This window comes from Pseudomonas khavaziana, assembly GCF_036704165.1.
Taxonomy (GTDB): Bacteria; Pseudomonadota; Gammaproteobacteria; order Pseudomonadales; family Pseudomonadaceae; genus Aquipseudomonas; species Aquipseudomonas khavaziana.
Genome location: NZ_CP129946.1, coordinates 1223583 through 1338630, shown reverse-complemented (window position 1 = coordinate 1338630; position 115048 = coordinate 1223583). Strand labels below are relative to the sequence as shown.

Below are 115048 nucleotides of genomic sequence, written 5' to 3'. Positions count from 1 at the left end.
GAGCGAGTGGCACAAGCTGCGCTTCGCCCAGCGCCACATCAACATGTGCTCCATGGCCCTGTCCAAGCGCGTGCTGACCATGACCGGGCGCATGTCGGTATTCCGTGCCAGCGTGGTCACTGACCCGGGCTTTATCGCCGACGTGGAAAGCGACTCGCTGCAACACTGGCGCCTGGGGCGCTTCAAGTTCCTGACCGGTGATGACAAGTCCAGCTGGTTCAGCCTGATGCGCCTGGGCTACGACACCTTCTACGTGCCGGACGCCGCGATCAACACCGTGGAACACCCGCCGGAAAAGAGCTTTATCAAGGCCAGCCGTAAACTGATGTTCCGCTGGTACGGCAACAACCTGCGCCAGAACTCCCGTGCCCTCGGCCTGGGTGTACGTCGCCTCGGCCTGTTCACCAGCGTAGTGCTGTTCGACCAGCGCGTGTCGATGTGGACGTCGCTGCTCGGCCTGACCGTGGCGATGATCGCCACCTTCAAGTACGGCGGCGCGTTCATCCTGGTCTACCTGCTGTGGATCGGCCTTACCCGCCTGATCCTGACCCTGCTGCTGTCGTGCTCGGGCCACAAGATCGGCCCGGCTTACCCGATGATTCTCTATTACAACCAGATCATGGGCGCGTTGGTGAAGATCTACGTGTTCTTCCGCCTTGATCAACAGTCCTGGACCCGCCAGGACACCAAACTGACCCGCGATTTGGCCAGCTTTCAACGTTGGTTCAACACCTGGTCGTCTCGGACCATGACCTTCTCCGCCGGCAGCATCTTCGTTGCCGTGTTGCTGATGATGGTCTGACCCTGCCAAGCCTGAATTAACTAGGAACTAGAACATTATGAACAGCCAAGTAAACGCCAACGTTGTCCACGAATCCGAAGCCCAGCGCCAGCACGCCCGGGTCAAAATCCCGGCCAAGCTGCGCTTCTTCAACAGCGACCGTACGCCGACCGAAGCGCGGGTCATCGACCTGTCCGCCGGCGGCCTGGCCTTTACCGCAACCCAGCCGCTCACCGTCGGCCAGGTGCACAAGGGTCGCCTGCAATTCGTCATCGATAACCTCGGCCTGGCCATGGATGTGGAGCTGCAGATTCGCTCCTACGACCGCCAGACCGGCCGCACCGGCTGCCAGTTCCAGAACCTCGACGCGCAGGATATTTCCACCCTGCGCCACCTGATCACTTCGCACCTGTCCGGCGACATCGTGACCATGGGCGACGTGCTGGCAACCCTGCAACGCGACAACTTCACCAAGGCACGCAAGGTCAAGGACAGCGGCAGCGGCATGACCGCATTCGGTCGCCTGCGCGCCGTGACGTTCAGCCTGGCGATTTTCCTGGTGGGCCTGGCCGCGTTCGGGTTTGTCTTCAAGTCCCTCTACGGCATGTACTTCGTCAGCCACGCCCAGGCGGGCCTGGTCAGCGTACCGGGGATGAACGTAACCATGCCGCGTGACGGCACCGTGCAGAGCCTGCTCAAAGGTGACTCGGTTGCGGCCAAAGGCGCGCCATTGGCGACTTTCAGCACCAGCATGCTCGACGTCCTCAAGGGCCACCTGGACGAAGACCAACTGCAACCAGCCAAGGTCGAAGAGCTGTTCGGCAAGCAAATGACCGGCACCCTGACCTCGCCGTGCGATTGCGTGGTGGCCCAGCAACTGGTCGCCGACGGCCAGTACGCCAGCAAGGGTGATGTGATCTTCCAACTGGTGCCACGCGGCAGCCAGGCCAATGTGGAAGCACGCTTCACTTACCGCCAGTTCGGTGATGTGCGCCCAGGTACGCCGGTGAGCTTCCAGGTGGCCGACGAAGAACAGGTTCGCACCGGCACCATCGTCAGCAGCACCAGCCTGAACAGCGCCGACTTGTCCTCTGACATCCGCGTGCAGATCAAGCCGGATGCACCATTGGACAGCACCTACGCCGGCCGCCCGGTGGAAGTCACCAGCGACCGTGGCCCGTCCCTGAACTGGCTGATCGATAAAGCCATGGCTCACGGTCTGTAAGCGAGGACATGCCTGTGAACCCTATTTCAAGAACAACACAATCCCTGTGGGAGCGAGCTTGCTGTGGCGAGGGAGCTTGCTCCCGCTCGACAGCGCAGCTGGAGCCGGCTTTTTCGGGAGCGCTACGCACTGGAGCGCCAGCCCGGCCCAGCGGGAGCAAGCTCCCTCGCCACAAAAGCCTATCCCACATGACTTCGGTGGCGTTGCTGGCTGTTGCGGTGAGCCTGGCCGGCTGTGCCGGTTTGCCAGATCAGCGTTTAGCCAACGAAGCCTTGAAACGCGGCGATACTGTCACCGCCCAGCAGAATTACCAGCAACTGGCAGACCTGGGCTACAGCGAGGCTCAGGTAGGACTGGCCGATATCCAGGTAGGCACCCGCGATCCGGCGCAGATCAAACAGGCCGAAGCCACTTACCGTGCGGCGGCGGACACTTCGCCTCGCGCCCAGGCACGCCTCGGCCGCCTGCTGGTGGCCAAGCCCGGCGCCACCGAAGCTGAACACCATGAAGCCGAGAGCCTGCTGAAAAAAGCCTTTGCCAATGGCGAAGGCAACACCCTGATCCCGCTGGCGATGCTGTACCTGCAATATCCCCACAGCTTCCCCAACGTGAATGCCCAGCAGCAGATCAGCAAATGGCAAGCGGCCGGTTACCCGGAAGCCGGCCTGGCCCAGGTGCTGCTGTATCGCACCCAGGACACTTACGACCAGCACCTGGATGATGTAGAGCGCATCTGCAAGGCCGCGTTGAATACCACCGATATCTGCTATGTCGAGTTGGCCACGGTCTACCAGAAAAAAGCCCAGCCGGAACAACAGGCCGAACTGCTCAAGCAAATGGAAGCCGGCTACAGCCGAGGCAGCGTCACCGCCCAGCGCGTCGACAGCGTGGCCCGCGTACTCGGCGATGCCAGCCTCGGCACGCCGGACGAAAAAACCGCCCAGGCTTTGCTGGAAAAAATCGCCCCTGCCTACCCGGCCTCCTGGGTCAGCCTGGCGCAACTGCTCTACGACTTCCCCGAAATGGGCGACGTCGACCAGATGATGAAGTACCTCGACAACGGCCGCGCCGCCGATCAGCCACGCGCCGAATTGCTGCTGGGCAAGCTCTACTACGAAGGCAAGTGGGTGCCGGCCGACGCCAAGGCCGCCGAAGCCCACTTCGAAAAAGCCGTGGGCCGTGAAGTGGCCGCCGATTACTACCTCGGCCAGATCTACCGCCGTGGCTACCTGGGCAAGGTCTACCCGCAAAAAGCCCTGGACCACCTGCTGACCGCTGCGCGCAACGGCCAGAACAGCGCCGACTTTGCCATCGCCCAACTGTTTTCCCAAGGCAAGGGCACCAAGCCCGACCCATTGAACGCCTATGTCTTCAGCCAACTGGCCAAGGCCCAGGACACGCCTGAGGCCAATGACCTGGCCACCCAGCTCGAAGCGCCGCTGACGCCTGAGCAACGCGCCGAAGGCCAACGCCTGGTGCAACAGGAACTGGCCGCCCGCGGCACCCTGGCCCAAAGCACGCTGCAACTGCACGCCCTGCAAGAAGAAGACGGCGAGGAATCCCTATGAAGCTCAACCCATTCGTCAAGGCCGGCATCGGCCTGACCTTCGCCCTGCTGTGGTCGTGCCCGACCCTGGCCGCGCTGACCGAAGCCAAGAACTTCGGCCTGGAGGTCAAAGCCACCGCGCAGTCCGAAGATGACCGCGACCTCGGCACCCAGAAAGGCGGCGACGTCAACGGCATCGGCCTCGACCTGCGCCCCTGGATCTACGGCGAAAGCGGCGCGTGGAGTGCCTACGCCATGGGCCAGGCGGTGGTGTCCAGCGACATCATCGAGACCGACACCCTGCAACAGTCGGCCGATGACACCACCGAACAGTCGAGCAACGACGACCGCAAGGCCAAGAAAAACTACCTGGCCCTGCGCGAGTTCTGGGTCGGCTACAGCGGCTTCACGCCCTACCCCGGAGAGATCCTCAAGTTCGGTCGCCAGCGCCTGCGCAATGACGACGGCCAATGGCGCGACACCAACATCGAAGCGCTGAACTGGACCTTCGACACCACCTTGCTCAAGGCTAATGTCGGCGCCGCCGAACGTTTCAGCGAGTACCGCACCGACCTCAAGGAACTGTCGCCAGTCGACAAGGACCGCCAGCACTTCTACGCCGACGCCGCCTACCAGTGGACGCCGGGGCAGTGGATCGGCCTGCGCGGTCACCATACCCATGACGACGGCAAGCTCGACTACGCCGAACCGGGCGTGGCCACAGACCCGTTGGACAAGCGCGAAAACGGCGACCTGACCTGGCTCGGTATCGAAGCCAACAGCGACGCCTACAACTGGCGCAATACCAACACCGTCAACTACTGGGCCAGCATCACCGGCATGCGCGGCGACCGCGACACGGTCAACGCCTTGAACGCTGACGGCACTCGCCCGACCAATGCCAAGCGCAGCGATAACGTGAGCGGCTGGGCCACCGACCTCGGCGTGCGCCTGCGTCTGGACCCGCAATGGCAAGTGGGCGCGGCCTACTCCCGCGCCAGTGCCGAGTACGAGCAGAACGGCCTGCAAAGCAACCGTTCGAACTGGACCGGCACCCAATCCCGCGTACACCGCTTCGGCGAAGCGTATCGCGGCGAGATGAACAACATGCAGTCCATGAGCCTGTTCGGTTCGTGGCAGTTGCGCGAGGACTACGACGCCAGCCTGGTGTACCACAAGTTCTGGCGCGTGGACGGCAACAAGCCGGTGGGCAGCAACGGTATCGATGCAGTGCAGAACAACACCGATGACGTTACCGGCGCGATCCTCTCCAGCACTTCCCTGCCCCTGGAAGACGGTAAGAAAGACCTCGGCCAGGAGATGGACCTGGTGGTCACCAAGTACTTCAAGAAAGGCTTGTTGCCCGCCGCGCTCAGCCAGTCGATCGACGAGCCGTCGGCCCTGGTGCGCTTGCGTGCCGGTGTGTTCAAGCCAGGCGACGCCTATGGCAGCCAGGTCGACTCCTACATGCACCGCGCGTTTGTCGACGTGGTCTGGAAATTCTGATGGGAGCCTGCGCCATGAATGCTCAAAGCCTACTCGTCGCGGCAATGCTGTTGGCCAGCGCCACAGCGTTCGCCGATACGACGGCCAAGGCGCCGATCATCGCCAAGGAACTGCAACAGGCCAAGACCTACACCATTTCCAGCCCGCCCACCGCGCCGCTGGAAATGGCCAAGCCTGCCCTGCCGGACCTGTCGGGCTACACCGCCGCAGCCATGGAAAAGAAGATCGTCAAGACCAAGCCGGGCAAGATCAGCGTGCGCCGCATGATGCAGGAAGACGCGCTCAAGGACTTTATCGGTGGCGATAACAAGATGGCCGAATGGGTAGTGCGCCAGCACGGCATTCCCCAGGCGATCTTTGTCGACGATGGCTACATGAACCTCAAGGACCTGCTGGGCAAGGTGCCCAAGCAGTACTTCAGCGAAACGTCGCCGGGTGTGTTTTTGGCCAAGCTGCCGATCGTGGTCGGGCGCAAGGGCATCCTCGATATCGACAAAAATACCCAGGAATTGCGCCTGTCCCAGCAAGCCGGCGCGTTTTTGATCAACGACGGCCAGCTGTTTGTGCGCGATACCAAGGTCACCGGCTGGGATGAAAAAGCCAACGGCCCGGCGCTGTTCAAGTCGGCCAAGGAATTCCGCCCGTTCCTGCTGGCGTGGGGTGGCACCGAGACCTATATCTCCAAGACCAAGATGGCCAGCTTCGGCTACGCCAACAGTAAGTCCTACGGGGTGAGTATTTCCCAGTACACGCCGAACATGGCCAAGGTGCTCAAGCGTCCTGAGCCGACCGGCTGGATCATCGACTCCGAGTTCTCGGACATGTGGTACGGCTTCTACTGCTACGAGACCACGGGCTTTGTGATCAAGGGCAATACCTACAAAGACAACATCGTCTACGGCATTGACCCCCATGACCGTTCCCACGGCCTGATCATCGCCGACAACACGGTGTACGGCACCAAGAAGAAGCACGGCATCATCATTTCCCGGGAAGTGAACGACAGCTTCATCTTCAACAACCGCAGCTACGACAACAAGCTCTCGGGCCTGGTGATCGACCGTAACAGCGTGAACAACCTGATCGCCGACAACGAGATCTACCGCAACCACACCGACGGCATCACCCTCTATGAGAGTGGCGACAACCTGTTGTGGGGCAACAAGGTCATCGCCAATCGTCGCCACGGCATTCGTGTGCGTAACAGCGTGAACATCAAGCTCTACGAAAACACCTCGATGGCCAACGGCCTGACGGGGCTCTACGGCCACATCAAGGACTTGACCGACACCGACCGCGACATTGCCCTCGACCCATTCGACGCCAAGGTCTCGCTGATCGTGGTTGGCGGTGAACTGGCGGGCAACGGCAGCGGGCCGCTGTCCATCGATTCGCCGTTGAGTGTCGAGCTGTACCGCGTGTCGATGCTGGCGCCGACCAAATCCAGTGGCATCAGCTTCAACGGCATTCTTGGCGAGCGCCAGGAAGAAATTCTCGACTTGCTGGTGCGCCAGCAGAAAGCCGTGCTGATCGACCCCGTCGAACGCCAGACCGAACTGCAGGACTGAGGATGACCCTTATGCACCCACACATGATCAAACTGCTGAGCCTCTCGGGTCTGACCCTCGGCCTGCTTGCGGCCAGCCAGGGCGTGCGCGCCGACGAAGCCAAGGCGCCGACCTTCACCGCCGAGCCATGCTGCAGCCTGTGCCCGGCCGCCCATGACGCCAAGAACTACACGACGCGCTACCAGCAGAACTTCACCACCCTGGTCCAAGCCCAGGGCGACTGGCTGTTCCGTACCCAGGAAGACCTGCGCACCGAATTCGACACCACACCGGCCGGCTACAAACGCATGCAGCAGTTGCACGATGCGTTCAAGGCCAAGGGCGTGGAGCTGGTGGTGGTCTACCAGCCGACCCGTGGCCTGGTGAACCGCAACAAGCTCAACCCTGAAGAAAAAGCCAAATTCGACTTCGACAAGGCCCTGACCAACTACAAGACCATGCTTGGCCGTTTCGCCAAGATGGGCTACGTGGTACCGGACCTGTCGCCGCTGACCAACGAGCAATTGCCGGACGAATTGCCGGCCCACGATTTCTACTTCCGCGGCGACCAGCACTGGACTCCGTACGGCGCCCAGCGCACGGCGAAAATCGTCGCGGCCAAGGTCAAGCAGATGCCTGAATACGCCGAGATTCCCAAGCGCGAATTCGAGACCAAGCGCTCGGGCCGCATGGGCAAGACCGGCACCCTGCACAACATGGCCGGGCAACTGTGCGGCACCAGCTATGCGATCCAGTACATGGACCAGTTCACCACCGAGCCCAAGGGCGAAGCCGGTGACGGCGACCTGTTCAGCGATTCGGGCAACCCGCAGATTACCCTGGTGGGCACCAGCCACAGCGGCAAGAACTATAACTTCGCCGGCTTCCTCCAGGAGGAAATCGGTGCCGACATCCTCAACGTCGCCTTCCCCGGCGGTGGCCTGGAAGGGTCGATGATCCAGTACCTGGGCAGCGACGAATTCCAGAAGACTCCGCCGAAGATCCTGATCTGGGAATTCTCGCCGCTGTACCGCCTCGACCAGGAAACCATCTATCGCCAGATGATGGCGCTGCTGGACAACGGGTGCGAAGGCAAGACTGCGCAGATGTCCGCCAGCACCACCCTCAAGCCCGGCAAGAACGAGCTGATGGTCAACAGTGCCAACAAAGACCTGCGCAACGCCAACCATCAGGTCGATATCCGCTTCGCCGATCCGTCGGTGAAAACCTTGCAAGCCACCCTCTGGTACATGAACGGTCGCCACGAGGACATCAAGATCGAGAAACCCGAGACATCCGATACAGACGGGCGTTTCGCCTTTGAACTGCGCACCGATGAAGACTGGGCCTCGCAGAACTTGCTGGCCGTGGAAGTGCAGGGCCCGGAACAGGGTGCTGCCGCGCAGAAGGTCGAAGCGAAAATTTGCACACGCAACGTATTCCCAAGCGGTGGTCAACAGACCGCTCAGCTCGGGAAGTGAGGTTACTTATGCAAAAGTTATTGATTCCATCGTTGCTGGGCCTGGCGATCTTCGCCGGGGCCGCCAACGCCGCTGCGCCACTACGTCCGCCCCAGGGCTATTTCGCACCGATCGAAGCGTTCAAGACCGGCGACTTCAAGGAAAACTGCGACACCATGCCGACGCCCTACACCGGGCCGTTGCAGTTTCGCAGTAAGTACGAAGGTTCGGACAAGGCGCGCTCGACCCTGAATGTGCAATCCGAAAAAGCCTTTCGCGACAGCACTGCCGACATCACCAAACTGGAGAAAGACACCAGCAAACGCGTGATGCAGTTCATGCGTGACGGCCGCCCCCAGCAGCTCGAATGCACGCTGAACTGGCTGGTGTCGTGGGCCAAGGCCGACGCGCTGATGTCCAAGGACTTCAACCACACCGGCAAGTCCATGCGCAAATGGGCACTGGGCAGCATGGCTTCGGCCTACGTACGCCTGAAGTTCTCCGAATCGCAACCGCTGGCCAAGCACCCGCAGGAAGCCCAGCAGATCGAAGCCTGGTTCAACAAACTGGCCGACCAGGTGGTGAGCGACTGGGACAACCTGCCGCTGGAAAAAACCAACAACCACTCCTACTGGGCCGCCTGGTCGGTGATGGCAACTTCCATCGCCACCAACCGCCGCGACCTGTTTGATTGGGCGGTGAAGGAATACAAGGTCGGCGTGAACCAGGTCGACGACCAGGGCTTCCTGCCCAACGAATTGAAGCGTCAGCAACGGGCTTTGTCGTATCACAACTACGCCCTGCCACCGCTGTCGATGATCGCCAGCTTTGCCCTGGTCAATGGCGTGGACCTGCGCCAGGAAAACAACAGCGCGCTCAAGCGTCTGGGCGACAAGGTGCTGGCCGGGGTGAAAGACCCGGACATCTTCGAGCAGAAGAACGGCAAGGAGCAGGACATGAAGGACCTCAAGCAAGACATGAAATTTGCCTGGCTTGAGCCCTTCTGCGCGCTCTACACCTGCGCCCCGGATGTGATCAAGCGCAAGCATGAGATGCAGCCGTTCAAGACGTTCCGCCTGGGTGGCGACCTGACCAAGGTCTACGACCCGGCGCATGAAAAAGGCAACAAAGGTTCCTGAGTGAACTCGGTAAAAAATGTGGGAGGGGGCTTGCTCCCGATGGCGGTGTAACAGTCGCCGTCTGTGTTCAATGAAACACCGCTATCGGGAGCAAGCCCCCTCCCACATTTGAAGCCGGTTTCGTCAGTAGAAATGCAATACAACCTCCCCCGAAATCGTGGGGGGGTTTGGGGGGGCTCTGGCCCTTGACTGTTGGTTAACATGGAGAGATCGGGATGGTTTTCTCGTCCAATGTGTTCCTGTTTCTGTTCTTGCCGATCTTTCTCGGCTTGTACTACTTGAGCGGGCAACGCTATCGCAATCTGCTGCTGCTGATTGCCAGCTACGTGTTCTACGCCTGGTGGCGAGTGGACTTCCTGGCGCTGTTCGCCGCCGTCACGCTGTGGAACTACTGGATCGGCCTCAAGGTCGGTGCCGCCGGCGTGCGCGCCAAGCCGGCGCAGCGCTGGCTGCTGCTCGGCGTGGCCGTCGACCTGTGCATCCTGGGCTACTTCAAGTACGCCAACTTCGGCGTCGACAGCATCAATGTGATGATGAAGTCGGCGGGTCTGGAGCCGTTTATCCTTACCCATGTGCTGTTGCCGATCGGGATCTCGTTCTACATCTTCGAGTCCATCAGCTACATCATCGACGTGTACCGTGGCGACACCCCGGCGACCCGCAACCTGATCGACTTCGCGGCGTTCGTGGCGATCTTCCCGCACTTGATTGCCGGCCCGGTGTTGCGTTTCCGTGACCTGGCCGACCAGTTCAACAACCGCACCCACACCCTCGACAAGTTCTCCGAGGGTTGCACGCGGTTCATGCAGGGTTTCATCAAGAAAGTCTTTATTGCCGACACCCTGGCGGTGGTGGCCGACCATTGCTTCGCCCTGCAAAACCCCACCACCGGCGACGCCTGGCTGGGTGCACTGGCCTACACCGCGCAGCTGTACTTCGACTTCTCCGGCTACAGCGACATGGCCATCGGCCTGGGCTTGATGATGGGTTTTCGCTTCATGGAAAACTTCAAGCAGCCGTACATCAGCCAGTCGATCACCGAGTTCTGGCGGCGCTGGCACATCAGCCTCTCTACCTGGCTGCGTGATTACCTGTACATCACCCTGGGCGGCAACCGCAAAGGCACGCTGACCACCTATCGCAACCTGTTCCTGACCATGCTGCTCGGTGGCCTGTGGCACGGTGCCAACATCACCTACATCGTCTGGGGCGCCTGGCACGGCATGTGGCTGGCAATTGAAAAAGCCATCGGCCTGAACACCGCGCCGCGCAGCTTCAATGTGCTGCGCTGGGCCTTCACCTTCCTGCTGGTGGTGATGGGCTGGGTGATCTTCCGCGCTGAAAACCTGCACGTTGCCGGGCGTATGTACGGTGCGATGTTCAGCTTTGGCGAGTGGTCGTTGTCGGAACTCAACCGCGCCAACCTCACCGGCCTGCAAGTGGCGACCCTGGTGGTGGCCTACGCAACCCTGGCGTTCTTCGGCCTGCGCGACTTCTACACCAATCGCCCTGCCGAGAAGACCAAGCCTGCTGACCCGAGCCTGATCAAGGCGGTGCCTGGCGACAACCCTGGCAGCATCCACGAGCCTGGTTTCAGCGTGGGCCGTGACGCTGCCGTGCAACCGGCCTACTGGACCGCTGACTGGCCACGCTACGCCATGCGCGCCGCGGTACTGCTGCTGTTCGTGGCGTCGATCCTGAAACTGTCGGCGCAGAGTTTCTCACCGTTCCTTTACTTCCAATTCTGAGGGAGCCGATCATGACCCGTTCATTACGCGTCCTCTACATCAGCCTGTTCATGGTGCTGTTGCTGGCCCTGGGCGCCTGGTCGCTACGCAGTTTCCTGGGCTTCAGCACCAATGCTGACGCCACCGTGCTTAACGGGCGCTGGACCAAGGCCGTCGAGACCCACTACGACGACGAGTTCCCGATCAAGCGCATCGGCACCAACCTATGGGCAGCGCTGGACTACAAGCTGTTCAATGAAGGTCGCCCTGGCGTGGTGCTGGGTCGCGATCACTGGCTGTACAGCGACGAGGAATTCAACCCCGCCGTCAACGAGGACCAGAACCTGCAAGGCAACTACGCGCTGGTCGAAGGCGTGCGCCAGAAGCTCAAGGCCCAAGGCATTCAACTGGTGATGGCGATCGTGCCGGCCAAGGTGCGCCTGTACCCGGAACATCTGGGTGAAGTGAAACCGGCGAGCATTCACGCCAACCTGTACCAGGACTTCCACGCCCGGGTCGCCGCCGACCAGATCATCGCCCCGGACCTGCTCGGCCCGCTGCAACAGGCCAAGCTGGGCGGTAAGCAGGTGTTCCTGCGCACCGACACCCACTGGACGCCGGATGGCGCGGAAATCGCCGCCAAGCAACTGGCAAAAACCATTGCCGACAAGACCCCGCTGAGCGGCGAGCCGCAACGCTTTGTCACCGAGGCCGAGAAGATCGAGCCACACAAAGGCGACCTGCGTTTGTTCCTGCCCCTGGACCCGCTGTTCGAAAACCTGATGCCGCCTAAAGAGCCGCTGGAAAAACGCGTCACGCACCTGGCCGAAACCCAAGGCGACGACGCGCTGTTCAGCGACAGCGAAACCCCGGTGGCCCTGGTGGGCACCAGCTACAGCGCCAACCCCAACTGGAACTTCGTCGGCGCCCTCAAGCAAGCCCTGGGCAGCGACGTGGTCAGCTACGCCGAAGACGGCCACGGCCCGATCCTACCGATGCTCAGCTATCTGAAGAGCGACGACTTCAAGAACAACCCGCCGCAGGTGCTGATCTGGGAATTCCCCGAACGCTATCTGCCCGTGAATAACGAAATCGGTGATGCCGACCCATCGTGGGTTGCGCAGCTTAAACAAGCCGGTTCGCGCCAACAGAACATGGCAAGCAACACACCTGCTTTTAAAAATCAGAAACCCGAGACGCCCGACCGGGCGCAAAACTGAAAGAGAGGTAACTCACATGACTTTCACTACTACTCCTCGTCGTCTCGCCAAGACCCTGGCTATCGCTGCCGGCCTGAGCTTCGTATCCATGTCCGCCTTCGCCGGTGGTGACGCCGCCCTGTACGGCCCAACCGCGCCAAAGGGCTCGAGCTTCGTGCGCATCTACAACGCCAGCAACCAGGAAGTCAGCGCCACCGTCGGCAGCACCAACCTCAGCGACGTGGCGCCATTGGCCAGCAGCGACTTCAGCTTCATGCCGGGCGGTGACTACAGCGCCAAGGTCGGCAGCCAGACCGTGCCGGTCAAACTCGCTGCCGATCACTACTACACCCTGGTCAACAACAGCAGCGGCCAGCCTCAGCTGATCGAAGAGCCGCCGTTCAAGAACAAGCAGAAATCCCTGGTACGCGTGCAGAACCTCAGCGACAAGGCCCTGAGCCTGAAAACTGCCGACGGCAAGACCGATGTGGTCAAGTCGGTGGCCGCCAAGGGCCGTGGCGAGCGCGAGATCAACCCGGTGAAGGTGAGCCTGGCGCTGTATGACGGCGACAAGAAGGTCGGCGATGTGAAGCCGGTGGCCCTGGAGCGTGGTGAGGCAGCGGTGCTGTACGTCACCGGTTCCGGTTCGAGCCTGTCGCCAGTCTGGGTCAAACGCCCAGTGTCGACCCGCTAACGATTTCCCGGACTGAACGCAACCCACTGTAGGAGCGAGCCTGCTCGCGAAAATCGCCGACGATGACGCGGGCATTCTGGATGACCGCGTTGCCTGGAAGTGCTTCGCGAGCAAGCTCGCTCCTACAGGGGGCAAGGCTGTCAGTTCGGACCGAGACAAAAACAAGAGTGAAACGACAAACCTTCGTAGCTCTGACCCAAACTGATTCAAGGAGAAACACCCATGATCCCAGTAATCCTTTCCGGTGGTAGCGGCTCACGTCTTTGGCCGCTTTCGCGTAAACAGTTCCCCAAGCAATTCCTGGCCCTGACCGGCGAACACACGCTGTTCCAGCAAACCCTGGAGCGCCTGGTGTTCGAAGGTATGGACGCCCCTATCGTGGTCTGCAACAAGGACCACCGCTTCATCGTCAATGAGCAACTGAGCGCACGTAAGCTCGAATGCCAGCGCATCCTGATGGAGCCCTTTGGCCGCAACACCGCACCGGCCGTGGCCCTGACCGCGATGATGCTGGTCAACGAAGGTCGTGACGATCTGATGTTGGTACTGCCCGCCGACCACGTGATCGACGACCAGAAAGCCCTGCAACGTGCCCTGGCCCTGGCCACCGTGGCGGCCGAGCGTGGCGAGATGGTGCTGTTCGGCGTACCGGCGACCCGTCCGGAAACCGGCTACGGCTACATCAAGTCCACCAACGACTCGCTGCTGCCCGAAGGTGTGAGCCGTGTGCAGCAATTCGTGGAAAAACCCGATGAAAAACGTGCCATCGAGTTCGTCAAAAGCGGTGGTTACTTCTGGAACAGCGGCATGTTCCTGTTCCGTGCCAGCCGCTTCCTTGAAGAGCTGAAAAAGCACGATCCGGACATCTATGACACCTGCGTGCTGACCCTGGAGCGCAGCGAGCAGACCCACGACACCGTGACCTTCGACGATGCCACCTTCGCCTGCTGCCCGGACAATTCCATCGACTACGCGGTGATGGAAAAAACCCAGCGCGCCTGCGTGGTGCCATTGAGCGCCGGCTGGAGCGACGTGGGTTGCTGGGCCTCGCTGTGGGCGGTCAATGACAAAGACGCCAACGGCAACGTCAGCAAAGGCGACGTGGTAATCCAGGACAGCCGCAACTGCATGGTGCATGGCAACGGCAAACTGGTGTCGGTGATCGGTCTGGACAACATCGTGGTGGTGGAAACCAAGGACGCGATGATGATTGCCCACAAGGACAAGGTCCAGGGCGTCAAGCAGATGGTCAATACGCTCAACGAGCAAGGCCGCAGCGAAACCCAGAACCACTGCGAGGTCTATCGCCCATGGGGCTCCTACGACTCGGTGGACATGGGCGGACGCTTCCAGGTCAAGCACATCTCGGTCAAGCCGGGCGCCTGCCTGTCGCTGCAGATGCACCACCATCGCGCCGAACACTGGATCGTGGTCAGCGGCACCGCCGAAGTCACCTGTGATGAGAACGTGTTCCTGCTCTGCGAGAACCAGTCCACCTACATCCCGATCGCCTCGGTGCACCGCCTGCGCAATCCGGGCAAGATCCCGTTGGAAATCATCGAAGTTCAATCGGGCAGTTACCTGGGCGAAGACGATATCGAGCGCTTCGAAGATATCTACGGTCGCTCGACACCGGTTGAACGTGGCGTGTCGGTGAAAACTATCGCGCAGTAAAACAGTCGTACAAGAAGCCCTCGCCCAGCCCATTGCGTCCCCTATCCGCAGTGGGTTGGGTGGGGGCTTTTTGTTTGGGATCTGCGCTGGCTGTGAGGGCGCCATCGGGAGCAAGCCCCCTCCCACAGTTTGACCGTATTCCAAGGCTGTAACCGGTCCAAATGTGGGAGGGGGCTTGCTCCCGATGAGGCTCGTGAGAACAATCGCCATCATTGACCCCTGCCCCCATCCTGCCTATCCTCGCGCCTGTCACGACTCATTCGTGATGAGGTTTGACGGCCTCGCTGTTCTCAAGATGCATAGTCCCTTTACTTTGCTCGTGCACTCATGTGCCCGCAGCATAGCACTATGGCGACTGTGCGTGGGGCACCTTCGGGTGCGCCGGGTTCTTGAGACCGGTCCGTCAACCTGCGCACAGTTGCCACCCAATCGTTTGACGGCGATCAGAGGCAGCTTCTTTTTCTCAAGGAGCAAGACAATGTCCAAACAAACCACCCGCCCCACCCCTTTCGGCGTCTGCGACCGGAATGAGGCCCCCCTGTTTTCCGTACAGCCCGGCATCCCCATTGAACATGCGCTGGAACATGCCAGCTGTGTTCTAGGTACTGCGCGCGTGCTCACTCTGGCCGCTCAAGATTTATGCACCGAACACCAGAGCTACCTGAATTGGGCGAGCCTGCAGTTGGCAGAAACTGGCTTGGCTTTAGTGGAGGCTTGCATTGATGGCCTGCAGGCCGATGCTTCTACTCAGTAAGTAAGTCATCGCGGGCAAGTCCACTCTCACAGTTGACCGGGCACATCCCTGGAATACGCTCAACCTGTGGGAGCTGGCTTGCCTGCGATGGCGTCCGTGCGACCAACACAATGCTCAAGGTAACCAATCCCACCTACGCTTAAGTTAGGATGCTCATTCCCTATTCGAGGTGGCCTCCATGTTCTTCGGCGTTCTCCTGATCATCACCTGGCTGGTTCTGCTGCTGCGCTATCCGGCCAAGGCGCTGCCGGTATCGCTGGCCGCTGCCGTCGGCCTGGGTTTCGTCGCCGTCTGGGTCATCTGGCTGGATAACCGCGAGGCCGCGCAATTGGCTCGCCTTGAGCTGCGCATTACTTACGCCCCGCAGGAATGCCCGGCCGACCGTCCTTTAAAACTGACCCTGAACAACGGCAACGACGTCCCACTGACCGAACTGCGCTGGCGCGTCGCGGCTTATGCGCCGGGGGATACCGTCAACCTGGCCGACAACGTCTACGCCGCGCCGCGCTATCGTGGACCCGGCGAATTGCAGGCCGGTGCGACTTGGGACGATTGCCTGCCCACCCCGCCGCTGCGCCCTGGTTATCGCCCACAAACCCTGGAATTTCGCGCCGAGCATCTGCAAGGCAGTTTCTCGGACTGACAAAGGATGGACCCATGCCCAATGTACTGATCACCGGTTGCTCCAGCGGCATTGGCCGCGCCCTCGCCGATGCATTCAAAGCCGCAGGCTTTGAGGTATGGGCCAGCGCTCGCAAACCCGATGACGTCGCCGCGCTTACCGCCGCAGGCTTTAATGCCGTACAACTGGACGTCAACGACAGCGCCGCCCTGCAACGCTTGTCCGAGCAGTGGGGCGAGCTGGATGTGCTGGTCAACAACGCCGGCTACGGCGCCATGGGCCCATTGCTCGACGGCGGCACCGAGGCGATGCAGCGCCAATTCGAAACCAATGTGTTTTCCATCGTCGGCGTGACCCAGGCGCTGTTTCCCGCGTTGCGTCGCAGCAAGGGCCTGGTGGTGAATATCGGCAGCGTTTCCGGCGTCTTGGTGACGCCGTTCGCCGGTGCCTACTGCGCGTCCAAAGCCGCTGTGCATGCGTTGAGCGACGCCCTGCGCATGGAGCTGGCACCGTTTGGTGTGCGAGTGATGGAAGTGCAGCCTGGTGCGATCGATACAAGCTTTGCAAAGAATGCCGGCGCTCAGGCCGAATTGCTGATCCACGAACAGTCGCCATGGTGGCCGTTGCGCGAGGGCATTCGTGCACGCAGCCAGGCGTCCCAGGACAAACCCACTCCAGCCAGTGAGTTTGCCGCAGACGTGCTCAAGGCGGTGCAGCAAGCGCAACCGCCGCGCCTGTTGCGTTCGGGCAACGGCAGCCGCGCGTTGCCGTTGATGGCGGCGCTTTTGCCCAAGGGGCTGTTGGAGAAGGTGCTGAAGAAGCGCTTTGGCTTGGGCGGTAGGCTCTAAGGCTTCATGAAATCAATAAACGCCCGCACCTTCAGCGGTAAATGCCGCGTGTCCGGATACATCGCGTAAACCCCTTGCGGGGCAAAGCGGTGGTCCGCCAATAGGCGCACCAAGCGTCCCGCGTCGACATCCCCCTGCACCAACCATTGCGGCAAAACCGCCACACCGTGGCCCCGCACCGCAAACGCCTGGAGGACCGCCGCGCTGTCGGCCCCCAAGGCTGACGGGCCGGCGCGATAAGGGTGTTGGAGACCTGCCGGATCGGTGACGCTCAGTTCGCTCAAGCGGCCATGGCCCAGCCTGGGCAGTTGCTCCAACTCAGCCAGGGTTTGAACTCCGGCAAACTGCGGCGCCGCGACGGCGAACACCTCGAATGTGGACAACTGCACGGCGCGGTGATTGGAGTCCAGCAAGCGCCCCAGCCGAATCGCCACGTCAAATCGTTCGGAGATCAGATCGGCGTGGGTGGAGGATGTGGATAAGTGGATATTCAGGTCCGGGTGCAGGCGTCGAAAGGCTTCTACCGCCGGAGCAACTACGGCCAGGGCATATTCGACAGTGGTGGTGATGCGCAGGGTGCCTTTGAGCTGGGCGTGTTCGCTGCGGGCTTCTTCTACCGCCAGGCGGGCCTCTTCAAGCATGCGCGTGCAGCGCAGGTAGAAGCGCTCACCCGCGTCGGTCAGTGCCAGTTGGCGGGTGTTGCGGGTCAGCAGGGTGACGCCGAGTTCCGCTTCCAGGCGCTTGAGGTTGAAGCTGACCACGGCGCGGGTCTGGCCGAGTAGATCAGCGGCGGCGGTGAGTGAGCCGGCCTCGACCACGGCCTTGAAGGTGTCGAATCGGTCCAGGCTGACCATGGGCCACGCCCTCCTTTGTCAAAATATTTTTGACAAACTAGCAGGCAAACCGGCGTATCCCAAACCCTGCGTGCGGCCTACCCTGCCGGCTTCATTCGCAGGATCGCGTTCATGACCTACCGCTCGAAAGTCGCCTGGATCTTTTTACTGGGCTTTGCCTTGGACCTGGTGAACATGTTTGTCGCCACCGTCGCCTACCCGGATATCGCCCGCGAATTGCAAGCCTCGGTCACGCAACTGGCGTGGATCAGCAATGCCTACATGCTCGGGTTGACGGTGATTATTCCCTTGAGTGTGTGGCTGGCGGCAATTATGGGCGAGCGCACACTGATCGCCACCAGCCTGCTGCTGTTCGCAGGAGCCTCTGTGATGGTGGGCCAGGCCGGTTCCATCGACGCGTTGATTGGCTGGCGCGCTTTGCAGGGACTCGGTGGCGGCTTGTTGATTCCGGTGGGGCAAGCCATGGCTTACCGGCACTTTCCAGCGGCTGAGCGCAGCCACCTGACAGCGCGGGTAATGTCGGTGGCATTGCTGGTGCCAGCGCTGTCCCCGGCGTTGGGCGGGCTGATTGTCGACAGCCTGTCCTGGCGTTGGATCTTCTACGCCAACGTGCCACTGGCCTTGATCACCCTGTTGCTGACACTCCTGTGGATAAAACCCGATGTGCCCACAAGCGTGCGCCCGCCCCTGGACCTGGGCAGTATTTTCAAACAGGCCGCCAGCCCGATGCTGCGCGTGGCGATGCTGGTCTACCTGTGCATTCCCGGGGTATTTATCGGCACGAGCCTGATCGCCATCCTCTATGTGCGCGGCCTGGGGTATGACGCCACCCAGGCCGGCGCACTCATGTTGCCCTGGGCCCTGGCCTCGGCCATGGCGATCTACCTGAGCAAGCAACTCTTCAATCGTTGTGGCCCGAAACCCTTGTTGGTGGCGGGCATGGCACTGCAATGCGGCGGCATCCTGTTGCTCAACGAGCCGACCTTGATCATTGCGGCTTACGCGTTGATGGGCCTGGGCGGCAGCCTGTGCAGCAGCACCGCGCAGACCCTGGCTTTCCTGGATATCCCCGCCGAGCGCATGGGCCACGCCAGCGCCTTGTGGAATATCAACCGCCAAGTGAGTTTCTGCGTGGGCGCCGCCGTGCTCAGTGCCGTGCTGTCGGCCTTGGATTCCTTCGCCATAACCTTCACGATGGCGGCAGCCTTGACCCTGTTGCCGCTTTTCGCAGTGTTGCGCCTGGATGCATCCAGGGTACGCAGCCTGCTTCACCCTTCCAGCGAGCCCAAGCATGATTGACTACAGCGATTTTTTTGAAGAAGTGATCCAGACCCACGTCGAGATCGAGCAATGGTTTGCCGGCGTTGCGCCTGAGGGCACCCTGCAAAACCTGCTGGCGCGCTTCTCACCCGAGTTCAGCATGATCGCGCCCGCCACCGGTACGCGCGTCAATAGAGCCGGGGTCAATGCGCTGTTCACGCGCCTGGGCGGAATGCGCCCGGGGTTGAAAATCACCTTGAGTGAAATGACCGGCATTGATCGTCATGCGCGGGGGGCTACGGTGACTTACCGTGAGCACCAGGTGGATGACAGTGGCACCCAGACGGATCGCCGCGCCACGGTGGTGTTCGAAAAGCAGGCCAGTGGCGCGCTGCTTTGGCGGCACTTGCATGAAACCTTCATCAAGGCATAACACGGGTCTAAATGTGGGAGGGGGCTTGCTCCCGATAGCAGTGTGTCAGTCGGTACATCTGACACTGACACACCGCTATCGGGAGCAAGCCCCCTCCCACATTTGAATCTCCCACATTTTAGTTTTGTGTTGGGTTGACGATCACCGTGCAGGTGATGCCAGCCGCCAACAACACGCCTTCCGGCACTTCATCGATATGAATCCGCACCGGCACACGCTGCGCCAACCTCACCCAGTTGAACGTCGGGTTCACATCCGCAATCAACTCGCGGCTCTCGGGGTTGTCGCGGTCATAGATGCCACGGGAGATGCTTTCCACATGGCCCTTTAGGGTCTCGCCGCTCATCAGCTGCATGTCGGCTTTGTCACCGACTTTGACGTGGGGCAGCTTGGTCTCCTCGAAAAAGCCATAGACCCAGAACGAATTCATATCCACCACGGCCATCTTCGCCTCGCCAATACGCGCATAGTCGCCGCGATGCACATTGAGGTTGGTGACGTAGCCATCCACCGCCGCCAGCACGCGGGTGCGTTTCAGGTTGAGCTCAGCGGCTTCCAGTTGCGCCAGGGCATGTTGGTAATCGGCCAGGGCCGAGTCGGCGATGTTACTGGCGTCGTCGCGGTTTTCCCTGGAGATCACCAGGGCGTCGAGGTCGGCGCGGCGGTGGGCGTTGAGCTTGCGCATCTCCCAGGTGGCCTTGCGTGACGCCACCAGCGATTGCGCCTGCTTGACCGCGATGCGGTAGTGCTCGGGGTCGATCTGCATCAGCAGGTCACCTTTTTTCACCAACTGGTTATCGCGTACCGGCACCTCCACCACCTCGCCGGTCACGTCCGCCGCGACGTTAATAATGTCGGCACGCACCCGGCCATCGCGGGTCCATGGTGTTTGCATGTAGTGCACCCACAACGTGCGGCCAATCCAGATCGCCAACGCCAGTACCAGCAAGGTTGCGAGCAGGCTGAAAAACTTTTTCATCGGGGCATTCTCAACGGTAGACGCTCAGCGCCAGGGCGCCGAACAGGCAAGCGAACAGGCTCAGGCGCAGCAACGCCGGGTGCCAGAAAAACCGGTACAGGTCGAACCCGGCGAGGAAGCGGTCAACCGCCCAGGCCAGCCCCGCGGCGATCAGGAACATCAGGGTCATGGTCGGCATATAGATGCCGTGGAATGCGATTTCACGGGGCATTCATGGCTCCTTGCGTGGCGCCTTTGAGGGCCGCCAGTGGCGATTGCGGGTCGAGCAGCGAGGTGCGGATAAAGTGCAGGTAGCTCTTCACCCGGCGCAGGGCAGAGGTGTCGAAGTGCGGGGCGAAAGGCTCGTCGGTGGCCTGTACGCGACTGATCGCATGGTCGACGGCGATCAAGCCGCGCTCCAGGTTGCTGGCGCTGGGTTGCAGGAACAAGCGCACCAGCGAACGGCCCATCACACGGATTGCCTGGCGCCACGGCTGGGACTCGGCATACGCCGGGTGCACCGGCAGGATCGCTTGCTCCTTGCGCAACTCGATGATCGCGTGGCCGACTTCCAATACCACGAACATCCAGCGCAGCAGGTCGCGCTGCACCTGCGGCTGGCCGACCGCGAGGCCGTAGGCCTGGTGCAGCAGGTCGCGGGTACGGCTTTCGAAACTCGACGCCAGCCCCTTGAGCTTGCCGCTGATTGCGTACACCACCTGCTCACGCAGGTCCTGTTCCAAGCGACGCCATAGCCAACGGCTGTTGGGCGGCAGGATGATCGCCCCCGCTGCCGCGCACACCAGCATGCCGATGACCATGGCGATGTAGTCATTGATAAAGGTGTAGGGGTTGTAGACCGTGAGGTTGTCCGGCACCGAGCCGGTGCTGAAGAAGATCAACAAGCCCACGCCGACACCCGCGTACCGGGGCCGGGAAGAAAGAAAGGCGCCAAAGATGATCACCGGTGCGAGCATCACGCACAGCAGCGCGAAGCCGTCGATCCTGGGGAACACGAAGAACATTTCGACAAAGCCGACCAAGGCGCCGATCAAGGTGCCGCAGGCCATCTGGAACGCCATGCGCTTGGGGTTGGGCGTGGCGGCGGAGAGGCCCACCGTGGCTGCCGCGATCAAGGTCATGGTCGCGCCACTGGGCCAGGCGGTTGCCACCCAGTAGCTGCCCAGCACGATGAGGATAAACGGGGCCCGCAGTCCGGCGGCAGCACAGGCCAGCCAGTTGGTTTTTGGCGTGTAGGACTCGTGCCAGTCTTCCCGCGCATGGTGGTGGTCGGCCAGGGACGCGTGGGTTTGCGCGTAGTTGTGCAGGTCGTCGACGAAGCGGTACAGCAGCTCGTAGGCAGTATGAAAATCCAGTTGCTCGGCTTCGGTAGGGTTATCGTCCTGGAAACTCGCCCGCAGGCTGCGCACCTTGGCGGGCAGGCCGTCCTTGTAGGTACTCAGTTGGTTGACCAGGCGTGCGGCATCCGGGCTGGTGAGGGCACGGCCGGAGAAGCTGTCGAGCACTTCGGCGAGGTCTTGCAGGCCGGGTTTGATCGCTGCGACCACATGATCGGCCTCATCGGCACGCAAGCGTTCAAGCAACTGGTGCAGGGCGTTGAAGCGCGTGGTGATGCTCATGAATTCGCTGTTGAGGCGACTGAGCCGCCCGTTGCGCCGACGCATGTGTGGGTCTTCAAACACGGTGACGCTGCGCAAGCCTTCCAGGCCTACCGCTTCGGCGATAAAGCGCACGTTGCTGGCCTCGAAATGCTCGCGCTGGCTGCGCCCACGCAGGCCGTCGGTAACGAACAACGCGAACACGCCGAAACGCTGGTACAACGCGTTGCGCATGGCCGCGCTGGAGGTCTGCGGCAGAATCGCCGCGCTGACCAGCGTCGAGCAAAGAATCCCCAGGGAGATTTCCAGCACCCGCCATACGGCCGCCATAAAGGCGCCGTCCGGGTGGGCCAGGGCCGGCAGGCCGACCATCGCCGCGGTGTAGCCGGCGAGCACAAAGCCATAGGCGCGGAAGTTGCGGTTACGTGTGGCGCCAGCGGTACAAATGCCCACCCAGATCGCCAGCGCGCCGAGGAACAGTTCGGTGTTCTGCGCAAACAAGGCGATCAGCAGCACCATCACCGCCGACCCCGCCAAAGTGCCAAGGAAGCGGTAGAAACTCTTGGCGAACACCTGGCCGCTCTGGGGCTGCATTACGATAAATACGGTGATCATCGCCGTGCGCGGTTGCGGCAGTTCCAGGCGCATGGCCAGCCACAGCGTGAGAAACGCAGCGACCAGCACCTTGAAGATATACACCCAGGTCACGCCGTCGCTGCGTGCCCAGTCGAAAAAGCCACGGCGCCACTCAAGGGAATGCAGCCAGCGCAGCGGTGCAGGCAAGGGAGTCATCAAATCCTACTCAGTGATCAAACACGGCAAGCGCCGCCGGAGTCTTGCTCGGAAGGATCCTGGCATCCTGGGGCACATCGTTGCCGGCACCAAGGCCGCCGCCCAGGGCGGTCACCAATTGCGCATGGACACCCAGGCGCGCCGCCTGCACCTGTTGCTCGACCTGTTGCTGACGGAACAGCAGGGTCTGGGCGTTGAGCACATTGAGGTAATCGGTCAGGCCACGTTGGTAGGCGATCATGGCGATGTCGTAGGTTTTCTGCGCCGAGGCCACCGACTGCGCGGCGAAGGCCGACTGCTTGTCCATGGACTCGCGGCGGATCAACTGGTCGCTGACACCCTTAAGCGCGTTGACCAGGGTCTGGTTGTATTGGGCGACGGCAATGTCATAACCGGCACTGGCTTCGCCCAGTTGGGCGCGCAGGCGGCCGCCGTCAAAAACTGGCAAGGTGATCGCCGGGCCGACGTTGTAGTTGAATTTCTTCCCCGCCAGAAATTCCAGCATGCCGCCACCAGTGGCCATGTAGCCGAGGCTGCCGACCAAGTCGACGTTGGGGTAGAAACCGGCGTGGGCCACATCGATGCCACGGGCCTGGGCCGCCACCTGCCAGCGGCTGGCGACCACATCCGGGCGCTGCCCGAGCAACTGCGCCGGCAGGCTTGAGGGCAGTTTCAACGGTGCAGCGAGAGTCAGGCACGGGCGCTGCAACTGCGCGCCCTCGCCTGGGCCTTTGCCCGCCAGCGCTGCCAGTTGGTTACGGCTCAAGGCGATTTCTTCGTCAAGAGCATCCAGTTGGCGATGGGTTTCCGGCAGCGGGCTTTCGGCCTGGCTGACGTCGAAATGCGTGCCGATCCCGGCGTCCAGGCGTTTGTGGGCCAAGTCGAGAATCTGCTGTTGCTGGGCCAGGGTGGCAGCGACGATATCGCGGTTGGCGTAGTGCAACGACAGCTGGATATAGGCGCGCACCACGTTGCTCTGCAGTTCGAGCTGGGCCTGGCGCGCTTCGGCGGCGCTCATATGGGCGAGGTCGACGGCGCGCTCGGTGTTATTGCTTTCCCGGCCCCACAGGTCGAGGGCATAACTCAGGCCCAGGGACGAATTATTGTCCCAGGTGTTGGCGCCGCTCAGTTCGCCGGGGCCGTAGAACTGATCTTTCGGCCAGTTGTGACGCTTGAGGGTGGTGTCGCTGTTGATCTGCAACGACTCGGCCGACTCCGCTATCCCGGCCAGCGCCCGCGCTTGCCGCACCCGTGCAGCGGCCATGGCGAGGCTGGGACTGTTCTGGGTGGCGAGCTCGACCCAGCGGTTGAGCTGCGGATCACCGTAGGCTTGCCACCATTGAATGGTGGGCCAATGGGCGTCCTGGGCGGCGGCTTCAATGGCTTCGTCGGTGGCCAGGGTATTGGCGTTGAGGGCCTGACCCTGGGGGGCGATTCCTCCGGTACCGATGCAACCGCTGATGGCTAACGATAAGGCCCAAACACTGAGAGTCTTCAGCTCTCTGCTGATGTGACGCGGCACGGCAAGCGAATTCCTGAGAGGGTGTTGCGCAAGAGGTGGCGCAATTCTAGGCGGCGCCATGGAGGACGATAAGCTGGCATTCCTGTGAATCTTTGTTACCGTTCAGGCGATAATCCGTTGGTAGGGATCACTGGACGGCGTAACTTTCTGTCACAATTTGCTATCTCCCTTGAGAACACTCCATGGACACTTTGCAAAACATGCGCGCTTTCAGTTGCGTGGCCGAAGCCGGCAGCTTCACTGCTGCCGCCGTGCAACTGGACACCACTACGGCCAATGTCTCGCGCGCGGTCTCCAACCTTGAGGCCCACCTGCAAACCCGCTTGCTCAACCGCACCACCCGGCGTATCGCGCTGACCGAGGCCGGCAAGCGCTATTTGCTGCGCTGCGAGCAGATCCTCGCCTATGTGGAGGAAGCCGAAGCCGAAGCCAGCGACGCCCACGCCCGTCCCGCCGGGCAGCTCAAAGTGCACACCATGACCGGCATCGGCCAGCACTTCGTCATCGACGCGATTGCCCGCTACCGCCGCACCCATCCCGACGTGACCTTCGACCTGACCCTGGCCAACCGCGTGCCGGACCTGCTCGACGAGGGCTATGACGTATCCATCGTGCTGGCCAGCGAACTGCCGGATTCGGGGTTCGTGTCCCAGCGCCTGGGCATCACCTACAGCATCGCCTGCGCCTCACCGGAATACGTCAAGGCCAAGGGCTGCGCACAGCGGCCCCAGGACCTGCTCAACCATGCGTGCCTGCGCCTGGTCAGCCCGGTGATCCAGCTGGACAAATGGACCTTCAACGGCCCCGAAGGCCAAGAAAGCGTGGCGATCAACAGCTCGCCGTTCCTGGTCAACTCGGCCGACGCGATGAAAACCGCAATCACCAGCGGCATGGGCGTCGGCCTGCTGCCGGTATATGCCGCCATCGAAGGGCTGCGCAACGGCACACTGGTGCGGGTGATGCCGACCTACCGCTCCCAGGAATTGAACCTGTACGCCATCTACCCTTCGCGCCAATACCTGGATGCAAAGATCAAGACCTGGGTGGAATACCTGCGCGGTTCGTTGCCGGAGATCCTGGCGGCGCACCAGGCTGAGCTGGTGGCGTACGAGTTGAGTGGTGGTCTGGGTGGCGTGCGGATGGCGACCTGATTTCTGCCTGACAACACAGAACAACTGTGGGAGGGGGCTTGCTCCCGACAGCAGGGTGTCAGTCACTAAATGTTTTGACTGAACCATAGCTATCGGGAGCAAGCCCCCTCCCACATTCAGAGCCTGCCCCCCCTTTTTTAGAGCTACGGCGTCCTGACAATCAACGGTGGGAATGTTAGCGTGCTTGGCATTCTTCCGTAGTCGATGAGCCCGCCTGCAATGAAAAAGACTGTCCTGGCCTTCAGCCGCATCACCGCGCCCATGATCGAACGCCTGCAACAGGATTTCGAGGTGATCGTGCCCAACCCCAAGCAAGGGGATGTCAACGCACAGTTCAACGAAGCCCTGCCCCACGCCCACGGCTTGATCGGTGTGGGCCGCAAGCTCGGCCGCGAGCAACTCGAAGGCGCGAGCAAGCTGGAGGTGGTGTCCAGTGTGTCGGTGGGTTACGACAACTACGACGTGCCGTACTTCAATGAGCGCGGGATCATGCTCACCAACACCCCCGATGTGCTCACCGAAAGCACCGCCGACCTGGCCTTTGCCCTGCTGATGAGCAGCGCACGCCGGGTGGCCGAGCTGGACGCCTGGACCAAGGCCGGCCACTGGAAAGCCAGCGTGGGCGCACCATTGTTTGGCTGCGATGTGCACGGCAAGACCCTGGGCATCGTCGGCATGGGCAATATCGGCGCAGCCGTTGCCCGGCGTGGACGCCTGGGGTTCAACATGCCGATCCTGTACAGCGGCAACAGCCGCAAGACCGCGCTGGAACAAGAGCTCGGCGCGCAGTTCCGGAGCCTGGACCAGTTGCTGGCCGAGGCGGATTTTGTCTGCCTGGTGGTGCCATTGAGCGACAAGACCCGTCACTTGATCAGCACCCGCGAATTGGGCCTGATGAAGTCCAGCGCGATCCTGATCAATATTTCCCGCGGACCTGTGGTGGATGAACCGGCACTGGTCGAAGCCCTGCAAACCCAACGTATTCGCGGGGCCGGGCTGGATGTATATGAGAAGGAACCGCTGGCCGAATCGCCGCTGTTCCAGTTGAGCAATGCCGTGACCTTGCCGCATATCGGCTCGGCCACCGATGAAACCCGCGAAGCCATGGCCAACCGCGCCGTGGCCAACCTGTGCAGCGCCCTGCTGGGCCAGCGTCCGCAGGATCTGGTGAACCCGCAGGCCTGGAAAGGCTGATACATAACCCAATGTGGGAAGGGGCTTGCTCCCGATGGCGGTGGATCAGTTGTACATCTGCTGACTGACACGCCGCTATCGGGAGCAAGCCCTTCCCACATTAGCAGTGCCCGACACAAAATCCGGTTAAAGCCCAGGCCAGCCGAGTCGATAACCTTCCATAGATGATCGTCATCCCTGATCCACAGAAGGTTTTTATGTCCACCACCAAAGCCCGCGCAGACTCACTCTCGCTTCTGCTCTTTACCTTGCGCAGCGGCAAGCTGATGGCTATCAACCTGTTGAAAGTCAGTGAAATCATCCCCTGCCCGCCGTTGACCAAACTGCCGGAGTCGCATCCCCACGTCAAAGGTATCGCCACCTTGCGCGGCGCTTCACTCTCGGTGATCGACTTGAGCCGCGCCCTGGGCGAAATGCCCCTGCAAGACCCGGACGGCGGCTGCCTGATCGTCACTGATGTCAGCCGTTCCAAGCAGGGCCTGCATGTGCAGGCAGTAAGCAAGATCGTGCATTGCCTGACCACTGACATCCGCCCGCCCCCCTACGGTTCTGGCGGCAATCGGGCGTTTATCACCGGGGTGACCCAGGTGGAAGGTGGCCTGGTGCAGGTGCTGGATATCGAGAAAGTCATCCACGGTATCGCCCCGGCACCGATTGAAGCGGCGCCGACCGACCTGACCATGGAAGAAGCCGAAGTACTGGGCAATGCGCGCATCCTGGTGGTAGACGACAGCCAGGTGGCGCTGCAGCAATCGGTACACACCCTGCGCAACCTCGGCCTGACCTGCCACACCGCCCGCAGCGCCAAGGAGGCCATCGACGTATTGCTGGAGCTGCAAGGCACCGGCGAGCAAATCAACGTGGTGGTGTCGGACATCGAAATGTCCGAGATGGACGGCTATGCCTTGACCCGTACCCTGCGCGAAACCCCGGACTTCCAGGACCTCTACGTGCTGTTGCACACTTCCCTGGACAGCGCGATGAACAGCGAAAAAGCCCGCCTGGCCGGCGCCGATGCGGTGCTGACCAAGTTCTCGTCGCCGGAACTGACCAAGTGCCTGGTCGTGGCCGCCAAAGCCGTGGCGCAAAAGGGCCTGTAGGCGTTGGCCGATTATTTCCAGCTACTGCGTCGCGACCTCACAGGCAGCCTGCCCGCCCCGCAGTGGCCAACAGATACGCGGCTGGATCATTACCGGGATGAACTGGCCCCGGCGATCCATGCCGTGCTGCGCATGACCCAGGACCAGGGCGGCGGCCGTGTCGCCAGGCTGGATGAATGGCGCCGGCAATTCGTCATCAATGCCGAGTTCGACCCGGCGCTGTGCCTGGTAGCCAGTAACGCCGACGGCATCCTTGGGGTGGCGCAATGCTGGACCAGCGCCTTTATCAAGAACCTCTGCGTACACCCTTGCGCCCAGGGCCAGGGACTGGGCCGTGCCTTGTTGCTGCAGGCCTTCCAGATGTTCAAGCAGCGCGGCGAACCTTATGTGGACCTTAAGGTGCTGGAGAGCAACCTGCGCGCCCGGCAGCTGTATGAAAGTGCAGGTATGAAATTTGTCCTACGGGACGTATTGCCCAAGGACTGATAACCACTGGCGCATAACTTGCTTCCAGAGAGCCCGAGCGGTGAATAGAGGTAAAAACCCGTCACCCCTCAAGCGTCTCCTCTGAACTTGCCTGGTGACAGATCCGTCATGAACACTCATTTTTCCTGCGTAGGTTGTGGCAAATGCTGCAACGACCATCACGTGCCCCTGACCCTTGAAGAGGCCCGGCAATGGGCGGCGGACGGCGGTAATGTCATCGTTCTGGTCGAAGGCTTCCTGCGTAACGGCCTCGGCTTGCCCCTGCAACAACGCGAGCACGCCGAGCGCCGCTCGGTGGTCGTGCCCAGCGGCAATACCGAGGCGTTCGTGGCAATCACCTTTGCCGCCTACAACGCCGGCCCCTGCCGGAATCTTGACGAAGACAACCGCTGCCGCATCTATGAGCGACGCCCTTTGGTGTGCCGAATCTATCCGATGGAGATCAACCCGCATATCCCGCTGAACCCGGGCGCCAAGGATTGCCCGCCGCAATCCTGGGAACAGGGCCCGGCGCTGATCGTCGGTGGCGAATTGATGGACCTGGAGCTGGCTGAACTGATCAGTCGTTCGCGCCAGGCCGACCGTGATGATGTGCAGGCCAAGGAGGCGGTGTGCGCCATGCTCGGCATTCGGACAACTGCGCTCAAAGGCGATGGCTTTACCGCATACCTGCCAGATATGCAGGCATTCGCCCACGCCATTGAGCAGGCGACTGAGCAGCCAGCCATGGCTACTGAATGGGTATTCCATGTGTCCGGGATGGATATCGCCGAACAACTGCTGGACGCCGGGGCTCAGATTGCCACCGAGGTGCCGGCCAACTATGCGTTTATTTCGCTGCGGGCGGCCTGATCGCTGATGGGAATTTGGCGGGTGCTCCTCATGTCGATGGGGCTTGCCCCCAGCCATCACGGATTGGAGGGCAATACATTGAGCCGATAGGGCTCGACGATGCGCTGGTATTCGCCGTTTTGCATCAGCTGTTCAAGCGCATGGTTGAGTTCATTGCGCAACGAGGTATCGAGCTTGCGCACTGCGATCGCCACGCTGTCGCCCAACAGCTCAGACGAGACAACGGGTCCGAGAAAATCGAAATCCAGGCCCTGGGCCGTGTCCAGCAGGGCCTCGCGTATCTCTACCGCACCTTGCAGGGTCGCATCGATATCGCCTGCGAGGAGGCTGTTGATCAGTTGATCGTTGAGCCAGAAACTCTTGATGATCACGCCTGCCGGCGCCCACTGCGACAGGGCAAAGGCTTCACGATTGCTTCTGACCAAGACCCCGACACGCTTGCCCTTGAGCGACCGCCGATCGGGAGTCAGGCCAGCTGTTTTCCGGGCCACCAAGCGAGTAGTGATGGGGTAGAGCGCATGGGTAAAGCTCACCCGTTGTCGCCGATTCGACGTCGGCGCCATGCCCATGATCGCGTCGAACATTCGGCCTTCAAGGGCCGGGAAGTTTTCCATGACCACCTGGTCGACCCAGGTACAGCGCACGTTGAGTTGCTCGCACAGGGCGTTGCCCAGTTCGATATTCAGCCCCACCAGTTGCCCTTGCGAGTTGCGGTGTTGGAACGGCGGGAAGTGCGCGGCGACGGCGAAACGGATTTCGTGCCGTGGTTGATCGCTGGCGGCAGCAACAGTCGTCGACAGCAAGAGAGCAAACACTGCACAAATGTGTATCAGGGCCACAGGAACGTCCTTTTCCGGGAAAAACTGGCTCACCGCCCCCGATGAGCGTCATTGGGGCGGAGTAAAATGCTGTGCCAGCTTTCAAGAAATGGGCGCGGACCTACAATCAGAAATATCTACATACGCCGTAGGCAAGAGCCGATACAGCGCAACAAACTTTGATCCTAACGTTTACCCATCGAACGACGAGTGCCCGGTGGCGCCATACCCGGCGTCTTGGCATGGCCATTCTTGGCGCCGCCTTTGTACCAGGGCTGGCCGGCATGCTTGGCCCCGGCCAGCTCGCCCGGTTTGAAAGGAAACTTGAACGCCGGGATCTCGGCTTTTTCAACGCCGTCGGCGGTGTCCAGATCGACGAGTTCGGCCGCTTCGACAGGGGGTTGGGTGGGGGAAGACATAAGGGCTCCGCGCAGCTGTAGGCGTAAAAGCGCGAGTATACGGGGCTGGAGCTGCCAGCGGTAAGCTTCAACCGTAAGTCAAAGCCCCCAGCTGTCAACGCTGTCAGTTTGCCGTCACTGTGCTGACCGCATGACAGCGCTATAAAGCACTTATTCAAACTTCAACTTGCAGCTTGCAGCTTGAAACTTGCAACTGCGCCGCTGGCGTCCTTCCATGCACATAAAACGAAACACGGCCCTGATGGTGGGCGTACTCCTGATACTGGCCGTTGCAGCCTGGGCGTTGACCCGCCCGGCCAAGACCCGGCTGGCAGCGCCCAGCGCAGTTCCTGTTCGGGTGGTGAGCGTGGTGCAACAGGATGTTCCGCGGTTCGTCACCGGCATCGGCTCGGTGTTGTCGTTGCACAGTGTGGTGATTCGTCCGCAGATTGACGGCATCCTCACCAAACTGCTGGTCAAGGAAGGCCAACTGGTGAAAGCCGGTGACTTGCTGGCAAGCATCGACGACCGCGCCATCCGGGCGAGCCTCGACCAGGCCAAGGCGCAATTGGGCGAAAGCCAGGCGCAACTGCAAGTGGCACTGGTCAACCTCAAGCGCTATAAGGAGCTGAGCATTGACGACGGCGTGTCAAAGCAGACCTATGATCAGCAACAGGCGCTGGTCAACCAGCTCAAGGCCACGGCCCAGGGCAACCAGGCCGCGATAGATGCGGCTCAGGTACAACTTTCCTACACCCAGATTCGCTCCCCGGTCAGCGGTCGCGTGGGTATTCGCAGCGTGGACGAAGGTAACTTTCTGCGCATGAGCGACACCCAGGGACTGTTTTCAGTCACCCAGATCGACCCGATAGCCGTGACATTCTCCCTGCCCCAGCAAATGCTGCCGACCTTGCAGCGCCTGATTGCCGCGCCGACCCGGGCAAGTGTCGATGCCTACCTGGGCGCCGACACCGACGGCCAGACCGGCGACCTGCTCGGCGAAGGCCACCTGAGCCTGATCGACAACCAGATCAGTTCCACCACCGGCACCCTGCGGGCCAAGGCCGAGTTCAATAACCTCGCGCAAAAGCTGTGGCCTGGGCAACTGGTGACCATCAAGATCCAGACCGCCCTCGACAAGAACGCTCTGGTGGTGCCGCCCACCGTGGTGCAGCGTGGCCTGGACTCGCACTTCGTGTACCGGGTAAGCGATGACACCGTGGAAGTGGTGCCGGTGCACGTCGCCTACCAGGACAGCGAGATCAACATCATCAAGGGCGTGCAGGCCGGGGATGTGCTGGTCAGCGACGGTCAGTCGCGGCTCAAGGCCGGTGCCCGGGTGGAGGTGCTCAAGGAGCCGCCGCAAGTAATCCAGACCGCTGACGCCAAGGTGCAACCATGAACGGCAGCCGTTCGCCCTCGGCCTGGTGTGTCGATCACCCGGTCGCTACCCTGCTGCTGACCTTCGCCTTGGTCTTGTTGGGGATCATTGCCTTCCCGCGCCTGTCCGTCGCGCCACTGCCGGAAGCGGAATTCCCGACGATCCAGGTTACCGCGCAACTGCCCGGCGCCAGCCCGGATACCATGGCCTCATCGGTGGCCACGCCCCTGGAGGTGCAATTCAGTGCCATCCCCGGCATAACCCAGATGACCTCCAGCAGCGCCCTGGGGTCCAGCCAGCTGACCCTGCAATTCACCCTGGAAAAAAGCATCGACACCGCCGCCCAGGAAGTCCAGGCCGCGATCAACACCGCATCGGGCAAGCTGCCCAGCGATATGCCGAGTTTGCCGACCTGGAGAAAGGTCAACCCGGCGGACAGCCCGGTGCTGATCCTCAGCGTCAGCTCAGCCAGCATGCCCAGCACTGAGCTGAGCGACTACGTGGAAACCCTGCTGGCGCGCCAGATCAGCCAGATCGACGGCGTCGGCCAGATCAACATCACCGGCCAGCAGCGTCCGGCGATTCGTGTGCAGGCTTCCCCTGATAAGCTGGCGGCCATCGGCCTGACCCTCGCCGATATCCGCCTGGCCATCCAGCAATCGAGCCTGAACCTGGCCAAGGGCGCGATCTATGGCGAGGACAGCGTGTCGACACTGTCGACCAACGACCAACTGTTTCACCCGGAGGAATACGGTCAGCTGATCGTTTCCTACAAGGACGGCGCGCCGGTGCAACTGCGTGATATCGCCAAAGTCGTCAATGGTTCAGAAAACGCCTACGTGCAAGCCTGGTCCGGCGATACCCCGGGCGTGAACCTGGTGATTTCACGCCAGCCCGGCGCCAACATCGTCGAGACCGTCGACCGCATTCAAGCCGAACTGCCGCGCCTGCAAGGCATGTTGCCGGCCTCGGTGCAGGTGAGTGTATTGACCGACCGCACCAAAACCATCCGCGCCTCATTGCATGAAGTGGAAATGACCCTGCTGATCGCTATCCTGCTGGTGGTGGCGGTCATGGCGCTGTTCCTGCGCCAGCTGTCGGCGACGCTGATTGTGTCGGCTGTGCTTGGCGTATCGCTGGTGGCCAGTTTCGCCCTGATGTACCTGATGGGGTTCAGCCTGAATAACCTGACCTTGGTGGCCATCGTGATTGCCGTGGGCTTTGTGGTCGACGATGCGATTGTGGTGGTGGAGAACATTCACCGGCACCTGGAGGCGGGCCTGGGCAAGCGCGAAGCCGCGATCAAGGGTTCCGGCGAGATTGGCTTTACCGTGGTGTCCATCAGCTTCTCGCTGGTGGCGGCGTTTATTCCGCTGCTCTTCATGGGCGGCGTGGTCGGGCGGCTGTTCAAGGAGTTCGCGCTGACAGCCACCGCGACCATCCTGATTTCGGTGGTGGTTTCGCTGACCCTGGCACCGACATTGGCGGCCCTGTTCATGCGTGCACCCACCCATCACGCCCACGCCAAGCCCACCTTCAGCGAACGCCTGCTGGCCGGCTATGCACGCAACCTGCGCCGTGCGCTGGCCCACCAACGCAGCATGGCCGCGATCTTCGCGGTGACCCTGGCCCTGGCCGTGGTCGGCTACGTGTTTATCCCCAAGGGTTTCTTCCCGGTCCAGGACACCGGTTTTGTGCTCGGCACCAGCGAGGCGGCGGCCGATGTGTCATACCCGGACATGGTCGCCAAGCACAAGGCACTGGCCGAGATCGTCAAGGCCGACCCGGCAGTGCAAGCCTTCTCCCACTCAGTGGGCGTCACCGGCAGCAACCAGACCATCGCCAACGGGCGCTTCTGGATTGCCTTGAAAGACCGCGGTGAGCGTGACGTATCCGCCAGCCAGTTCATCGATCGCCTGCGCCCGCAATTGGCCAAGGTGCCGGGTATCGTGCTGTACCTGCGTGCTGGCCAGGACATCAACCTGAGCTCCGGCCCCAGCCGCGCCCAGTACCAGTATGTGCTCAAGAGCAATGACGGCCCGACGCTGAACACCTGGACCCAACGCCTCACCGAAAAACTGCGCGCCAACCCGGCGTTTCGCGACCTGTCCAATGACCTGCAACTGGGCGGCAGCATCACCCACATCAGTATCGACCGCCAGGCCGCTGCCCGCTTCGGCCTGACCGCCACCGATGTCGACCAGGCGCTGTACGACGCCTTCGGCCAGCGCCAGATCAACGAGTTCCAGACCGAGATCAACCAATACCAAGTGATACTCGAACTGGACAGCCAACAGCGCGGCAAGGCCGAAAGCCTCAATTACTTCTACCTGCGCTCGCCGCTGACCAACGAGATGGTGCCGTTGTCGGCGCTGGCCAAGGTCGACCCTCCGAGCGTGGGGCCGCTATCCATCAGCCATGACGGCATGTTCCCCGCCGCCAACCTGTCGTTCAACCTCGCCCCCGGCGTGGCCCTGGGCGATGCCGTGATCATGCTCGACCAGGCCAAGAACGACATCGGCATGCCGAGTACCCTGATCGGCAACTTCCAGGGCGCGGCCCAGGCGTTCCAGAGTTCGCTGGCCAGCCAGCCGTGGTTGATCCTTGCGGCGCTGGTGGCGGTCTACATTATCCTGGGTGTGTTGTACGAGAGTTTCGTGCACCCGCTGACGATCATCTCCACCCTCCCCTCGGCGGGCCTCGGTGCGCTGGTCATGCTGTGGCTGCTGGGCCAGGATTTTTCAATCATGGCCTTGATCGGCCTGGTATTGCTGATCGGCATTGTGAAGAAGAACGGCATCCTGATGATCGACTTTGCCCTGGAAGCCCAACGCGTACGTGGGTTGCCGCCGCAGGATGCGATTTACGAAGCCTGCGTCACGCGGTTCCGGCCAATCATCATGACCACCCTCGCCGCCTTGCTCGGCGCAGTGCCGTTGATGCTGGGCTCGGGGCCGGGTGCGGAACTGCGCCAGCCGTTGGGCATCGCGGTAGTCGGTGGCTTGCTGGTGAGCCAGGCGCTGACGCTGTTCACTACGCCGGTCATATACTTGTACCTTGAACGGTTTTTCCACAGGCCCAAACCAGCGCTGGCGCTGGCGACCACACACTGAGGCGGTCATGCGCGTCCTGATTATTGAAGATGAAGAGAAAACCGCGGACTACCTGCACCGCGGCCTTACGGAGCAAGGCTACACCGTCGACGTGGCGCGTGACGGCGTCGAGGGTCTGCACCTGGCGCTGGAAAACGATTACGCGGTGATCGTGCTCGATGTGATGCTGCCGGGCCTGGACGGCTTTGGTGTGTTGCGTGCGTTGCGCGCCCGCAAGCAGACGCCGGTGATCATGCTCACCGCCCGCGAGCGCGTGGAAGACCGCATCCGCGGCCTGCGCGAAGGCGCCGACGATTACCTGGGCAAACCGTTTTCGTTTCTGGAACTGGTAGCGCGCCTGCAAGCCCTGACCCGCCGCAGCGGTGGTCACGAACCGGTGCAGGTTACGGTCGCCGACTTATGGATCGACTTGATCAGCCGCAAGGCCAGCCGCAACGGCCAACGCCTGGACCTGACCGCCAAGGAGTTCTCGCTGCTCAGCGTATTGGCGCGGCGCCAGGGTGAAATCCTGTCCAAGACTGCCATTGCCGAGATGGTCTGGGACATCAATTTCGACAGCGACGCCAATGTGGTGGAAGTGGCGATCAAGCGCCTGCGCGCCAAGCTTGACGGGCCGTTCGAACACAAGCTGCTGCATACCATTCGCGGCATGGGTTATGTGCTGGAGAACCGTAGTGTCGGCTAATTCCATTGCCCTGCGCCTGAGCAGCATGTTCACCTTGGTGGCGTTGCTGATCTTCGTGCTGATCGGCGGCGCGCTGTATCAGCAAGTGGATCGCGGCCTGGGCTTGTTGCCCGAGGCCGAGCTGGATGCGCGCTATAGCGTACTGGAATCGTCGATCAATCGCTTCGGCACACCGGAGCATTGGGTCAAGATCAAGGCCAAGCTCAAGTTGCTGGGCGAAGAAGACAAGCGTATACGTTTCTGGGTGGTCAGCAGCGACTCGAACTACGAATACGGCGAGCCGGACGCCCAGATTCGCGCCTTTGCCCAAGGCCCGACCGGCAAGCACGACCTGCGCCTGCCCGGCCACGATTATCCGTTCAAGGTGCTGGTCAGCCAGTTTGCGGCCAAGGAGCAACGTCCGGCGCTGCGCTTCATGATCGCCATCGACACCGAAAACTTCCGCGCCACCCAGCACCACTTGCTGGTGGCGCTGGTCAGCCTGGCGCTGGTCGGTGTGGTGCTGGCGGCGCTGTTGGGGTTCTGGGTCGCGCGTATCGGCCTCAAGCCCCTGGGCAAGCTCTCGGACGAGGCACAGAAACTTGCGCCGCCCAAACTTTCCGGGCGCTTGCATCTGTCACCGCTGCCGCCGGAACTGAGCCAGTTCGTCAATTCGTTCAACGCCACCCTCGACCGCGTCGAACAGGCCTACTCGCGCCTGGAATCCTTCAACGCCGACGTGGCCCACGAACTGCGCTCGCCGCTGACCAACCTGATCGGCCAGACCCAGGTCGCCCTCACCCGTGGTCGTTCAGCAGAGCAATATTTCGAGGTGCTGCAATCAAACCTCGAAGAGCTGGAACGGCTACGCTCGATCATCAACGACATGCTATTCCTCGCCAGCGCCGACCAAGGCAGCAAGGCCACCAAGCTGATCGAAAGCGCCCTGGCCGATGAGGTGGCAACCACCCTCGACTACCTGGATTTCATCCTCGAAGATGCCCAGGTGCAGGTGCGTGTGCACGGCGATGCTCGGGTGCAGATCGAAAAGGCCCACCTGCGCCGGGCACTGATCAACCTGCTGAGTAATGCGGTGCAGCACACCGCGCCGGGGCAGGTGATCGACGTGTGCATTGAAATGCAGACACACCAGGTGACGATTGGCGTGACCAACCCCGGCGAGGCCATTGCCAGCGAACACTTGCCACGCCTGTTCGAACGCTTCTATCGGGTGGATGCCTCGCGCAGCAACAGCGGGGCCAATCACGGGCTGGGGCTGGCGATCGTCAAGGCGATTGCGTTGATGCATGGGGGGGATGTGTTTGTGCGTAGTGAAGGCGGCGGGAATACTTTCGGTATCACCCTCCCGGTATAGCTGCGTTCGCTGAACAGTCGACCTTTGCTATAGCTCGTGCGGGTGCGCAGCACTACGTCGTGCAGTGCGTCGCCCTCGAAGTCGCTGATTACCCGGCCGTTTAGGTTGAGCTGGTGCAGGTGGCCGCTGCCGTAGTACAGGTGGTTGAGCTGGCATTGGTCGGGCAGGGTCAGGGTTTGCGGATTGCCTAGCTCGTCGTAGTCGTACTGCAGAAGGCCGGCGCTGTTGGTCTCGCTGAGCAGTTGGCCGAGAGCATCGTAGGTGTAGTCGAGTTGCTGTCGGTCGCCTTGGTTATCGGTAAAACTGATCACCAGCAGGTTGTCGGCATTGTCATAGGCATAATCGGTGATGCCATCGTCGGTGCGTTTGCGGATCAGACGGCCGAGAGCATCGCGCTCGAAGTGGTGTTGCAACGGGGCAAGTGATTCGGTGGTGTCCTTACCGTCCAGCTCGGGCTCGGCATTCGACGCGGGGATATGGTGGATGCCGGTGACCTCGCCCAGCGGGTCGTACTGGTAGATGCGCCCGCTGCCATCCAGATCCTGCTGGGCCAGCAGGCGGTCCAGCACGTCCCACTCGAAGCGGTAGCGTTCGCGGTTTTCATTGCTCAGGTGCCGCAAGCGGTCATAGGCGTCGTAGCCAAATTCGACGCTGTGGCCGAGGGCGTCAACCCGCTGGATCAGCCGGCCACTACGGTCATAACGCAGGCGGGTGATACGCTGGGCCGGGTCGATGTAGGCGACGAGCTGACCGGCGGCGTCGATGTCGTAGCGATCGATGCGCCCGTCGGGGCGCTGGCTTTCGATCAGGTAGCCGCGGGCGTCATACCGATAGTGGGTATGCTCGCCGCGGGCGTTGATGGTTTCGCTGAGCAGGCCGCGCCGATCATAGCGGTAGTGGGTCTCGTTGTTGGAGCAATCGCGGTAGTTGAGCAATTGCCCGTGGGCGTTCCAGCGCAGGTATTTATGCTTGTCCAACGGGTCGGTGATGCATTGGACCTGACCCTGACTGTCGTACCGATACTGGGTCTTTCGACCGAGAGGATCTTGCTCCCACAGCAGATTACCCTGGCCGTCATAACCGAAGCGTTGGGTGCGCCCGGCGCCATCGGTGATGCTCAGTGGCAAGGCCCAGTGGCGGGTGTAGCGGATCCGTTCGCAGCGGCCCAGCGGGTCGCGGGTCTCGATCAGGCGGCCGAGTTCGTCGTAGCCGTATTGCCATACGCCGCCTTGCGGGTCGATGCTCTTGAGCAGTTGGCCGCTGAGTACGTCTTCCTGCCAACAATGGCCCATGGGGTCGATGTGTTTGTAGATCTCATAGAAGGGCCCCCAGTAGTAATGGTCCTGGCGACCGAGGCTGTCGGTGACGTGGGTTTCGCCTTTTTCCAGGTTGTACTCGAAGCGGTATTCTTCGCCATCGCTGCCCCAATGGCGGATGACGCGCCACTCATGGTCGGGTTGAGGTTCGAGCAGGGGCGGGAATTTGCAGAGGCTCCCGTCTGCGCGCACTGATTGAGGACGTTGTTCGGGAACTTCGAAACGTTGCCATTGATACTGCCGAGTCGCACCGCTGGGTAGGGCGTGGCTATCGAGGCAGCCTTGCGCCGTTTAAGTGAAGCGACGCAGGACCTATCGTAGATATCGAGCACCACATTCAGATCATCCCTGATGATCAGATGTTCCACACTTGCGGCTGAATGCGCGCCAAATGGCCGGGAGATCATCAGGGGATCGGTTTGTTGCAGATCTCTTAGTGCCATCATGGAAGGTTACTGCTTTATATAGAAAGCTCTCGCCAGAACTCACCATTCTCCGCGCGTACCGCAATTTCTACTTCTGACGGATTACCTTGTTTTAGAAATATAGTTCCGACCCCTCTTGCAAACATCGAAAAATTACAAGCGATAGTTTCTAGGTTTGTCATTTTTGATTCGCTGGTGATAGCGGAAATTTTTCCATTTTCTGTGTTTAGCAGTATTGTGTAGGGGTCGGAGGTGGCTATGGCGATGGTATTAGATGGCCTCAAGCTTCCGGTCCACCAGCGACTAAAATCATCATCAGAATTCATTTCTATAAGTTGCTCAATGTAATCGTCGTTTGTGCCGAATGATATTGCTCCTAAAGTAAAATTGTCCATATTGTATTTTTCGATGAAAATCCTAAATTCGCTCGGCAATCTCGTATTGATTGATCTTTCCAGCATATTAATATTTGTAGGAGGTGATGTGCGACGTTTAAGCATAAGATCGCTCATGTCACTTCCGAAAGACATAAACTTTGCTTCAAGCTGAAATTCAATTTGATCTATGGTAAGTAACATTGTATTTCTCACTTTGCGTGCCAAGGGCCGCCGCTGCCCACATGGGTTTTTGATGGTACAGGTATAGCATATTGTCCAAAGTTGACGTGGTGATGGACTAGATTGTCACCTTTGTATTTGGCATGTTCAGGAAATGCCTTTATCCAAGTGTTATCTATTTTAGGGGCTATGCCAAGTTCATTTATTCGGTATTGATTGCTTTTGCTTAGAGAGTTTGGTTGGAGATTTTTCCATTGTTGCCAAAACTCCCTATTATTTCTGATCCCACCATTTGAGGTTTTCGTCCCACTAGTGAATGTTCGTGTGTCTATTGAAAATTTTGGATCTGGTCGCCCGGGTGTCCGAGGGTCAATCCTAGTCTGATATGGATTATCACCTCTAGTTGGTTTTTGGCTTGCTTCGGAGCACGCGCTTAGTCCTAGCGGATCAAGCCATCCAGTAGGGTTGGGCGAATACTGATAGAGGTTCAACCCTCCCGCCAACCCAATCGGATCCGGCTGGGTAAACCGCCCCACATCCGGATCATAAAACCTGAAGGTGTTGTAGTGCAGCCCGGTTTCGCGGTCAAGGTACTGGCCCTGAAAACGTAGGTTCTGCTCACGCCCCGGCTGCTGATCATGCCACTCGTCCCGCGTCCTGCCCCAGGCCAGGTACTCGCTGTGCCACACCGTGTGGCCGTCAGTGTCGGTCAGCTGTTCCGGCAGCCCGGCCAGGTTGGTGTGGAAGTAGAAGATCGCCTCGCTGCCCGGTTTGCCGTCGACCCGTGCCAGCGGTTCATAGCTGTCCGGATCGGCATACACGTACAGGCTGGGCCTGCCGCTCTGCACCTCCTCGAGCAGTCGCAAGCCTTGCCAATGGAACAGGGTGCGGTTGCTCGGCTCGCTGGCGTTGTCGTTGTACACCTGCTTGCTGATGCGCCGGCCCAGCGGGTCGTAGCTGAACACCACCCGTTGGCGCAGGGCGCCGTTCTGTTGATGCACACCGATCAGCCTGTGTTCGGCGTCGTACTCGAAGCGTTGAATGCGGCTGATGCCACTGCGTTTTTCGCTCAGTCGCCCAAAGCAGTCATAGCGATAACGTTTGTCCTGATACACATGCACCCGGTTGTGCTTGATCAGGCCGTTGACCCGGTAGCCATCGAACAGGTTGCCTGCCGGATCGTAGTTGAGGCTCTCGATGTACTGGCCCTGCACCCCAGGGCTGCTGCGGTGCATGCTCTGGATTTGCTCGACGGGGTTGTAGCCGTATTGGGCGCTACCTTGGTAGCTCTTGCCGGTCGATGATTGGTTCTGGAAGCGACCCATCAGGCTGTCGTCATTGGCCGCCGTAGCCGGGCGATTAGCGCCTGGTCGCTGGGTCTGGGTCAGTATCTCTGCCACCAGGTTGTCGCTGGCGTCGTACTGGTAGTCCTTCTGCAACAACGGCAACACTTCGCGGGCGACCTGCTGGTAGTGCAACGCCTTCTGGCTCAGTCGGCCATTGCGGTCGTAGCGCGTGCGGGTCAGCAGACTGCCCTGGGTGCGCAAGACCTCGTCATGCAGTTGGTCGCGTTCGAAGTCGCTGATCACCCGGCCGCCCAGGTTGATTTGATGCAGGTGGCCGCTGCCGTAGTACAGGTGGTTGAGCTGGCGTTGGTCGGGCAGGGTCAGGGTTTGTAGGTTGCCCAGTTCATCGTAGTCATACTGCAGCAGACCGGCGCTGTTGGTCTCGCTGAGTAGTTGGCCGAGAGCATCGTAGGTGTAGTCGAGTTGCTGTCGGTCGCCTTGGTTATCGGTAAAACTGATCACCAGCAGGTTGTCGGCATTGTCATAGGCATAATCGGTGATGCCATCGTCGGTGCGTTTGCGGATCAGACGGCCGAGAGCATCGCGCTCGAAGTGGTGTTGCAACGGGGCAAGTGATTCGGTGGTGTCCTTACCGTCCAGCTCGGGCTCGGCATTCGACGCGGGGATATGGTGGATGCCGGTGACCTCGCCCAGCGGGTCGTACTGGTAAATGCGCCCGCTGCCATCCAGATCCTGCTGGGCCAGCAGGCGGTCCAGCACGTCCCACTCGAAGCGGTAGCGTTCGCGGTTTTCATTGCTCAGGTGCCGCAAGCGGTCATAGGCGTCGTAGCCAAATTCGACGCTGTGGCCGAGGGCGTCAACCCGCTGGATCAGCCGGCCACTACGGTCATAACGCAGGCGGGTGATACGCTGGGCCGGGTCGATGTAGGCGACGAGCTGACCGGCGGCGTCGATGTCGTAGCGATCGATGCGCCCGTCGGGGCGCTGGCTTTCGATCAGGTAGCCGCGGGCGTCATACCGATAGAGGGTGTGCTCGCCGCGGGCGTTGATGGTTTCGCTGAGCAGGCCGCGCCGATCATAGCGGTAGTGGGTCTCGTTGTTGGAGCAGTCGCGGTAGTTGAGCAATTGCCCGTGAGTGTTCCAGCGCAGGTATTTGTGCTTGTCCAACGGGTCGGTGACGCATTGGACTTGGCCTTGGCTGTCGTAACGGTACTGGGTCTTTCGGCCGAGAGGATCTTGTTCCCACAGCAGGTTACCCTGGCCGTCGTAGCCGAAGCGTTGGGTGCGCCCGGCGCCATCGGTGATGCTCAGTGGCAACGCCCAGTGGCGGGTGTAGCGGGTCCGTTCGCAGCGGCCCAGTGGGTCGCGAGTCTCGATCAGGCGGCCGAGTTCGTCGTAGCCGTACTGCCATTCGCCGCCTTGCGGGTCGATGCTCTTGAGCAGTTGGCCGCCCAGCACATCTTCCTGCCAGCAGTGGCCCATAGGGTCGATGTGTTTGTAGATCTCGTAGAAGGGCCCCCAGTAGTAATGGTCCTGGCGACCGAGGCTGTCGGTGACTCGTGTCTCGCCTTTTTCCAGGTCGTACTCGAAGCGGTAGTCTTCGCCATCGCTGCCCCAATGGCGGATGACGCGCCATTCATGGTCAGGCTGAGGTTCGAGCAACGGGGGGAAGTTGCAGGACCTGCCATCTGCGCGCAAGGATTGCGGGCGTTGCAGGGGCGTGTCGAAGCGTTGCCATTGATACTGACGAGTCGCGCCGCTGGGTAGGGTGTGGCTATCAAGGTAGCCTTGCGCCGTATAGGTGAAACTACGCAAGACCTGGCCGGTGGCATCGAGCACTTCCTGCAGCTGACCTCTTTGGGTGTAGCGATAGCTGGCAAGGAGTTCGGTGTGTTCGATCTGCGGGTTATCGCCAAGCTTGATGTAGAGCCGCTCCACTTGGCTGACTCGCTTCGGGTGTTGCGTTTCATAGCTCAACCGAACGGTGGTTCGGCTCGAACCGTCGCACACGTAGTGCAGTCGCCCTGTCTGATCGTAGAGAAGCCCCAGCGTATTCAGGTTGCGATCACCCAGCTTGATCAGGCGTGAACGTTTCGGGTTGTGCGGGTCGGTCTGGAAGACTTGGTAGAGACCGGTGTAGATGTCCTCAACCACGGTCTGTCCATCCTCCAGTTGAAAGAACGCCAACCCGTCGAGCACGCTGACAAAGGCATCACCTGCTTTTAGCCGACCCAGTTCCAGGCGGGTGCCTTCTTCGTCGACATAGATCCACAACTCGCCGCCCTCGGGATGAGGCACGCGCAGGATTTCCACCTCGTAGGGGACACTCCAACCCATTCCGAACAGGCCGTCTCGGCGCAAGTCGTTGCTGTCGTAACCCCTGGCCCATTCGATGGGGAGCAGGCCCGGTAAAGTGAAGTCGTGATCCTCCTGCCCACCCAACACCTTGCTTCCGGCTGAAACAATCACCGGGCTGCCTTTGCACGGACGGATGCGCGGCTGCGGTTTGGGGCTACCCTTCGGTCGCGGCCTGAGCTTGATTTTGCGCGAGATCAACATCCCGGCCACCATGCCGGTGAATTGCGCAATCTTGCTTTTGCCATTGCGGATATCCCGCACGGTCAGTGGCTCGCCACCTATGCGAACGTTGGGAGACACATTGGCATCGCTGTCGATGGTTGCATCGCACGTGGTTTTGTCGCCGGCTCGGGCGGCAGGCTGCCCGTTGATGAACACCTTGCTGGACCCTTGCGCGATGTAGGTATCGGGCATGGGAGGATGACGTTCGCAAGTGACCTTATCCTGGTCTGCTGGCTCCGTTCCCGGGGCTGCTGGTGTCGTGACCGGCGGATTGAAGATGTCGTAGATCGCCATGCCCAGCCCGAGCACAGGCAAGAGCATGGGCGCGGCGGACATCGCCATTGCGCCTACATTGTCCAGAAATGACGGTTCTGACTCCTCTTCGGCAGCATCCGCGCCGCCACCTCCGGAGCTGCGCCCTGCAGCCCGAGCTGCGGGCTTTCCGTTGATGTTGGTATTTTGCGAGCCGCTTTCAATCTTGCCGAATGGCTCTGCCGGGAACACGCTGTTGGCGAGAGAATCACACCCGTCGGTGATGGCTTCACCAATGCTCTTGTCGCCTATGGGAATCATGCTGGCACCGCCTACCAGTGCTCCGGCAATCACAGGGACCAGCACTGCCGCCGCACCGCCCGTGCCCACAACCGCGACAACAGTGCCGGCGATAGCCGCCGCAACAAGAGCGGTAGCTGCGGCGTAGACAACCGCTTCTGCTAATGCGCTCATCAGCTCGGCAGCCAGGGGGGGGTGAAGGATCGCGTCTCCTTCCCTGGCGGCATGGACGTTCTGCGCCATTGGTGTGTGCTCCTTGCTGAACTGGCGTGTATGCAAATGGGGGAGTGAACTGATCAGGTAAAATGCAGGCTGTCTTTGATCGCCCGCCAATGGCTGATATCGGCTTCGGTAAGCGCGCTGTGTTTGCTGTAGTTCAGGACCAGCAGGCGTTGTTGCCCAGGCAGTTGGCAGGCCAACTGAAGCTGGTACATAGGCTGATTTCCGTGAGTGAACTGGAGTGCTGCTTCACGACCTTCGATTTGCTTGTCTTTCCCAATAAAAACGGTCACGGGGTCAGTGCAGGTCAACGCGGTGAGCCGTTTGTGCAGCAAGTCCAGTTGAAACGTGTAGGCCTCATCGAGGCTCTGGTGTTCTGGTAGCGCGCTACGAGCGATGACCAAGGTGGTTTGTCGCTCGCGAAACTGGAGCATGTTCAGTGTTGTGTCTTCGGGCATCTCATCGCCGAGGTCGACGTTGAGATCCTGAGTCAGGTATCTGGGCATTCAGGTGTTCCTTATTTTGGGAAGTACAGGTCAGCCATCAACGGTCTCAGTCGTGCTGAAAATGGCTATTGGCTTCGTCTTGGAGCGCGCTGGCATCTCGCCCACCAGCGGAAACGGCAGCAGTGCCGCCTTCCACGTTGAGATCCAACATGCCGTCGGGGGTGTTGATCTGGCCGGACTGCAAACCGGTGATATTGAAGTTCTCGCAGGTGATGTTCAGCGTGCCGTTGGCATGTAACTCAATCACCGTCTTGCCGCATTTCAGGCGTAAAGCGCTGCCCACTTCGACGGTGTATTCGTCGGCGATTGAGTCACTTTTGCTGCCGCCTACTTTTAGCGTGTCATTAGCCTTAACCACCCGCATGCGGGTGCGGCCGACGGTGATGGTCTCGTCTTGGCCTACTTGGCTGCTCCGGTCAGCGCCAATGGATTGGCTCTGGTTGTTCTTCACCACCGTGTTCTGATCTTTCTGGGCATGGATAAACACCTCCTCCAGGCCCAGCTCATCTTCAAAGCGCAGCTCATTGAAACCTTCGCCCTTATGGGTGCGGCTTTTGATGGTCATCCGCGTCTTGTGTTTGGGCAGCTCGTAGGGCGGCAGGTTGGTCTGCCTGTAGGCGGCCCCCGTGGCGATCGGCTGGTCAGGATCTCCGTCCAGGTGGCTGATCACTAACTCCTGACCCACACGCGGGATGGCTATCGAGCCCCAGGTCGCCCCGGCCCAGCCTTGGGTGACGCGGATCCAGCAGGAGCTGTGGTCGTTGTTTTTATCCGCGCGATCCCACGGAAACTGCACCTTGACCCGGCCCCATTCATCGCAATAAATCTCTTCCCCTGGCGGGCCGACGACGGTGGCGATCTGCGGGCCGTCGATGCAGGGTTTGGCAGGCAACGGCGCTTTCCAATCCGAGGTCCAGCGGATGGCGCTGGCTTTCAACGTATAAGAGGTACCGAGGCCGCTACCAAACGACTCTTCCTGCAAGCTGGTGTGCTGTTTGCCTTCGTGCTTGATGGCGATGGTGCGCCAGCGATCATTGAAGTCCTCACGGGGATGATCGTTGAGGTCGAAGGCCAGCCCCGGTTGCAGACGCTCATCGTCGCCTTCCACATGGGCCAGTTTGGCGTCGTTGCGCAGGGCGGCCAGGCGGGTCTTGGTGAAGGGCTTACCCGCTATATCGCGTTTGTAGCGCCCGGGATAGTCGTAGCGTTCGTAGTCCTTGTGCTGGTTGTTCAGGTCCTGGTCGCCGGTGGCGGTGTGCTGCTGGTTGTAGCGCGGGTGGGTGAAGGTGTAGTCGCGCTGCACCTGGCGTGCGGTGCGCACTTGTTCGGTGTAGTGGAAGCGGGTCAACGCCGGCTCCTTGGAGTCGCCACCACCCATGGGCTGGTAGATCACCGGGCAGTTGGTGTGGGTGCCGATGGTGCCCAGGCCGCCGACGCGGTCGGTGAGGACGAGGGTGTGGCCGTCGGCGCGGTGTTCGAAGGTGTAGAGCAGGCCTTCTTCGGCGGCGAGGCGGGCGATGAAGTCGAGGTCGGTTTCGCCGGCCTGCACGCAGTATTCGCGGGGTTGGTGCTCGAAGCAGATTTCGCTGCGGATGTCGGTCAGTTTCTGCTCGGCCAGCATGCTGGTGATGATGTCGGGCACGGTCTGGGCCTGGAAGATGCGCCAGTTGGAACGTAGGTTGAAACGCGCCAGGGTCGGCTCGACTACGGCGGTGTAGCGGGTGCGGCGAAAGCCGGTGTCGCCTTGTTGGAACAGGCTGACCAACCCGTGGACGTAGCGCACCGGGGTGTCGTCGCGCCAGATGGTGAAGACGGCGGCCAGGTCGAGCATGCGGTAGAAGTCGATGGCCGGGTGGTGACTGACCAGCTCCAGTTCGAGTTTGAACGGCTGGGACAGGCCTTCTTCGAGGGTGAATGAGACCACTTCGAAGGGATCGCCCCGCAGCGGTTGGAAGGTGTAACGAAGGTCGCTTTGACGGGGCATGAGGGCATCCTTGTAATACGCCTGAGACGGACGCAATCCTAGGAAGCTGTGATCTGGCACTTCAATGGTGTGGAGGAAATCGAGAGGCGTCTTACCCATGCAACTACGACGAGCTGTCGGACATTTCTGCACTACTCAAAGAAAGCCGTTCAACTCCAGATAAATCGATCGACAGCTTGAAAAAGCCTGAACGCCCCACGTTCGAGCCTCACTGTTGTAGTTTTGGCAACAGTCATTATCTTGTTACACTCTGTATCGCACCGCTCCCCTGCGTTACTTTGACGCATCGATGAGCGCGACGGCAAAGGCAGCTGACCCGCTTACCCGAATTTCCCTCGACTTTTTTCCAGGGCTCTACACTGGGAATCTGTCTTAAAGCCGCTGACTTCAGCGGCTTTTTTTTGCCGTAAAAAAAGGCCAGGCACACCCCCACGACACTGGCCGTTCTTGATTGACCAAAGGAGCTCCACCGGTGAAGAACTCGCTGACGTTCACCCCGTTATTCCTCGCAATTACAGCAACGATCACTCCCCTCGCCCAGGCGGCAGACACCACCCCCACCGACGGTTTCGTCGAAGGCTCCCACCTCACGATCAATACGCGCAACTACTACATGAACCGCGACCGTCGCGACATTCATACCGATGACAGCAAGGAATGGGGCCAGGGTTTTATCGGCACCTTCGAGTCCGGCTACACCCAAGGTACCGTCGGCTTCGGCCTGGACCTCAATGCGATGCTCGGCCTCAAGCTCGACGGTGGTGGCGGCACCGATGGCTCCAGCATCCTTCCCTACGGCAGTGGCAACGGCAAGGCACCCGGATCGTTCTCTACCGCCGGCGGCACCTTGAAAATGCGTGCCTTCGATACCGAACTGAAAGCCGGCGACCTGTACCTCAACAACCCGGTGATCGCTGGCGGCATGACGCGCATGCTGCCCCAGACCTTCCGTGGTGTGAGCCTGACCAACCACAGCTTCGACGGTTGGATGATCGAGGGCGGCCAGGCCAGCTTCACCAAGCTCTACAACCAGAGCGGCCACCGGCGCATCGGCACCAGTTATGGCGCCTTACCCGCCAACGCCGACAGCCAGCACCTGGACTGGGCCGGCGTATCGTTCAGCGGTATCACCGGACTGACCAGCAACCTGTACGCCTCCGAACTCAAGGACGTATGGCATCAGTACTACTACGACCTGGAATACACCTATGCTCTCAACGACCTGGTCAGCCTGACCCCAGGCCTGCACTACTACCACACCCAGGACACCGGCCAATCGATGCTGGGGGATATCGACAACAACACCTACAGCCTGCATTTCACCGTCGGCGTGGGCAACCACAGCGTCACGGCCACCTACCAGCGGGTCAACGGCAACACGCCGTTCGACTACATCACCCAGGGCGACAGCATTTACCTGGACAACTCCCAGCAGTACTCGGACTTCAACGGCCCCAACGAGCGCTCATGGAAGCTCAAGTATGCCTACGACTTCGCCGGCCTCGGTGTGCCTGGCCTGACGTCCGCTGTGTCCTACATCAGCGGCAAGACCGACCTGACCAAGGTCGACCCCAACAGCCGCGGCTACAGCAGCTGGTACAGCGCCGATGGCAAAGATGCCAAGCACTGGGAACGGGATATCGATTTGAAATATGTAGTGCAAGCCGGCAAGGCCAAGGACCTGTCGGTGCGCCTGCAATGGGCGACCAATCGAGGCAGCAATGGCTATTCGGCAGTGGATCGGGACGTGGATGAGTACCGCGTGATTGTGGACTACCCCATCAACGTCTTCTGACAGCGTTCCTGATGTGGGGGCTTGCTCCCACATTTTGGTTCTGGGACCTATTTCAGAGTTACTACTAAGCTATGGGCATCCCCAAAGCAGAAGTGCGTCCGATGAGCCCAAGCCTTACCCGTCCTGACCGCCGCCCGGAGCGCTTGCTGATCCTGGGCAGTACGCTGACAGTGTTGCTGATCGTGGGGATCGTCACCGCGCTGCTGATTCGGGAACAGGCCAATACCTTGCAGACGGCCAAGCGCACCGCCAACACCATCACTCAATTGATCGATGCCGACGTGCTGCGCAACGTGGAGCTCTACGACATGGCCCTCAAAGGCCTGATTACGGCAGCCGAGCGCACTGACCTGCAAGACGTTTCAGCGAGCATCCGTCATCTGGTGCTGTTCGACCGCTCGGCGGCGGCGCCGTACAAAGGCGATATCCTGCTGCTGGACCCGAACGGCGAGGTGATTGCCGATTCGTCCCTGCTTACACCCAAGCTGGGTAACTTCTCTGATCGGGATTATTTTCAGGTGCACCGCGAGAATCCGGACGCGGGGTTATATATCAGCCGTCCATTCATGGCCCGCTGTGTGTGCGATGACCCATGGCGCATCGCATTCAGCCGTCGTGTTTCGTCACCGGACGGGCGTTTCCTGGGAGTGGCCGCGGCCTCCATGCGCTTGTCGTATTTCCACCAGTTGTTCAGCAGCCTGAATATCGGCCGCAACAGCACCATCAACCTGCTCAACCACCAAGGCATCCTGTTGGCCCAAGAACCTTTGCTGGAAGCAGGGATGATCGACAAGGATCTCAGCCAGCGCCCCAATGTGGCACGCATGCTGCGCGAGCGCGATGGCAGCTTCCAGAGTATCTCCAGTATCGATCACCAGGCGCGGCTCTACAGTTTCTCCAGTGTGGGCAACCTGCCGCTGATTGTCGCGGTGGCCCTGTCCAGCAACGAGATATTTGCGCCATGGCGGCGTGCGGCGTGGCTGGTGAGCATCGCCACAGGCGTGCTGTGCGTAGGCCTGTTGTGGCTGACCTGGGCGCTGTGCATGGAGCTGCGCCGTCGTCATCGCGCTGAACAGGTGCTGTCAGAACTGGCAGCCACCGATGCCCTCACCGGCCTGGCCAACCGTCGCACCCTGGACGAGCGCCTGCGCCTGGAATGGGACCGGGCACAGCGCTCGACCGAGCCCTTGACCATGCTGATGATCGATGTGGACCACTTCAAGGCCTTCAACGACCGCCACGGTCACCAGGGTGGCGATGATGCGTTGCGCGCGGTCGCGCAGGTGATCGACAGCAATATCCGCCGTCCGGCCGACCTGTCAGCACGCTATGGCGGTGAAGAGTTTGCCGTGGTGCTGCCCCATACCGACGCCAAGGGCGCCTGGGTGATCGCCGAGCGCATCCGCATCAGCGTCGAGCGTTTGCCACGGGTGGCTGGGGGTAGACAGCCGGTTACCGTGAGCATCGGCTTGAGTACCTGGCACAAACACAGCCGCAATACCCTTGAGGACTTGCTGCTAAAGGCCGACCAGGCGTTGTATGAGGCAAAGCACAGTGGACGCAATCGGATTGTCGATGCCGCGACCCTGCCCGTGTAGGAGCGAGCTTGCTCGCGAAAAACTCATGGGCACTGCGTTCAATCAGGATGCCCGCGTTACCGTTGACGACCTTCGCGAGCAAGCTTGCTCCTACAGTCAGGCATAAAAAAAGGCCACCCGAAGGCAGCCTTTAAAACTAAAGAAAGAGAGTTGTTACTTACACCGCCGCAACGGGACGCATGTAAGAGATCGGTGCGGTGCTGGCATCTTCGAAGGTCACGACTTCCCAAGCGTCTGTCTGCTCAATCAACTTGCGCAGCAGCTGGTTGTTAAGGGCGTGGCCCGACTTGAAGCCTTTGAACTCGCCTATCAGGCTATTGCCCAGCAGGTAGAGGTCACCGATTGCATCGAGGATCTTGTGCTTCACGAATTCGTCTTCATAGCGAAGGCCGTCTTCGTTCAGTACACCATCCGCGTCGACCACAATGGCGTTTTCAACGCTGCCGCCGAGTGCGAGGTTGTGCTTGCGCAGGTACTCGATGTCACTCATGAAACCGAAGGTACGGGCGCGGCTGACTTCTTTTACGAACGAAGTGCTGGAAAAATCCACGCTTGCACTTTGGGTGCGGTCACGGAATACCGGGTGATCGAAATCGATCTCAAAGCTCACTTTAAAGCCTTCGAACGGGACGAAGGTGGCGCGCTTGTCGCCGTCTTCTACTGTCACTTCCCGCAGAATGCGTATGAACTTCTTGGCTGCGTCCTGTTCTTCCAGGCCGGCAGATTGAATCAGGAATACGAAGGGTCCAGCGCTGCCATCCATGATCGGGACTTCGGACGCGGAGAGCTCGACGTAGGCGTTATCGATGCCCAAACCGGCCATGGCCGAGAGCAAGTGCTCCACCGTGTCCACTTTGACGTCACCGTTGACCAATGTGGTCGACATAGTGGTTTCGCCAACGTTTTCCGCGCGAGCAGGTATCTGCACCACAGGGTCCAGGTCGGCACGCACAAACACGATGCCGGTGTCGACAGGTGCAGGCTTGAGGGTCAGGTAGACCTTTTCCCCGGAGTGCAGACCTACACCTGTGGCACGAATAATATTCTTCAGGGTGCGTTGTTTAATCATGGCTTGGACCGCTTCAGCGCAAATTGCGAACTGGTATCAACAAAGGCTGGCGATAATAGCAGACCAGACCTTTGCTGAACACCAATCACCTTCATAGCCCTGATACATTCCATTAATCGGCCTGACGACGCAAGAATGCCGGGATGTCCAGGTAGTCCAGGTCATCTTGCGGATTCGGGCTACGGGACGCAGCAGCACCGGCCTGGGCCTGGTTGCGCATCACGGTCGGACGGTCCAGGTCACGGTAGTTGACCGACGGCAGTTCCTGGCGAGCAGGGGCTGGAGCGGCAGCTGCCTGGCTGGCTTGGCTGTTATGCAAGGTGTTGTCGATGACCTTCACAGGCTTCTCGATTTTTGCACCCAGGCCGGTGGCAACCACGGTTACGTGCAGCTCATCGCGCATGTCCGGATCGATAACGGTACCGACCTTGACCATGGCGTGCTCGGAAGCAAAGGCTTCGATGATGCTACCCACGTCGGAGTACTCACCCAGGGACAGGTCAGGGCCGGCAGTGATGTTCACCAGGATGCCGCGTGCGCCTTGCAGGTTCACGTCTTCGAGCAACGGGTTGCGAATGGCCGCTTCGGTGGCTTCGCGTGCACGGTTCGGACCGCTGGCGCAGCCAGTGCCCATCATCGCCATACCCATTTCGCTCATCACGGTACGTACGTCGGCAAAGTCGACGTTGATCATGCCCGGGCGCTTGATGATGTCGGAGATACCGCGGACGGCACCGGCCAGTACATCGTCAGCCTTGGCGAACGCGGACAGCAGGCTGGCGTCCTTGCCCAGGATGGTCAGCAGTTTCTCGTTGGGGATGGTGATCAACGAGTCGACGCTTTCAGACAGCAGACGGATACCTTCGTCGGCGATCTGCATGCGCTTGCGGCCTTCGAACGGGAACGGACGGGTCACGACGGCAACCGTCAGGATCCCCATTTCCTTGGCCACTTCGGCAATGATCGGTGCAGCACCGGTACCGGTACCGCCGCCCATGCCGGTAGTGATGAACACCATGTTGGTGCCCTGCAGCACTTCGGCAATACGCTCGCGGTCTTCCAGGGCGGCTTGACGGCCGACTTCCGGATTGGCACCAGCGCCGAGGCCCTTGGTCACGGCTGTGCCCAATTGCAGGATGGTCCGCGCGCCGATGCTTTTCAGCGCCTGGGCATCAGTGTTGGCGCAGATGAATTCAACGCCTTCAATGTTGCTCTTGACCATGTGATTGACAGCGTTGCCGCCGCCACCGCCAACACCGATTACTTTGATAACCGGGCTTGCGGGGATGTTGTCTACGAGTTCGAACATGTTCCCTCTCCTTTCATTTTCTCTAGTTTTTTCGCCTACTGCTTACTACGGGTGCTGCGGTGTCGCGGTAAATCTTTAGAAATTGCCTTTGACCCAAGCCTGCAGCCGCTCGAACAACGGTGCTTTCACTTCGTCGTCGCTGCGGTAGCTGTCGCGGATACTCGGGCCCGACAGGGAAATGCCGTCGGTCTGCTTTTGCAGCCCGTACAACAGCAAGCCCACACCGGTGGAATAAATCGGGTTGCGCACGACGTCGCCCAGGCCTTTCACACCGTGGGGCACGCCCAGGCGGACAGGCATGTGGAAGATTTCCTCGGCCAGTTCGACCGCGCCTTCCATCTTCGAGGTGCCACCGGTCAGCACGATGCCGGCCGGGATCAAATCTTCGTAGCCGCTGCGGCGCAGTTCAGCCTGGATCAGGGTGAACAGCTCGTCGTAGCGTGGCTCGACCACTTCGGCCAGGGCCTGGCGCGACAGCTCACGGGGTGGACGGTCGCCAACACTTGGCACCTTGATGGTCTCGCCGGCGCCGGCCAGCTTGGCCAGGGCGCAGGCGTAGCGGATCTTGATTTCTTCGGCGTACTGGGTCGGTGTGCGCAGCGCCATGGCGATGTCGTTGGTGACCTGGTCGCCGGCAATCGGGATCACGGCGGTGTGACGGATCGCACCCTCGGTGAAGATCGCGATGTCGGTGGTACCGCCGCCGATGTCCACCAGGCACACGCCCAGTTCTTTTTCGTCGTCGGTCAGCACCGAGTACGCCGAAGCCAACTGCTCGAGAATGATGTCGTCGATTTCCAGGCCGCAGCGGCGCACGCATTTTTCAATGTTCTGCGCGGCGTTGACCGCACAGGTCACGACGTGGACCTTGGCTTCCAGACGCACGCCCGACATGCCCAGGGGCTCGCGCACGCCTTCCTGGTTATCGATCACGTAGTCCTGCGGCAGGGTGTGCAGCACGCGCTGGTCAGCCGGGATCGCCACGGCCTGGGCGGCGTCGAGGACGCGCTCAAGGTCGGCCGAGCTGACTTCGCGGTCGCGGATCGCCACGATGCCGTGGGAGTTCAGGCTGCGGATATGGTTGCCCGCCACGCCGACGAACGCCGAGTGGATCCGGCAACCGGCCATCAGCTGCGCTTCTTCGATGGCGCGCTGGATCGATTGCACGGTGGACTCGATGTTCACCACCACGCCCTTCTTCAGGCCCCGGGACGGATGCGTGCCAATACCGACGATTTCGATCGCGCCGTCTTCCCCGACCTCGCCCACCAGCGCCACCACCTTGGAGGTGCCGATATCGAGACCGACGATCATTTTGCCGCTTTGCACGTTTGCCATGGGTCCTGCCTCTTCTTAATTCTTCGCGACAGCGGGTTGTGCTGCCGTGGGCGCAACCGGTGCACGCCAGCCGACGGCCAGGCCGTTGGCGTAACGCAGGTCGACGCTCGCAATGTTCGTAATCTGTTCTTTCAAGGTTTTTTCATAGATGGCAATAAAGCGGCGCATCTTTTCCACCAAGCGGTCGCGTCCCAGCAACAACTCGATGCCCGGGCCGGAACTGCCTGCCCCGGTCGTCAAAAACCAGCTGCCCCGCTCACGCAATTCCAGGCGTGCAATGGAGAAGCCCAGTGGCCGCAGCATCTGGCTCAGGGCCTGGTACTGCTGCATCACTTGCTGCTGCGCCCGCTGCGGTCCGAACAGCTGCGGCAGGTGCTCGTAGTTGGCCAGCTCACGCGGGGTGAACGCCTGGCCCTGGTTGTTCAACAGCGCTTCATCGCCCCAACGGGCCACGGGCAGTTGTTCTTCCAGGCGGATCGTCACCTGGTCCGGCCAGACACGGCGGACTTCGGCGTGGGCGATCCACGGCATCTGTTCCAGCTCCCGGCGCATACCGGCCAGATCGATGGTGAAAAAGCTCGCCGCCAGGTACGGGCCGATGCGCTGCTGTACCGCCTGCTGGCTGATGTAGCTCAAGTCGCCCTGCACGCTGATCTTGGTGATTGGCCGGTCGGCATACGGCAACAGCCGCTGCGCGCCTTCGTAGGTACCAAAGCCCAATACCACCAGCAATACCGGCCAGAACAGCGCCTTGATAAAACCAAAGTTGGCTTTTGGCAGGCGCGCCGACATCGGCTCTTTAGCCACCATTCGGCTGGCGCCCCGCGGCACCGGCTTGCGGCTCGGTGCTTGTGGGGGCTGATGACGAAGCGATGCGCCTTTCATGTGTTCAGCCTCTTGGCTCAATGCTGTCGGCCAGGATCGCCAGCACCAACTGCTGGAAGTCCAGGCCGGCGGCACGGGCTGCCATGGGAACCAGGCTGTGGTCGGTCATGCCCGGTGCAGTGTTGACTTCAAGGAACCAGAAATTCCCCTGGTCATCCTGCATCACGTCTGCCCGCGCCCAACCGGCGATACCCAGCGCCTCACAGGCTTTCGCCGTGAGGTCCATCAATTGCTGTTCCTTGCTTGCATCGAGGCCACACGGGATCCGGTACTGGGTATCGGAAGCCAGGTACTTGGCGTCGTAGTCATAAAAGGTGTGGGGCGTGCCCAATGCGATAGGCGGCAATACCTGGCCACGCAGGGTGGCGATGGTGTACTCGGGACCGGAAATCCACTGTTCCACCAACACTTGCGAATCGTAGGTACTTGCCGCTTTCCATGCGTTGATCAATTCGGCGGCCGAGTTCACTTTAGCCATGCCGATACTGGAGCCTTCATGGGCTGGTTTGACGATCAAAGGCAGGCCCAGTTCCTTGGCCGCAGAAATACAATCGTCTTCGCTGCACAGTACGGCGTGACGTGGCGTCGGAATACCCAGGCTGTGCCACACCTGCTTGGTGCGCAACTTGTCCATGGCCAGAGCCGAAGCCAGGATGCCGCTGCCGGTGTAAGGGATGCCGGCACATTCCAGCAAGCCCTGCATGCTGCCGTCTTCACCACCACGGCCATGAAGAATGATGAAGGCGCGGTCGATTTTTTCGGCCTGCAGGCGGGCGAGGAAGTCATCGCCCACGTCGATACCGAAAGCGTTCACACCCGCACTTTGCAGCGCGTCGAGCACGGCATTGCCGGACTTGAGCGACACTTCGCGCTCAGCGCTCTTGCCGCCGAACAATACCGCCACGCGGCCGAAGTCGGCAGGCGCGATAGTGGAAAACAGGGAGCCGTAGTCAGTGGTCATTTCGACTTCCCCTTTGCCGCGGCAAACAACGGACTCGCCAGCAATTTGGGCGCAAGGCCGCCAATATCGCCGGCACCCTGGCACAGCAGGATGTCGCCGGCACGCAACAGCGGCTTGACGATAGGCGCCAGGTCCACGCCACGCTCGATGTAGATAGGGTCCAACTGGCCACGCTGGCGGATGCTGTTGCACAACTTGCGGCTGTCGGCGCCCGGGATCGGTTCTTCACCGGCCGGGTAGACTTCCATCAACAGCAGCACGTTGGCATCGGCCAGTACATTGACGAAATCGTCGTACAGGTCGCGGGTGCGGCTGTAGCGGTGCGGCTGGTAGACCATCACCAGGCGGCGCTCCGGCCAGCCACCGCGCACGGCCTTGATCACAGCCGCGACTTCGGTCGGGTGATGACCATAGTCGTCCACCAGCATCACATCGCCGCCTTCAACCGGCAACTGGCCATAGACCTGGAAGCGTCGTCCCACACCGGCAAAGCGCGACAGGCCCTCGACGATGGCTTCATCGCTGACGCCTTCGTCGGAAGCGATGCAGATGGTCGCCAGGGAGTTCAACACGTTGTGGTTGCCCGGCATGTTGACGGACACGTCCAGCGGCTCACGGTCTGGACGCAGCACGGTGAAAAAGGTCTGCATGCCTTCCTGGCGTACATTGATCGCACGCACGTCGGCATCTTCGCTGAAGCCATAGGTCACGGTCGGACGCTTGACCAACGGCAGGATTTCACGCACCACCGGGTCGTCCAGGCACACCACCGCCAAACCGTAGAACGGCAGGTTGTGCAGGAATTCGACGAACGTTTTCTTCAACTTGTTGAAGTCGCCGTCGTAGGTCGCCATATGGTCGGCGTCGATGTTGGTGACGACGGCGACCAGCGGTTGCAGGTGCAGGAAGCTCGCGTCACTTTCATCGGCTTCGGCGATCAGGTAGCGGCTGGTGCCGAGCTGGGCATTGGTGCCAGCTGCATTCAGGCGGCCACCGATGACGAAGGTCGGGTCCAGGCCGCCGGCGGCGAACACCGAGGCGATCAGGCTGGTGGTGGTGGTTTTGCCATGAGTACCGGCGACGGCGATGCCGTGGCGGTAACGCATCAGCTCGGCGAGCATCTCGGCACGCGGCACCACTGGAATACGGCGCTCAAGGGCAGTGGCCACTTCCGGGTTGGAGGTGTTCACGGCGCTGGAAACCACCAATACATCGGCCTCGGCTGCGTTCTCGGCACGGTGACCGATAAAGATCTGCGCGCCAAAGGACTTAAGACGATCGGTGACCGGCGACTCTTTCAAGTCCGAGCCGGACACCTGGTAGCCCAGGTTCAGCAACACTTCGGCAATCCCGCACATGCCCACGCCGCCGATACCGACGAAGTGGATACGGCGAATGCGGCGCATCTCGGGTTGCGGCATGGCTTTCTGATTCTCAACCATGGGCCACCTCCAGGCAGATATCCACCACCGTGCGGGTTGCGTCAGGTTTGGCCAGGCGGCTTGCGGTGCTCGCCATGCTGTTGAGTCGTTCCGGTTGCATCAAAACCTCGGTCAGGCGTGCGGCCAAATCGGCGGCGCCGGTCGTTCTTTGCGGCAGCAGGAAGGCAGCGCCCTCCCCGGCCAAATATTCGGCGTTGCGGGTCTGGTGATCGTCGATGGCGTGGGGCAAAGGCACCAGCAAGGACGGCAGACCGGCGGCGGCCAGTTCACTGACGGTCAGCGCACCAGCGCGGCAGACCACCAGGTCGGCCCAGCCATAGGCTTGGGCCATGTCTTTGATGAAGGGCTGCACATTCGCTTCCACACCGGCCTCGCGATAACGCGTCGCGGTGACTTCATCGTGATGCTTGCCCGCCTGATGGAAGATCTCCGGGCGCAACTCCACAGGCAACTGCGCCACTGCTTCGGGCAACAGTTTGTTCAACGGTTCGGCGCCCAGGCTTCCGCCCAGGATCAGCAGGTGCGCCTTGCGCCCGGCCAGCGCATCACGCGCAATGGCCATGAACAGCTCGGTACGCACCGGATTGCCGGTGGTACGCAGCTTGTCCGAGGCGGCGAAGGTTTTCGGGAAGGCTTCACACACCCGCGAGGCCAATGGCACCAGCAGGCGGTTGGCGGTCCCGGCGACCGCGTTCTGTTCGTGCACGATCACCGGTACACCGGCGAGCTTCGCGGCGACGCCGCCCGGGCCGGTCACGTAGCCACCAAAGCCAAGCACACACACAGGCTTCAATTCACGAATGACCTTGCGTGCCTGCCACACAGCTTTGAGCAATACGAACGGTGCCTTGAGCAGGGACAGCTTGCCCTTGCCGCGCAGACCGGTGACGTTGATCAAATGCAGGGGCAAGCCGGCACTCGGCACCAACTCGTTCTCGATGCCACGGGGCGTACCCAGCCAGTGCACGGTGTAGCCGCGGCTTTGGAATTCACGCGCACAGGCCAGGGCCGGGAACACGTGGCCCCCGGTGCCGCCCGCCATGATCAGCACGTTAGCGCCCATGGGTCGGCTCCTCGGCAAAGTCGCTTTCGCTGAACTCCATCTCTTCGCTGCCCAGGTGGGTCCGACTCTCCCACTCGATACGCAGCAACAAGCCAAGACAGGCGCAGCAGATCACCAACGAACTGCCGCCGTAACTGAGGAACGGCAACGTCAGGCCCTTGGTCGGCAGCAGGCCGACGTTCACGCCGATGTTGATCAGGAACTGGCCGATCCACAGGAACGACAAGCCATAGGCCACATAGGCGGCGAAATACTGTTTGGCCCGCTCGGCCCACAAGCCGATGTACATGCCGCGCACACACACAAACACGAACAGCGCCACGGTGCACAGCGAACCGACCACGCCAAGCTCTTCGGCCAATACCGAGAACACAAAGTCGGTGTGCGCTTCCGGTAGGTAGAACTGCTTCTGCACACTGTTGCCCAGGCCCACGCCCAGCCACTCGCCGCGACCGAAGGCGATCAGCGCCTGGGTCAGTTGGTAGCCGGAACCGAACTGGTCGGACCAGGGATCGGTAAAGGTGATCAAGCGCGCCATCCGGTAGGGTTGTGCCTGTACCAGAATCGTCACCGCAGCCACCGCCAGCACCACCATCAAGGTGAAACGGAACAGGCCGACGCCGCCGAGGAACAGCATCGCCGCCGCCGCTCCCATCATCACCACGGTGGCGCCGAAGTCCGGTTCCATCAGCAACAGGCCGGCCATGGGCAGCAGCACGATGAAAGGCTTGAAGAAGCCCATCCAGCTTTCGCGTACTTCTTTCTGGCGTCGCACCAGATAGCCGGCGAGGTAGATCACCACGAACACCTTGGCGATTTCCGAGGGCTGCACGTTGAACGCGCCGAAGCCGATCCAGCGCATCGAGCCGTTCACCTCGCGACCGATACCGGGCACGATCACCATCACCAGCAAGCCAAATGCACCGATCAGCATCAGCCAACCCAGGCGCTGCCAGGTGGCGATGGGGATCATCATAGTGACGATGCATGCGCCGAGGCCGATCACCAGGTAGACCAGGTGACGGATCATCATGTACAGGGTATTGCCCGACTGCACGGCGGCCACTTCGGAGGATGCCGAAGTGATCATCACCAGGCCCAGGCCAAGCAGCGCCAGGCAACCGGCGAGCATCGGGAAATCAAGGTCGACACCGCGCCCGGTGATGATCGGCGACGGGTACGGCTTGATAATGTTGCGCAAGTTGATGTTCATGCCAAGGCCTCCACGGCGCGAGCGAACAGCTGGCCGCGCTCTTCGTAGTTCTTGAACATGTCGAAACTGGCACAGGCCGGCGACAGCAACACGGCGTCACCCGGCTGGGCCAACGCCTGGCACTGGGCAATGGCGTCGTCCAGGGAGGTCGCGCGTACTTGCGGCACGCCATCGCCGAGGGCGGCGCCGATCAAATCCGAATCACGGCCCATCAGCACCACGGCACGGCAATGTGCAGCCACCGGGCCTTTAAGATCCTTGAAGTCGGCGCCCTTGCCATCGCCACCTGCGATCAACACCAGCTTGCCGTCTATATCCGCCCCCAGCCCCTCGATGGCCGCCAGGGCGGCACCGACGTTGGTAGCTTTGGAATCGTTGTAATAGCTCACGCCATTGAGGTCGCGTACCCACTGGCAGCGATGCTCGAGCCCGGCAAACGTGCGCAGGCTGGCGAGCATGGCGTCGAACGGCAAGCCGACGGCATGCCCGAGCGCCAAGGCCGCCAAGGCATTGGACTGGTTATGGGCGCCGCGGATTTTCAGCTCGCGCACCGGCATCAGATTCTGGAATTCGAAGGCCAGGTATTTCTCGCCGTTCTCCTCGCGAATGCCGAAGCCTTTGAAATCAGGCTTGCCCAGGCCGAAGGTCCAGCATGGCAAGCCCTCGCCCATCAGCGGACGGCTCAAGGCATCCTGACGGTTGACCACCACTTGACGGGCGCCACGGAAGATCCGGTGCTTGGCCAGGTGATAAGCCGGCAGGCCACTGTAGCGGTCCATGTGGTCTTCGCTGACGTTCAGCACGGTAGCCACTTCGGCGCCGAGGTCGTGGGTGGTTTCCAACTGGAAGCTCGAGAGCTCCATCACGTAAAGCTCGACGTCGTCGCTGAGCAGGTCCAGCGCTGGCACGCCGAGATTGCCGCCCACGGCCACACGTTTGCCGGCCGCAGCCGCCATCTCGCCAACCAGGGTGGTCACGGTGCTTTTCGCGTTGGAGCCACTGATGGCCACGATCGGCGCCTTCGCGTTACGCGCGAACAGGTCGATATCGCCGGACAGCTTAACGCCACGGGCCGCAGCGGCTTGCAGGGCCGGTGTCGCCAGGGCCAGGCCGGGGCTCACGTAGAGCTCATCGGCACGGCACAGAAACTCGACATCCAACTCGCCACAACGCACTTCCACGTGCGGGTAGTCACGGCGCAGCGTGACCAGCTCCGGTGGATTTTCCCGCGTGTCAGCCACGGCAAACGACGTGCCCCGGTTCGCCAGGAAGCGAACCAGGGACATGCCGCTCTTGCCGAGGCCGACAACGATGCGGAAGTGGTCTGAAGCGATCAGGGTCACTCGTTTCTACCTCAGTTTCAGGGTGGCAAGGCCAACCAGTACCAGAATCACAGTGATGATCCAGAAGCGGACAATCACGCGTGGCTCGGGCCAGCCCTTGAGTTCAAAGTGGTGGTGGATCGGCGCCATGCGGAACACACGACGCCCGGTCAATTTGAAGGACGCCACCTGGATGACCACCGACAGGGTTTCCATCACGAACACACCGCCCATGATGAACAGCACGATTTCCTGGCGGACGATCACCGCGATGGTGCCCAGGGCTGCGCCCAGCGCCAGTGCGCCGACGTCGCCCATGAAGACTTGTGCGGGGTAGGTGTTGAACCACAGGAACCCCAGGCCGGCGCCGATCAGCGCGCCGCAGAACACGATCAACTCACCCGCGCCCGGTACATAAGGGATCAGCAGGTATTCAGCGAATTTCACGTTACCCGACAGGTAGCAGAAGATGCCAAGCGCGCCGCCGACCATCACCGTCGGCATGATCGCCAGGCCGTCGAGGCCGTCAGTCAGGTTGACCGCATTGCTGGAGCCGACGATCACGAAGTAGGTCAGCACCACGAAACCGATGCCCAGGGGAATGCTGGCGTCCTTGAGCATCGGGATGATCAGGGTGGTCTCGACTGCACTCGGGGCGGTGGTGTAGAGGAAAATCGCCGCGGCCAGACCGAACACCGATTGCCAGAAATACTTCCAGCGGCTTGGCAGCCCCTTGGAGTTTTTCTCGATCACCTTGCGGTAGTCATCGACCCAGCCAATGGCGCCGAACAACAGGGTCACCAGCAGCACCACCCACACGTAGCGGTTGTGCAGGTCAGCCCAGAGCAAGGTGCTGATGCCGATGGATGACAGGATCAACGCACCGCCCATGGTCGGGGTGCCGGACTTGGACAGGTGCGACTGCGGGCCGTCATTGCGAACCGATTGACCAATTTGCAGGTTCTGCAGGGTGCGGATCATCCACGGCCCCAGGAACAGCGACAAACACAACGCAGTCAGCACACCCAGGATCCCGCGCAGGGTCAGGTACTGAAAGACCGCGAAGCCTTTGTGGAACTGTTGCAGATACTCAGCCAGCAGCAGCAGCATTAATGTTTCTCCGTACTTGAGCCACACAAGGCTGCGACGACGTTTTCCATCACCGCGCTGCGCGATCCCTTGATCAAAATGGTTGTGTGTTTGTCGTGTTCAGTCGCAGTCAGCGCCTGGATCAACTCAGCCTGCGTCGCAAAATGTCGCGCACCGGGACCGAAGGCGCTAACGGCGTGAGCCATGTTCGGGCCGACTGCGTAGAGCGCGTCGACCTTGGCGGCGGCGTAGGTGCCGACTTCGCGGTGGGACTGCTCGGCCCAGTCGCCCAGCTCGGCGATATCTCCCAACACCAGCACCTTACGACCGTCGAAGCCCTTGAGCAGGTCGATGGCGGCGCAAACGGAAGACTGGTTGGCGTTGTAGGTGTCATCGATCACGCGCATGCCGTTGCTGGCCAGTTGCGCCACGGTACGACCCCTGACCGGCTGCACCGCGCCCAGGCCGGTGGCAATACCGAACAGCGACACGCCCAGCGCGTGGGCTGCGGCGGCGGCGGCCAGGGCGTTGGCGACGTTATGGTTGCCCAGCAGGTTCAACTGCACCTGCGTGTCACCTTGCGGGGTGTGCAAGGTAAAGGACGGGCAACCACGAGCGTCGACACGAATGTCGGAAGCATGGAAATCGGCGGCTGCGTTCAGCACTGCAAACGTCAGCACCTTGCGACCGGCGGCGCGGACACGCCAGGTCTCGAAAGCCTTGTCGTCCAGGTTCAGTACGGCAGTGCCCGCGGCGTCGAGGCCTTCAAGGATTTCGCCCTTGGCTTCGACAATTTTTTCCGGGCCGCCGAATTCGCCGACATGGGCGGTACCGGCGTTGTTGATGATTGCAACGTGGGGCTTGGTCAGCGCCACGGTGTAGGCGATTTCGCCGATACGCGAAGCGCCCAGCTCGATCACGGCCGCCGTATGTTCCGGGGCCAGTTCAAGCAGGGTCAGCGGTGCACCGAAGTCATTGTTCAGGTTGCCACGGGTGGCGAGTACCGGCCCGCGCGTGCGCAGGACACCGGCGAGCAATTCCTTGACCGTGGTCTTGCCGCTGGAGCCGGTGATGGCCGCTACCGGTTTATCGAAGGCGGCACGGTTGAGCGCACCCAATTGGCCCAAGGCCAAGCGGGTATCGGCAACCAGCAGTTGCGGCAACGTGGAGTCTGCCACTTCGCGCTGCACCAAGGCGCCGACGGCACCCTTGGCGGCGACTTCGTTGAGGTAGTCGTGACCATCAAAACGCGGGCCTGCCAGCGCGACAAACAATTGCTCCGGCTGGATATTGCGGCTGTCGATACTGACGCCGGTGAACGTGCAGTCGTTCGACAGTACACGGGCCGACAGGGCCTGGGCCAGTTCGCTGAATTTCATCGCCTTAAGCATGGGCAGCCTCCCAGGCGGTCAGGGCGCGGTCGGCCTCGGCCAGATCGGAGAAGGCATGGCGTTCGCCGTTGATTTCCTGATAGTCCTCGTGGCCTTTGCCCGCCAGGACCACCACGTCGTCAACGCCGGCGCTGGCAATCAACTGGGCAATGGCGGCGCCGCGGCCGGCAACGAAAGTGGCCTTGGCGGCATCTTTGAAGCCGACACGGATGTCGTCAAAAATCTGGCTCGGGTCTTCGCTGCGTGGGTTATCGTCGGTGACGACTACGCCATCGGCCAGACGCTCGACGATCTCGGCCATCAACGGACGCTTGCCGCGATCACGGTCACCACCGCAGCCGAACAGGCAGAGCAATTTGCCCTTGGCGTGCGGGCGCAAGGCTTCGAGGACTTTTTCCAAGGCATCCGGGGTGTGGGCGTAATCGACCACCACCAATGGCTGCGTGCCGCCACCCAGGCGCTGCATGCGGCCAGCCGGGCCTTCCAGCTTCGGCAGCACGCGCAGGATTTCATCCAGGGCGTAATCCAGGCCCAGCAACGCGCCGATGGCGGCGAGCAGGTTGCTCAGGTTGAAACGCCCGAGCAGGGTGCTGCGCAAATGGTGCTCGCCCTGGGGCGTGACCAAGGTGGCGCGCACGCCTTCGTCATTGAACTGGGCTTCACGGCAGAACAGGTACGCGCTGGGGTCCTGCAGGCTATAGCTGATCAGGCGCGCTTCGCTGTCTTCGCCAGCCAGTTGGCGACCGAATGCGTCGTCGAGGTTGACCACCCGACATTGCAAGTCATTCCAGGCAAACAACTTGGCCTTGGCGGCGGCGTACGCCTCCATGGTGCCATGGTAGTCGAGGTGGTCGCGGGACAGGTTGGTCATCACCGCCACGTCAAAGGCCAGGGCGGTAACTCGCCCCTGCTCCAGGCCGTGGGATGAGACTTCCATGGCAACCGCCTTGGCACCCGCCTTTTTCAGGTCAGCCAGAGTTGCTTGCACGGCAATCGGATTCGGTGTGGTGTGCAGGCCGCTTTGCAGCGCACCATAAAAGCCCGTGCCCAGGGTGCCGATAATGCCGCAGTGCTGGCCCAACAGATCAAGGGCCTGGGCGACCAATTGGGTCACGCTGGTCTTGCCATTGGTGCCGGTCACCCCCACCAGGTTGAGCTGGCGGCTCGGGTCACCGTAGAAACGCCCGGCGATATCGGACAACTGCGCAGCGAGGCCCTTGACCGGGATCAACGGCACGTCGGTGATCGGCAGCACGGTGGCGCCTTCCACTTCATAGGCCACGGCAGCCGCACCGCGTTGCAGGGCATCGGCAATGTGCGCACGACCGTCGAGCTTGCCGCCGGGCACCGCCAGGAACAGGTCACCGGCGCGTACATTACGGCTGTCCAGGCTCAACTCGCGAATCAGCAGATCGCGGCCGGCATGGGCAAAAATCTTGTTCAGGCTCAGAGACATCAGCCGCGCCCTCCATTGGCTTTTACGGCAGCGGCCGGTGGCCCGGCATTGGCTTGTTGGGTCGGCGGCAAGTTATCCGGCGTGATGTTCATCAGGCGCAGGGTGCCGGACATCACTTTGCTGAACACCGGCGCCGAGACCAGGCCACCGAAGTAGCCGGCTTTACTTGGCTCGTCGATCACGACGACGATGGCGTAGCGCGGATCGCTCATCGGGCCAAAGCCGGCGAACAGCGAGCGATAGGAGTTTTCGGCGTAGCCTTTGGTACCCACCGAGGTCTTGCGTGCAGTACCGGACTTGCCTGCCACGTGATAGGCCGGCACCTGGGCACGGAATACGCCACGCGGTGCTTCGATCACTTGTTGCAGCATGCCCTGGATGGTCTTGGCGACGTTCTCGGGCATGACCTGGGTGGCTTGCGGCGGTTCGTCGACATGGATCAGGCTCAGCGGGACCATGCGGCCGTTATTGGCCAATACCGAGAACGCGTGGGCCAGTTGGATCGCAGTCACCGACAAGCCGTAGCCGTAGGAAAGCGTGGCCGTCTCGGCCTTTCTCCATTCGCGGTAGTTCGGCAGGTTGCCGACGCGTTCACCCGGGAAGTTGAGGCCGGTGGGTTGCCCCAGGCCGATTTTTTGCGCCAGGCGATAGATGGCCTCGCCGCCGATATCGAAGGCAACCTTGCTCATGCCGACGTTACTGGAGTTGATCAGGATACCGGTCAAATCCAGGATCGGGCCTTCGCTGCGGGACACGTCACGAATGGTGTACTTGCCCAATTGCAGCGTGCCTGGATACACCTCGACCTTGTCACTGGGTTTCCAGCGCCCGGTTTCCAGGGCGGCGCTCATGGAGATGGCTTTCATGGTCGAACCCGGCTCGAATACGTCGATCATTGCGCGGTTACGCATCATCGCCGGCTGCAGGTTGCGACGGTTGTTCGGGTTGTAGGTGGGCTGGTTGACCATGGCGAGGATCTCGCCGGTCTTCACATCCATGATCACCAGGCTGCCGGCCTTGGCGCCGTTCTCCATGATCGCGTTACGCAGTTCACGGTTGGCCAGGTATTGCAGGCGCAGGTCAATCGACAACGCCAAGGGCTTGCCGGCCTTGGCGTTCTTGGTGACCTGGACATCCTTGATCAATCTGCCGCGCCGATCCTTGATGACCTGGCGCTTGCCGGGCACACCAGCCAGCCATTCGTCATAGGCCAGTTCTACGCCCTCGCGACCATGGTCATCGATATCGGTAAAACCAACCATATGCGCCGTGGTTTCACCCGCGGGGTAGAAACGACGAAACTCCTCGATGCCATAGACACCGGGGATTTTGAGATCGAGCACTTGCTGGCCTTGTTCGGGGGTGAGGCCACGAACCAGGTAGATGAATTCTTTATTGGCCTGGGCTTCCAGGCGCTCGGTCAGAGCCTTGCGGTCTTGCCCCAGGGCAGCGGCCAGTTCAGGCCACTTGTCCTTGGCGACCTGCAGTTCCTTGGCATTGGCCCACAGGGTGGTCACCGGAGTACTGACGGCCAGGGGCTCGCCGTTACGGTCGGTGATCAGGCCACGGTGCGCGGGAATCGGGATATGTCGCAGGCTTCGAGCATCACCCTGGCCGATCAGGAAGTCACGATCGACCACCTGCAGGTCGAAGATACGCCAGACGATCGCGCCTACCATCAATGCCAGCAAACCGAGCATCAGGCGGAAGCGCCATGGGTAGAGTGCGCCTTCGAGTTTCATCATGGCGCCACCATGCGGACTTCGGCCGCGCCAGGGATGTGCATCTTCAACTGTTCGGTGGCCAGCACTTCGATACGGCTGTGGGCCGTCCAGGTGCTTTGCTCGAGGATCAACCGGCCCCACTCCGCCTGCGCTTTATCACGCACGCTCAATTCCCCGTACAGGGTATTGAGCAACTGGCGGTTCCAATGGGCGCTGTAGGACACCGCAATCGCGGACACCAGCACGCCGACAAACAGCAGCAACATAAAGAAGCTGCCGCCCGGGAGGGGCTTGGCGAAAAGCTTGCTCACCGCAGCTTCTCCGCGACGCGCATGACGGCGCTACGGGAACGTGGGTTGGCCTTGAGCTCCGCTTCGGAAGCGAACTGCGCTTTGCCATGGATTTTGATTTTCGGCACAAAGGCTTCGAAACGCACCGGCAGGTTGCGCGGCAGGTTGTCGGACTCGCCCTTGACCAGACGGCGCATGAACAGTTTGACGATGCGGTCTTCCAGGGAGTGGAAGCTGATCACCACCAGGCGACCGCCCACTTCCAGAGCCTCCAGTGCGGCTTCGAGACCGGCTTCCAGATCACCCAGTTCATTGTTGACGTGAATGCGCAAGCCTTGGAACGCACGGGTTGCCGGGTTCTTGCCCTTCTCCCAGGCCGGGTTGGCAACCTTGAGCACTTCGGCAAGGTCAGCGGTGCGTTCGAACGGCTGGATCTCGCGACGCTCGACCACGGCACGAGCCATGCGGCCGGCGAAGCGTTCTTCACCGTATTCCTTGAATACGCGGGCGATTTCTTCCACCGGCGCGGTGGCAATGAACTGTGCGGCACTGACCCCACGAGTGGGGTCCATGCGCATGTCTAGGGGGCCGTCGTTCATGAAGCTGAAGCCGCGCTCCGGGTCGTCGAGCTGGGGCGAAGACACGCCCAGGTCGAGCAAAACCCCGGCCACCTTGCCCGCCATCCCGCGCTCGGCGACTTCGGCACCCAACTCGGCAAAGCTGCGTTGCACAACGACAAAGCGGCCGTCTTCGGCCGCTAGCGCTTGCCCGGTGGCAATCGCTTGAGGGTCTTTGTCGAACCCGAGGAGCTTACCGTCGGGCCCGAGCTGGCTGAGTATCAACCGGCTGTGCCCGCCCCTGCCAAAGGTGCCGTCCAAATAGCAGCCATCCGCGCGTACGGCGAGAGCCTCGACGGCTTCGTCAAGCAGTACGGTGATGTGGTTAAAGCCGCTATCAATAGTCACAGGATCAAATCACGCAGTTCATCAGGCATGGCGCCCGGTTGTTGAATAGCAGCCAGGTCTGCTGCAGAAACAGCATCCCAGGCATCTTCGTCCCACAATTGGAACTTGTTCAGTTGGCCCACCAGCATTGCGCGCTTGTCGAGCTTGGCGTACTCGCGCAGACGCGGTGGCACCAGGAAACGACCGCTGCCATCGAGTTCAAGGTCGACGGCATTACCGATCAGCAAACGCTGGAGGCGGCGGTTTTCTTCACGCAATGAAGGCAGTGCGCGCAACTTGGTTTCAATCAACTCCCACTCATCGAGGGGGTAAACACACAAACAAGGATCAACGGCGTCAATCGTGATGATCAACTGGCCTGAACTTCGCGAAATGAGCTCGTCACGATACCGGCTCGGCATGGCGAGACGGCCTTTTGCATCGAGACTGATAGCGTTAGCTCCGCGAAACACAGATGCGTTTCTCCAAATTTTAGCGTTTTACGTTCAAAAAACCCACTTTGTGCCACTTTCCGCCACTTGCGCACACTATAGGAATGCGCCTACCACACCGTCAAGGCGCGTATTCAAGGAAAAGCCTTACAGAACGGAGATTTAGGAAGGTAAAAGGAGGAGAAACGAGAGTTTGACGATGTTTTTGACTCAACAACGCCAAATAGCTCATAGAGCTACGACCTAAAGTTAAAGTAATTTATTAAGAGTAAGATTTTTTTGGTATTACGAAGATGCATCTGCCAATGATTTGGCAGGGAGGGATTCTTGCGTTACTACCGGGTTTGCGCACGAGATTCGAACGCAGGGAAAAAAGGTGGAGAGTCGATCTGTAAGCCGGGTTCTGTCTTGAACAGTCATTCGTCTACGATGGCCATCACTGGACATCTTTAGCAACCTACCCGGTCCCAGCGCGGGCCACGCCTTGGGACCCTATTTGGTCTTGCTCCAAGTGGGGTTTACCTAGCCACGAACTGTTGCCAGTCGTGCGGTGCGCTCTTACCGCACCTTTTCACCCTTACCGGCACCGAAGTGCTTAGGCGGTTATTTTCTGTGGCACTTTCCGTAGGCTCACGCCTCCCAGGCATTACCTGGCACTTCGCCCTATGGAGCCCGGACTTTCCTCCCCCCCCTAATTTTCATAGAGGGCAGCGACTGTCCAATCGACTCTCCGCCGCGCAGGTTAACGGCACGGCGGCCTCAGGACAAGTATTAAAAGTACCGCGGTGCCATCACGTTCAGACGCAATACAGGTTCGCCCCCGGAACTATTCGGCTTTCTGCTTATCCAGCGCCACCTGGTACAACACATTTTTGCGCACCCCGGTAATTTCCGCCGCCAAGGCCGCGGCACGCTTGAGCGGCATTTCCTTGAGCAGCAAATCGAGGATGCGCATCGCCTCGCTCCCCACCGCATCTTCATTTTCCGGCGCCGTCCACCCCGCCACCAGCACCACGCACTCACCGCGCTGCTGATTGCTGTCGCCTTCGACAAATGCGCGAAGCTCTTCCAGCGGTAAGCCCTTGAGGGTCTCAAAGGTCTTGGTCAGCTCCCGGGCCAACAGCGCCAGGCGCTCACCGCCAAACACCAGCTCCATGTCCTGCAGGCATTCCAGGATACGGTGCGGGGCTTCGTAGAAGATAAGAGTGCGCGGCTCTTCCTTCAACGCTTGCAGGCGTGCACGACGCCCCACCGCCTTGGCCGGCAAGAAGCCTTCAAAGATAAAGCGGTCCGATGGCAGCCCAGCGGCAGATAATGCAGCGATCAGCGCGCACGCTCCCGGAACAGGCACTACATTGATACCAGCGGCGCGTGCCTGGCGAACCAAGTGATAACCCGGATCGGAAATCAAGGGCGTACCCGCATCGGAGATCAATGCCACGTCATCGCCGGCCAGCAGGCGCGTGATGAAACGGCTGCCTTCTTCACGCTCGTTGTGCTCGTGGCATGCCGCTAATGGCGTGCTGATTCCAAAATGCTGCATCAACCGCTGGGAGTGCCGCGTGTCTTCGGCCGCGACCAATTTAACCTCGCGCAACACTTTCAGCGCCCGCGCACTGATGTCGTCCAGGTTGCCAATGGGCGTCGCCACGACAAAAAGCGAGCCTGCAGTGGAATTCAATGGACCTGGAGCAGTCAAAACGCACACCTCGATGGTTGGCAAAAGCAATATTGTAGCGCGTAGACGCCTTGAAAATATGCCATCACGGTGGATGTCGATTCAGCCACCATTAGTTGATCGCAACATTTGCACGACCTAAATCGATTGTTTCACGCCACTAACGTCGCGCCTGGGCCAGTGCTTGGGTACACTTCCACGCTAATTTGATCGGTATCAGGAACACTTACATGATCGCTTGCCTGCGGCTGCTCTCCGCCCTCTGCCTCGCTGCCTTGCTGGCCGCTTGCGCCAGCTCGCCCTCGTCCAGCCTTGGCGACCTTCCACGGACTCCGGATGCCAGTATCGAGCAACTGCTCGAACAGGCAACGAACGCCAAGACGCCAGAAAAGGCCGCCATGCTGCGCCTGAGTGCGGCTGACCTGGCCTACCAGCAGAACAACCCTGCACGCTCGTCGCAGATTCTTGCGCAGGTGCCCCTGGATGTCCTGAAGCCGGCCGCTCAAGTATTCGCCAGCACCCTGGCCGCCGAAATGGCAATGACGCGCAACCAGCCCAAGGCGGCATTGGCGGCGCTGAACCACCCCAGCCTGCAAAGCCTGAAGGAGCTGCCGGCAGACCAGCAGGTCCGCACCGGCACCGTGCATGCCCGCGCCTATGAAGCCGATGGCCAGACCCTCGCCGCTGCTCGCGAGCGGGTGGCCATGGCGCCGCTGCTCACCGGGGATGCCGCTGCAAGCAACCACGAAGCCATCTGGGCATTGATTGCCGCGCTGCCGGCCGACCAACTGCAAGCCACCGGCAACCCGACGCTGGACGGCTGGATTACCCTGGCCCAGGCGGTCAAGGGCGCCGGCACCCTGGAGCAACAGCAGACGGCCATCGATACCTGGCGCACACAGAACCCCGGCCACCCGGCCGCGGTGCAACTGCCCACGCCGCTGACCAAACTCAAGGAACTGGCCAGCCAGCCCTTGAACAAGATTGCCGTGCTGCTACCACAGGAGGGCCCGTTGGCTTCGGTCGGCAAGGCGCTGCGCGAAGGCTTCATGGCCGCTCACTATCAGGCCGAGCAGGCCGGGCAGAAGGCGCCGGTCATTGAGTTCTACGACAGCTCGCGCATGACCTCCCTCGACGACTTCTACGCCAAGGCCCAGGCCGCCGGCGTGCAATTGGTGGTTGGCCCGCTGGAAAAACCACTGGTCAAGCAGCTCAGTGCACGCCCGCAATTGCCGATCACTACCCTGGCGCTGAACTACAGCGAGACCGATCAAGGCCCGGCCCAACTGTTCCAGTTCGGCCTGGCCGCTGAAGACGAAGCCCGTGAAGTGTCGCGTCGTGCCCGCGCCGATGGCCTGCATCGCGCCGCCGCCATGGTGCCCCGTGGCGAATGGGGCGAGCGTGTCTACAAGGCCTTCCGCCAGGATTGGGAAGCCAATGGCGGCACCGTCATGGGTGTCGAATATGTCGATCAGCCCGTGGCACTGGCCCAGCAGATCGCCGATCTGTTTCAGCTGCGCAAAAGTGAAGGCCGTGCCAAGAGCCTGCAAAGCACTGTCGGCACCGACGTTGCCGCCCAGCCTTCGCGTCGCCAGGACATCGAGTTCATCTTCCTGGCCGTCACCCCGCAACTGGCCCAGCAGATCAAGCCGACCCTGAACTTCCAGTACGCCGGTGATGTGCCGGTATACGCGACCTCCCACGTATTCAGCGCCAGCGGTGACCGCAACCAGTACCTGGACATGACCAACGTGATGTTCTGCGAAACCCCTTGGCTGCTTAATACCACCGACCCGCTGCGCAACCAGGTGGCCGCGCAATGGCCACAGGCCAATGGCAGCCTGGGTCGCCTGTACGCGATGGGCGTCGATGCCTACCGCCTGGCGCCACGCCTGGGCCAGCTCAAGGCGCTGCCGGACACCCGTGTCGACGGCCTCTCGGGCAACCTGGGCATCAGCGCCAACCAGCGCGTTGATCGTCAGATGCCATGGGCGAAATTCGTCGGCGGCGACATCCAGCGCCTTCCAGATACCCCGCGCTGATGCCCGAGCGGTCCAGCGCACAAAGCGGCAAGGATGCCGAACGCCAGGCACTGAAATACCTGCAACAACAGGGTCTGCGCCTTTTGGCGCAGAACTGGTTGTGTAAACGCGGCGAGCTTGATCTGGTCATGCTTGACGGCGATACAGTAGTATTTGTCGAAGTCCGCTATAGAAAACACGCACAATGGGGTGGCGCGCTCGCCAGTATCGATGGGCGCAAGCGTCAGAAGCTGATACTCGCTGCGCAGTTCTTCCTGCAAAAAGAGCATCGCTGGGCTGACAGCCCCTGCCGTTTCGATGTGGTAGCCATGGAAAGCACACCGTCGGGTCCCGCTGATTTGAACTGGCTCAAGAATGCCTTCGACAGCTGACCCACCCGGCACCTTCACCCCACACTTTTGCTCTTTGCTTTGCGGGCTGCACATTACCTGTGCTAAACAGCCGCGCTACTTAAGGTCACACAGATGGACATGCAATCCCGAATTCGCCAGCTTTTCCAGGCCAGCATCGACACCAAGCAACAGGCGATGGACGTACTTGCACCGCACATCGAGCAAGCCAGTCAGGTCATGGTCAACGCCCTGCTCAACGAAGGCAAAATGCTTTCGTGCGGCAACGGTGGTTCGGCTGGCGATGCCCAGCATTTTTCTTCCGAGCTGCTCAATCGCTTTGAGCGTGAGCGCCCGAGCCTGCCGGCCATTGCCTTGACCACCGATTCGTCGACGATCACCTCGATCGCCAACGACTACAGCTACAACGAAATCTTCTCCAAGCAGATCCGCGCCCTCGGCCAACCGGGCGATGTGTTGTTGGCGATTTCCACCAGCGGCAACTCGGCGAATATTATTCAAGCGATCCAGGCCGCACATGATCGCGAAATGATTGTCGTAGCCTTGACCGGACGCGACGGCGGCGGCATGGCTTCGCTGCTGTTGCCCGAGGACGTGGAGATTCGCGTCCCGGCCAATGTCACTGCACGCATCCAGGAAGTCCACCTGCTGGCGATCCACTGCCTGTGCGATCTGATCGACAGCCAACTGTTCGGGAGTGAAGAATGACCGTTAACCGCCTCAGCCTTATGGCCATTACGCTGTGCCTAGCCATCAGCGGCTGCAGCTCGGCAATCACCGCCACACGGGACACCCCCATCCAGGACGACAGGGGCACGCGCACATTCGGCAGCACCATCGATGATTCGCTGATCGAAACCAAGGTCAAGGTCAACGTCGCCAAGGCCGCCACCGACCTGGGCAACGGTGCATCGCGCATCGTGGTGACCAGTTTCAACGGTGTCGTCCTGCTGGCAGGGCAAACACCCCGCGCCGACCTCAAGGCCCAGGCCGAGCAAGCCGCCGCGGGGGTGCAGCGGGTCAAGAAGGTCCACAACGAGTTGCAGGTCATGGACCCTATCACCCTGCTGGCCATCAGCAACGATGCCTTGCTGACCACCAAGATCAAGGCGCAGATGCTCACCGACAGCGCAGTGCCGGGCTCGCGGATCAAGATCGTCACCGATAACGGCATCGTCTACATGATGGGCCTGCTGACCCAGGCCGAAGCCACCCGTGCCGCCAACCTGGTGCAGGGTGTGTCCGGTGTGCAGAAGATCGTCAAGGTGTTCGAATACATCGATTGATGTAGGGGGCCACAAAAAAGGGCGCCGTGCATTGACTGCACGGCGCCCTTTTTAGTGAGCAGGGTTTATTGGTACTGCTGGTATGGATTGCCCTGGAACTGGTTGTTCTGCTGTGGCACCTGCTGTTGCTGGCCCGGCTGACCGTACTGCTGGCCGGGGATAGGGCCGAGGTTGACCTCTACGCGACGGTTCTGGGCACGTCCATTCACGTCGGCGTTGCTGGCAATCGGGTTATCCGGGCCGGCACCGCGGGCGCTCAGGTTGGCAGCGCTGACGCCCTGGGAAGTCAGGTAGTTGGCCACGCTCTGGGCACGACGTTGGGACAGGTCCATGTTCAACTGGCGGCTGCCGGTACTGTCGGTGTAGCCGACGATCTGGATGGTGTTCTGGTTGAACTGCTTGAGGGAGTTGGCCAGGTTGTTCAGCGGCTGGTAGAAGCTGCTGGAGATAGCGTCCGAGTTGGTGGCGAAGGTAATGTTGCCCGGCATGATCAGCTTGATCTGGTCGCCCTGGCGCTGCACTTCGACCCCGGTGTTGGCCATGCTTTCGCGCAGTTTTTTCTCTTGCTGGTCGGCGTAGTAACCATAACCAGCGGCGCCGGCACCCGCGACGACTGCGCCAATCAGCGCGCCCTTGCCACGGTTGTTATGGTCGATGGCCGCACCAGCCAACGCGCCGGCCAGCGCACCCAGGCCGCCGTACTTGGCGGTCTTGCTCATACCGCTTTCGGAACCATTGCTGGCCTGTCCCTGGCTGCCGTCATATGGATTAGGTGAAGCGCAGCCAGACAACAGGGCTACGGCGGTAGCGACAACAAGCAGACGACGCGGAGTAAACATGAAGGGAAGCTCCTACTTTTGCATTCTGAGATGCAGAGGACATTGGCAATGGACCTGTGCCGAGTTTGGAACACGACCAGCGGTAAAAATTCCGTGGTCGCCGCCCATGCTGTAACAAAAGGTTAGCCAATGTCACCGCTACAGGAACCGTAGCAGACGCAGGCAGAAAACGACCTGGGTTTTTACTGCAGCGCTTGTCAGACTCATCGACCATCAAGCGCGCACGAAGGGATTTTCCCGCATCTCGTCGCCCAGGCGGGTGTCCGGCCCATGACCGGTGACCACCGTCGCGCCTTCGTCCAGCGTATACAGGCGCTGCTTGATCGAACGCACGATTGTCGCCTGGTCGCCGCCCCATAAATCGGTGCGCCCCACGCCGCGCCGGAACAAGGTGTCACCGGCAATCAGCAACTTGGCATCGGCAAACCAGAAACTCATCGAACCCGGCGTGTGCCCTGGTGTGTGCAAAGCCACGCCACAACCGCAGGCCAGTTCCTCGTCATCTTCCAGCCAGCGGTCCGGCGACGGCACCGGGACATAGGGCACGCGAAACATCTGGCACTGCATTTCCAGGTTATCCCAGAGGAATTGATCTTCTTTATGCAGGTGCAGCGTCGCGCCGGTCTTCTCCTTCAACTGCCCGGAGGCCAGGAAGTGATCCAGATGGGCATGGGTGTGGATAATGCTCACCACCTGGAGGCCCAGGGCATCTAGACGCGCCAGGATCAACTCAGGGTTGCCGCCCGGGTCGACCACAATGGCTTTTTTGCTGATCGGGTCACCGATGATGGTGCAGTTACACTGCAACGGGCCGACGGGGAAAGTTTCGCGCATCAACGGGCTTTTCTGGTTGTGCATGGGGGTGTTCCTGCAAGCTCTATGGCATTCCAGACACAGTATGGTTGACCTTGCCCCAGATCTGGAAGGCATCGAATTTGCGTTGCATCAGATGCTAAGCTACTCAAGCGCCATCGAACCCAGCAACAGCCAGGACCGCAGCGTGTCGCGTTTGGAGCAAGACGTATGGCGAATCAACAACAGGTCATCTGCGAACACTGCGACTGCGTGTACGAAAAAGTCACGCTCGCCAAACATCAAACCGCCCTGTGCGTACGCTGCGCGGGCGTACTGCAGCGCCATAACGGCCTGACGGTGCAACAACGCCTGGCCCTGACGGTAACCGCAGCGGTGTTGTGGACCTTCGCCAACTTTTACCCGGTGATGAGCATCAGTCTGCAGGGCTTGAAAAACAGCGCGACGCTCTGGGATTCGGTGGTGGCGTTGAGCCTGGGGCCCATCACGTTTATTGCGTTGGTGGCGGCGATTTCCATCATCATCGCGCCGGTGTTTCAACTGCTGTTGCTGATCTGGGTATTGAGCTTCGCCCTGGCCGGCCGGCGCTCGCCGGCGTTCAAGCTGTGCATGCGCTGGCTGGAAGCCCTCAGGCCCTGGAGCATGCTGGAAGTCTGCCTGCTGGGTGCGATGGTCGCGGTGTTCAAGCTGGCCGGTATGCTGGATGTGATTCCCGGCACCGGCCTGTTTGCCCTGGCCGCCCTCAGCCTGTTGCTGATCCGCATTGCCGGGCGCGATGTGCGCGACCTGTGGGACACCGTATGAACTCACCGCCCACCGCCCGCGAGCTCAACCTGTGCCTGTGCCACACCTGCGGCCAGGCCTGCGACATGCTTCAAGAGCCCACCGAGTGCGACCGCTGCGGCGCGCCCTTGCACCGGCGCAAGGTTCAGTCCCTGACCCGAACCTGGGCCTATATGCTCACCGCCCTCGCCTTTTATGTACCGGCCAATTTACTGCCGGTGATGAACACCACCATGCTCGGCTCGGGGGCAGACAGCACCATTATGAGCGGCGTGCTGGAGTTCTGGCAGCATGGCGCCTGGGACATTGCCCTGATCATTTTCATCGCCAGCATCGCGGTGCCGGGCATCAAGTTCGTGTCACTGGCACTGTTGCTGGTCACCGTGCAGCGCAACAGCCTGTGGGCGCGCAAGGAGCGCTCCAAGCTGTTTCGGTTTATCGAGCTGATCGGCTACTGGTCGATGCTCGATGTGATCGTGGTCGCACTGGTGGCCGCGCTGGTGAAGTTCCAGGCCCTGGGCACGATCGAGCCGCGCCTGGGCATTCTGTTTTTTGGTTTGGTGGTGGTGTTTACCATGCTCGCGGCCATGAGTTTCGACCCACGGCTTATCTGGGGAAACCCACACTATGAGGAGCGTTCGGATGACGCCACACGACGTTGACACCCCGGCAGGCAAACCTGCGATCAAAACGCGTCGCTTCAGCGTTTCACTGGTGTGGATCGTGCCGATTGTCGCTGTGCTGGTGGGCATCTCGCTGGTAATCCACAGCGTCATGCAACAAGGCCCGACCATCACCCTCAACTTCAAGACCGGCAGTGGTCTGGTCGCCAACAAGACCGAAGTCAAATACCGCAACGTGGTGATTGGCCAAGTCACAGGCGTCGCATTGAGCGATGACCAGAAAAGCGTCAACGCCACCGTCGAGTTGTCCAGGCAGGCGGAAAGTTTCACCCGCGAAGATTCCAAGTACTGGGTGGTGCGCCCACGTATCGGCGCAGGCGGCGTATCCGGTATCGACACCCTGCTTTCCGGTGACTACATCGGCGCAGACATCGGCCAATCCGAAACCCGCGCCAAACAGTTCACAGGCCTGGAAAATCCGCCGCCCATCACCTACGGCGAGCCAGGCAAGCGCTTTACCCTGCATACCCAGGGCCTGGGGTCGCTGGATATCGGCTCCCCGGTCTATTACCGCAAAATCCCCGTGGGCCAGGTGGTGGCCTATGAGCTGGACAGCGAAGGCAAGGGCGTGAATATCGAAATTTTCGTGCATGCGCCCAATGACCTGTATGTCACCGAGAACACCCGCTTCTGGAATGCCAGCGGTATCGATTTGAGCGTCGGCGCCAATGGCTTTGCGTTGAAGACCGAATCCGTGTCGTCCATGTTGATGGGCGGAATCTCCTTCCAGGCCCCACCCTACAACCCCAACGATAAGCCAGCCGAGGAAAACCGCGGTTTTGAATTGTTCGAAGACCAGCAAAGCGCCCTCGCCCCGCCCAATGGCAAGGGGCAATACATGGTCCTGCGCTTTGACCAGGCTCTGCGCGGGTTGAAAGTCGGCGCGCCGGTGGAGTTCCTCGGCGTCGAGTTCGGTAAAGTGGTGTCGATCAACCTGGATTTCGATACGAAGAAACGCAGCTTCCCGGTCAATGTCGGCATCGTGATCTATCCGCAACTGCTCGGCGAAGCCCACACCAAACTGCTCAAGGCCATGAACAATAACCCTGACGATGAGGCGGCTGGCGTGCGCCTGATCGGCAGCTTCATCGAAAACGGCCTGCGCGCCCAGGCTCGCAGCGGTAACTTGCTGACCGGCCAGTTGTACATTGCCCTGGACTTCTACCCCAAAGCCGAGAAAGTCGCCTTTGACCCCAACCAACGTCCGGTTGGCATTCCCACGATCCCCGGCAACCTGGAACAGTTGCAGGAGAAGCTCGAAGGCATCGTCAACAAGCTTAGCCAACTGCCTGTCGAGCGCATCGCCGGCAACCTCGACGCCAGCCTGGTCGAACTGCGCAAGGGGCTGGCGCAATTCAACGCCAAGACGCTGCCGGGTGTTCAAACGACACTGGCCGACGTGAGCAAGACCCTCCAATCAGCCAGTTCTACCCTGGCCGAAGACTCGCCGCAGCGTGAACAACTGACCCAGACCCTGGATGAATTGGCGCGCATGTCGCGCTCCTTGCGAGAACTCTCGGATTACCTTGGCCGGCATCCAGAGTCGCTGATTCGCGGTCGTCCCGATAACGCCGCGCCGACCGACCTGCAAGGACCACCGCGCAAATGACCATTGGAGCCGCCATGACGCTGCCGTTGAAGATCACGTTGCTGACCTCCCTGCTGCTGCTCGCAGCGTGTCGCAGTGAACCCATTGCCTTCCACACCCTGACCCCGGCGCACTGGAGCAACAGCTCACGAGCGGATGCCGGCGGCGTGCGCATTGACAGCATCAGTGTGCCGCCCCAGGTTGACCGCGCGCAGATAGTGGTGCGCCAGGGCGACAGTGGGTTGGCGATTCTTGAAACCCAGTGGTGGGCTGCCAGCCTCGCCGACGAACTGAGGAGCGCGTTGGTGGATCAGTTGGCCAACAGCAATCCGCAGCAGGCTGTGGCTTTGCGCGTTGAAGTACAGCGTTTTGACTCGGTCCCCGGGCAGTACGCGTTGCTCGACGTGCGCTGGCGCCTGCGGCAGGTCAACGGCGATCACCCGGCCCTGACTTGTCGCAGCACCTTGCAGTCACCTGCAGGGCCGAGCATCGACGAGCTGGTGTTGGCGCACCAGAACAACCTCAAGCGTTTCGCGGCGTTGATCAATCAGACGGTCGACACGTCACTCAAAGGCTGCCCCGCCGTGCAATAAACGGGCGATGCACTCAGGCCAGCAGGCCCATGGACTTGGCTCGCGCCACCGCCTGGGTTCGGCGCTCCACGCCGAGCTTGCTGTTGATATGGCTGGCGTGGGTCTTCACCGTGTGCAGGGAGATAAACAGCTGGTTGCTGATTTCCTGGTTCGAACAGCCTTGGGCAATCAGTTGCAACACCGCCAGTTCCCGCGTGCTCAGGGTTTCTTGATGAGGCGAGGTTTCGACCACTCGAGCTTGAGGCAGCAGCGCCAGCAAGCTCTGGTTCAGCAGGCCCTGGGCCTCCTTGCCCAACTGCTCGCGCATCCAGTCCGGGTGACCCTCCAGCAACCGCTGAAACGGCTGTAGCGCGCCGCCCGCGCCAGCTTCAAGTGCGCGAGCCAATACCGTCCTGGCCTTGGCCTCCTGGCCACACTCCAGCAGGAGCTGCACCTGCTGGGTCAGGGCCATCAGGGCAATCATCTGGCGCCCACTGTCATGGGCCTGTTGCGCCAGTCGTTCGAGGCGTTGCAGTGCAATGTCTGGCTGATGGCGCGTGGCATCCAGGGCAGCTTGTTGCAGCTCGATATGCTGCGGCAAATGCGGATGAAACTCCGGAGCGGCTGCGGCGTGCTCGCCGTTGTAGGTCTGCCCGAGCCGGGCCAGCCAGGCATCGGCCAAGTCAGTGCGCCCCTGGGCCAGCCACAATTCGCATTTGATCAGGGTGATCATCGCCAGGTAATAGATCGGCGGCACGTCCCAGATATGCATCAAGCGCTCGGCCTCGGCCAGCTCGGCAAAGGCATTGGAAAAATCGCCGCGCCGGCCTTCGAAGTTGGCGATCACGCAATGCCCGATCAGCACGCTGATGTCTCGGCAGGCGCGGGCTTCGGCCAGGCCGGCGCGCAAGCGCACAAGGCCGGCTTCGGGTTGGTAACGCGCCAGCAGCAGGTAGCCTTCGTAAAGCGATAACCGCGCGCGCACGGCGTACAGCCGTTGGGGCGCCAGGCCGTGCAGGCGCTCCAGGCCCTGGCGTACTTCGTCCAGGGAGCGCAGGATCTCGCCCCGCGCCTGCAACACCCGGGCCCGGTCGTAATGGGCCAAGGCTTCAAACAGTGGGTTACCGACGCGCTGCGCCAGTTCCAGGGATTCGCGGTTCAGGCCCCGGGCGCGCCACAGGTCGGCATCGACTATGGCCAGGTTGGAAAGGGTCGACAGGCACATCAGGCGCTGGCCGTAGCGCTTTTGCGGCAGGCTTTCCAAGGCCTCGTTGCAATAGCGCTGGGTCAGCTCGCGGTCCCCGCGCCCACGGGCAATGATCCCGCTCAGTGCCAGCCATTGGGCCAGCATGGATTTCTGCGCGGTGGCCGATGGCGCCGGCAGGAAGCGGCTGAGGTAGCTGGACAGCTCCTGCGCCGCATCCAATTGGCACGCCAGCCCCAGTGCCCAGCTATACAGCACGATCAAGCGCGGTGTGCTGATCAGCAGGCTGTCGGGCAAGTCCATCTTCCAGCGCAGCAGCATGCCGACATTCTGCTCCGCCAGCAGCTGCTCTTCGGACAGGTTCTGCACCAGGTTCGCCGCCACATCCAGGTGACCGGCCCGCAGCGCCTGCTCCACCGCTTCGTCGATCAAGCCTTGGGCGTTGAACCAACGGCAGGCGCGCAAGTGCAAGCTGGCCGGCGGCAAGGTCGCGCTCTTCTCGCGGCGGGTACGCAGCAGGTCGGAAAACAGATGGTGATAACGGTACCAATGGCCTTGCTCATCCAGCGGCACCAGAAATACCTGGTGAGCCTGCAGATAACGCAGGATTTCTGCGCTGTCATGGGCTTCACGCACCGCGTCGCACAACTCGCTGCAAAAGCGCTCCTGGGAGGCCGTGTCGTACAAGAACCCTTGCACCTCCACGGGCAGGCAATCGATGACTTCTTCGAGCAAATAATCGCGAATAAGCCCTTCGCCACCGTGCAGGCTCTGGGGCAAGGCGCCGTCACTGCCAGCTTCGGAGGCCGCCAGCAGCCAGAAGCGCAGCCCGGCGACCCAACCCTCGCTACGGCGGATCAGGTTTTCCAACGCCTCGCCGCGCAGTGCACTGCTGTGCCCATCCAGCACGGCCAGGGATTCGTCATGGGTCAGGCGCAGGTCTTGCTCATGCAGTTCCAGCAAGTGCCGCGACAGGCGCAGGCGCGCCAGGTGCCAGTCGGGGCGCTGCCGACTGGTAACCAGTACCACCAGGCCATCGGGCAAATGATTGAGGAAAAACTGCAGGCAGCGATCCAGCACCGGGCCCTGGGCCAGGTGGTAGTCATCCAGCACCAGCAGTAAAGGCGAACGCATGGACAGGTGCACCGCCAGCTCGTCGAGCAGGCCATCGAGCCACTCTTCAAAGGCAAAGGGTTGATGGCGCTGGCGCATTTTCAGCAAACCCAGGGACTGGGCACCCAGTTGTGGAAAATATTGCTGCAAGCCATCCAGCAGTCGCTCAAGGAAGCGGCCGGGGTCGTTGTCACGTGGGCTTAGGCCCAGCCACAGGCTTTGCCAATGGGCCGGCAGGCCCTGGCAGAACTCCACCGCCAACGAACTCTTGCCGAACCCCGCAGGGGCGCAGACCAGCAACAGTCGCCCGTCCAGGCCGGCATTCAGGCGTTCGCACAGGCGCGGGCGCAGCACGTAGCCGTCAGGTAGCGGGGGCCTATAGAAACGGCCTTCCAGGGTCGGCATCACCACGCTGGCAGGCCCTTGGATTCGGGACAGATCAGTCATCGCCGGGCTCTTGTAGAAGGCTGTTGTCGGCATTGCAGATGTCCGCAGACTAGCGGTAAAAGCGGCGGGATTGTAGATCTTTGCAACAATTGGCTGAAAAAGAACTGCGACAAAAAATATCTCGCCCAGACTCCTGGGAAGAAGTAGGAGCGAGCTTGCTCGCGAAGCACTCAAAAACAACGCGCCCATCCAGGATGGGCGCGTTATCGTTGACGACCTTCGCGAGCAAGCTCGCTCCTACAGGTTAGCGAACACCATCCTGGCGCAGGGCTGCCGGGGTGAAGTCGCTGGTGGTGGCGGTGAAGCCGAAGTCATAGGCCTGCTTCTCTTCGTTCTTCATGCCCAGGGCCAGGTAACGGCCGGACTGCAGGTCGTAGAGGGTTTCCAGGGCGTACCACGGCACTTGCTTGTCGTAATAGTTCTCGGCATGGGCTTCGGCGACGCGCCACAGTTGGCCGCGACCGTCGTAGTGGTCGATCACCGCCGCTTGCCAGGTGTCTTCGTCGATGAAGAAGTCACGCTTGGCGTAGATGTGGCGCTGGCCTTCCTTCAAGGTGGCGACCACGTGCCAGACACGGCGCAGCTCATAGCGGGTCAGGTCCTGGTTGATGTGGCCGGCCTTGATGATGTCGGCGTACTTGAGCTTGGGATCGTCGATCTTGTAGCTGTTGGAGGCGATGTAGATTTCTTTCTTGCCTTCCAGCTTCCAGTCGTAGCGATCCGGCGCACCGTTGTACATGTCGAGGTTGTCGGACGTACGCAGGCCGTCAGCGGCAGTACCCGGCCCGTCGTAGGACACTTGTGGCGCCCGGCGCACGCGGCGCTGGCCGGCGTTGTAAACCCACGCCGAACGCGGCTCCTTCACCTGGTCCAGGGTTTCGTGCACCAGCAGTACACCACCGGCCAGGCGGGCCGGCGCGGTGACTTGCTGCTTGAAGTAGAACAGCACGTTGCCCGGGTTTTTCGGGTCGAAGTCCTTCATTTTGTCGCGGAACACGAACTGGTCGCGGAAGTACACCAGGCTGTAGGAACCGTTGGTTTGCGGGGTGGCTTGGGTGACCAGACGGGTCACGCTGCCGCCGCGATAACGGGTGATGTGGTTCCAGATGACTTCGACGCCACTTTTTGGAATCGGGAAGGGTACGGCGGTCTCGAAGTTTTCCAGGCCGTTGCCGCCGGACACCAGGTTGGTGGTGGTAGCGTTCTTCTTGATCGAGGCAAATACATCAGCCGGCACGGTGGCACCGCGATGGGTCGGGTACACCGGCATCTTGAAGCTGTCCGGGTAACGCTTGAACATTGCGTACTGCCCGGGGGCCAGCTTGTCCTTGTACTGCTCGACGTTCTGCGCGGTGATGGTGAACTGCGGTTGTTCACTGGCGTATGGGTTGGCCAGGAACCCCTTGGCATCCACGGCGCCGGCATTGGTGGGCAGTGGTGACCATTTAGGAATGGTGCCAGCCGCGTTGCCCGCCATCTCGGCGCCCATCGGGGTCAGGGTCGTGCCGAGCTTGGCGGCTTCATCCGCCGAGACTGCGGCCATGACGTTGCTCGCCAGGATCGACAGCCCAAGCACACCCACGTGCAACAGACTTTTAGTTATTTTCATACTCTGGTCTTCCTGAATACATGCCACTTGAAAAGAGTGTGCTTAGAAGTTGGCGCCGAAACTCAAGGCGACGAAGTCGCGGTCATCCACAGTGCTGAACTTGCCACCAAAGAAGTTGGTGTAGGCCAGGCTCGCGGTGTAGGTGTTCTGGTATTCGGCATCCAGGCCCAGGCTGACCGCCTTGCGACCTTCTTCGAAGTTACCGCCAGGACCTGGCGAGTAACCCTTGACGTCATGGGACCAGGCCACGTTGGGCTTGAGGTTGACGCCGGCGAACACGTCCGGGTATTCCCAGATGGCACGGGCGCGGTAGCCCCAGGAGGTTGCGGTGGTGTAGCCGTCGTTGTTGCAGTTGGTGTTCAGGCCGGCAGCGTTGGGCAGACCGGCGCCGTTGGCGGTGGAGTTGTTAAGCGCGGCACAGAAGCCACCCGGCAAGGTGCCTGGGCCGAACACTGGATCGCGGCCATAACGCGCCTGGGATTTGCTTTCCAGGCCGCCAACATGGGTCACGCCGATTTCACCAACCGTGGTCAGGCGGCTGGCGCCCATGACCTGGTCGAAGAAGTGCGTAAAGGTGGTCTGGAACTGGGTGACTTCCTTGCGGTTGTAGCCATGCAGATCCTGGCCGGGCGAACCCTTGAGCACGGAAGCATTGCCAAAGCCCGGAATCGGCGTGACACCGGCAAACAGAATGTCAGTGGTGCTCAATTGCACCGGCGCATTGGGGCGGTAGCTCAACTCACCGCTCCAGGCGGTGCCTGTAGGCAGCGTGGTGGAGAAGCTCAAGCCATACAGGCGGATATCTTCAGGATACTCGACGAAGTAGTTCGAACTGCCGGCCACGATCAGCGGACGCAATGCACCCAGCGGGCCCAAAGGACGGGTATAGGCCGCCGATGGCGCACCCTGTGCACTGAAGATCGGCGCACGGCTGTGGTAGTTCATGAAGTAGGCGCCGAACTCGGTGTCCAGCGGCTCGAAGTTGTAGTGCATGGCCACGCCGAACTGGCCGCTGTCCCGTGCGTCACGGTCCGGCCCACGGCGCACCAGCACGCCCTCGCTGTTGACGTCCACACCCAGGGCACCCAAGGTCGGCAAGGCTGCGGCCGGTATGGTCGAGCGCTTGTTCAGTACCCGCAGGTTATTGCTGCAACCATCGGAGATCACGTCCGGCTGCGAGAAGAAAGTGCCGCAGTTATCGGTGACGGTCTGGTCCCACTCCAGCTGGTAGAACGCCTCGGCCGACAGGTTGTCAGTGAGCGTCTGGGACACATAGAACATGTTGACCGGGATCAAGCCTTCCTTGATCTCGGCGCCCGGACGACGGAACGCCGACACGTCGATCGGGTTGATGGAGTTGATGCCACCGCCGATGAAGGTACTTTCGCCCCAGCTCACCACTTGCTTGCCAAAACGCACCGAACCCGGCGCATCGGCAATCGAGTAGTTGTGGTAGACGAACGCATCGAGGATCTGCCCGCCCGAAGACTTGGCGCCTTCCTTGCGGTTGTTGTCGCTGATGTCCTTGAACTGACGGCTTTCGTCCTTGAGTTCAAAGTCGTACCAGTACTTGCCACGCACAAACACACCGGTGTCGCCGTACTTCAGTTCCAGGTCGTGGATACCCTTGAAGATCTTCGAGAACGTCTCGCCGCGCTTGAAGTTCAAGTGACCGTCATCGGAGGTCTGGGACAAGCCCTTGCCACCGTTGTTGGCACCGATCAGGTCGCGGTTGGGCTTGGCCGTGGACCAGCTTGCCCCGACGGAAAGCGACGAATCAAAACTCCCTTCGATTTCACCAATGTTGAAACTGACGCCGAATGCGGGCCCGGCGAGCGTAGAAGCGAGACTGACGGCCAGGGGCAGTCTTGCCCGGCGCCAGAACTGGTTTACTGAGGTCATCGACGCTACTCCATGTGCATTTTATTGTTATGGCAGTGAGTTCTGCGGCTGGATGCATGTAACGGCCGGAATACAACGATTCCAATGCCGCACGACAACCGGGCCCCCATGGCCCGAAGCACAACATCCTTGAAAAACTCTGAAAGGGACTATAGCCAGCGGTAGGTATCGCTTGATCCCTCTAAAGTGTGATTTGCATCACCAAGCCGTCTGCCACAACCCTTTCGCCACGCCGGCGAAGGCCGGCGCGAGAAGGATGGCTGAAATTCGGTAAATCACAAGTAAAGCCGCAAGATAGAGCGTTGCCGCGCCCGAACGGGCGCGGCGAGGAGCATTAGAGTGTAGACAGGAATGTGCTGTTGTTGGCCTGCCATTCGATGATGTCGATACGGATACGTTTTTTGTCGAGCTTTCCTACGCTGGTCTTGGGAATTTCAGTAACAACGGCGATCTGGCTCGGGATCGCCCACTTGCTCAAATGCCCCAGTTCGACGAAAGGCTTGAGATGCTCCTTGAGCTCTCGTGCACCAATCACATGGCCCTCATGCACCACCAACAAGGCGAATGGGCGTTCGCCCCATTGCGGGTCGGCAATGCCCACCACTGCGACTTCGCGAACCGCCGGGTGGCGGCTGACCAAGTCTTCGAGAGCCAGGGACGAGATCCATTCGCCACCGGTCTTGATCACATCCTTGATGCGGTCGCGGATATCGATCACGCCGAACGCATCCAGCGTGGCGACGTCGCCGGTGTGCATCCAGCCGCCGGCCCATAGCTCGGCACCCTTTTGAGGCTCGTTGTAATAGCCCTCGGTGAGCCAGGGCGCACGCAGTACCAGCTCGCCCTGGGTTTCGCCGTCGGCAGGCAGGAAGTTGCCGTTCGTATCCATGATCGCCGCCTCCACCAACGGTCCGGGCACGCCGGCCTTGATGCGATACGTGGTGCGCTCGTCTTCGCTGCCAGCCATCAGTTCGGCATTGAGGTGGGCGCAGGACACCAGCGGCCCGGTCTCGGACATGCCGTACGCGGCGGTCAGTTGAATGCCTCGGGCCTTGGCCGCTTCGTACAACGAGCGGTTAAGGGCACTACCGCCGATAACGATTTTCCAACCGCCAAAATCCACACCCTGGGCGGCCTTGGCGTTGAGCACCATTTGCAGAATGGTCGGCACGCAGTGGGAAAACGTGACCTTCTCCTTGCGCCACAGCTCCACCAGGTATTCAGGGTCGTAGCGCCCGGGGTAGACCTGCTTCAAGCCAAGCATGGTCGCCACATAGGGCAGGCCCCACGCGTGTACGTGAAACATTGGCGTGATCGGCATATACACGTCGTTGGTGCCCAACAGGCGCACGCTGTCGACACTGCCCATGATCGTCGCCACACCGATGGTGTGCAGCACCAATTGGCGATGGGTGAAGTACACACCCTTTGGGTTACCGGTGGTGCCGGTGGTGTAGAAGGTGGTGGCGACGGAATTTTCGTCGAAATCCTCGAAGTCGTACTTGGGGCTGGCAGCGGCCAACAGGGTTTCGTACTCACCCACCAGATTGGGTAGCTCGCAGGTCTTGGTGTCACCATCGGTAATCAACAAGGTCTTGTCGACCGTGGTCAACTGCCCGGCGATGGCCTGGTAGAGCCCCGCAAACTCACTGTTGACCAGCACGAAGCGGTCTTCGGCGTGGTTCATGGTGTAGAGAATCTGTTCCGGCGACAGGCGCACGTTGATGGTGTGGATCACCGCGCCGATCATCGGGATGGCGAACATGCATTCCAGGTAACGGTGGCTGTCCCAGTCCATTACAGCCACGGTGTCACCGGCCTTGACCCCCGCTTCGGTCAACACATTGGCCAGGCGCGCAACGCGCTCGATCAGCGTTGGGTAGGTATAGCGCAGCTTGTCGCGGTAGATGATTTCGCGGGTCTTCTCGTAGCGCGTCCCGGACATCAGCAGGCGTTTGATCAACAGCGGGTATTGGTACGCGCCTTCGGCGGGCGGGATAACTCGGGTCTGCAACATACGAATCCCTTTAATGACTGCACGGTCTTGGCTTGAAGACTTGCACTGTAGAGGGCTTATGTTTCAGCCAAATCAGCCAAAGGAATGATTTGCAGACCTGAGCAAATGCCAGATGTGGGAGGGGGCTTGCTCCCGATGGCGGCGTGTCAGCCATACATAGACTGACTGACACTCTGCTATCGGGAGCAAGCCCCCTCCCACATTTGACCGTGCCCGCTTAAGTTGGAAGCGTTACTTCATGCTGGTAAACGCCAACTTCACCCCAATCGCAATCAGCACCGCGCCCATGGTCCGATCAAACCAATGCCCCATGCGCGCAAACCCGGCGCGTACGCGCTGCTGGCTGAACAGCATGGCCACCAGGCAAAACCACAACGCCGTCGCCACCGCCAGGTACACGCCATAACCAGCCTGTACCGCCAGGGGCGTATGGGGGTTGATCACCACGGTGAACAGCGAGAGGAAGAACAATGTAGCCTTGGGGTTCAGGCCGTTGGTCACAAAGCCTGCGGTAAACGCACCCCGCGGGGTGCGCTCGCCCGCTTCTCGGTGCAACTCACCCTCGGCGGCAGGCTTGGCCGGCTGGGCGCGCAAAGCCTTGAAGCCGATATACAGCAGGTACGCCGCCGCCGCCCATTTCAATGCGTTGAACAACACGATGGACTGGGACACGATCAAGCCAATGCCCAGCAACGAATAACCTACATGCACGAAAATCGCTGTGCCGACGCCTAGGGCCGTCCAGGTTCCGGCGCGGCGCCCGTGGGTCACGCTTTCACGGACCACCACGGCGAAATCCGGGCCGGGGCTGGCCACCGCCAGCAAGTGAATCAAGGCTACGGTCAAAAACTCGGCGACGTACATGCTCACTCCATTAAGTAACTGATTATTTCATCTGATAGGCTCGGCAGATTACGCCTTCGAACCTCGCCGCAAAAGGTACAGTTGATCATGAACAATCGCCGCGCCGTCTTCCTCGATCACCCCTCCCTGGACTTGGGCGACCTTGATCTGAGCGGTTTGCGTGACTGCTTCAGCGAGTTGCAGCTGTTTGAGCAGACCACGCCGCAGAACGTGGTGGAACGCCTGCAGGGCGCTCAAGTCGCGATCAGCAACAAAATTCCGCTCACAGCGCAAACCCTGGCGGCGTGCCCTGAGCTCAAACTGATCCTGGTATCGGCCACCGGCACTAACAACGTCGATCTCGAAGCCGCACGCGCCCACGGCATCAGCGTGAGCAACTGCCAGGGTTATGGCACGCCGTCGGTGGCGCAGCACACGATCATGCTGTTGCTCAACCTGGCGACGCGCTTGAAGGACTATCAACAGGATGTGGCCGCCGGCAAATGGCAGCAGGCCAAACAGTTCTGCCTACTGGACCATCCGATTGTCGAACTGGAAGGTAAAACCCTCGGCCTGCTCGGCCATGGCGAGTTAGGCGGCGCCGTGGCGCGCCTGGCCGAAGCCTTCGGTATGCGCGTGCTGCTCGGCGCAATACCCGGGCGCCCTGCCCGCGTCGACCGCGTGCCGCTGGATGAGCTGCTCGCCCAGGTCGATGCGCTGACCCTGCACTGCCCACTCAACGAACACACCCGCGACTTTATCGGCGCCCGTGAATTGGCCCTGCTCAAGCCCGGTGCGTTTGTCGTCAACACCGCACGCGGTGGCTTGATCAATGAACAGGCCCTGGCCGATGCACTGCGCAGCGGGCATCTGGGCGGCGCCGCAACCGACGTGCTGAGTGTCGAGCCGCCGGTCAATGGCAATCCGCTGCTGGCCGATGACATCCCACGCTTGATCGTCACGCCTCACAACGCCTGGGGCAGTCGTGAAGCGCGGCAACGTATCGTCGGGCAACTGACGGAAAACGCCCGGGGCTTTTTCAGCGGCACCCCGCTGCGCGTCGTCACTTGATAAACTGCGCCCCTTTTCAAGGAGCAGACCATGGATCCGCGCAGTGAAGTACTGCTTCGCCAGGCCGAACTTTTTCAAGGCAACCTGCTGCTGGTAGGTTTGCCCGCCGACGATTTGCTCGGGCGCCTGCCCAACGCCCACGGCTGGTGCTGGCATGCCGGCGACCAGGCGGCACTGGAGGCGCGCTTCCCCGAGCGCAGCCAGTTCGGCGTGAATGCGCCCGAGCGTACGTTTGATGCGGCGGTGATCTTCCTGCCCAAGTCCAAGGATCTCACCGACTACCTGCTCAACGCCGTGGCCGCGCGCCTGCCGGGTGCCGAGCTGTTTCTGGTGGGGGAGAAAAAAGGCGGTATCGAAAGTGCCGCCAAACAGATGCTGCCCTTCGGCAAGCCGCGCAAGCTGGATAACGCGCGGCATTGCCAGTTGTGGCAGGTCACCGTGGCCAATGCTCCGCAAGCCGTGGAGTTGGAGAGCCTGGCGCAGGTCTTCGATGTGCCGCTGGCCGAAGGTCCGTTAAAGGTGGTGAGCTTGCCGGGTGTGTTCAGCCACGGGCGCCTGGACCGCGGCACCCAGCTGTTGCTGGAGCATCTGGATAAACTGCCCAGCGGGCATTTGCTCGATTTCGGTTGCGGTGCCGGTGTACTCGGCGCGGCGGTCAAGCGTCGCTACCCGCATAACACGGTGACGATGCTGGATGTGGATGCCTTCGCCGCCGCCAGCAGCCGCCTGACCCTGGCCGCAAACGGGCTGGAAGCCGAGGTGTTGACCGGTGACGGCATCGACGCGGCGCCCATGGGTTTGAACGCAATCTTGAGCAACCCGCCGTTCCATGTCGGGGTGCACACGGATTACTTCGCCACGGAAAACCTGCTGCGAAAAGCGGCCAAACATCTGGCAAAAGGCGGCGAACTTCGATTGGTTGCCAACAGTTTTCTCAAGTATCAGCCGTTGATCGAAGAGCATCTGGGCATTTGCGCGATCAAGGCCGAGGGCAATGGTTTTCGCATCTACCGTGCCAAGCGTCCGTGACGGGGGTTTGAAAAAGAAGGCTTGCCGAATGGGTTTTGCCTAGGCAGAATCCGCAGCGTCCTAGGGGAGTAGTCTCCCACGAGCACCATGCTCGTCCGGCATACGTCAACATACTTGGTCAGCAGACCATGGCGTATGCGACCCAGGAGTCCGCACAGACGGACCGGGGTTTGACAAGACCTATGACACGCACACCTTACCCGGGGCGGGAAGGCTGTACGTGTCATAGCCGTGTCGACCCGCCCCTGGAAGCTACCTGATGCTGGATTCACTGCTCGTTCCTACCGCAATCGTTGCCTTGGCCGAAATCGGCGACAAGACGCAACTGCTCGCGCTTATCCTTGCCGCACGCTTTCGCAAACCCTGGCCGATCATCGCCGGTATTGTCGCCGCGACCCTGGCCAACCATGCGGCGGCCGGTGCCGTGGGGGCCTGGTTCGGGAGTTTCTTCTCGGACGCAGTGCTGCACTGGATCCTCGCCGCGAGCTTCTGCGCCACGGCGCTGTGGACCCTGGTGCCAGACAAACTCGATGATGACGAAGCCAGTACCACCCGCAAGTTCGGGCCGTTCCTGACCACATTGATTGCGTTCTTCCTCGCCGAAATCGGTGACAAGACCCAGATCGCCACGGTGATGCTGGCAGCGCAATACCCGGAGTTGTGGCTGGTGATTATCGGCACCACCCTGGGCATGCTGATTGCCAACGTACCGGTGGTTCTGGCGGGGAATTTTGCCGCGGAGAAACTGCCGTTGACCTTGATTCGCCGATTGGCGGCTACGGCGTTCTTTGTACTGGCGATTGTGGCGGTGTACAAGGCCATGCAAAGCAGTGGCTGGATCTAAACCGAACACGAGGGATGGTTGGCCCTGATGCCTGTAGGAGCGAGCTTGCTCGCGAAAAACGTCAACGATAACGCGTGCTGCCTGAATAAACGCGGTGCCGGTGAGTTTTTCGCGAGCAAGCTCGCTCCTACACGGCGTCCATCAGGATTTCTTGGCCTGTTGGTACAGCGGCATCACCTTCGGAATCGCCGCCTGCAACGAAGCGATGCGGCTGTCGGAAGCCGGGTGAGTGCTCATGAACTCCGGCGGGGCACCTTCGGAAGCCTTGGCCATCTTGTTCCACAAGGTGATCGCCGCATTCGGGTTGTAGCCGGCGCGGGCCGAGAGTTCCAGGCCAATCAGGTCCGCTTCGTTCTCATTACTGCGGCTGTTGGGCAAGGTCATGCCATAGTTGGCCACGGTATCTGCCAATGCCAGGCTGTCCTGGCCAAGACCGAATATCGCCCCGGCGCCCTGCTTGGCCATCTCGATGCCGTACGCCTTGGACATGGCTTCACGCCCGTGTTCGCGCAAGGCGTGGGCGATTTCATGGCCCATCACCGCCGCCAACTCGTCATCGGTGAGCTTGAGGTTGTCGATCAACGCGCTGTACACCAGGATCTTGCCGCCCGGCCCGCAGTTGGCGTTCATCTCGTCGCTCTTGATCAGGTTCACTTCCCAGTTCCATTGCGCCGCATCCGGGCGGAAGGTGGGTGCCTGGGCAATCAGACGCTTGGCAATGGCCTGCACGCGCTTGGCGTTGGCGCTGGTCTTGTCCAAAACCCCTTTGCCGCTGGCTTCACCCAGGGTCTGCTGGTAGGACTGGGCATACATCTGGTCGACTTCCTGGCTCGACAGCATGCTGAACATGTACTGCTTGCGCTCTACCCCAACGGCGCCGCCGCTGGTGGTATTAACCGACTGACAACCCGCCAGCAGCATCGCTGCAACCAAACCACTTACCACCAATGACTTCTTCATGAACACGCTCCCTGAACACATGGCGCGTATCGTAGGCGGTCGTTTGTATCCGCGCCAGATACATCAGACATTTAACTGCTGAATTTCGGACACATCCCACAGTGCAGATGACCTGGCAGGCATCGGCTCAAGCCGGGGTCAGGCACTCCGGCCCGTTGAGCTTCGGATCATTGACCATATTGGCCAGCACGCGCTCGCGTAATGCGGCGGGCTCACCGACCAGCAAGCCCTGCAACACATGCAGCGGCGTCTCGGGATCGAGCCACGCCGCCTGCCCTGCCGCATCCAGGATCAATGGGCGTCGCTGGCTCTGCGCCGCCTGGGTGATCACCGCCGTACTCAGCCACACCTGTTCCTGCACCGGATATGCTTCCCAGATCGCGGCAAAAAACAGTGTGGAACCCTCCCCCGGTGTCAGCCAATACGGGCGCTTGCGCTGGGTGCCGCGCCACTCGTAGAAACCGTTGGCCGGCAGCAGGCAGCGACGCTGGCGAAAGGCTTCGCGGAACATCGGTTGCTCGGCCAGGGTTTCGGCGCGGGCATGGGCCGGGGTGCGGGAAAGGTCGGTGAGCCAGGGCGGCGTAAGGCCCCAACGGGCACGGGCCAGGGTGAGCTGCCCCTCGTTCAGGCGCTGGATCAGCACCGAATCATTGGGAGAGATATTCCACTGGGCCTGCTGGTCGGCAGGGAAGCCGGGCAAGGCAGCAAAGGCGGGGTTCCAGCGAAACAGGGCATAACGTCCACACATGGGGCAACACGACTCTTGGGGTAAACCGACCGACAGCCTAACAGACCAATACGTCGGGGAAGCTGTCGGGTTCATCACCGGGCAGCGGTTGCGCACCGATATAGGCAGTGATCAGCTCGCGGGCACAGGCGGCCTGGTCATTGTCGACTTCAAGCCCAAGCAAGCCAAAGATCGGCAGTTCGCCGGTGCCACCGAGCAAATGGCGGCCCACCAAGTGCGCCTCGATTCCTTCGCTGGCAAGCATCTGTTGCAGCAGCTCGGCTTCCATCAGGTTTTCCGGTTCATAGATTCGCTGCATGGGCGTACCTGTCATTCATTTTCACTGCGGGTTTCAAGCATCCACTCGTCACCATGGACTTGCAGGTCGAACGTGATCGGCCGGCAACACACTTGGCAGTCTTCTATATAGGACTGGTCACCACCAGACAAATCCACCGTTGTCTCGACCGTTTCGCCACAATAAGGACAATCGTACAGCGCAGTTTCCAGCATCGCAGTCTCCAAGGTGACTTGTGCGTATAATCGCCGGTCTATTTACAGGGCTATTTCCGGCTGAGCCAGTTTACTCACGCCGCTCCTGCTATTTCCTTTACTTACCCTAGCCGTTTCTAACAAGAGAGCATGATGGGCGAATTCGATACCATCCGACCTTACAACGACAGCGAAGTCCCGGCAGTGCTGGCGCGCCTGTTCAGTGACAAGGCCTTTCTGGACATCCTGACTCATTTCCGCTTCCCGCGATTTGCCGGCGCCCTGGGCTGGTTGCTCAAGCCGATGATCGCACGCAAATTGCGCCGCGAGTTTGCCGGCGTCACCACCGTGGCCACGCTGCAGGACAAAGTCGAGTATTACGTCGACCACACCATTGACCGGGCGACCGACGGCGTGACCTACACCGGCGTCGAACAGCTCAAATCCGGCACCGCCTATCTGTTTTTGGCCAACCACCGCGACATCGTGATGGACCCGGCCTTCGTCAACTATGCCGTGTACCACGCCGGCCTGCCGACGCCACGCATCGCCATCGGCGACAACCTGCTGCAAAAGCCGTTTGTCAGCGACCTTATGCGCTTGAACAAGAGCTTTATCGTGCACCGTTCGATTACCGGGCGAAAGGAGAAGATGGCGGCCTATAACCTGCTGTCGGCCTATATCAACCATTCGATCCGCAACGACTGCCAGTCGATCTGGATTGCCCAGGCCGAAGGCCGGGCCAAGGATGGCGATGACCGCACTGAATCGGCAATCCTCAAAATGTTCCATGTCAGCCGCAAGGACGAGCCGTTTGCCGAGGTCATCCAGTCGTTGAACCTGACGCCGGTGTCCATCAGCTACGAGTACGACCCTTGCGACGCCGCCAAGGCCCGCGAGCTGTATATCCGCGCCACCACCGGCACCTACGCCAAGGCACCGGGTGAGGACGATGTGAGCATTGCATTGGGCATCACCGGCTACAAGGGCCGGGTGCATGTGAATTTTGCGCCGCCGATCACCGAGCGCTTCGAAGATACCAAGCTGCTGGCAGTGGAAATGGATCGGCAGATCCTCGGCGGTTACCGGCTGTTCCCGGTGCATTACCTGGCGTACGCGCAATGGAGTGAAGCCGACCCGCAGTTGCAGGTGCCCAAGGCCGCCGATGTATTCCCGGCCGATGAGCTGGCCAAGGCCAAGGCGGAATGGGAACGACGCCTGAACGAATGCCCGGCGGAGCACCGGCCTTATCTGGTGGTGCAGTATGCGACGCCGGTGCGTAATCAGTATCGGGTCAAGGCCGGAATTCCCCTGTAAACACTCATCCAAATGTGGGAGAGGGGGGCAGCCCTAATACCTGTAGGAGCGAGCTCGCTCGCGAAAAACGTCAACGATAACGCGTGCTTTCTGAATAAACGCGGCGCCTTTGAGTTTTTCACGAGCAAGCTCGCTCCTACAAGTGGGTGCTGAGCCAGGAGGCGGCCAGGGCCAGGCCAAGGCAGGCGAACCCAACCCGGTAAGACTGGCGATGCGCCCGTTCGGTGCGGGTGTCCAAAAAGAGCATCGGCTGGTCAATCGCACGCTCTTCGCTGCGCATGGCCAGGTCGGCCATTGCGCGTTGCGCGTGCAGGCGGGTGATGAACAGCACCAGGGCGCCCGAGCAGGCAACCAGCAGGGCAACAGCATTGATGAACAGTGCAGGCAGCGCCATCGCAAACCTCAGCGGATCAGTGTTCGGGTATCAGTCCAGATACAAAGCTGAACGATAGTCGCCTCCTGCGTCTTTGATACTCCCTTCCCGTGGACGACTAATGTATCCAGTAATTTACAGCGTCACCTGAACGTCACCTTAACAAGCCACCCTGTTGCCCTTCGACGCTTGAGGAGCTTGTCATGTTGCATGCGCAAAACCAGGATCGACTGTATCTGATCGCCCAAAGCGATGAGCAAGAGGCGCTGATCGGCAGCCTCGCGTTCAACGTCCAGGACCGCCACTGGCTGGTGTATTGCGCCCTCGGCGGGCACCAGCATGCCGACCTGCCGGAGCTGGATTTGCTTACCGGCGTGAGTGTGCTGGACTTTTATGTCGATACGGCGGCCTGACCAAACCGCAGGCATAAAAAAACCGGGCTCATCGCTGAGCCCGGTTTTTTTGCGGACAGCTTATTGCGCGCTGAGCAATTGGCCGATGCTTGGGTCCTTGAACAGGCGGGTCAAGGCATCACTGAGCACGTCGCTGACCAACTTGGTGTTGGTTTCCTGGTTGGGCGACATCCCGAAGCGCTGGTTGAGCGAGGCGGCGTAGCGGCCGCTGTAGCGGCGGGTACCGGCGCTGACGTCGGACTTGAAGGTCGCACCGATGGACGCTTCGGTCACATACAGGCCTTCCTTGGGCGACTGATATTTCAGCTCGGCCAGGGTCACAGTCAGTTGCGGCACGCCTGGGGAGTTGGTCGGGGTAAAGCCCAGCAAGCGCACGGCGGCTTCAGCCTGGGCCTGCAACTTGGGCAGCACGTCCTGGCCGGTCACCGAAATCAGCGCCGTCTCAGGGTACAGGCCGCCACGCGAACCCAGGGTCGGCGACGGGCGACCGTCTACCACCCGCACCGACACCGGCTGGCCATGGCCTACCGCGGCCAATGGCGCAGTGACTTTAGGCTGCGGGCTGAGTTGTTGCGGGCTGTTGGCGCAGCCAACCAGGGTCAAACTGGTCACAGTGATCAAACCGAACAACAGGCGTTGCAACATACTCATTTCTCCAGGACTGGGTGCAGACAGGCCGCCAGTATAACGGTGCACGCGCGCCACTCACCAGCGATCCTGAACGGCGGCTGAAGGCAGGGGGCAAATTACAAATTCGCATAAATTCGTCACCCCAGTGTCATGCCACACTGGCAACCTTCAAGCATGTAACGCAATAGGTACACAGCCATGCGCCTTCTCAAGACCCTGTTTATGACACACACCCGTCACCGCCACTTCGCCCTGCTCGATGCCCAAGGCCATTGCCAGGCATTCAAGCAGTGCAGCCTGCCGCCGGTCGGTGAAGGCTGGGTCGAAGTGACAGAGACTCACCTGGGCTGGATGCACCGCCCACTGCCGGCCAGCGCCCGGGTCAGCCCACAGGTTTTTCGCCCACGGCACCGGCAAGTGTTGGCCTCCTGACCGAGGCGCTAATAAAAGTCATAAAACACGCCCATTTCCTTGGCGTTCTTCGCTACAATCTCCCCCCGATTATAAGGACGTCTCCTGATCGGGCCTCGCAGCATCGTTAATGCCCAGGCATTAGCCCCCAAAATCGCCCACAGAGAGCCGCCCACACAGATCGAGTGAAGCTGGCGTGCTTGCTGTTTCCTTTGCAAACCACCCGTCTTTGTCGAATCTGCCAGAGCTGCCATTGCGCTCGGCCACTTGAGTTGTTTGCCCGTTTTGCCGCATGTCGGCAGAGGTTTGCGGGCCAGGTGCCAGGCTGGGCAGCCCTTTTTTGAGGTTCACGTCTTCAAAAGAGCGTGAAAAAACGGGTTTTCACAACTTCACAAGAGTGTGGCGAGCAAATGAATAGTTTGGCGTTTGTACAAGCACCATCAGCGTCTGGGGCAGCCCAATTACACAGGATCGAGCCTTCTTCAAAAACCGGAGCTTGAGCCTGTCCGCTACGGATTGGTTGCACGAATCGCACGCTTTGACCATAAGTCGAATTGCCACAGGCGCCCATGAATGCGTTCATAGGCAGATTAGCCCGGCAGGAAGCGTGTGCTGAAGTTGCAAAGAATTGCGAAACGGACATGGCGATCCTGGCCATGGGTAACCTGGGGCAACACGTGAACCGCCCCGTCACTCCTGGCAGCCATGCCGTCAATTTGGTGCTGCAGATTTTGGAGACGCGTTAAATGGCGCATAACGAAGCAGTCGACGTAGTACTGGTAGGGGCCGGCATCATGAGTGCCACCCTGGCCGTACTGCTCAAGGAGCTCGACCCTGGCCTCAAGCTGGAAGTCGTTGAGCTGATGGATTCGGGTGCCGCGGAGAGTTCCAACCCGTGGAACAACGCAGGCACCGGCCACGCCGGGCTGTGTGAGCTGAACTACACGCCGCAGGCCGCCGATGGCTCCATCGATATCAAGAAAGCCGTACACATCAACACCCAGTTCGAGGTGTCGAAGCAATTCTGGGCGTACCTGACCAAGAAGGGCACTTTTGGCTCTTCCAAGTCGTTCATCAGCCCGGTTCCGCACCTGAGTTTCGTGCAGGGCGACAAAGGCGTGTCCTTCCTCAAGAAGCGCTTTGAGACCCTCAGCCAGCACCACGCGTTTTCGGATATGCACTACACCGAAGACCGCAGCGAAATGGCCGAGTGGATGCCGCTGATGATGCCGGGCCGCCCGCTCGACGAAAAAATCGCCGCCACTCGCGTGATGAACGGCACTGATGTCAACTTTGGCGCACTGACCAATCAGCTGCTTGGCCACCTGACCAGTTCACCGGACGCCCAGGTCAAATACTGCAAGCGCGTCACCGGCCTCAAGCGCAACGGTGCCGGCTGGACCGTGAGCATCAAGGACGTCAACAGCGGCAACAGCCGTGATGTCGACGCCAAATTTGTATTCCTCGGCGCCGGCGGTGCGGCGCTGCCGCTGCTGCAAGCCTCGGGCATCGAGGAAAGCAAGGGCTTCGGCGGCTTCCCGGTCAGCGGCCAGTGGCTGCGTTGTGATAACCCGGAAGTGGTCAAGCAACATCAGGCCAAGGTGTATAGCCAGGCAGCCGTGGGCTCGCCGCCCATGTCGGTGCCACACCTGGACACCCGCGTGGTGGATGGCAAGAAATCCCTGCTGTTCGGGCCTTATGCCGGCTTCACCACCAAGTTCCTCAAGCACGGCTCGTTCCTTGACCTGCCGATGTCGATTCGCGCCGGCAACATCGGCCCGATGCTGGCCGTGGCCCGCGACAACATGGACCTGACCAAGTACCTGGTCAGCGAAGTACGCCAGTCCATGGAACAGCGCCTGGAATCCCTGCGCCGCTTCTACCCCGAGGCGAAAGCCGAGGACTGGCGCCTGGAAGTGGCCGGCCAGCGGGTGCAGATCATCAAGAAAGACCCGAAGAAAGGCGGCGTGCTGCAATTCGGCACCGAGCTGGTGGCAGCCAAGGATGGTTCACTGGCGGCGCTGTTGGGCGCGTCCCCGGGTGCCTCCGTTACCGTGTCGATCATGCTCGAACTGATTGAGCGCTGCTTCCCGCAGAAAGCGGCCGGTGAATGGGCGACCAAGCTGCACGAGATCTTCCCGGCACGGGAAAAGGTCCTGGAGACCGATGCAGAGCTGTATCGCAAGATCAACACGCAGAACAACATCAGCCTGGAACTGGTGGAACCTGTAGCAGCGAGCTCGCTCGCGAAAAACGATAACGATAGCGCAGCTCATCTGGTTTGACGCGGCGCTCTCAGGTTCTTCGCGAGCAAGCTCGCTCCTACAGTTGAAAGCGAAACGCCCCGGACTCTTATGAGGCCGGGGCGTTTTTTTGTGGCTCGGATAATCAGCCGCGGGCTTTGTCGATCAACTCGATGTATTCAGCGGCGTTGCGCTGGTCCTTGATCAGGTCGACGAAGGTCTGGCCATGCTCATCCTGGCCATCCAGGTCCAGGCCTGCTTCTTTGAAAAAGCCCAGGAAACGCTCGAAATCGTCGATACGCAGGCCGCGATAGGCCTTGATCAGTTTGTGCAGGGACGGCGAAGTCGCATCAACCGGCTCGAAGTCCAGGAACAACTTGATTTGGTCGTCACCGATCTCGTCGCCAATCACCTGTTTCTTATCTTTACGCATTACCGACTCCAGCCTGCAGACATTTACACGGGATTTGAAGTCTACCTGCGCGATGCAGTATGTGGGAGGGGCTTAATCGAACTGGGCAAGCATCCAGCGGTGATACTCAGCCATACCCGCCTCGCCTTCACGGGGTGCCCAACTGGCCAGCTCGCCTTCGCCAACCGGACGGTAAGGGCCCGCCTTGCATTCAAACATCACGCTGTCCGGCTCCAGCACCACCAGGCCGTGAAACACTCCTGGCGACAGGTCGACGCCCTGGCACTCGCCTCCAGCCTGAAGCACACGCTTGCTCAACACCTCGCCCGTTTCGCTGAAAATCAGGATGCCCAAGCGGCCTTTGAGCACCAGCAGGGTTTCAGCTTTATCAGCGGTCAGGTGGCGATGAGGCTGCACATAAGTGTTGGGCTGCAAGCCAACTGCCATGCGATGACAAGGCTCTTGCATCTGATGAAAGTTGACGTTCTGACGGCCACGGGGATTAGCGGCCGCTTTCTCGGCCAACTCAGCAAACAGGGTCTGATCAAGAAAGCGGGCCATCATTTACATTCCTTTAACGGCAAAAATGCCATTGGCGTTACGCCAGTAACCCTTGTAGTCCATGCCATAACCGAAGATATAGCGGTCGATGCACGGCAACCCGACGAAGTCGGCTTTCAGCTCAGGACGGGCCTTGCGGTCGTGGTCTTTGTCGATCAGTACGGCGGTATGCACTTTACGCGCGCCGGCGTGTTTGCAAAAGTCGATGATCGCACCCAGGGTGTGGCCTTCATCGAGAATGTCATCGATGATCAGCACATCGCGATCGATAAACGAGACTTCCGGCTTGGCCTTCCAGAACAGATCGCCGCCGCTGGTTTCATTGCGATAGCGGGTAGCGTGCAGGTAGGAAGCTTCCAACGGGAATTGCAGGTGTGTGAGCAATTTGCCGGCGAAGATCAGGCCACCGTTCATCACGCAGAAGACCACCGGGTTGGTGTCGGCCATTTCGCGGGTGATGTGCGCGCCAACCTTGGCGATCGCTGCTTCGACTTGCGCTTCGGTGTACAGGCAGTCAGCCTCGTGCATGATTTGACGGATATGCTCGAGATCAGCAGACATGGCGCTCTCCAAGGGGTGCTGTGGCAAGAAAAGCGGGCGAAGGTACGCTTCTCGTGCGCTCCAATCAAGCCTTTATGGACTAACGTACTTGATGTCTATAGGACAACACCCTCGGATAGATTAATCTAGGCCGGTTTTTTTGCCCGCCGCCGGAGCCTTTCCCATGCCCACTCGCGAGATCCGCCACCCGCTGATCCGACACAAACTCGGCCTTATGCGCCGTGCCGACATTAGCACGAAGAATTTCCGTGAGCTTGCTCAGGAAGTCGGAGCGCTGCTCACTTACGAAGCCACCAAGGATTTACCCCTGGAGACCTACGAGATCCCCGGTTGGGCCGGTCCCGTACAAGTGGAGAAAATCGCCGGTAAGAAAATTACCGTCGTGCCGATCCTGCGCGCCGGTATCGGCATGCTCGAAGGCGTCCTCAGCCTGATCCCGGGCGCCAAGGTCAGCGCCGTGGGCGTAGCCCGCAATGAAGAAACCCTGCAGGCCCACACCTACCTGGAAAAACTCGTCCCGGAAATCAACGAACGCCTGGCCATGATCATCGACCCGATGCTCGCCACCGGCAGTTCCATGGTCGCAACCATCGACCTGCTGAAAAAAGCCGGCTGCCGAGACATTCGCGCCATGGTGCTGGTGGCCGCGCCCGAAGGTATCGCCGCCGTCGAGAAGGCTCACCCTGATGTGCAGATCTACACTGCGTCCATCGATGAGCGCCTGAACGAGCACGGCTACATTATCCCAGGCCTGGGCGATGCCGGTGACAAGATCTTCGGCACCAAGCAGAAGGACGCGTGAGCATGCAGGATGAATTCAACGACCCGCTTTGGCGCCAGATCCTGTCTGGCGCACAGATGCTCTTCGTAGCATTTGGCGCGCTGGTGTTGATGCCGCTGATCACAGGTCTTGATCCAAACGTCGCACTGTTCACCGCAGGCCTGGGCACGTTGCTGTTCCAGGTGGTGACAGGGCGGCAGGTGCCGGTCTTCCTGGCATCGAGCTTCGCCTTTATCACCCCGATCATTCTCGCCAAGGGCCAGTTCGGCCTGGCGGCGACCATGGGTGGGGTGATGGCGGCAGGTTTTGTCTACACGTTCCTGGGCTTGGCCGTGAAGGTCAAGGGCACCGGGTTTATCGACCGGCTGTTGCCACCCGTGGTGATCGGCCCGGTGATTATTTCCATCGGCCTGGCCATGGCACCGATTGCCGCCAATATGGCCATGGGCAAGTCCGGCGACGGTGCCGAGTTGATCCATTACCAGACGGCGATGCTGATTTCGATGCCAGCGCTGCTCACCACCTTGATCGTCGCGGTGTTCGGCAAAGGCATTTTCCGCCTGGTGCCGATCATTTCCGGGGTGCTGGTAGGGTTTGCCATGTCGTTCTACTTTGGCGTGGTCGACACCGCAAAGATCGCCGCTGCGCCCTGGTTCGCCCTGCCCCACTTCACCGCGCCGGAGTTCAACTGGCAGGCGATCCTGTTCATCGTCCCAGTGGCCCTGGCCCCGGCGATCGAGCATATCGGCGGTGTGATTGCAGTAGGCAGCGTGACCGGCCGTGATTACCTGAAAAAGCCTGGCCTGCACCGCACGTTGCTGGGTGACGGCATTGCCACCACGGCAGCGGGAATGTTTGGCGGCCCGCCGAATACCACCTACGCCGAAGTGACCGGCGCAGTGATGCTGACCAAGAACTACAACCCGAAGATCATGACCTGGGCGGCGGTGTTTGCCATCAGCCTGGCGTTTATCGGCAAGTTCGGCGCACTGCTGCAGAGCATCCCTGTACCGGTGATGGGCGGGATTCTATGCCTGCTGTTCGGTTCGATTGCCGCAGTGGGGATGAACACGCTGATTCGCCACAGAATCGACCTGGGTGAAGCACGCAATCTGGTGATTGTGTCGGTGACCCTGGTGTTCGGGATTGGCGGTGTGTTGGTCGGCACCGGCACCGGCCCGGATGATTTCGGCCTCAAGGGCATTGCCCTGTGTGCGGTGGTAGCGATTGGTCTGAACCTGCTGCTGCCGGGCAATGATGGCTGGAAGAACAAGAAGCCGGATGAGCCGCTGATCTAACCGACACTGTAGAACCCAATGTGGGAGGGGGCTTGCTCCCGATAGCGGAGTGTCAGTCAACAGAGATAGTGACTGATACACCGCAATCGGGAGCAAGCCCCCTCCCACATTTGATTTTCAGCGTCTGTCAGAGCTCGCCGAGCCCGTCGATCAGCGCCTGGTTCTGCTCCGGCGTACCGATGCTGATCCGCAGGAACTGGGCGATCCGCTCCTGCTTGAAGTGCCGCACAATCACCCCTTGCTCACGCAACCTGGCCGCCAGGCCGGCTGCGTCGTGTTGCGGGTGGCGAGCGAAGATGAAGTTGGCCGCTGATGGCAACACGTCAAAGCCTTTAGCCTGCAACTGCGCAACGAGCTTCTCGCGACTGTCGATCACCAACTGGCAGGTCTTCGCGAAATACTCACGGTCATCGAACGCCGCCGCCGCACCGACAACCGCCAGGCGATCCAGCGGGTAGGAGTTAAAGCTGTTCTTGACCCGCTCCAGCGCCTCGATCAGGTCTGGGTGGCCCACGGCCAGGCCCACACGCAAACCGGCCAGTGAGCGCGATTTGGACAGGGTCTGGGTCACCAGCAGGTTCGGGTAACGGTCTACCAGGCTGATGGCGGTCTCGCCGCCGAAGTCGATGTAGGCCTCATCGATCACGACGACCGAGTCCGGGCTGGCCTTGAGGAGCTGCTCCACCGCATCCAGCGCCAGTACGCAGCCGGTCGGCGCGTTCGGGTTGGGGATGATGATCCCGCCGTTGGGCTTGGCGTAGTCCGCCACGCGGATCTGGAACTGTTCATCCAACGGCACGGCGTCGAACTGGATGCCGTACAAGCCGCAGTACACCGGGTAAAAGCTGTAGCTGATATCCGGGAACAGCAGTGGCAGATCGTGCTGGAACAGACCATGAAAGATGTGCGCCAGGACTTCATCGGAACCGTTACCGAGGAACACCTTGTCGGCATCGATTGCGTAATACTTGGCCACGGCCTGCTTGAGCAGGTCGCTGTTGGGGTCCGGGTACAAGCGCAGGTTGTCGTTCAGCTCGGCCTGCATGGCCGCCAGCGCCTTGGGCGATGGGCCATAAGGGTTTTCATTGGTGTTGAGCTTGACCAGCTTGGTCAGCTTCGGTTGCTCACCGGGTACGTAAGGCACGAGGTCCTTGACGAAAGGGCTCCAGAATTTGCTCATGCCTCAGTTCCCCTTCTCGTCAAGAATGCGATATTCAGCGCTGCGTGCGTGGGCACTCAAGGATTCACCACGGGCCAGCACCGAAGCGGTCTTGCCCAGTTCGGAAGCGCCTTGGGGTGAACAGAAGATGATCGACGAGCGCTTCTGGAAGTCGTACACCCCCAGTGGCGATGAGAAGCGCGCGGTGCCCGAGGTCGGCAGCACGTGGTTAGGCCCGGCACAGTAGTCACCCAGGGCTTCGCTGGTGTGGCGCCCCATGAAGATCGCCCCAGCGTGACGAATCGACGGCAGCCAGGCCTGTGGGTCCGCTACGGACAGCTCAAGGTGCTCCGGCGCGATGCGGTTGGCCACCTCGATGGCCTGCTCCATGTCACGTACCAGGATCAGCGCACCGCGGCCATTGATCGACTTCTCGATGATTTCGGCACGCTCCATGGTCGGCAGCAGCTTATCAATGCTGGCGGCAACCTTGTCGAGGAACTCGGCGTCGGGGCTGACCAGGATCGCCTGGGCGTCTTCGTCGTGCTCGGCCTGGGAGAACAGGTCCATGGCGATCCAGTCCGGGTCGGTCTGGCCGTCACACACCACGAGGATTTCCGAGGGGCCGGCGATCATGTCGATGCCGACCTGGCCGAAAACATGGCGCTTGGCCGTGGCGACATAGATATTGCCGGGGCCGACCACCTTGTCGACCTTCGGCACGCTTTCGGTGCCATAGGCCAGCGCCGCGACGGCTTGGGCGCCACCGATGGTGAATACGCGGTCGACGCCGGCGATGCAGGCGGCGGCCAGCACCAGCTCGTTGATCTCGCCACGCGGGGTCGGTACCACCATGACCACTTCGGTTACGCCCGCGACCTTGGCCGGAATTGCATTCATCAGCACCGACGACGGATAAGAAGCCTTGCCGCCCGGTACATACAGGCCAGCCCGGTCCAGCGGCGTGACCTTCTGGCCCAGCACGGTGCCATCGGCCTCGGTGTAGCTCCAGGAGTCCTGCTTCTGTTTTTCGTGGTAGCTGCGTACCCGAGTCGCTGCCACTTCCAAGGCTTCGCGCTGGGCGATGGTGATGCGTGTCAGCGCCAGCTCCAGGCGTTCGCGAGGCAGGATCAGGTCAGCCATGGACTTGACGTCCAGGCCGTCGAACTGACGGGTGAAGTCCACCAGCGCAGCGTCACCGCGCTCGCGCACGGCCTTGATAATATCGAGCACGCGCTGGTTGACCGAATCGTCGGACACGCTTTCCCAGCTCAGCAGATGATCCAGATGATGGGCGAAATCCGGGTCGGCAGCGTTGAGTCGGGCAATTGCAGTGGACGTGGTCATAGCGAGGGCCTCATAGGATTGGCAAAAACTCAGGCGCCCTAAACTACCGTTCGCTCCGCTTGGGCACCTGAGAATTCTGGCTATGAGGCGGATAGACGGGCGCAGCCTTTAGGCTACGCGGGTGAGTCAACCGCGGTGTCGAGACTCCACTGCCTTGCGCAGGGTGTCGATCAACGCCTGGATACGGGCGTGTTGCATCTTCATCGACGCTTTGTTGACGATCAGGCGGGAGCTGATGTCGGCAATGAAATCCTGCGGTTCCAAACCGTTGGCGCGCAGGGTGTTGCCGGTGTCGACCACGTCGATGATCTTGTCGGCCAGGCCAATCAGCGGTGCCAGCTCCATCGAGCCGTAGAGCTTGATGATATCGACCTGGCGGCCTTGTTCGGCGTAGTAGCGCTTGGCGACGTTGACGAATTTGGTGGCGACCCGCAGGCGGCCCTTGGGCTCGACATCGCCGACACGGCCGGCGGTCATCAGCTTGCACAGGGCAATACGCAGGTCCAATGGCTCGTAGAGGCCCTGGCCACCGTATTCCATCAGTACGTCCTTGCCGGCCACACCCAGGTCGGCGGCACCATGTTCAACGTAGGTCGGCACGTCGGTAGCCCGCACGATCAGCAGACGCACGTCGTCCTGGGTCGTGGGGATGATCAGCTTGCGGCTCTTGTCCGGATTCTCGGTCGGCACGATGCCCGCTTCAGCCAGAAGCGGCAACGTGTCGTCAAGGATGCGGCCCTTGGACAGTGCGATGGTCAACATGGGAACGTCAGTCCTTCATCAGGCTATTGCGGCCCGGTCGCAAATGGCGCCGGACACAGATCGAGGCCATGACAGCCTCGATTTGAAACAAACCAGTTAACAACAAACTGTGGCGAGGGAGCTTGCTCCCGCTGGGACGCGAAGCGGCCCTCGAAGAGCGGGACTGCTATGCAGTCCAGCGGGAGCAAGCTCCCTCGCCACAAACAGGGACTAGCCCGGTACGCGGCGGATTTTTGCGCCGAGCATCTGCAGTTTTTCCTCGATGCACTCGTAGCCACGGTCTATGTGGTAGATGCGGTCGATCAGGGTGTCGCCTTCGGCACACAGTGCCGAGATCACCAGGCTGGCCGAGGCACGCAGGTCGGTAGCCATCACTGGCGCGCCCTTGAGCTTGTCGATGCCGGTGACGATGGCGGTATTGCCTTCGACCTGGATCTTGGCGCCCATGCGGTGCAGTTCATACACATGCATGAAGCGGTTTTCGAAGATGGTCTCGATCACGGCACCGGTGCCTTCGGCAATCGCGTTCAGGGAGATGAACTGCGCCTGCATGTCGGTCGGGAAGGCCGGGTATGGAGCGGTACGCACGTTGACGGCCTTTGGCCGCTTACCGTGCATGTTGAGCTCGATCCAGTCTTCACCGGTGGTGATTTCTGCGCCGGCTTCCTTGAGTTTTTCCAGGACGGCTTCAAGGATGGTCGGATCGGTGTCCTTGACCTTCACACGACCACCGGTGACGGCAGCGGCGACCAGGTAGGTACCGGTCTCGATACGGTCCGGCATGACTTTATAGGTGGCAGTGTGCAGACGCTCTACACCATCAATGGTGATGGTGTCGGTGCCAGCACCGGAAACTTTCGCACCCATGGCGTTGAGGAAGTTGGCCAGGTCGACCACTTCCGGCTCACGTGCGGCGTTTTGCAGCACGCTGCGGCCTTTGGCCAGGGCAGCGGCCATCATGATGTTCTCGGTACCGGTTACGCTGACGGTATCAAAGAAGAAGTTCGCACCACGCAGGCCGCCTTCCGGCGCCTTGGCCTTGATATAGCCGCCTTCGACGTCGATGACTGCGCCCATGGCTTCCAGGCCACGGATGTGCAGGTCGACCGGACGCGAACCAATGGCGCAACCGCCAGGCAGGGCCACTTCGGCTTCACCGAAACGGGCAACCATCGGGCCGAGTACCAGGATCGACGCACGCATGGTTTTCACCAATTCGTACGGAGCGATCAAAGTCTTGATGGTTCGCGGGTCGATTTCGACTGACAGTTTCTCGTCGATCACAGGCTCAATGCCCATGCGACCGAACAGCTCAATCATGGTGGTGATGTCGTGCAGGTGCGGCAGGTTGGCCACCGTCACCGGGCCGTCGCACAACAGGGTTGCTGCCAGGATCGGCAAGGCGGAGTTTTTCGCACCGGAAATGCGGATCTCGCCATCGAGGCGGGCACCGCCGGTAATAATCAATTTATCCATAAGAATCTCGACGCCTTGGGGGCTCAGGTGCGCTCGGCCCAGGCCGCGCGGCTGAAAAATTTCATAGTGACCGCGTGGATGCTGCCATCGGTGATCCACGGGTTCAAATGGGCATAGATCTGCTGTTGACGCTTGACCGGGCTCATTTTCGCCAGTTCATCGCTAATCACATTCAGCTGGAAGTTGCAGCCTTCGCCTTCAACTTCTACGTTCGTATCCGGCAGCTTTCCTTCAAGGAAGCTTTTAACTTCTAGGGCCTGCATGCTCAACCTCTATCGGCGCCCAGTGCGCACGGGTCGCACATCATACAAAAAAGCCCCGCGCCTGCGAACCCCGCATAGCAGGACTCTGACGGGGGGCTTTCCTGAAAGTGTGTCTTAAGGATGCGCCAGCAGCTCGGTCAGACCAGAAACCTGGGCGATCTCACGCATGTCTTCGGGCAATGCGCGGATGCTGACCGGCTTTCTGGCCGCCTCGGCATCGCGCATGAAGCACAGCAACAACGACAGGCCGACACTGCTGGATTTAGTCACCGCCGAGCAATCGAGCACCACTTCGGGCGCCTTGCTGGCCTTGATCAGCGCCTGGCCCTGCTTACGCAGGTCAGGCCCGGTACGGTAATCCAGCACGCCGCTGAGGAACAGCTCGCCGGCGTCGCCGATACGAACAGCCGACTCGGTCATTGCGCAGGCTTCCCGGCAGCTTTGTCGGTTTCTTCCTTGGCCTTGGCCACTTCACCGGCCCAACCATTGATGGTCTTGTCCAGGTCATTGCCATTGCGCTGCATCGCATCGGCGAACTGGTCACGGAACAGCTTGCCGATGTTGATGCCGTTGATGACCACGTTGCGTAGCTTCCACTCACCGTTGATTTTCGTCAGGGTGTAGGACACCGGATAGATCGCGCCATTGCTGCCCGAGACCTTCATGCCGACCTCGGCACGGTCGCCCGACTCCTCCTTGGCAGGGTCAACGACGATGCCCTGGTTGTTGTATTCCAGCAGAGCGTTGCCGTAGAACTGGAACAGGCCACGCTTGAAGTTTTCCTGGAACGTCTGCATCTGCGCCGGGGTTGCCTTGCGCGAATACTTGACCGTCATGATGCTTTTGGAAATGCCTTCGGCATCGACCACCGGGCCAACAATGGTGTTGAGTGCTTGGTAGAACCGGGAAGGGTCTTGTTTGTACTGCTCTTTGTTAGCCTTCAGGTCGGCCAGCATCCGGCTGGTCGTGTCCTGCACCAAATCGTGCGCAGAACCTGCCGCGTTGGCCATCAGCGGCAACGCTGCAAGCAGTACCAGCAGGCCACGTCGCAAGGTAGAGATCATGAACAGATTCCTCATTTAGCGTCTTTATTGACCGTATTGAGCAGGAATTTACCGATCAGGTCTTCAAGCACCAGCGACGACTGCGTGTCGTGGATGGTCGAACCATCCTTGAGCAGGGCTGTTTCCCCGCCCACGCTGACACCGATGTATTTCTCGCCCAGCAGACCCGCAGTGAGGATAGATGCCGTGGAGTCAGTCGGCAGATTATCTACCTTCTTGTCCAACTGCATGGTCACCCGCCCGGTGAAGCTGTCGCGATCCAGATCGATTGCCGTGACCTTGCCGATGGTAACGCCGGCCATGGTCACTTTAGCTCTGACCGTCAAACCGGCGATATTGTCGAAGTACGCGTAAAGTTTATATGTATCGGCGGTGGGGCTGGCCGAAAGGCCGCTGACTCGCAGGGCCAACAACAGTAAAGCCAGGATGCCAGCCAGCAAGAAAAGGCCGACACCGATTTCCACAGTGCGGTTTTGCATCAGAAATCTCCAAACATCAAGGCGGTCAAAATGAAGTCAAGGCCCAGTACCGCCAACGAGGCGTACACAACGGTCTTGGTGGTGGCGCGACTGATCCCTTCTGAGGTGGGCTCGCAGTCATAGCCTTGGAATACGGCGATCCAGGTCACCACAAAGGCAAAGACAATGCTCTTTATGATGCCGTTGAGCACGTCACCGGTGAAGGTCACGCTGTTTTGCATGTTGGCCCAGTAGGAGCCGTCATAGACGCCCAACCAGTCAACCGCCACCCACGAACCACCCCAGATACCCACCACGCTGAAAATCATCGCCAGCAATGGCAGGGAAATGAAGCCGGCCCACAGGCGCGGGGCAACAATGTACTTGAGCGGGTCCACGCCGATCATTTCCAGGCTGGACAGCTGCTCGGTGGACTTCATGTTGCCGATTTCGGCGGTCAACGCCGAACCTGCACGCCCCGCGAACAACAAGGCGGTGACCACCGGGCCAAGCTCACGCAGCAGGGTCAGGGCCACCATCTGGCCTACCGCCTGCTCCGAACCGTAGCTGGACAGGATGTTGAAGCCCTGCAGCGCCAGCACCATGCCGATGAACACCCCGGAGACCACGATGATCACCAGGGACATCACGCCGACTGCATGCAACTGCTTGAGCAGCAGGCCAAAGCCGCCGCCGATGCCGCCGCGGCCCAGCAGGGCGTGGAACAGGAAAATGGTCGAACGCCCCAGGACTTCGACGATGTCGATACCCGAGCGACCGAAAAGGCGAACCTTCTCGATGAGAGATGTCTTGCGCATCAGCGCTTCCCCAGAAGATCTGAGCGGTAGTCCGCTGCCGGAAAGTGAAAAGGCACCGGGCCATCGGGATCGCCGGTCATGAATTGGCGAATGCGCGGGTTATCGGCGTTCATCAACTCTTCAGGCGTACCCTGCCCCAGCACTTGGCCATCACCCACTACATAGAGGTAGTCGGCGATGCTCGCGGTTTCGGCCAAATCGTGAGACACCACGATACTGGTGATCCCCAGCGCATCGTTGAGCAGACGGATCAGGCGCACCAGCACGCCCATGGCGATCGGGTCCTGGCCAACGAATGGCTCGTCGTACATGAGGATCTGTGGGTCGAGGGCGATGGCTCGCGCCAGGGCGACACGGCGCTTCATGCCGCCGGACAATTCGTCGGGCATCAGGTCGATGGCACCACGAAGGCCCACGGCCTGCAGTTTCAGCAACACGATGTCACGAATCATTTCATCGGACAGCTGGGTGTGCACCCGCAGCGGGAAGGCTACGTTTTCGAAAACATCGAGGTCGGTGAACAGCGCGCCGCTCTGGAACAGCACGCCCATATGCTTGCGCGCATCGAACAGGTCGCTGCGCGACAGGGTCGGCAGATTCTGGCCATTGACCCACACTTCGCCCGCACTGGGCCGCAGTTGCATGCCCATCAGGCGCAACAGGGTGGTCTTGCCGCAACCGGAAGGCCCCATGATGCCCGTGACCTTGCCGCGAGGAATGCGAATATCGACGTTATTGAAGATGCTGCGCGTCCCGCGCTTGAAGGAAAGACCCTTCAGCTCGACCGCGTAGGCGTTATCGGCACTCATCTAATCTCCTTGGGATGCAGCCTTTCACTCAGACACCATGTGTGCGACTTTGGTTTGCAAAGGATGCGCAATAGTTAGGTACATGGGTTGGGTGGACCGAACTGGCGGCGAACTATATCACTGCTGGTACAGAGCGCCCAAGGCCGGAACAGCGCTCGTTCAGATTTGGGACAGGGAAAAAACGTTGCCTCCTATGTTACCGACGATGATTTTCATGTACTTCGCGCACAAACCCTGACGAACTTACGTGAGCGAATTGATCATTACAGCTATAATCGCCGACTTTTCGTCAGGCTATACGATTAAGACATGAGCCAATCCAGCGAGCTTATTCAATCTGCACAACGTACTATCCGCCTCGAGCTTGAAGCCGTAGAAGGTTTGCTGGCCCATATCGACGCAGATTTCGTACGCGCCTGCGAGATGATTCTGGCCAGCAAGGGCCGCGTTGTCGTGGTCGGCATGGGCAAGTCCGGCCACGTCGGCAACAAGATCGCCGCCACCTTGGCAAGTACCGGGACCACCGCGTTTTTCGTGCACCCGGCCGAAGCAAGCCATGGCGACATGGGAATGATCACCAAGGATGACGTGATCCTGGCGCTGTCCAACTCCGGCACCACCAACGAAATCGTGACCCTGTTACCCCTGATCAAGCGCCTGGGCATCCAGATGATCAGCCTCACCGGCAACCCGGAATCGACGCTGGCCAAGGCTGCCGACGTCAACCTGAACGTGCATGTGACCCACGAGGCCTGCCCGCTGAACCTGGCTCCCACCTCCTCCACCACCGCGGCGCTGGTCATGGGCGATGCGCTGGCCGTGGCGCTCCTGGAGGCCCGCGGCTTCACCGCCGAAGACTTCGCATTTTCCCACCCCGGCGGCGCGCTCGGCCGTCGCCTGCTGCTGAAAGTGGATAATGTCATGCATTCGGGCGCCGAACTGCCAAGCGTTCCACGCGGCACCCTGCTCAGGGATGCGCTGATGGAAATGACCCGCAAGGGCCTGGGCATGACGGCGATCCTCGAACCCGATGGGCGCCTGGCCGGGATATTCACCGACGGCGACCTGCGTCGAACCCTGGACCGCACTATTGATATCCACACTGCAACCATCGACGCCGTCATGACACCTCACGGCAAGACCGCCCGCGCTGAAATGCTCGCGGCGGAAGCCCTGAAAATCATGGAAGACCACCGGATCGGCGCACTCATCGTCGTCGACAACGATGATCGCCCGGTCGGGGCCCTTAACCTTGGCGACTTGCTGCGCGCAGGAGTGATGTAGATGAACAGCGACCTGTTGCAACGCGGTAAAAACATCAAGCTGGCGATTTTCGACGTTGACGGCGTGCTGACTGATGGCCGCCTGTACTTCCTCGAAGATGGCAGCGAATTCAAGACGTTCAACACCCTCGATGGCCAGGGCATCAAGATGCTCATGGCGGCCGGTGTGCAAACGGCGATTATCAGCGGTCGAAAGACACCGGTTGTGGAACGCCGCGCACAAAACCTGGGGATTGCTCACCTGTATCAGGGCCGTGAGGATAAACTGGTGGTGCTGGACGAGCTTCTTGGCCAACTCAACCTAAGCTATGAACAGGTCGCCTATTTGGGTGACGACCTGCCCGACCTGCCGGTGATTCGCCGGGTGGGCCTGGGCATGGCCGTCGCGAATGCCGCGGCGTTTGTACGCGAACACGCCCATGGCATCACCACCGCCCGTGGCGGCGAGGGTGCCGCCCGCGAGTTCTGCGAGTTGATCCTGCGTGCCCAGGACAGTCTTGAAGCGGCCCACGCCGCCTACCTATAGAGCGTTATATGCTGAGTAAAAAGATCCGCAACTTCCTGCTATTCGGGGTCATCGCCGCGCTGCTCCTGGCGGTGGGCTACTGGAATATCAGCCCGGGGCGCTTTCTCGACAAGCCTGTTGCGCAGGTTGACGAAGGCGTTATCGACTATTACGCCACGAACGCCTACAGCATCCAGTACCTGCCCGATGGGAAGGTGCAGTATGAAATGACGTCGGACAAGGTCGAACACCTGAAGGCCTCGGAAGTCAGCCTGCTGACCAATCCGGACCTGAACCTGTATCGCGGCACCGAATTTCCATGGCACGTCACCAGCAAGCGTGGCGAGGTCAACCCGGACGGCACCGAAGTTGAACTGATCGACTCGGTGCGCGTCGCACGTACAGACGCGCAGAACCGCGACACCATCATTACCAGCAGTCGCATGACGGTATTCCCACAGAAGCAATATGCGCAGACCGAGCAAGACGTTAGAATCGACGGCGCTGGCGGTGTATCGACTGGCAAGGGAATGAAAGCGTATTTGAAAGAAAGCAGGATACACCTGCTATCGAACGTAAGAGGACAGTATGAGGCTCGTTAAAACCCTCCCTATTTTGCTCGGTCTGGGCGCAGCACTGGGAAGCGTGAGCGCCTGGGCTCTGCCGAACGATAGCCAGCAACCGATCCACATCTCGGCTGACGATGCTCAGCTGGATGACAAACAAGGTGTTGCCACCTACACCGGCGGCGTGATCATCACCCAGGGCTCGATGAAGATCACCGGTAATACGGTGACCCTGACGCGTACCCAGGCCGGCGATATCGATGTCGTGACCTCAGTGGGCAACCTCGCTTACTTCGAACAGAAGCAGAAGGCAGAAGATCCAGGCCCGATGAAGGGCTACGGCAAGACCATTCAATACCATGCCCAGCAAAATCGCATTGTATTGATCGACCAGGCCAAGGTGCTGAGCGCCGACGGCAACTCGACCGAAGGCGAGAAAATCGTCTACAACACCCAGACCCAGGTCGCCCAGGCCGGTCGCGCCAATGGCAACAAGGTCACCGCACCTCGTCCGCGTATCGACATGGTTATCCAGCCGAAGAAGAAGGCCGAGTAATGGCGACCCTGAAAGCCCAGCACCTGGCCAAGGCCTATAAAAGCCGCCAGGTTGTACGTGACGTCAGCCTGTCGATCGACAGCGGCCAGATCGTCGGCTTGCTCGGCCCCAATGGTGCCGGCAAGACCACCTGTTTCTATATGATCGTCGGGCTGGTCCAAGCCGACCAGGGTCGGGTATTGATAGACGATCTGGATGTCAGCCACCAGCCAATGCATGGTCGTGCGCGGGCAGGTATCGGCTATCTTCCGCAAGAAGCGTCGATCTTCCGTAAACTGTCGGTGGCCGACAACATCATGGCGATCCTGGAGACCCGCAAGGAACTCGATCGCGATGGCCGCCGCAAAGAGCTGGAAAGCCTGCTGCAGGAATTCCACATCAACCACATTCGCGACAACCTCGGCATGAGCCTGTCCGGTGGCGAGCGTCGTCGCGTGGAAATCGCCCGCGCCCTGGCGACCGCACCGAAGTTCATCCTGCTGGATGAACCGTTTGCCGGTGTCGACCCGATCTCGGTGGGCGATATCAAGCAGATCATCCACCACCTCAAGGCCAAGGGCATTGGTGTACTGATCACCGACCACAACGTGCGTGAAACCCTCGATATCTGCGAAACTGCCTATATCGTCAACGATGGCCAGCTGATTGCCGAAGGCGATGCCGAGACTATCCTGGCCAACGAGCTGGTCAAGGAAGTGTATCTGGGTCACGAGTTCCGCCTGTAGGCGCAGTGGTTTCGCGCCTTTCCCGGGAGCGCGCAGGAGTCAATAGAAACCTTAGTTTTTTTATTGTTACCGCGCTCTAGGCAAAGGCCCCGAGATCAGGCATATAATTTGCTTATGTTTGGCGCTCACGCGCCCTGTCGTGGATGGCGCATTGCGCCGGCGAATAAGGTGTTAAGCCCCTGCCATGAAACCATCGCTAGTCCTGAGAATGGGCCAGCAGCTGACGATGACACCGCAGCTGCAACAGGCCATCCGCCTGCTCCAATTGTCGACCCTGGACCTGCAACAGGAAATCCAGGAGGCCCTGGAGTCCAATCCGATGCTCGAACGCCAGGAAGAAGGCGACGACTTCGACAATGCCGACCCGCTGGCCGATAACATCGAGCAAAAACCCAACCCCGATGTGCAGGAACCCTCCTATCAGGAAACCGCCCCTACGGTGGATAACCTCGAGGACGGCGAATGGAACGAACGCATTCCCAACGAGCTTCCCGTGGATACTGCATGGGAGGACGTGTACCAGACCAGCGCCAGCAGCCTGCCGAGCAATGATGATGACGAGTGGGACTTCACCACCCGCACCTCTGTCGGCGAAAGCCTGCAGAGCCACCTGCTGTGGCAGCTCAACCTGGCACCGATGTCCGACACCGATCGCCTGATCGCAGTCACCCTGATTGACTGCATCAACAACCAGGGCTACCTGGACGAAACCCTCGACGAAATCCTAGAGGCCTTTGACCCTGAGCTGGACATCGAGCTGGACGAAATCGAAGCCGTCCTGCATCGCATCCAGCAATTCGAGCCCGCAGGCATTGGCGCCCGCACCCTCAGCGAGTGCCTGCTGCTGCAACTGCGCCAACTGCCGGCCAAAACGCCTTGGTTGGCCGAAGCCAAACGCCTGGTGTCGGACTACATCGATCTGCTGGGCAGTCGCGACTACAGCCAGCTGATGCGCCGCATGAAGCTCAAGGAAGACGAGTTGCGCCAGGTCATCGAGCTGGTGCAGAGCCTCAACCCGCGCCCCGGCTCGCAGATCGAATCCAGCGAGGCCGAATATGTCGTCCCGGATGTGATCGTGCGCAAGGACAACGAACGCTGGCTGGTCGAGTTGAACCAGGAATCGGTACCCCGTCTGCGGGTCAACCCGCAATACGCCGGTTTTGTGCGCCGCGCCGATACCAGCGCCGACAATACCTTCATGCGCAACCAGCTGCAGGAAGCGCGCTGGTTCATCAAGAGCCTGCAAAGCCGCAACGAGACCTTGATGAAGGTCGCGACCCAGATCGTCGAGCACCAACGCGGTTTCCTGGAATACGGCGACGAAGCCATGAAGCCTCTGGTCCTGCACGATATCGCCGAAGCGGTCGGCATGCATGAATCGACGATTTCCCGGGTAACCACGCAGAAATTCATGCATACCCCACGGGGTATTTATGAGCTGAAATACTTTTTCTCCAGCCACGTCAGCACCTCCGAGGGCGGTGAATGCTCCTCCACGGCGATCCGCGCGATCATCAAAAAACTGGTTGCCGCGGAAAATCAGAAAAAGCCGTTGAGTGACAGCAAGATCGCTGGTTTACTGGAGGCACAAGGCATTCAGGTCGCCCGTCGAACCGTCGCCAAGTACCGCGAGTCCCTTGGGATCGCGCCTTCCAGCGAGCGTAAGCGTTTGATGTGACGGGCAGGCCACAGCGTTCCAGTGGCAGGCGTTTTGCCTGCCGCTTTATGCACTGGCAACGAAGGAGAAGCTGTATGCAAGTCAACATCAGTGGACACCAACTTGAAGTCACCAAGCCCCTGCGTGAGTACACCGAGAGCAAGCTGAACAAGCTTGCGGGGCATTTTGACAAGATCACCAACGTGCAGGTCATCATGGAGGTCGATAA

The 115048-nt window shown here is 60.7% G+C and carries 106 protein-coding genes, 1 other RNA gene and 1 riboswitch (2 of these 108 only partly in view); of the genes, 51 read left to right on the top strand and 56 right to left on the bottom strand.

Annotated features, from left to right (window positions below; translation table 11 throughout):
- From alg8 to QYQ93_RS05830, 14 genes are all read left to right on the top strand, one after another.
- Nucleotides 1–802: the 3' portion of a mannuronan synthase gene (gene alg8 / locus QYQ93_RS05895; protein ID WP_161796517.1), read on the top strand. The gene continues 680 nt to the left of window position 1, outside the view; the window shows 802 of its 1482 coding nt (coding positions 681–1482); the start codon falls outside the window, past its left edge; it ends in the stop codon at nt 800–802.
- A 37-nt stretch (nt 803–839) separates the two neighbouring features.
- A complete protein-coding gene (locus QYQ93_RS05890; RefSeq protein WP_338476515.1) occupies nt 840–2006 on the top strand; it encodes an alginate biosynthesis protein Alg44 in 1167 nt (388 codons plus the stop codon).
- A gap of 188 nt (nt 2007–2194) precedes the next feature.
- Nucleotides 2195–3574 (top strand): alginate biosynthesis TPR repeat lipoprotein AlgK, encoded by a 1380-nt coding sequence (gene algK, locus QYQ93_RS05885; protein ID WP_043049788.1) that lies wholly within the window; start codon nt 2195–2197, stop codon nt 3572–3574.
- Nucleotides 3571–5058, top strand: coding sequence for an alginate export family protein (locus tag QYQ93_RS05880; RefSeq protein WP_043049787.1), 1488 nt, complete (start codon nt 3571–3573; stop codon nt 5056–5058). Before algK ends, QYQ93_RS05880 begins: the two co-directional genes overlap by 4 nt.
- Nucleotides 5058–6626 carry a mannuronan 5-epimerase AlgG gene (gene algG / locus QYQ93_RS05875; protein ID WP_043049786.1) on the top strand — a complete coding sequence of 523 codons (1569 nt, stop codon included), beginning with the start codon at nt 5058–5060 and terminating at the stop codon, nt 6624–6626. Before QYQ93_RS05880 ends, algG begins: the two co-directional genes overlap by 1 nt.
- A gap of 11 nt (nt 6627–6637) precedes the next feature.
- The gene (locus tag QYQ93_RS05870; protein ID WP_043049798.1) at nt 6638–8086 is read left to right on the top strand and encodes an alginate O-acetyltransferase; all 1449 of its coding nucleotides are present in this window, start codon (nt 6638–6640) and stop codon (nt 8084–8086) included.
- An 8-nt stretch (nt 8087–8094) separates the two neighbouring features.
- Complete coding sequence (locus QYQ93_RS05865) at nt 8095–9204, top strand: mannuronate-specific alginate lyase (protein WP_338476514.1); 1110 nt, start codon at nt 8095–8097, stop codon at nt 9202–9204.
- Nucleotides 9205–9419: 215 nt separating this feature from the next.
- Nucleotides 9420–10952 carry an MBOAT family protein gene (locus QYQ93_RS05860; RefSeq protein WP_338476513.1) on the top strand — a complete coding sequence of 511 codons (1533 nt, stop codon included), beginning with the start codon at nt 9420–9422 and terminating at the stop codon, nt 10950–10952.
- 11 nt (nt 10953–10963) lie between these two features.
- Complete coding sequence (locus QYQ93_RS05855; RefSeq protein WP_338476512.1) at nt 10964–12151, top strand: alginate O-acetyltransferase; 1188 nt, start codon at nt 10964–10966, stop codon at nt 12149–12151.
- Between the two features lie 16 nt (nt 12152–12167).
- Nucleotides 12168–12824 (top strand): alginate O-acetyltransferase AlgF, encoded by a 657-nt coding sequence (locus tag QYQ93_RS05850; RefSeq protein WP_338476511.1) that lies wholly within the window; start codon nt 12168–12170, stop codon nt 12822–12824.
- Nucleotides 12825–13046: 222 nt separating this feature from the next.
- Nucleotides 13047–14498, top strand: a complete 1452-nt coding sequence (locus QYQ93_RS05845) for a mannose-1-phosphate guanylyltransferase/mannose-6-phosphate isomerase (protein WP_043049781.1) — start codon at nt 13047–13049, stop codon at nt 14496–14498.
- A 478-nt stretch (nt 14499–14976) separates the two neighbouring features.
- Entirely contained in the window at nt 14977–15252 is a 276-nt protein-coding gene (locus tag QYQ93_RS05840) for a DUF3077 domain-containing protein (protein ID WP_043049780.1), read from the top strand.
- 178 nt (nt 15253–15430) lie between these two features.
- Entirely contained in the window at nt 15431–15895 is a 465-nt protein-coding gene (locus tag QYQ93_RS05835; protein WP_043049779.1) for a hypothetical protein, read from the top strand.
- A 14-nt stretch (nt 15896–15909) separates the two neighbouring features.
- On the top strand, nt 15910–16722 hold the full coding sequence (locus QYQ93_RS05830; RefSeq protein ID WP_338476510.1) for an SDR family oxidoreductase: 813 nt from the start codon (nt 15910–15912) through the stop codon (nt 16720–16722).
- Here the strand turns inward: QYQ93_RS05830 and QYQ93_RS05825 are convergent.
- Complete coding sequence (locus QYQ93_RS05825; RefSeq protein ID WP_338476509.1) at nt 16719–17576, bottom strand: LysR family transcriptional regulator; 858 nt, start codon at nt 17574–17576, stop codon at nt 16719–16721. The genes QYQ93_RS05830 and QYQ93_RS05825 overlap by 4 nt on opposite strands.
- A 111-nt stretch (nt 17577–17687) precedes the next feature.
- On the opposite strand from QYQ93_RS05825, the gene QYQ93_RS05820 reads away from it, so the two are divergent.
- Together QYQ93_RS05820 and QYQ93_RS05815 are read left to right on the top strand one after the other, a co-directional pair.
- On the top strand, nt 17688–18875 hold the full coding sequence (locus QYQ93_RS05820) for an MFS transporter (protein ID WP_338476508.1): 1188 nt from the start codon (nt 17688–17690) through the stop codon (nt 18873–18875).
- A complete protein-coding gene (locus QYQ93_RS05815) occupies nt 18868–19269 on the top strand; it encodes a nuclear transport factor 2 family protein (protein ID WP_043049775.1) in 402 nt (133 codons plus the stop codon). The genes QYQ93_RS05820 and QYQ93_RS05815 overlap by 8 nt, the downstream gene beginning before the upstream one ends.
- Nucleotides 19270–19387: 118 nt before the next feature.
- Here the strand turns inward: QYQ93_RS05815 and QYQ93_RS05810 are convergent, their stop codons facing one another.
- From QYQ93_RS05810 to QYQ93_RS05795, 4 genes are read right to left on the bottom strand one after another with little or no spacing between them, the layout of a single operon-like run.
- On the bottom strand, nt 19388–20248 hold the full coding sequence (locus QYQ93_RS05810; protein ID WP_338476507.1) for an HlyD family secretion protein: 861 nt from the start codon (nt 20246–20248) through the stop codon (nt 19388–19390).
- A gap of 10 nt (nt 20249–20258) precedes the next feature.
- Complete coding sequence (locus QYQ93_RS05805; protein ID WP_003188711.1) at nt 20259–20459, bottom strand: DUF1656 domain-containing protein; 201 nt, start codon at nt 20457–20459, stop codon at nt 20259–20261.
- Nucleotides 20449–22638 carry an FUSC family protein gene (locus QYQ93_RS05800; protein ID WP_338476506.1) on the bottom strand — a complete coding sequence of 730 codons (2190 nt, stop codon included), beginning with the start codon at nt 22636–22638 and terminating at the stop codon, nt 20449–20451. Before QYQ93_RS05800 ends, QYQ93_RS05805 begins: the two co-directional genes overlap by 11 nt.
- 10 nt (nt 22639–22648) lie before the next feature.
- Nucleotides 22649–24160 (bottom strand): efflux transporter outer membrane subunit, encoded by a 1512-nt coding sequence (locus tag QYQ93_RS05795; RefSeq protein WP_338476505.1) that lies wholly within the window; start codon nt 24158–24160, stop codon nt 22649–22651.
- Between the two features lie 182 nt (nt 24161–24342).
- Between QYQ93_RS05795 and QYQ93_RS05790 the strand changes: the two genes are divergently transcribed.
- The 5 genes from QYQ93_RS05790 (at nt 24343) to QYQ93_RS05770 (ending at nt 28943) form a co-directional block, all read left to right on the top strand.
- Nucleotides 24343–25311 (top strand): LysR family transcriptional regulator, encoded by a 969-nt coding sequence (locus QYQ93_RS05790; RefSeq protein WP_043049771.1) that lies wholly within the window; start codon nt 24343–24345, stop codon nt 25309–25311.
- A gap of 219 nt (nt 25312–25530) precedes the next feature.
- Nucleotides 25531–26505 (top strand): D-glycerate dehydrogenase, encoded by a 975-nt coding sequence (locus QYQ93_RS05785; protein ID WP_338476504.1) that lies wholly within the window; start codon nt 25531–25533, stop codon nt 26503–26505.
- Between the two features lie 197 nt (nt 26506–26702).
- Nucleotides 26703–27605, top strand: coding sequence for a chemotaxis protein CheV (locus QYQ93_RS05780; protein WP_043049769.1), 903 nt, complete (start codon nt 26703–26705; stop codon nt 27603–27605).
- 3 nt (nt 27606–27608) lie between these two features.
- Nucleotides 27609–28091, top strand: a complete 483-nt coding sequence (locus tag QYQ93_RS05775) for an N-acetyltransferase (protein WP_338476503.1) — start codon at nt 27609–27611, stop codon at nt 28089–28091.
- 108 nt (nt 28092–28199) lie between these two features.
- The gene (locus QYQ93_RS05770; protein WP_124399403.1) at nt 28200–28943 is read left to right on the top strand and encodes a YkgJ family cysteine cluster protein; all 744 of its coding nucleotides are present in this window, start codon (nt 28200–28202) and stop codon (nt 28941–28943) included.
- Nucleotides 28944–28999: 56 nt separating this feature from the next.
- Here QYQ93_RS05770 and QYQ93_RS05765 read toward each other — a convergent pair whose 3' ends face one another.
- Nucleotides 29000–29782, bottom strand: coding sequence for a transporter substrate-binding domain-containing protein (locus QYQ93_RS05765; RefSeq protein WP_338476502.1), 783 nt, complete (start codon nt 29780–29782; stop codon nt 29000–29002).
- Nucleotides 29783–29946: 164 nt separating this feature from the next.
- Complete coding sequence (locus QYQ93_RS05760) at nt 29947–30180, bottom strand: hypothetical protein (RefSeq protein ID WP_043049765.1); 234 nt, start codon at nt 30178–30180, stop codon at nt 29947–29949.
- Nucleotides 30181–30394: 214 nt separating this feature from the next.
- Between QYQ93_RS05760 and QYQ93_RS05755 the strand changes: the two genes are divergently transcribed.
- The 4 genes from QYQ93_RS05755 to QYQ93_RS05740 are packed head-to-tail and all read left to right on the top strand — an operon-like array spanning nt 30395 to nt 36692.
- A complete protein-coding gene (locus tag QYQ93_RS05755; protein WP_338476501.1) occupies nt 30395–31561 on the top strand; it encodes an efflux RND transporter periplasmic adaptor subunit in 1167 nt (388 codons plus the stop codon).
- Complete coding sequence (locus tag QYQ93_RS05750; protein WP_338476500.1) at nt 31558–34653, top strand: multidrug efflux RND transporter permease subunit; 3096 nt, start codon at nt 31558–31560, stop codon at nt 34651–34653. The genes QYQ93_RS05755 and QYQ93_RS05750 overlap by 4 nt, the downstream gene beginning before the upstream one ends.
- Before the next feature lie 7 nt (nt 34654–34660).
- The gene (locus QYQ93_RS05745) at nt 34661–35338 is read left to right on the top strand and encodes a heavy metal response regulator transcription factor (protein WP_043049762.1); all 678 of its coding nucleotides are present in this window, start codon (nt 34661–34663) and stop codon (nt 35336–35338) included.
- Complete coding sequence (locus QYQ93_RS05740; RefSeq protein WP_338476499.1) at nt 35328–36692, top strand: heavy metal sensor histidine kinase; 1365 nt, start codon at nt 35328–35330, stop codon at nt 36690–36692. The genes QYQ93_RS05745 and QYQ93_RS05740 overlap by 11 nt, the downstream gene beginning before the upstream one ends.
- Here the strand turns inward: QYQ93_RS05740 and QYQ93_RS05735 are convergent.
- The 5 genes from QYQ93_RS05735 to QYQ93_RS05715 form a co-directional block, all read right to left on the bottom strand.
- Nucleotides 36581–38200 (bottom strand): hypothetical protein, encoded by a 1620-nt coding sequence (locus QYQ93_RS05735; RefSeq protein ID WP_338476498.1) that lies wholly within the window; start codon nt 38198–38200, stop codon nt 36581–36583. The genes QYQ93_RS05740 and QYQ93_RS05735 overlap by 112 nt on opposite strands.
- Before the next feature lie 268 nt (nt 38201–38468).
- Nucleotides 38469–38945, bottom strand: coding sequence for an SMI1/KNR4 family protein (locus tag QYQ93_RS05730; RefSeq protein WP_338476497.1), 477 nt, complete (start codon nt 38943–38945; stop codon nt 38469–38471).
- A 74-nt stretch (nt 38946–39019) separates the two neighbouring features.
- Nucleotides 39020–43672 (bottom strand): RHS repeat-associated core domain-containing protein, encoded by a 4653-nt coding sequence (locus QYQ93_RS05725; protein WP_338476496.1) that lies wholly within the window; start codon nt 43670–43672, stop codon nt 39020–39022.
- Nucleotides 43673–43725: 53 nt separating this feature from the next.
- Complete coding sequence (locus QYQ93_RS05720; RefSeq protein ID WP_338476495.1) at nt 43726–44154, bottom strand: DcrB-related protein; 429 nt, start codon at nt 44152–44154, stop codon at nt 43726–43728.
- A gap of 46 nt (nt 44155–44200) precedes the next feature.
- Complete coding sequence (locus QYQ93_RS05715) at nt 44201–46138, bottom strand: type VI secretion system Vgr family protein (RefSeq protein ID WP_338476494.1); 1938 nt, start codon at nt 46136–46138, stop codon at nt 44201–44203.
- Between the two features lie 472 nt (nt 46139–46610).
- Between QYQ93_RS05715 and QYQ93_RS05710 the strand changes: the two genes are divergently transcribed.
- Entirely contained in the window at nt 46611–47933 is a 1323-nt protein-coding gene (locus tag QYQ93_RS05710) for an OprD family porin (RefSeq protein ID WP_338476493.1), read from the top strand.
- Nucleotides 47934–48034: 101 nt separating this feature from the next.
- Entirely contained in the window at nt 48035–49531 is a 1497-nt protein-coding gene (locus QYQ93_RS05705; protein WP_338476492.1) for a diguanylate cyclase, read from the top strand.
- A 157-nt stretch (nt 49532–49688) separates the two neighbouring features.
- Here the strand turns inward: QYQ93_RS05705 and lpxC are convergent, their stop codons facing one another.
- The 18 genes from lpxC to rsmI form a co-directional block, all read right to left on the bottom strand.
- Nucleotides 49689–50600, bottom strand: a complete 912-nt coding sequence (lpxC, locus tag QYQ93_RS05700) for a UDP-3-O-acyl-N-acetylglucosamine deacetylase (protein WP_003171886.1) — start codon at nt 50598–50600, stop codon at nt 49689–49691.
- A gap of 112 nt (nt 50601–50712) precedes the next feature.
- The gene (gene ftsZ / locus QYQ93_RS05695) at nt 50713–51909 is read right to left on the bottom strand and encodes a cell division protein FtsZ (protein ID WP_043050552.1); all 1197 of its coding nucleotides are present in this window, start codon (nt 51907–51909) and stop codon (nt 50713–50715) included.
- Between the two features lie 75 nt (nt 51910–51984).
- Nucleotides 51985–53247 (bottom strand): cell division protein FtsA, encoded by a 1263-nt coding sequence (gene ftsA, locus QYQ93_RS05690; protein ID WP_043050551.1) that lies wholly within the window; start codon nt 53245–53247, stop codon nt 51985–51987.
- A 15-nt stretch (nt 53248–53262) separates the two neighbouring features.
- Nucleotides 53263–54132, bottom strand: coding sequence for a cell division protein FtsQ/DivIB (locus QYQ93_RS05685; protein ID WP_043050550.1), 870 nt, complete (start codon nt 54130–54132; stop codon nt 53263–53265).
- A 4-nt stretch (nt 54133–54136) separates the two neighbouring features.
- On the bottom strand, nt 54137–55093 hold the full coding sequence (locus tag QYQ93_RS05680) for a D-alanine--D-alanine ligase (protein ID WP_338476491.1): 957 nt from the start codon (nt 55091–55093) through the stop codon (nt 54137–54139).
- Nucleotides 55090–56535 (bottom strand): UDP-N-acetylmuramate--L-alanine ligase, encoded by a 1446-nt coding sequence (gene murC, locus QYQ93_RS05675; RefSeq protein ID WP_043050548.1) that lies wholly within the window; start codon nt 56533–56535, stop codon nt 55090–55092. The genes QYQ93_RS05680 and murC overlap by 4 nt, the downstream gene beginning before the upstream one ends.
- The gene (gene murG, locus QYQ93_RS05670) at nt 56528–57598 is read right to left on the bottom strand and encodes an undecaprenyldiphospho-muramoylpentapeptide beta-N-acetylglucosaminyltransferase (RefSeq protein WP_043050547.1); all 1071 of its coding nucleotides are present in this window, start codon (nt 57596–57598) and stop codon (nt 56528–56530) included. Before murG ends, murC begins: the two co-directional genes overlap by 8 nt.
- A complete protein-coding gene (gene ftsW / locus QYQ93_RS05665) occupies nt 57588–58811 on the bottom strand; it encodes a putative lipid II flippase FtsW (RefSeq protein ID WP_043050546.1) in 1224 nt (407 codons plus the stop codon). Before ftsW ends, murG begins: the two co-directional genes overlap by 11 nt.
- Nucleotides 58808–60154 (bottom strand): UDP-N-acetylmuramoyl-L-alanine--D-glutamate ligase, encoded by a 1347-nt coding sequence (gene murD / locus QYQ93_RS05660; RefSeq protein WP_043050545.1) that lies wholly within the window; start codon nt 60152–60154, stop codon nt 58808–58810. The genes ftsW and murD overlap by 4 nt, the downstream gene beginning before the upstream one ends.
- 6 nt (nt 60155–60160) lie before the next feature.
- Nucleotides 60161–61243 carry a phospho-N-acetylmuramoyl-pentapeptide-transferase gene (gene mraY, locus QYQ93_RS05655; RefSeq protein WP_004371987.1) on the bottom strand — a complete coding sequence of 361 codons (1083 nt, stop codon included), beginning with the start codon at nt 61241–61243 and terminating at the stop codon, nt 60161–60163.
- Nucleotides 61243–62613 (bottom strand): UDP-N-acetylmuramoyl-tripeptide--D-alanyl-D-alanine ligase, encoded by a 1371-nt coding sequence (locus tag QYQ93_RS05650; protein ID WP_338476490.1) that lies wholly within the window; start codon nt 62611–62613, stop codon nt 61243–61245. Before QYQ93_RS05650 ends, mraY begins: the two co-directional genes overlap by 1 nt.
- Nucleotides 62606–64069 (bottom strand): UDP-N-acetylmuramoyl-L-alanyl-D-glutamate--2,6-diaminopimelate ligase, encoded by a 1464-nt coding sequence (locus QYQ93_RS05645; protein WP_217880111.1) that lies wholly within the window; start codon nt 64067–64069, stop codon nt 62606–62608. Before QYQ93_RS05645 ends, QYQ93_RS05650 begins: the two co-directional genes overlap by 8 nt.
- The gene (locus QYQ93_RS05640) at nt 64069–65811 is read right to left on the bottom strand and encodes a peptidoglycan D,D-transpeptidase FtsI family protein (protein WP_164486659.1); all 1743 of its coding nucleotides are present in this window, start codon (nt 65809–65811) and stop codon (nt 64069–64071) included. Before QYQ93_RS05640 ends, QYQ93_RS05645 begins: the two co-directional genes overlap by 1 nt.
- Nucleotides 65811–66104: a cell division protein FtsL gene (gene ftsL / locus QYQ93_RS05635; protein ID WP_003188663.1), complete on the bottom strand. Its 294-nt coding sequence runs from the start codon at nt 66102–66104 to the stop codon at nt 65811–65813. Before ftsL ends, QYQ93_RS05640 begins: the two co-directional genes overlap by 1 nt.
- Nucleotides 66101–67048, bottom strand: coding sequence for a 16S rRNA (cytosine(1402)-N(4))-methyltransferase RsmH (gene rsmH, locus QYQ93_RS05630; RefSeq protein ID WP_010213048.1), 948 nt, complete (start codon nt 67046–67048; stop codon nt 66101–66103). Before rsmH ends, ftsL begins: the two co-directional genes overlap by 4 nt.
- Nucleotides 67045–67500, bottom strand: a complete 456-nt coding sequence (gene mraZ, locus QYQ93_RS05625) for a division/cell wall cluster transcriptional repressor MraZ (protein WP_003171868.1) — start codon at nt 67498–67500, stop codon at nt 67045–67047. Before mraZ ends, rsmH begins: the two co-directional genes overlap by 4 nt.
- Nucleotides 67501–67855: 355 nt before the next feature.
- Nucleotides 67856–68209, bottom strand: an RNA gene (gene rnpB / locus QYQ93_RS05620) — RNase P RNA component class A.
- Nucleotides 68210–68305: 96 nt separating this feature from the next.
- On the bottom strand, nt 68306–69178 hold the full coding sequence (gene rsmI, locus QYQ93_RS05615; RefSeq protein WP_043050541.1) for a 16S rRNA (cytidine(1402)-2'-O)-methyltransferase: 873 nt from the start codon (nt 69176–69178) through the stop codon (nt 68306–68308).
- A gap of 209 nt (nt 69179–69387) precedes the next feature.
- Here rsmI and QYQ93_RS05610 point away from each other — a divergent pair, with 209 nt between their 5' ends.
- From QYQ93_RS05610 to QYQ93_RS05595, 4 genes are all read left to right on the top strand, one after another.
- Entirely contained in the window at nt 69388–71199 is a 1812-nt protein-coding gene (locus QYQ93_RS05610; RefSeq protein ID WP_338476489.1) for a penicillin-binding protein activator, read from the top strand.
- Nucleotides 71199–71570 (top strand): YraN family protein, encoded by a 372-nt coding sequence (locus tag QYQ93_RS05605; RefSeq protein ID WP_043050539.1) that lies wholly within the window; start codon nt 71199–71201, stop codon nt 71568–71570. The genes QYQ93_RS05610 and QYQ93_RS05605 overlap by 1 nt, the downstream gene beginning before the upstream one ends.
- 93 nt (nt 71571–71663) lie before the next feature.
- Nucleotides 71664–72257 (top strand): phosphoheptose isomerase, encoded by a 594-nt coding sequence (locus tag QYQ93_RS05600; RefSeq protein ID WP_007904374.1) that lies wholly within the window; start codon nt 71664–71666, stop codon nt 72255–72257.
- On the top strand, nt 72254–72835 hold the full coding sequence (locus QYQ93_RS05595; RefSeq protein WP_043050538.1) for a BON domain-containing protein: 582 nt from the start codon (nt 72254–72256) through the stop codon (nt 72833–72835). Before QYQ93_RS05600 ends, QYQ93_RS05595 begins: the two co-directional genes overlap by 4 nt.
- Nucleotides 72836–72900: 65 nt before the next feature.
- Here QYQ93_RS05595 and QYQ93_RS05590 read toward each other — a convergent pair whose 3' ends face one another.
- Both QYQ93_RS05590 and QYQ93_RS05585 read right to left on the bottom strand, forming a co-directional pair.
- Nucleotides 72901–73674: an OmpA family protein gene (locus tag QYQ93_RS05590; protein WP_043050537.1), complete on the bottom strand. Its 774-nt coding sequence runs from the start codon at nt 73672–73674 to the stop codon at nt 72901–72903.
- A gap of 213 nt (nt 73675–73887) precedes the next feature.
- Nucleotides 73888–74532, bottom strand: coding sequence for an MBL fold metallo-hydrolase (locus QYQ93_RS05585; protein ID WP_338476488.1), 645 nt, complete (start codon nt 74530–74532; stop codon nt 73888–73890).
- Nucleotides 74533–74697: 165 nt separating this feature from the next.
- On the opposite strand from QYQ93_RS05585, the gene QYQ93_RS05580 reads away from it, so the two are divergent.
- Genes QYQ93_RS05580 through QYQ93_RS05565 form a run of 4 tightly spaced genes read left to right on the top strand, consistent with a single transcriptional unit; the run spans nt 74698 to nt 78134 of the window.
- Complete coding sequence (locus tag QYQ93_RS05580; protein ID WP_043050535.1) at nt 74698–75291, top strand: paraquat-inducible protein A; 594 nt, start codon at nt 74698–74700, stop codon at nt 75289–75291.
- Nucleotides 75288–75932, top strand: a complete 645-nt coding sequence (locus QYQ93_RS05575; RefSeq protein WP_043050534.1) for a paraquat-inducible protein A — start codon at nt 75288–75290, stop codon at nt 75930–75932. Before QYQ93_RS05580 ends, QYQ93_RS05575 begins: the two co-directional genes overlap by 4 nt.
- Entirely contained in the window at nt 75913–77562 is a 1650-nt protein-coding gene (locus QYQ93_RS05570; RefSeq protein ID WP_043050533.1) for an intermembrane transport protein PqiB, read from the top strand. The genes QYQ93_RS05575 and QYQ93_RS05570 overlap by 20 nt, the downstream gene beginning before the upstream one ends.
- A 14-nt stretch (nt 77563–77576) precedes the next feature.
- Nucleotides 77577–78134 (top strand): PqiC family protein, encoded by a 558-nt coding sequence (locus QYQ93_RS05565; RefSeq protein ID WP_422394053.1) that lies wholly within the window; start codon nt 77577–77579, stop codon nt 78132–78134.
- A 13-nt stretch (nt 78135–78147) separates the two neighbouring features.
- Here QYQ93_RS05565 and QYQ93_RS05560 read toward each other — a convergent pair whose 3' ends face one another.
- From QYQ93_RS05560 to QYQ93_RS05540, 5 genes are all read right to left on the bottom strand, one after another.
- Nucleotides 78148–80877 carry a LuxR C-terminal-related transcriptional regulator gene (locus tag QYQ93_RS05560; protein WP_338476486.1) on the bottom strand — a complete coding sequence of 910 codons (2730 nt, stop codon included), beginning with the start codon at nt 80875–80877 and terminating at the stop codon, nt 78148–78150.
- Between the two features lie 244 nt (nt 80878–81121).
- On the bottom strand, nt 81122–82486 hold the full coding sequence (locus QYQ93_RS05555) for a DUF1329 domain-containing protein (RefSeq protein WP_043050531.1): 1365 nt from the start codon (nt 82484–82486) through the stop codon (nt 81122–81124).
- 42 nt (nt 82487–82528) lie between these two features.
- Nucleotides 82529–84388, bottom strand: coding sequence for a DUF1302 domain-containing protein (locus QYQ93_RS05550; protein WP_043050530.1), 1860 nt, complete (start codon nt 84386–84388; stop codon nt 82529–82531).
- 334 nt (nt 84389–84722) lie between these two features.
- Nucleotides 84723–86405, bottom strand: coding sequence for a fatty acid--CoA ligase (locus QYQ93_RS05545; protein ID WP_057021539.1), 1683 nt, complete (start codon nt 86403–86405; stop codon nt 84723–84725).
- Between the two features lie 231 nt (nt 86406–86636).
- Nucleotides 86637–87269, bottom strand: coding sequence for a LysE family translocator (locus QYQ93_RS05540; RefSeq protein ID WP_005784901.1), 633 nt, complete (start codon nt 87267–87269; stop codon nt 86637–86639).
- Nucleotides 87270–87353: 84 nt separating this feature from the next.
- Between QYQ93_RS05540 and QYQ93_RS05535 the strand changes: the two genes are divergently transcribed.
- From QYQ93_RS05535 to QYQ93_RS05525, 3 genes are all read left to right on the top strand, one after another.
- Nucleotides 87354–88319, top strand: coding sequence for a 2-hydroxyacid dehydrogenase (locus QYQ93_RS05535; protein ID WP_043050785.1), 966 nt, complete (start codon nt 87354–87356; stop codon nt 88317–88319).
- 30 nt (nt 88320–88349) lie between these two features.
- Nucleotides 88350–89348 (top strand): class I SAM-dependent methyltransferase, encoded by a 999-nt coding sequence (locus QYQ93_RS05530; RefSeq protein WP_043050782.1) that lies wholly within the window; start codon nt 88350–88352, stop codon nt 89346–89348.
- A 50-nt stretch (nt 89349–89398) separates the two neighbouring features.
- Nucleotides 89399–89520, top strand: a riboswitch (yybP-ykoY riboswitch).
- An 87-nt stretch (nt 89521–89607) separates the two neighbouring features.
- Nucleotides 89608–90192: a TMEM165/GDT1 family protein gene (locus tag QYQ93_RS05525; protein WP_005784895.1), complete on the top strand. Its 585-nt coding sequence runs from the start codon at nt 89608–89610 to the stop codon at nt 90190–90192.
- Between the two features lie 141 nt (nt 90193–90333).
- Here the strand turns inward: QYQ93_RS05525 and QYQ93_RS05520 are convergent, their stop codons facing one another.
- From QYQ93_RS05520 to QYQ93_RS05505, 4 genes are all read right to left on the bottom strand, one after another.
- A complete protein-coding gene (locus QYQ93_RS05520; RefSeq protein WP_043050781.1) occupies nt 90334–91152 on the bottom strand; it encodes a M48 family metallopeptidase in 819 nt (272 codons plus the stop codon).
- Between the two features lie 127 nt (nt 91153–91279).
- Nucleotides 91280–91900 (bottom strand): SOS response-associated peptidase, encoded by a 621-nt coding sequence (locus QYQ93_RS05515; RefSeq protein ID WP_338476484.1) that lies wholly within the window; start codon nt 91898–91900, stop codon nt 91280–91282.
- Between the two features lie 37 nt (nt 91901–91937).
- The gene (locus tag QYQ93_RS05510) at nt 91938–92198 is read right to left on the bottom strand and encodes a putative signal transducing protein (RefSeq protein WP_043050779.1); all 261 of its coding nucleotides are present in this window, start codon (nt 92196–92198) and stop codon (nt 91938–91940) included.
- Between the two features lie 11 nt (nt 92199–92209).
- Nucleotides 92210–92392, bottom strand: a complete 183-nt coding sequence (locus tag QYQ93_RS05505; RefSeq protein WP_043050778.1) for a CPXCG motif-containing cysteine-rich protein — start codon at nt 92390–92392, stop codon at nt 92210–92212.
- Between the two features lie 132 nt (nt 92393–92524).
- Here QYQ93_RS05505 and QYQ93_RS05500 point away from each other — a divergent pair, with 132 nt between their 5' ends.
- Nucleotides 92525–93688 carry a 1-acyl-sn-glycerol-3-phosphate acyltransferase gene (locus QYQ93_RS05500; protein ID WP_200893591.1) on the top strand — a complete coding sequence of 388 codons (1164 nt, stop codon included), beginning with the start codon at nt 92525–92527 and terminating at the stop codon, nt 93686–93688.
- Nucleotides 93689–93824: 136 nt separating this feature from the next.
- Here QYQ93_RS05500 and QYQ93_RS05495 read toward each other — a convergent pair whose 3' ends face one another.
- On the bottom strand, nt 93825–94082 hold the full coding sequence (locus QYQ93_RS05495; RefSeq protein ID WP_043050776.1) for a hypothetical protein: 258 nt from the start codon (nt 94080–94082) through the stop codon (nt 93825–93827).
- A 182-nt stretch (nt 94083–94264) separates the two neighbouring features.
- Between QYQ93_RS05495 and QYQ93_RS05490 the strand changes: the two genes are divergently transcribed.
- On the top strand, nt 94265–94474 hold the full coding sequence (locus QYQ93_RS05490) for a hypothetical protein (protein ID WP_043050775.1): 210 nt from the start codon (nt 94265–94267) through the stop codon (nt 94472–94474).
- A gap of 60 nt (nt 94475–94534) precedes the next feature.
- Here the strand turns inward: QYQ93_RS05490 and QYQ93_RS05485 are convergent, their stop codons facing one another.
- A complete protein-coding gene (locus QYQ93_RS05485) occupies nt 94535–95119 on the bottom strand; it encodes a YajG family lipoprotein (RefSeq protein ID WP_043050774.1) in 585 nt (194 codons plus the stop codon).
- A 183-nt stretch (nt 95120–95302) separates the two neighbouring features.
- On the opposite strand from QYQ93_RS05485, the gene QYQ93_RS05480 reads away from it, so the two are divergent.
- Both QYQ93_RS05480 and mqo read left to right on the top strand, forming a co-directional pair.
- Complete coding sequence (locus tag QYQ93_RS05480) at nt 95303–95536, top strand: hypothetical protein (RefSeq protein ID WP_043050773.1); 234 nt, start codon at nt 95303–95305, stop codon at nt 95534–95536.
- A gap of 725 nt (nt 95537–96261) precedes the next feature.
- The gene (mqo, locus tag QYQ93_RS05475; protein ID WP_043050772.1) at nt 96262–97800 is read left to right on the top strand and encodes a malate dehydrogenase (quinone); all 1539 of its coding nucleotides are present in this window, start codon (nt 96262–96264) and stop codon (nt 97798–97800) included.
- A gap of 103 nt (nt 97801–97903) precedes the next feature.
- Here the strand turns inward: mqo and QYQ93_RS05470 are convergent, their stop codons facing one another.
- From QYQ93_RS05470 to QYQ93_RS05460, 3 genes are all read right to left on the bottom strand, one after another.
- On the bottom strand, nt 97904–98191 hold the full coding sequence (locus QYQ93_RS05470; protein WP_043050771.1) for a PA4642 family protein: 288 nt from the start codon (nt 98189–98191) through the stop codon (nt 97904–97906).
- A gap of 72 nt (nt 98192–98263) precedes the next feature.
- Nucleotides 98264–98731, bottom strand: coding sequence for a WbuC family cupin fold metalloprotein (locus QYQ93_RS05465; RefSeq protein ID WP_043050784.1), 468 nt, complete (start codon nt 98729–98731; stop codon nt 98264–98266).
- 3 nt (nt 98732–98734) lie between these two features.
- Nucleotides 98735–99292, bottom strand: a complete 558-nt coding sequence (locus QYQ93_RS05460; RefSeq protein WP_043050770.1) for a hypoxanthine-guanine phosphoribosyltransferase — start codon at nt 99290–99292, stop codon at nt 98735–98737.
- Between the two features lie 163 nt (nt 99293–99455).
- On the opposite strand from QYQ93_RS05460, the gene upp reads away from it, so the two are divergent.
- A complete protein-coding gene (gene upp / locus QYQ93_RS05455) occupies nt 99456–100094 on the top strand; it encodes a uracil phosphoribosyltransferase (protein ID WP_003188608.1) in 639 nt (212 codons plus the stop codon).
- 2 nt (nt 100095–100096) lie between these two features.
- Nucleotides 100097–101371, top strand: a complete 1275-nt coding sequence (locus QYQ93_RS05450) for a uracil-xanthine permease family protein (RefSeq protein ID WP_005784866.1) — start codon at nt 100097–100099, stop codon at nt 101369–101371.
- A gap of 127 nt (nt 101372–101498) precedes the next feature.
- Here QYQ93_RS05450 and hisC read toward each other — a convergent pair whose 3' ends face one another.
- From hisC to QYQ93_RS05400, 10 genes are all read right to left on the bottom strand, one after another.
- Nucleotides 101499–102551 carry a histidinol-phosphate transaminase gene (hisC, locus tag QYQ93_RS05445; RefSeq protein ID WP_043050769.1) on the bottom strand — a complete coding sequence of 351 codons (1053 nt, stop codon included), beginning with the start codon at nt 102549–102551 and terminating at the stop codon, nt 101499–101501.
- Between the two features lie 3 nt (nt 102552–102554).
- Nucleotides 102555–103877, bottom strand: a complete 1323-nt coding sequence (hisD, locus tag QYQ93_RS05440; protein ID WP_043050768.1) for a histidinol dehydrogenase — start codon at nt 103875–103877, stop codon at nt 102555–102557.
- A gap of 126 nt (nt 103878–104003) precedes the next feature.
- Complete coding sequence (hisG, locus tag QYQ93_RS05435; RefSeq protein WP_003188599.1) at nt 104004–104639, bottom strand: ATP phosphoribosyltransferase; 636 nt, start codon at nt 104637–104639, stop codon at nt 104004–104006.
- 210 nt (nt 104640–104849) lie between these two features.
- The gene (murA, locus tag QYQ93_RS05430; RefSeq protein ID WP_043050767.1) at nt 104850–106115 is read right to left on the bottom strand and encodes a UDP-N-acetylglucosamine 1-carboxyvinyltransferase; all 1266 of its coding nucleotides are present in this window, start codon (nt 106113–106115) and stop codon (nt 104850–104852) included.
- A gap of 23 nt (nt 106116–106138) precedes the next feature.
- Nucleotides 106139–106378, bottom strand: a complete 240-nt coding sequence (locus tag QYQ93_RS05425) for a BolA family protein (RefSeq protein WP_043050766.1) — start codon at nt 106376–106378, stop codon at nt 106139–106141.
- A 114-nt stretch (nt 106379–106492) separates the two neighbouring features.
- The gene (locus QYQ93_RS05420; RefSeq protein ID WP_043050765.1) at nt 106493–106798 is read right to left on the bottom strand and encodes an STAS domain-containing protein; all 306 of its coding nucleotides are present in this window, start codon (nt 106796–106798) and stop codon (nt 106493–106495) included.
- Nucleotides 106795–107442: an MlaC/ttg2D family ABC transporter substrate-binding protein gene (locus QYQ93_RS05415; protein ID WP_043050764.1), complete on the bottom strand. Its 648-nt coding sequence runs from the start codon at nt 107440–107442 to the stop codon at nt 106795–106797. Before QYQ93_RS05415 ends, QYQ93_RS05420 begins: the two co-directional genes overlap by 4 nt.
- 11 nt (nt 107443–107453) lie before the next feature.
- Nucleotides 107454–107921 carry an outer membrane lipid asymmetry maintenance protein MlaD gene (gene mlaD, locus QYQ93_RS05410; protein WP_003171814.1) on the bottom strand — a complete coding sequence of 156 codons (468 nt, stop codon included), beginning with the start codon at nt 107919–107921 and terminating at the stop codon, nt 107454–107456.
- On the bottom strand, nt 107921–108718 hold the full coding sequence (gene mlaE, locus QYQ93_RS05405) for a lipid asymmetry maintenance ABC transporter permease subunit MlaE (protein ID WP_043050763.1): 798 nt from the start codon (nt 108716–108718) through the stop codon (nt 107921–107923). The genes mlaD and mlaE overlap by 1 nt, the downstream gene beginning before the upstream one ends.
- Nucleotides 108718–109527 (bottom strand): ATP-binding cassette domain-containing protein, encoded by an 810-nt coding sequence (locus QYQ93_RS05400; protein WP_003216128.1) that lies wholly within the window; start codon nt 109525–109527, stop codon nt 108718–108720. Before QYQ93_RS05400 ends, mlaE begins: the two co-directional genes overlap by 1 nt.
- Nucleotides 109528–109836: 309 nt before the next feature.
- On the opposite strand from QYQ93_RS05400, the gene QYQ93_RS05395 reads away from it, so the two are divergent.
- The 7 genes from QYQ93_RS05395 to hpf all read left to right on the top strand — a co-directional run.
- The gene (locus QYQ93_RS05395) at nt 109837–110811 is read left to right on the top strand and encodes a KpsF/GutQ family sugar-phosphate isomerase (protein ID WP_338476483.1); all 975 of its coding nucleotides are present in this window, start codon (nt 109837–109839) and stop codon (nt 110809–110811) included.
- The gene (locus tag QYQ93_RS05390) at nt 110812–111336 is read left to right on the top strand and encodes a KdsC family phosphatase (protein WP_043050761.1); all 525 of its coding nucleotides are present in this window, start codon (nt 110812–110814) and stop codon (nt 111334–111336) included.
- 8 nt (nt 111337–111344) lie between these two features.
- A complete protein-coding gene (gene lptC / locus QYQ93_RS05385) occupies nt 111345–111917 on the top strand; it encodes an LPS export ABC transporter periplasmic protein LptC (protein WP_043050760.1) in 573 nt (190 codons plus the stop codon).
- Complete coding sequence (gene lptA, locus QYQ93_RS05380) at nt 111904–112437, top strand: lipopolysaccharide transport periplasmic protein LptA (RefSeq protein WP_043050759.1); 534 nt, start codon at nt 111904–111906, stop codon at nt 112435–112437. The genes lptC and lptA overlap by 14 nt, the downstream gene beginning before the upstream one ends.
- Nucleotides 112437–113162 carry an LPS export ABC transporter ATP-binding protein gene (lptB, locus tag QYQ93_RS05375; protein ID WP_005784841.1) on the top strand — a complete coding sequence of 242 codons (726 nt, stop codon included), beginning with the start codon at nt 112437–112439 and terminating at the stop codon, nt 113160–113162. The genes lptA and lptB overlap by 1 nt, the downstream gene beginning before the upstream one ends.
- A gap of 184 nt (nt 113163–113346) precedes the next feature.
- Nucleotides 113347–114840, top strand: a complete 1494-nt coding sequence (locus QYQ93_RS05370) for an RNA polymerase factor sigma-54 (protein ID WP_043050758.1) — start codon at nt 113347–113349, stop codon at nt 114838–114840.
- Between the two features lie 74 nt (nt 114841–114914).
- Nucleotides 114915–115048, top strand: partial view of a ribosome hibernation-promoting factor, HPF/YfiA family gene (gene hpf / locus QYQ93_RS05365; RefSeq protein WP_003171804.1) — the beginning only. It continues 172 nt past the right edge of the window; only the first 134 of its 306 coding nucleotides appear in the window; the start codon lies at nt 114915–114917; its stop codon lies off the right edge, out of view.

Coding starts and splice junctions, on each gene's coding strand:
- QYQ93_RS05890 (WP_338476515.1), top strand. CDS start 840: ATGAACAGCCAAGTAAACGCCAACGTTGTCCACGAATCCGAAGCCCAG.
- algK (WP_043049788.1), top strand. CDS start 2,195: ATGACTTCGGTGGCGTTGCTGGCTGTTGCGGTGAGCCTGGCCGGCTGT.
- QYQ93_RS05880 (WP_043049787.1), top strand. CDS start 3,571: ATGAAGCTCAACCCATTCGTCAAGGCCGGCATCGGCCTGACCTTCGCC.
- algG (WP_043049786.1), top strand. CDS start 5,058: ATGGGAGCCTGCGCCATGAATGCTCAAAGCCTACTCGTCGCGGCAATG.
- QYQ93_RS05870 (WP_043049798.1), top strand. CDS start 6,638: ATGCACCCACACATGATCAAACTGCTGAGCCTCTCGGGTCTGACCCTC.
- QYQ93_RS05865 (WP_338476514.1), top strand. CDS start 8,095: ATGCAAAAGTTATTGATTCCATCGTTGCTGGGCCTGGCGATCTTCGCC.
- QYQ93_RS05860 (WP_338476513.1), top strand. CDS start 9,420: ATGGTTTTCTCGTCCAATGTGTTCCTGTTTCTGTTCTTGCCGATCTTT.
- QYQ93_RS05855 (WP_338476512.1), top strand. CDS start 10,964: ATGACCCGTTCATTACGCGTCCTCTACATCAGCCTGTTCATGGTGCTG.
- QYQ93_RS05850 (WP_338476511.1), top strand. CDS start 12,168: ATGACTTTCACTACTACTCCTCGTCGTCTCGCCAAGACCCTGGCTATC.
- QYQ93_RS05845 (WP_043049781.1), top strand. CDS start 13,047: ATGATCCCAGTAATCCTTTCCGGTGGTAGCGGCTCACGTCTTTGGCCG.
- QYQ93_RS05840 (WP_043049780.1), top strand. CDS start 14,977: ATGTCCAAACAAACCACCCGCCCCACCCCTTTCGGCGTCTGCGACCGG.
- QYQ93_RS05835 (WP_043049779.1), top strand. CDS start 15,431: ATGTTCTTCGGCGTTCTCCTGATCATCACCTGGCTGGTTCTGCTGCTG.
- QYQ93_RS05830 (WP_338476510.1), top strand. CDS start 15,910: ATGCCCAATGTACTGATCACCGGTTGCTCCAGCGGCATTGGCCGCGCC.
- QYQ93_RS05825 (WP_338476509.1), bottom strand. CDS start 17,576: ATGGTCAGCCTGGACCGATTCGACACCTTCAAGGCCGTGGTCGAGGCC.
- QYQ93_RS05820 (WP_338476508.1), top strand. CDS start 17,688: ATGACCTACCGCTCGAAAGTCGCCTGGATCTTTTTACTGGGCTTTGCC.
- QYQ93_RS05815 (WP_043049775.1), top strand. CDS start 18,868: ATGATTGACTACAGCGATTTTTTTGAAGAAGTGATCCAGACCCACGTC.
- QYQ93_RS05810 (WP_338476507.1), bottom strand. CDS start 20,248: ATGAAAAAGTTTTTCAGCCTGCTCGCAACCTTGCTGGTACTGGCGTTG.
- QYQ93_RS05805 (WP_003188711.1), bottom strand. CDS start 20,459: ATGCCCCGTGAAATCGCATTCCACGGCATCTATATGCCGACCATGACC.
- QYQ93_RS05800 (WP_338476506.1), bottom strand. CDS start 22,638: ATGACTCCCTTGCCTGCACCGCTGCGCTGGCTGCATTCCCTTGAGTGG.
- QYQ93_RS05790 (WP_043049771.1), top strand. CDS start 24,343: ATGGACACTTTGCAAAACATGCGCGCTTTCAGTTGCGTGGCCGAAGCC.
- QYQ93_RS05785 (WP_338476504.1), top strand. CDS start 25,531: ATGAAAAAGACTGTCCTGGCCTTCAGCCGCATCACCGCGCCCATGATC.
- QYQ93_RS05780 (WP_043049769.1), top strand. CDS start 26,703: ATGTCCACCACCAAAGCCCGCGCAGACTCACTCTCGCTTCTGCTCTTT.
- QYQ93_RS05770 (WP_124399403.1), top strand. CDS start 28,200: ATGAACACTCATTTTTCCTGCGTAGGTTGTGGCAAATGCTGCAACGAC.
- QYQ93_RS05760 (WP_043049765.1), bottom strand. CDS start 30,180: ATGTCTTCCCCCACCCAACCCCCTGTCGAAGCGGCCGAACTCGTCGAT.
- QYQ93_RS05755 (WP_338476501.1), top strand. CDS start 30,395: ATGCACATAAAACGAAACACGGCCCTGATGGTGGGCGTACTCCTGATA.
- QYQ93_RS05750 (WP_338476500.1), top strand. CDS start 31,558: ATGAACGGCAGCCGTTCGCCCTCGGCCTGGTGTGTCGATCACCCGGTC.
- QYQ93_RS05745 (WP_043049762.1), top strand. CDS start 34,661: ATGCGCGTCCTGATTATTGAAGATGAAGAGAAAACCGCGGACTACCTG.
- QYQ93_RS05730 (WP_338476497.1), bottom strand. CDS start 38,945: ATGAGCGATCTTATGCTTAAACGTCGCACATCACCTCCTACAAATATT.
- QYQ93_RS05725 (WP_338476496.1), bottom strand. CDS start 43,672: ATGGCGCAGAACGTCCATGCCGCCAGGGAAGGAGACGCGATCCTTCAC.
- QYQ93_RS05720 (WP_338476495.1), bottom strand. CDS start 44,154: ATGCCCAGATACCTGACTCAGGATCTCAACGTCGACCTCGGCGATGAG.
- QYQ93_RS05715 (WP_338476494.1), bottom strand. CDS start 46,138: ATGCCCCGTCAAAGCGACCTTCGTTACACCTTCCAACCGCTGCGGGGC.
- QYQ93_RS05705 (WP_338476492.1), top strand. CDS start 48,035: ATGAGCCCAAGCCTTACCCGTCCTGACCGCCGCCCGGAGCGCTTGCTG.
- lpxC (WP_003171886.1), bottom strand. CDS start 50,600: ATGATTAAACAACGCACCCTGAAGAATATTATTCGTGCCACAGGTGTA.
- ftsZ (WP_043050552.1), bottom strand. CDS start 51,909: ATGTTCGAACTCGTAGACAACATCCCCGCAAGCCCGGTTATCAAAGTA.
- ftsA (WP_043050551.1), bottom strand. CDS start 53,247: ATGGCAAACGTGCAAAGCGGCAAAATGATCGTCGGTCTCGATATCGGC.
- QYQ93_RS05685 (WP_043050550.1), bottom strand. CDS start 54,132: ATGAAAGGCGCATCGCTTCGTCATCAGCCCCCACAAGCACCGAGCCGC.
- QYQ93_RS05680 (WP_338476491.1), bottom strand. CDS start 55,093: ATGACCACTGACTACGGCTCCCTGTTTTCCACTATCGCGCCTGCCGAC.
- murC (WP_043050548.1), bottom strand. CDS start 56,535: ATGGTTGAGAATCAGAAAGCCATGCCGCAACCCGAGATGCGCCGCATT.
- murG (WP_043050547.1), bottom strand. CDS start 57,598: ATGGGCGCTAACGTGCTGATCATGGCGGGCGGCACCGGGGGCCACGTG.
- ftsW (WP_043050546.1), bottom strand. CDS start 58,811: ATGAACATCAACTTGCGCAACATTATCAAGCCGTACCCGTCGCCGATC.
- mraY (WP_004371987.1), bottom strand. CDS start 61,243: ATGCTGCTGCTGCTGGCTGAGTATCTGCAACAGTTCCACAAAGGCTTC.
- QYQ93_RS05650 (WP_338476490.1), bottom strand. CDS start 62,613: ATGCTTAAGGCGATGAAATTCAGCGAACTGGCCCAGGCCCTGTCGGCC.
- QYQ93_RS05645 (WP_217880111.1), bottom strand. CDS start 64,069: ATGTCTCTGAGCCTGAACAAGATTTTTGCCCATGCCGGCCGCGATCTG.
- QYQ93_RS05640 (WP_164486659.1), bottom strand. CDS start 65,811: ATGAAACTCGAAGGCGCACTCTACCCATGGCGCTTCCGCCTGATGCTC.
- QYQ93_RS05610 (WP_338476489.1), top strand. CDS start 69,388: ATGATCGCTTGCCTGCGGCTGCTCTCCGCCCTCTGCCTCGCTGCCTTG.
- QYQ93_RS05605 (WP_043050539.1), top strand. CDS start 71,199: ATGCCCGAGCGGTCCAGCGCACAAAGCGGCAAGGATGCCGAACGCCAG.
- QYQ93_RS05600 (WP_007904374.1), top strand. CDS start 71,664: ATGGACATGCAATCCCGAATTCGCCAGCTTTTCCAGGCCAGCATCGAC.
- QYQ93_RS05595 (WP_043050538.1), top strand. CDS start 72,254: ATGACCGTTAACCGCCTCAGCCTTATGGCCATTACGCTGTGCCTAGCC.
- QYQ93_RS05590 (WP_043050537.1), bottom strand. CDS start 73,674: ATGTTTACTCCGCGTCGTCTGCTTGTTGTCGCTACCGCCGTAGCCCTG.
- QYQ93_RS05585 (WP_338476488.1), bottom strand. CDS start 74,532: ATGCACAACCAGAAAAGCCCGTTGATGCGCGAAACTTTCCCCGTCGGC.
- QYQ93_RS05580 (WP_043050535.1), top strand. CDS start 74,698: ATGGCGAATCAACAACAGGTCATCTGCGAACACTGCGACTGCGTGTAC.
- QYQ93_RS05575 (WP_043050534.1), top strand. CDS start 75,288: ATGAACTCACCGCCCACCGCCCGCGAGCTCAACCTGTGCCTGTGCCAC.
- QYQ93_RS05570 (WP_043050533.1), top strand. CDS start 75,913: ATGACGCCACACGACGTTGACACCCCGGCAGGCAAACCTGCGATCAAA.
- QYQ93_RS05565 (WP_422394053.1), top strand. CDS start 77,577: ATGACGCTGCCGTTGAAGATCACGTTGCTGACCTCCCTGCTGCTGCTC.
- QYQ93_RS05560 (WP_338476486.1), bottom strand. CDS start 80,877: ATGACTGATCTGTCCCGAATCCAAGGGCCTGCCAGCGTGGTGATGCCG.
- QYQ93_RS05555 (WP_043050531.1), bottom strand. CDS start 82,486: ATGAAAATAACTAAAAGTCTGTTGCACGTGGGTGTGCTTGGGCTGTCG.
- QYQ93_RS05550 (WP_043050530.1), bottom strand. CDS start 84,388: ATGACCTCAGTAAACCAGTTCTGGCGCCGGGCAAGACTGCCCCTGGCC.
- QYQ93_RS05545 (WP_057021539.1), bottom strand. CDS start 86,405: ATGTTGCAGACCCGAGTTATCCCGCCCGCCGAAGGCGCGTACCAATAC.
- QYQ93_RS05540 (WP_005784901.1), bottom strand. CDS start 87,269: ATGTACGTCGCCGAGTTTTTGACCGTAGCCTTGATTCACTTGCTGGCG.
- QYQ93_RS05530 (WP_043050782.1), top strand. CDS start 88,350: ATGGATCCGCGCAGTGAAGTACTGCTTCGCCAGGCCGAACTTTTTCAA.
- QYQ93_RS05525 (WP_005784895.1), top strand. CDS start 89,608: ATGCTGGATTCACTGCTCGTTCCTACCGCAATCGTTGCCTTGGCCGAA.
- QYQ93_RS05520 (WP_043050781.1), bottom strand. CDS start 91,152: ATGAAGAAGTCATTGGTGGTAAGTGGTTTGGTTGCAGCGATGCTGCTG.
- QYQ93_RS05515 (WP_338476484.1), bottom strand. CDS start 91,900: ATGTGTGGACGTTATGCCCTGTTTCGCTGGAACCCCGCCTTTGCTGCC.
- QYQ93_RS05510 (WP_043050779.1), bottom strand. CDS start 92,198: ATGCAGCGAATCTATGAACCGGAAAACCTGATGGAAGCCGAGCTGCTG.
- QYQ93_RS05505 (WP_043050778.1), bottom strand. CDS start 92,392: ATGCTGGAAACTGCGCTGTACGATTGTCCTTATTGTGGCGAAACGGTC.
- QYQ93_RS05500 (WP_200893591.1), top strand. CDS start 92,525: ATGGGCGAATTCGATACCATCCGACCTTACAACGACAGCGAAGTCCCG.
- QYQ93_RS05495 (WP_043050776.1), bottom strand. CDS start 94,082: ATGGCGCTGCCTGCACTGTTCATCAATGCTGTTGCCCTGCTGGTTGCC.
- QYQ93_RS05490 (WP_043050775.1), top strand. CDS start 94,265: ATGTTGCATGCGCAAAACCAGGATCGACTGTATCTGATCGCCCAAAGC.
- QYQ93_RS05485 (WP_043050774.1), bottom strand. CDS start 95,119: ATGTTGCAACGCCTGTTGTTCGGTTTGATCACTGTGACCAGTTTGACC.
- QYQ93_RS05480 (WP_043050773.1), top strand. CDS start 95,303: ATGCGCCTTCTCAAGACCCTGTTTATGACACACACCCGTCACCGCCAC.
- mqo (WP_043050772.1), top strand. CDS start 96,262: ATGGCGCATAACGAAGCAGTCGACGTAGTACTGGTAGGGGCCGGCATC.
- QYQ93_RS05470 (WP_043050771.1), bottom strand. CDS start 98,191: ATGCGTAAAGATAAGAAACAGGTGATTGGCGACGAGATCGGTGACGAC.
- QYQ93_RS05465 (WP_043050784.1), bottom strand. CDS start 98,731: ATGGCCCGCTTTCTTGATCAGACCCTGTTTGCTGAGTTGGCCGAGAAA.
- QYQ93_RS05460 (WP_043050770.1), bottom strand. CDS start 99,292: ATGTCTGCTGATCTCGAGCATATCCGTCAAATCATGCACGAGGCTGAC.
- upp (WP_003188608.1), top strand. CDS start 99,456: ATGCCCACTCGCGAGATCCGCCACCCGCTGATCCGACACAAACTCGGC.
- QYQ93_RS05450 (WP_005784866.1), top strand. CDS start 100,097: ATGCAGGATGAATTCAACGACCCGCTTTGGCGCCAGATCCTGTCTGGC.
- hisC (WP_043050769.1), bottom strand. CDS start 102,551: ATGAGCAAATTCTGGAGCCCTTTCGTCAAGGACCTCGTGCCTTACGTA.
- hisD (WP_043050768.1), bottom strand. CDS start 103,877: ATGACCACGTCCACTGCAATTGCCCGACTCAACGCTGCCGACCCGGAT.
- hisG (WP_003188599.1), bottom strand. CDS start 104,639: ATGTTGACCATCGCACTGTCCAAGGGCCGCATCCTTGACGACACGTTG.
- murA (WP_043050767.1), bottom strand. CDS start 106,115: ATGGATAAATTGATTATTACCGGCGGTGCCCGCCTCGATGGCGAGATC.
- QYQ93_RS05425 (WP_043050766.1), bottom strand. CDS start 106,378: ATGCAGGCCCTAGAAGTTAAAAGCTTCCTTGAAGGAAAGCTGCCGGAT.
- QYQ93_RS05420 (WP_043050765.1), bottom strand. CDS start 106,798: ATGACCGAGTCGGCTGTTCGTATCGGCGACGCCGGCGAGCTGTTCCTC.
- QYQ93_RS05415 (WP_043050764.1), bottom strand. CDS start 107,442: ATGATCTCTACCTTGCGACGTGGCCTGCTGGTACTGCTTGCAGCGTTG.
- mlaD (WP_003171814.1), bottom strand. CDS start 107,921: ATGCAAAACCGCACTGTGGAAATCGGTGTCGGCCTTTTCTTGCTGGCT.
- mlaE (WP_043050763.1), bottom strand. CDS start 108,718: ATGCGCAAGACATCTCTCATCGAGAAGGTTCGCCTTTTCGGTCGCTCG.
- QYQ93_RS05400 (WP_003216128.1), bottom strand. CDS start 109,527: ATGAGTGCCGATAACGCCTACGCGGTCGAGCTGAAGGGTCTTTCCTTC.
- QYQ93_RS05395 (WP_338476483.1), top strand. CDS start 109,837: ATGAGCCAATCCAGCGAGCTTATTCAATCTGCACAACGTACTATCCGC.
- QYQ93_RS05390 (WP_043050761.1), top strand. CDS start 110,812: ATGAACAGCGACCTGTTGCAACGCGGTAAAAACATCAAGCTGGCGATT.
- lptC (WP_043050760.1), top strand. CDS start 111,345: ATGCTGAGTAAAAAGATCCGCAACTTCCTGCTATTCGGGGTCATCGCC.
- lptA (WP_043050759.1), top strand. CDS start 111,904: ATGAGGCTCGTTAAAACCCTCCCTATTTTGCTCGGTCTGGGCGCAGCA.
- lptB (WP_005784841.1), top strand. CDS start 112,437: ATGGCGACCCTGAAAGCCCAGCACCTGGCCAAGGCCTATAAAAGCCGC.
- QYQ93_RS05370 (WP_043050758.1), top strand. CDS start 113,347: ATGAAACCATCGCTAGTCCTGAGAATGGGCCAGCAGCTGACGATGACA.